Source organism: Aeromonas sp. FDAARGOS 1418, assembly GCF_019048585.1.
GTDB classification, from domain to species: domain Bacteria; phylum Pseudomonadota; class Gammaproteobacteria; order Enterobacterales; family Aeromonadaceae; genus Aeromonas; species Aeromonas caviae.
On record NZ_CP077387.1, the window covers coordinates 1,627,501 to 1,742,415 of the forward strand.

A 114,915-nucleotide genomic window follows, 5' to 3' on the forward strand; every position below is an offset into this window, starting at 1 on the left:
GGACACGTGACATCCTGTCTGAATATGGGGGGACCATCCTCCAAGGCTAAATACTCCTGACTGACCGATAGTGAACCAGTACCGTGAGGGAAAGGCGAAAAGAACCCCTGTGAGGGGAGTGAAATAGAACCTGAAACCGTGTACGTACAAGCAGTGGGAGCCCTTCGGGGTGACTGCGTACCTTTTGTATAATGGGTCAGCGACTTACATTTTGTAGCGAGGTTAACCGTATAGGGGAGCCGTAGGGAAACCGAGTCTTAACTGGGCGTCTAGTTGCAAGGTGTAGACCCGAAACCGGGTGATCTAGCCATGGGCAGGTTGAAGGTTGAGTAACATCAACTGGAGGACCGAACCCACTAACGTTGCAAAGTTAGGGGATGACCTGTGGCTGGGGGTGAAAGGCCAATCAAACTCGGAGATAGCTGGTTCTCCCCGAAAGCTATTTAGGTAGCGCCTCGGACGAATACTACTGGGGGTAGAGCACTGTTTGGGCTAGGGGGTCATCCCGACTTACCAACCCCATGCAAACTCCGAATACCAGTAAGTACTATCCGGGAGACACACGGCGGGTGCTAACGTCCGTCGTGAAGAGGGAAACAACCCAGACCGCCGGCTAAGGTCCCAAAGTTCTGGTTAAGTGGGAAACGATGTGGGAAGGCTCAGACAGCTAGGATGTTGGCTTAGAAGCAGCCATCATTTAAAGAAAGCGTAATAGCTCACTAGTCGAGTCGGCCTGCGCGGAAGATGTAACGGGGCTCAAACCAGGCACCGAAGCCGCGGATTCACACTAAGTGTGAGTGGTAGGGGAGCGTTCTGTAAGTCTGCGAAGGTGTGTCGAGAGGCATGCTGGAGATATCAGAAGTGCGAATGCTGACGTAAGTAACGATAAAGGGGGTGAAAAGCCTCCTCGCCGGAAGACCAAGGGTTCCTGTCCAACGTTAATCGGGGCAGGGTGAGTCGACCCCTAAGGCGAGGCCGAAAGGCGTAGTCGATGGGAAGCAGGTTAATATTCCTGCACGACTTGTAATTGCGATGGGGGGACGGAGAAGGCTAGGTGGGCCAGGCGACGGTTGTCCTGGTGAAAGTGCGTAGGTGGTGTTTCTAGGCAAATCCGGAGACACAACACTGAGACACGAGACGAACGCACTACGGTGCGGAAGCCATTGATGCCCTGCTTCCAGGAAAAGCCTCTAAGCTTCAGATTACAAGTCATCGTACCCCAAACCGACACAGGTGGTCGGGTAGAGAATACCAAGGCGCTTGAGAGAACTCGGGTGAAGGAACTAGGCAAAATAGAACCGTAACTTCGGGAGAAGGTTCGCTCTTGATGGTGAAGTCCCTTGCGGATGGAGCTGTCGGGAGTCGCAGTGACCAGATGGCTGGGACTGTTTATCAAAAACACAGCACTCTGCAAACACGAAAGTGGACGTATAGGGTGTGACACCTGCCCGGTGCCGGAAGGTTAATTGATGGGGTTAGCGCAAGCGAAGCTCTTGATCGAAGCCCCGGTAAACGGCGGCCGTAACTATAACGGTCCTAAGGTAGCGAAATTCCTTGTCGGGTAAGTTCCGACCTGCACGAATGGTGTAACCATGGCCATGCTGTCTCCACCCGAGACTCAGTGAAATCGAATTCGCCGTGAAGATGCGGTGTACCCGCGGCTAGACGGAAAGACCCCGTGAACCTTTACTACAGCTTGGCACTGAACATTGAACCTACATGTGTAGGATAGGTGGGAGGCTTTGAAGGCGTGACGCCAGTTGCGCTGGAGCCGTCCTTGAAATACCACCCTTGTATGTTTGATGTTCTAACGCAGGGCCCTGAATCGGGCTCGCGGACAGTGCCTGGTGGGTAGTTTGACTGGGGCGGTCTCCTCCCAAAGAGTAACGGAGGAGCACGAAGGTTGGCTAATCCTGGTCGGACATCAGGAGGTTAGTGCAATGGCATAAGCCAGCTTAACTGCGAGACGGACAGGTCGAGCAGGTACGAAAGTAGGTCATAGTGATCCGGTGGTTCTGAATGGAAGGGCCATCGCTCAACGGATAAAAGGTACTCCGGGGATAACAGGCTGATACCGCCCAAGAGTTCATATCGACGGCGGTGTTTGGCACCTCGATGTCGGCTCATCACATCCTGGGGCTGAAGTCGGTCCCAAGGGTATGGCTGTTCGCCATTTAAAGTGGTACGCGAGCTGGGTTCAGAACGTCGTGAGACAGTTCGGTCCCTATCTGCCGTGGGCGTTGGATGATTGAAGGGAGTTGCTCCTAGTACGAGAGGACCGGAGTGAACGAACCTCTGGTGTTCGGGTTGTCACGCCAGTGGCACTGCCCGGTAGCTAAGTTCGGAATCGATAACCGCTGAAAGCATCTAAGCGGGAAGCGAGCCCTGAGATGAGTCATCCCTGACCCCTTGAGGGTCCTAAAGGGCCGTTGGAGACCACAACGTTGATAGGTGGGGTGTGTAAGCGTAGCGATACGTTGAGCTAACCCATACTAATTACCCGTGAGGCTTAACCATACAACACCCAAGAAGTGTTCTGGGCCTTGTAGCAAGTGCATAAACTACTTACAAATTCAGTGATAATGACCAGCAACTAGCAAAGTCGTTATTCACGTCAGCTTTTTCAGATTGAAGATTTTGCCTGGCGGCAATAGCGCAGTGGAACCACCTGACCCCATGCCGAACTCAGAAGTGAAACGCTGTAGCGCCGATGGTAGTGTGGCATTCGCCATGCGAGAGTAGGACACTGCCAGGCACCCAACACGAGAAACCCCGCTCACTCGAGCGGGGTTTTTTATTGTCTGAAATTCAGCCCTCACTGGAGGGCTGGCGGGCACTATGGTGCTGTTTCCCGCCGTGTTTTCTGATACTCGCATTCATCATCCCAGCCAATATCGACTTGTTTGCGGCCTATTTCTGCTCAATATCTATTCGAAGACCCGCATTCTGGATATAAAAAGCACAGAATGTGATGCTTCTACCTTTCTTGTCATGCCTGCTCTGGTTTAATTCCCGGGTCCACATCGATGGACCAAGGAATCACAATAATTTGAGGAATGGACACATGTTCAAAAGAACAGTAACGATGATGCTGGCGGCGGGAACCCTGGTATTAGGCGGTTGCGCATCCAATGGTGGTGCAGAGCAGGCGGCGGCGGACAACAGCGACTTCGGCGGCAAGTCCATCTACCTGCGTGGTGAGATGAACGACTGGATGGCCACCGACGAAAGCAAGGTCGTCAAGGTTGCCGACAAGCTCTACATGGCCAAGGGGACGCTCAAGAAAGAGTGGGCTCCTTACAAGTTCAAGTTTGCCGACTCCGGCTGGAGTTGTGGCACCAACTTCGGTTACAAGAGCCCGAGCGATGGCGTTGCCGTGCTCGGCGGGGAACCTGTACCGGTCAATCCGTGCTCCAAGTATGAGGACATGAAGTTCTCGCCCGAGGCGGATGGCGTCTATGAGTTCTATCTGAATATGGCGGGTGAGACACCGAGCGTATACGTCAAGAAACCCTGAGATAGTCTCTCGCTTTAAATCTCTCGGAAATTGAACCGGTTAAATGCCCTGGCCCAGAAATCTGCTGGCCGGGGCATTTTTTTAGGATAGAATCGGCGCCCTTACGACGGATGAATCACAATATATTGTGTTTTAAGTTCTTAAATTTACTACTGGTAGTATTTTTGTCACGATATTGCCCCATTCACAGGAGGTTGATTGACCATGGCTAAATCCATTCCGGTACTGGAGGGCGTCACCGCCAGCCGCCAGATCCCTCTGCAGGAGACGTCTCTCGAGATCTGGGACAGCAAGTATCGTCTCAAGAGCAAGGATGGCGCCCCCATCGACGGCTCCATCGACGAGACCTACCAGCGTGTCGCTCGCGCGCTGGCAGCGCAGGAGCGCGAACCCGACACCTGGTATGAACCCTTCCTGTGGGCCCTGCGCAATGGTGCCATTCCGGCGGGCCGTATCACCTCCAACGCCGGGGCGTTTGAGCACAAGCCGGCGACCTCCACCATCAACTGCACCGTCTCCGGCACCATTGAGGATTCGATGGACGATATCCTCGGCAAGGTGCACGAGGCGGGGCTGACCCTGAAGGCGGGTTGCGGCATCGGTTACGACTTCTCGACCCTGCGACCGCGCGGAGCCTTCGTTTCGGGAGCGGGAGCCTATACCTCCGGGCCGCTCTCCTTCATGGATATCTACGACAAGATGTGCTTTACCGTCTCCTCTGCCGGTGGCCGTCGTGGCGCCCAGATGGGCACCATGGATATCCGTCACCCCGATGTCGTCGAGTTCATCCAGGCCAAGCGGGAGGATGGTCGCCTGCGTCAATTCAACCTCTCCCTGCTTATCACGGAAGAGTTCGTCAGTGCGGTGAAGGAGGATGCCCCCTGGCAACTGATCTTCCCCTACACCGCCAAGGAGGTGGAGCAGGATGGCATCGCGCTGGATGACCCTGCGAGGGTGGTCTGGGCGGACTGGCCCAACAAGGAGGGTGTGGTGATCAACGAGCTGGGTCAGGTGGCCTGCAAGGTCTACAAGACCCTGCCCGCGCGCAAGCTGTGGAACGTCATCATGACCTCTACCTACGACTATGCGGAGCCCGGTTTCATCCTGATCGACAAGGTGAACCAGATGAACAACAACTGGTTCTGCGAAGAGATCCGTGCCACCAACCCCTGCGGTGAACAGCCTCTGCCGCCCTATGGGGCCTGTCTGCTGGGCTCGGTCAACCTGACCACCTTCGTGCGCGATCCCTTCACCGAGCAGGCCGCCTTCGACTGGCCCGCGTTTCGCAAGGTGGTGGCCATCTTCACCCGCATGCTCGACAACGTGGTGGAGATAAACCAGCTGCCGCTGGCCAAGCAGCGCGAGGAGATCACCGCCAAGCGTCGCCACGGCATGGGCTTCCTGGGGCTGGGCTCGACCCTCACCATGCTGCGCATCAAGTACGGCTCTGCGGCCTCCGTCGCCTTCACCGAACAGGTCTCCCAGGAGCTGGCGATGACCGGCTGGCAGGAGTCTCTGCGTCTGGCGAAGGAGAAGGGGCCCGCCCCCATCATGGAGCAGGAGTTCGAAGTCACCGGCAAGATGCTGCGTCTGCGCCCGGAAATGGCGGCAGATGGCATCAAGCTCGGCGACAAGGTGAAGGGCAAGGTGTTGCATGCCCGCTACAGCCGCTACATGCAGCAGGTGGCCGAGGTGGATCCCGCTCTGGTGGCCGAGCTGGCCGAGGTGGGCGGACGCTTCACCCACCACAGCAGCATAGCGCCGACCGGTACCATCTCCCTGTCGCTCGCCAACAACGCCAGCAACGGCATCGAGCCGAGCTTTGCCCACCACTACAGCCGCAATGTCATCAAACCGGGCAAGAAGAGCAAGGAGAGCGTGGATGTCTACACCTTCGAGCTGCTGGCCTATCGCGAGCTGGTGAACCCGGCCGCCATGCCCTATGCCGAGGAGGAAGGTAGCCGCCTGCCGGATTACTTCATTACCGCGGACGACATCACGCCGACCGGGCACGTGGATATCCAGGCGGCGGCCCAGCGCTGGATCGACTCCTCCATCTCCAAGACCGCCAACGTGCCGACCGATTTTCCGTTCGAGCAGTTCAAGGATATCTACCTCTATGCCTCGGACTCCGGCCTCAAGGGCTGTACCACCTTCCGCTTCAACCCGGCCGCCTTCCAGGGCGTGCTGGTGAAGGAGAAGGATCTGGAGAACACAAGTTACGAGTTCACCCTGGAAGATGGCACCGTCATCACGGCGAAGGGGAACGAGGAGATCGAATACGATGGCGAGCTGCACACCGCCGCCAACCTCTATGATGCCTTGAAAGAAGGCTATTACGGCAAGTTCTGAGGACGAGACATGGTCAAGAAGATCGACAGAAAAATCGTCGCCTACAAGGTAAAAACCCGGGATGAGCCGCAAGATGCGCCGACGCCCCAGGATGACGTGGTGCACATGCATGAAACCGTATTGCGCCCGGAACGGTTGATGGGCACCACCTACAAGCTGAAGACGCCGGAGCACGTCTCCGAGCACTCGCTGTTCATCACCATCAACGACATCATTCTCAACGAGGGCACGGTGCACGAGACCCGGCGCCCGTTCGAGATCTTCATCAACTCCAAGAGCCTGGAGCACTATCAGTGGATAGTGGCGCTGACCCGCATCATCTCGGCGGTGTTTCGCAAGGGAGGGGACGTCACCTTTCTGGTGGAGGAGTTGCGCTCCGTGTTCGATCCCAAGGGGGGCTACTGGAACAAGGGCAAGTACGTGCCTTCGCTCATCGCCGAAATTGGCAACGTGATCGAAACCCATCTCACCGAGATCGGCATGCTCAAGGTACCTGGGCTGGACGAGCACCAGCAGGCGTTCCTGGCCGAGAAGCAGGCACAATTGCAGGCACAGCAACAGGCAGAAGAGCAGCCGGCGGGCAGCGGTTTCCCATCCAGTGCCGCGCTCTGCTACAAGTGCCACACCAAGGCGCTGGTGCAAAAGGATGGCTGCATGACCTGTCTCAACTGCGGGGATTCCAAGTGCGGTTGAGGGGCTGATTGCCACCAAAGGCCGGCGACATGCCGGCCTTTTCGTTGCTGATTTTATGTTCGAACGACGCCCATGATGGCAGCGATTTGTTGCGCACCGGTAAATTCGGGCGTAGCGTTGGGGGTAATAAAACTGTCACGGCCGTGTGGTTTCAATGACATCTGAGATTCACACACGTGGCACCTTCAGTGCCAAGGAGGATGCTTATGGACAACACGGACCGAAAGCTGTTTATCCTGGATACCAACGTTCTGCTTCACGAACCCCTCGCCATCTACTCCTTCAAAGAGCACGACGTGCTCATCCCCATGACGGTGCTCGAAGAGCTCGACAACATCAAGGATCGCCAGAAGGACGTCAGCCGTGATGCCCGTATCGCCATCCGTGCCCTGGAAGATGTGTTCCGCGATGCGACTCCGGAGCAGATAGTGCAAGGGGTGGCGCTGGCCGGCGAGGCGAGCGGCCATATCTCCATCTTCAGCGACCACCATCTGCCCCAGGATGCCGAGGTGTTCACCGACAAGGAGGCGGACAACCGCATCATCAACGCCGCCCTCTATCTGCAGAAGCACGAGATGAAGCGTCAGGTGGTGCTGGTCACCAAAGACATCAACATGCGCCTCAAGGCCAAGGGAGCAGGTCTTGCCCATGTGGAGGATTACCGCAGCGACCAGCTCATCGACGACATCCGCCTGCTCGCCAAGGGCTTCCAGGTGGTGCCCGGCAGCTTCTGGGAGCGGGTCGGTGAGTGCGACAGCGAAACCCATGGCCGCGATACGGTCCACGTCATCGATGCCAACCTGCTGGAGGGCGTCCACGTCAACCAGTACCTGCTGGACGAGGAGAACTTCTTTGCCGCGCGGGTGCTGAGCCACGACGGCAACAAGATCCGCCTGAAAGATCTCGGCCGCGAGCGGCTGATGTCCCGCAAGGCCTGGGGGGTGCATCCCAAGAACGTCTATCAGGGCATGGCGTTGGATGCCCTGCTGGATCCGCACATCGACCTGGTGATCCTGACCGGCCCGGCGGGCTGCGGCAAGACCCTGCTCGCCATGGCGGCGGCGCTGGAGCTGGTGATCGAGAAGGGGATCTACGAGAAGGTGATCGTCACTCGAAATACCCCGGAAATCGCCGAGAGCATCGGCTTCCTGCCCGGCACCGAAGAAGAGAAGATGATGCCCTGGCTGGCGGCGGTCACCGACACTCTGGAGGTGCTGCACAAGCAGGACGAGAACATGAGCGGGTCCCTCAGCTACATCATGGAGAAGGCCAACATCCAGTTCAAATCGGTCAACTTCATGCGCGGGCGCAGCATCCAGAACACCTTCGTGCTGCTGGACGAGTGCCAGAACCTGACCGCGTCCCAGATCAAGACCATCATCACCCGCTGCGGGGAGGGGACCAAGATCGTCTGCTCCGGCAACCTGGCTCAGATCGACTCCAACTACCTGAGCCCGGTGACCTCGGGTCTGACCTACATCGTCGAGCGGTTCAAGGACTTCGACGGCAGTGCCAATATCTTCCTGAACGGGGTGGTGCGCAGCCGGCTGGCTTCGTTTGCCGAGGAAAACCTCTGATCCCCGGCCAACTGGCCACTCATGAAAAGGGAAGCCAGGTGGCTTCCCTTTTTTGATCCCTTCTATCTCATGTCTCTCTCGGTCGGCCCAGGTAGCGCAGCAGCCCGGGGTGATCGCTGCTGTGCAGGATATCCGGCTTGCCCTGCAAGGCGATGGGTCCCTCGTCGATGAAGAGCACCTGATCGGCGATGAGCTGGGCATCGTCCTGGGAACGACAGGGAGAGACCATCAGCTTGTCAGCCCTTCACTGTGGCGACAGAGCGCGGCCCAGGTAGCGCAGCAGCCCCGGGTGATCGCTGCTTTGCAGGATATCCGGCTTGCCCTGCAAGGCGATGCGTCCCGCGTCGATGAAGAGCACCTGATCGGCGATGAGCTGGGCATCCTCGGGGTTGTGAGAGACCATCAGCACGGTGATGCCCTGCTCGCAGGCGAGGCGGGCGACCTCCGCCAGCATCTCCCGCCGCAGGGCCGGATCGAGGGCCGAGAAGGGCTCGTCCAGCAGCAGCAGCGGCCTGCCCCGCACCAGGGCGCGGGCCAGCCCCACCCGCTGCTGCTGGCCGCCGGAGAGCTGCTCCGGCAGGCGCGTCAGCATCTCCCCCAGGCCCACCTTGTCAGCGGCCTCCTGCACCTGCCTTTTCTGGGCCGGATTCAAGCGCAGGCCGGGATGCAGGCCGATGGCAATGTTGTCGAACACCGACAGGTGCAGGAAGAGGTTGTGATCCTGGAACAGGGTGGTGACCGGGCGCTCGGCGGGGCCCAGTGACAGCAGATCCTGGCCGTCGAAGGTGAGGGTGCCCGACTCCACCGGCACGAAGCCTGCGATCATGCCGAGCAGGGTGGACTTGCCGGCGCCGCTCGGACCGATGAGGGCGGTGATCTCCCCCTTGGGCAAGGTCGCGCTGAAGGTCACCTGCCAGTCGGGATAACTGGTGACCAGCTCCTCAATTACCAGCATGTTTGTCTCCTGAATGTCGTTTTATAGAACAACAGTAAGAAAAATTGATGAAAGGCAGCGTGAGTGACTGCCCCAAGGGGCGCCCCAGGGGCGTGCCCGGCCGGATCCTGGGGGCTGGGGGGCGGCAATGCCGCCGGGGATCAGTGATCCACATGTCTGCCTCCCAGTCCCCGCTCCACCAGCCAGAACAGGGAGAAGCAGAGGGTGAGCAGCAGCAGGGCGGTGGCGGCCGCCTCGGTCAGCCGGTAGCTGCCGAGCTGCTGATAGAGCAGCCAGGGCAGGGTGGTGAGGGTCTGGCTGCCGAACATGGCGATGGCCCCAAGATCCCCAAGGGACAATATCATCGAGAGCGCCATGGACAGGGCCAGCGGGCGGCGCAGCAGGGGCCACTCCACCAGGCGCAGGCGATGCAGGCCGCGCACTCCCAGGCTGTCCGCCAGCCGATCGTACTGGCGCACCACCAGTTGCATGGGGGCCGAGAGGGTGCGCAGCACATAGGGCAGCGCCATCAGGGCGTTGACCAGCACCACCAGCCAGGGGCCCAGGGCAAAGACGTCGGTGAAGGGCATGAACAGGATGAAGAGGCCGGTGGAGAGCACCACCGCCGGGATCATCAGGATCATGGAGCCGCTGGCCTCCCACAGGGCGGCGGCCCGCCGTTTGCGATCCCGCACCCTCAGATGCCGGCTGGTGAGCAGCAGCCCGGCGCCGAGTAAAGTGGCCAGGGAGCCCGCCGCCAGGGCTATGCCCAGGGACTGCCCCCCTGCCTGCCACAGCCGGGGTGAGCCGAGCGCCGCCAGCAGACCGGGGTTGAACCCGGCGACCACGATGGCCAGCAGGGGCGGCAGGAAGATGGCGAGCCCCATGGTCAGGGCAAGGCCATCTACCAGAGCGCTGCCCTTCTGGTGTCTGTCGGGACGCAGGCAGGGGCGACGGCTGGTGAGGCGACTGGCCGGGGTGGTCTGCAGCTTGTGTTGCAGCAGGAGCAGGGCCAGGGTCAGCAGCAGTTGCACCAGGGCGAGCCCGCCAGCGGTGGCGAGATCGAAGTCAAAGCGCAGCGCCTGGTAGACGGCTACCTCCAGTGTGGTGGACTTGGGGCCGCCCCCGAGCGCCAGCACTGTGGTGAAGCTGGTGAAGCAGAGCATGAAGATGAGGCTGGCGAGCCCCGGCAAGATGCCGCGGATGAGCGGCCACTCCAGCAGCCGGAAGATGTGGGAGGAGCGCATGCCGAGCTGGCTGGCGAGGCGCCAGGAGGACTCGGGGATGCTCTCTATGCTCTGCAGAATGAGGCGGGCGGCCAGCGGCATGTTGAAGAAGACATGGGCCAGCAGGATGCCGAACAGGCCATAGAGGTAGTTGCCGGGATCCATGCCCAGGCCGTGCAGCAGTTGCGGCAGCCAGCCCTGGCGACCGTGCACCGCCACCATGCCGAAGATGGCGATGATGACCGGCAACACCAGGGAGAGGCCGAAGAGCTTGAGCAGCAGGCGGCGTCCGGTGAAACGGCGTCGCGCCAGGGCCCTGGCCACCGGGATGGCAAGCCCCAGGCTCAGCAGGGTGGAGAGCAGTGCCTGCCAGAGGCTGAAACCCAGCACGTGGCGCAGGTAGGGATCGCCTAGCAGGGCGCGGGGGGAGAGGGTCCCCGCCTGCCACAACAGGGCGACCAGCGGCCCAATGGAGAGCAGCAGGATGACCAGGGTGGCTGCACTGCCGGGCAGCCACCAGAGGGAACGACGACCTGAACTCACTGGGTGACGGCTTGCAGCCATTCGCGGATCCACCCCTTGCGGTTGGCGGCCACCTCGTCAGAGCTGAAGGTGAGGGGCTTAGCTACAGTGATCATCTGTTCGAACCCCTTGGGCAGCGCCACGTCTGTCACCGGATACATCCAGTTGCCGCCGGGGATCTCGTTCTGGAAGGCGGGGCTCACCATGAATTGCAGGAACTGGTCAGCCAGTTTGCCCTGTGTGGCGCCCTTGAGCTTGGCTGCTACTTCCACCTGGCGGTAGTGACCCTCCTCGAACGCGGCCGCCCGGTACTGGGGCTTGCTCTCGGCAATCAGGTGATAGGCGGGGGAGGTGGTGTAGGAGAGCACCATGTCCGCCTCGCCGTCGAGGAACATGCCGTAGGCCTCTGACCACCCCTTGGTGACGGTGACCGTCTTTTTGGCCAGTTGCGCCCAGGCGGTCGGTGCCTCATCCCCGTAGACCGACTTCATCCAGAGCATCAGGCCCTGACCCGGGGTGGAGGTGCGGGGATCCTGATAGATCACCTTGATATCGGGACGTGCCGCCAGCTCCTTCAGGCTCTTGGGGGGCTGCTTGAGCTTGTTGCTGTCATAGACGAAGGCGAAGTAGCCGTAGTCATAGGGGACAAAGGTGTCATCCTGCCAGCCACCCGGCACCTTGAGGTCATCGAGCCTGGTGGAATGGGGGGCGAACAGGCCGCTCTGCTTGGCCTCGCTGATGAGGGCATCGTCCAGCCCCAGCACCATGTCGGCCTTGCTGTGCTGGCCTTCCAGCCGCAGCCGGTTGAGGATGGCGACGCCATCCTCGAGGGGCACCAGATTGAGGGTGCAGCCGCACTCCTTCTCGAAGGCCTGCTTGATCTTGGGGCCCGGCCCCCATTCGGCGGCGAAGGAGCCGTAGGTGTAGACGGTGAGGGTGTCGGCGGCAAACGCCTGGGCAGAGAGCAGGCTGGTGGCGATCAGCAGCAGGGTCTTCATCAATGGCACTCCTGTGGATATCGGGGTGCTCATCAATGGCACCTCGCGTGTGGTGAGCGCCGGCGGATGAGGGCACAAAAAACGCGCGCCATGCCTCAAATTCCTCCGCCAGCATTATCTGGATCAGGTTCACGGGTATAATCTCAGCGGTAAACCGCACCCCGTTTGAGCAACGCATCGCATTGTATTGGCGTTCCTGGGGGGAGGCCAGCACTATGTTTCACGGGCCGCATCGTGCGAGCCACCACCAAGGAGGAAGTCCCCAGTGATCACCAGCACCAAGGAAAGACGTGCCTTCCAGCGCATGGTCATCAATGCCCCCGTCACCCTGTTCCAGCATCAGCAGGTGCTGGAGGGGGTCTGCCGGGATCTCAGCGCCAACGGCATGGGCGTCGAGGTGAACAAGCACGAGTTCGATCTGGCCCAGCCCATCCGGGTGAGCCTGGCGACCAGCAGCAATCTTCTGCCTCCCTTCGAGGCCCAGGCCCGCATCGTGCGGGTGCTGGAGGAAGAAGACGGTCTCCTGCTGGCGCTGGAGTTTCTCTCCCTCACCTGAGACCCGGGCGCCCGTCCTCCTCGAGACAGGCCAGCCATGGGCTGGCCTGTCTCATTTCCCCTCATCCTGCACCGGCTGCACGCTCAACTGGCCGCTGTCGACCAGCGTCTTGCTGGTGGGCGCGAGCTGGCCCATGGGCAGCTGGGCCGGGCCGGTCGGCTCCATCAGGAGGTAGGTCTCCCCCGCCCGGCTCAAGGTGGCTTCCCCCGGTTTGGCTGGCAGGGCCACCCCCAGGAGGGCGTGTCCCGGCACGAACACCATGGCCTGCTTGAGATCGGGATACCCCTGGGCCAGCAGGGCGGCCATCAGGGTCACCTTGCTGTCGCAATCCCCCCGGTTCTGCTCCAGCACCTGGCGCGGGCTCAGAAACCCCTTGCCAGAGCGGCCCGACTGGCTGTCGAGCAGTTGATAGGGGATGGCCTGGATGAAGTCGAGCATGTGGGCCACCGTCTTCTGGCGCGCCTCGGTCTCGGTGGCCCCTTCCTGCTTGAGCTGCTCCATCAACGGGGCCAGTTCGTCCCGGCTCTCCAGGGCGATGCGCACATGATCCTGCTTGATGGCGGGAGCGCCGTCGGGGGCAGTGAAGGGCTGGAAGTAGTGCTGCGTGAGCCAGGCGGCCTCCAGTTTGGCCTGCTCGGGCTTGACCCATTGGGATGCTTCCCGCGCCTTGTCGGCGTTGCGGCTCTTGATGCTGAGGCTCATGGCGGGGCGAACGAGGGAGAATTGCACCTCGGGGAACGCTAGGGGGGCCTGTTGCAGCAGGCTTTGCAGTACGTCTTCCTGCATCCTGGCCGGACGGTAAGCGATGAGAGGGGGCAGCTTGCCCGCCTCCAGTCGGTAGCTGAGCTGCTGCGCCTTGCCCTCCCTGTCCTGCCAGCCGACGTTGAGCTGACCGCCACTGTTGGTGAAAGAGGTCTGCCCGCCCAGGGCCGGGAGGCTGAGCAGCAGGCAGAGCAATGAAAGGGCGCCCCTTGCGGACATGGGTGTCTCCTGTCGGACATGCAGAGGTGGCGGGCTTTGTACAGCGACCCGACAATAAAACAGGGAGCCTCGGCTCCCTGTTGATTCTACTCGCTTTCTTGTCGCAGGCTCGTCAAATCCAGCTTGGCTGCTTCGCCTCGAAGGCGCTGATGGCGGCCTCGTGCTGCAGGGTCAGACCGATGGCATCCAACCCGTTGAGCAGACAGTAGCGACGGAACTCGTCGATTTCGAAGCCGAACGTGAGGCTGCCTGCACGCACCTGGTTGGCCTCCAGATCCACTTCGATCTCGATGCCCGGCTGGGCAGCGACCAGCTGGAACAGGGCGTCGATCTCTTCCTCCTTCAGACGAACCGGCACCATGCCGTTGTTGATGGCGTTGCCGTAGAAGATGTCGGCAAAGCTCGGAGCGATCATGGTCTTGAAGCCGTAGTCCGCCAGCGCCCAGGGGGCGTGCTCGCGACTCGAGCCGCAGCCGAAGTTCTCGCGGGCCAACAGGATGCTGGCACCGGCGAATTGTGGTTTGTTCAGCACGAACTCCGGGTTGGGCTGCTCCCCTGCATCGTCCAGGAAGCGCCAGTCGTGGAACAGGTGCTTGCCAAAGCCGATGCGGTTCACTTTCTGCAGGAACTGCTTGGGAATGATGGCGTCGGTGTCGACGTTGGCGCTGTCGAGGGGAACGACGATCCCTTTATGCTGTTTGAAACCTGTCATGTACGTTCCCTCTTACAGTGCACGAATGTCGGCGAAGATGATGTCGGTGACGGCGAAGGGCCGTCCGTGTTGTTTGATTGCTTTCATCCTCAACCCCTCTTACAGCGCGCGAATGTCGGCGAAGCGGCCGGTGACGGCGGCGGCGGCGGCCATGGCCGGGCTCACCAGGTGGGTGCGACCGGCACGACCCTGACGCCCCTCGAAGTTGCGGTTGCTGGTGGAGGCGCAGCGCTCCCCCGGTTGCAGCCGGTCGTTGTTCATGGCCAGACACATGGAGCAGCCGGGCAAACGCCACTCAAAGCCTGCCTCGATGAAGATCTTGTCCAGCCCCTCGGCCTCGGCCTGGGCCTTCACCTGCTCGGAGCCCGGCACCACCAGGGCCTGTACCCCGGCGGCGACCTTGCGGCCACGGGCGATGGCGGCGGCAGCGCGCAGATCCTCGATGCGGCTGTTGGTGCACGAACCGATGAACACCTTGTCGATGGCCACGTCGGAGAGCTTCTGGCCCGGTTGCAGGTCCATGTAGGCGAGGGCCTTGCGGGCGGACTGCTGCTCCACCGGATCGGCGAAGGATTCCGGGGCAGGGATGGGCTCATTGACGGCAATCACCTGGCCCGGGTTGGTGCCCCAGGTCACTTGCGGGGCGATGTCGGCGGCGTCGAGCACCACTTCGGCATCGAAGTGGGCACCTTCGTCGCTCTTGAGGGTCAGCCAGTAGGCGATGGCCTGCTCCAGCGCCTCCCCCTTGGGAGCGAACACCTTGCCACGGATGTAGTCGATGGTGGTCTGGTCGGGGGCAATCATGCCCGCTTTGGCGCCGAGCTCGATGGCCATGTTGCACACCGTCATGCGCCCTTCCATGGTGAGCCCCTCGATGGCTTCACCAGCGAACTCCACCACGTAGCCGGTCCCGCCTGCGTGACCCACCTTGCCGATGATGGCGAGCACCACGTCTTTGGCGCTGATGCCTGCGGCCAGCTTGCCGTTGACAGAGATACGCATGGTCCTGGCGCGGCCCTGTTTCAGGGTCTGGGTGGCCATTACGTGTTCCACTTCGGAGGTGCCGATACCGAACGCGAGCGAGCCAAAGGCGCCGTGGGTGGCGGTGTGGGAGTCACCGCAGACGATGGTGGTGCCTGGCAATGTGATGCCGAGCTCAGGGCCCATCACGTGGACGATGCCCTGGTATTTGTGGTTCAAGTCATAGAGACGAACCCCGAACGCCTTGCAGTTGGCGGCGAGCGTCTCCATCTGGATGCGGGCCATCTCGCCGGAGGCGGCGATGTCCTTGGTGGTGGTGGAGACGTTGTGATCCATGGTGGCCCAGGTCAGATCCGGGCGACGCAGCTGGCGGTTCATGGCGCGCAGGCCGTCGAATGCCTGGGGGCTGGTCACTTCATGCACCAGATGACGGTCGATGTAGATGAGAGGGGTTTCCCCTTCCACTTCCCGCACCACGTGGGCGTCGAACACTTTCTGATAGAGGGTCTTGGACATTGCTCGGTTTCCTTGTTATCGATGCCGTGGGATCAGATGCGCGCGGCGATCTGGCTGCCCATGTCGGCCGTGCTCTGCACCGGGTGCGTGGCGCTGGCCTGATGCAGGTCGGCGGTGAAATAGCCTTCTGCCAGGGTCTGGGCCACGGCCTGCTCGATGGCCTGGGCAGCGGCTTCCTGGCCGAGACTGTAACGCAGCATCAGGGCGGCGGAGAGGATCTGGGCGATGGGATTCGCAATCCCCTTGCCGGCGATATCCGGGGCCGAGCCACCGGCCGGCTCGAACAGGCCGAAGCCGGATTCGTTGAGGCTGGCGGAGGGGAGCAGCCCCATGGAGCCGGTGATCATGGCGCACTCGTCGGAGAGGATGTCACCGAACAGGTTGGAGCAGAGCAGCACGTCGAACTGGGACGGATCCTTGATGAGCTGCATGGTGGCGTTGTCGATGTACATGTGGTTCAGGGCCACGTCCGGGTAGGACTTGGCGACCTCGGTCACCACCTCGCGCCACAGGATGGAGGAGGCGAGCACGTTGGCCTTGTCGATGGAGGTGACCCTGGCCTTGCGCACCCGGGCCGATTCAAACGCTATCTTGGCGATGCGCTCGATCTCGAAGCGGTGGTACACCTCGGTGTCGAAGGCCTTCTCGGTGGCGCCTTCCCCTTCACGCCCCTTGGGCTGGCCGAAATAGATGCCGCCGGTCAGCTCGCGCACGCAGGCGATGTCGAAGCCGCGATCGGAGATGTCGGCACGCAGCGGGGAGAACTGCTCCAGACCGGTGTAGATGCGGGCCGGGCGCAGGTTGCAGAACAGTTTGAAGTGGGCACGCAGGGGCAGCAGGGCACCGCGCTCCGGCTGATCGTTGGGCGGCAGGTGCTCCCACTTGGGGCCGCCCACCGATCCGAACAGCACCGCATCGGCCGCTTCGCAGCCTTTGATCGTGCTCTGGGGCAGCGGTGTGCCGTGGTTGTCGATGGCGATGCCGCCGACGTCGTGACGGCCATAGTCGAGGGAGAAGCCGAATTTGGTCTGCACCTTTTCCAGTACCTTGATGGCCTCTGCCATCACTTCCGGGCCAATGCCGTCACCCGGCAATACTGCGATCCGATAACTGCTCATACTCTCTCCGTCTTGATAGTGTGATTCCGTTTCATCCGGGAGGCCGGTCCGGGCCACTGCCCTGGCCCCGGTCCTCCCCATGTCATGCTGTCATCTTGTCCGGCGGCGGGCTCAGACGGTTTCCGATTTGATGGTGTGGTTGCGCTCCATCTGCTCGGCCACCTGGTCCGCGCGCCAGATGCTGTTGATCACGTGGACCAGGGCCTGGGCCGAGGATTCGATGATGTCGGTGGCCAGCCCCATGCCGTGGAACTTGCGCCCCTTGTACTCGGCGACGATGTCCACCTGGCCGAGGGCGTTCTTGCCCTCGCCCTTGCCCTTGAGTTCGTATTTATCGATGCGGATCTCGTAGCCGGTGATGCGGTTGATGCACTGGTAGACCGCATCCACCGGGCCGTTGCCGGTGGCGGCCTCGCACACCAGATCCTGGCCTACCTTGAGCTTGACCGAGGCGGTGGCGAGCACCGAGCTGCCGCTCTGCACGCCAAGGTACTCCAGCTTGAAGTGCTCGGGCTCCTCGTGGATCTGGCTGAAGAAGGCGAGGGCCTCCAGGTCGTAGTCGAACACCTGGCCCTTCTTGTCGGCCAGGGTGAGGAACTTGGCGTAGAGATCGTCGAGGTCGTAGCTGCTCTCGGCGTAGCCCATGGACTCCATCCGGTGCTTGATGACGTGGCGGCCGGAGCGGGAGGTCATGTTGAGGTTGTTCTGGGTGAGACCGATGCTCTCGGGGGTGATGATTTCATAGGTGTTCTTCGCCTTGAGCACGCCGTCCTGATGGATGCCTGAGCTGTGGGAGAAGGCGTTGGCGCCGACGATGGCCTTGTTGGGCTGCACCGGCATGTTGCAGATTTGACTGACGAGGGTGCTGGTGCGGTGGATCTCGCTGTGGCGGATGTTGGTGTGTACCCCGAGCAGGTCGGCGCGGGTTTTCAGGATCATCGCGACCTCTTCCAGAGAGCAGTTGCCAGCACGCTCGCCGATGCCGTTGATGGTGCACTCGATCTGGCGGGCCCCCATCTGCACGGCACTGATGGAGTTGGCCACCGAGAGGCCCAGATCGTCGTGGCAGTGCACCGAGATGATGGCCTTGTCGATGTTGGGTACCCGGTTGAACAGGGTGTGGATGATGCCGGAGAATTCGGTCGGCACCGTGTAGCCCACGGTGTCAGGAATGTTGATGGTGCGGGCGCCGGCCTTGATGGCGGCTTCCACCATGCGGCACAGGTTGTCTATCGGGGTGCGGCCCGCATCTTCGCAGGAGAACTCCACGTCATCGGTGTAGCGCAAGGCGTGCTTGATGGCACCGACCCCCATCTCCAGCACGTCTTCGAAGCTCTTTTTCAGCTTGCTCTCCACGTGGATGGAGGAGGTGGAGATGAAGGTATGGATGCGAAACGCCTCTGCCACTTTCAAGGCTTCGCCGGCGGCATCGATGTCTTTTTGCAGGGCGCGAGCCAGGGCGCAGACCCGGCTGTTCTTGATGTGGCGGGCGATGGTCTGAACCGATTGAAAATCGCCGGGGGAGGAGACGGGGAAACCCACTTCCATGATATCGACACCGAGCCGCTCCAGCGCCTGGGCGATCTGCAGCTTCTCCTTGACCGTCAAGCTGGCCGACAGCGCCTGCTCACCATCACGCAAGGTGGTGTCGAATATGATGACCCGATCTGACATGTGACTTCCCTCTTCCTAAGTTCGCTGCGTGCATCCTGCATGGCATAAAAAAACCCGTGCGGGGTGCACGGGTTTCTGTAAATTCCGGCTATGCCTTAGCCCGGCTACAAGGATCCCGCGCGAGGAGTCGCGATTAGGGAGAGCAGTAGTAGCGGAGCGGCAATACGCATGATGTCTCAATCCTTCCAGTCGATAACGCTACTACCAATAACGAGATTTTTATGCTGTGTCAACCGGAATGGACAGGTTCAATCCACTGGTTTATTTAATCGGATTGTAAAGGAGTGCAAATTCTCTTGTCCCATATTCGGTTCATGCCTGATTATCTGGTCATTCCTGCTGTACTCGATCACCCGCACAATCAGATCGACTTATCAGCCCTTGCTGAATTATCTGAGGTATTCCATGGAAAAACGCAGACCTGGCCGTCCAGTCGGACGTTCCGACATTCGTGACAAGCTGCTTGCCGCCGCACGCGAACGTTTTCTCAACACCCCCTACAGCAAGGTGACGACCCGCGAGATTGCCGAGCTGGCAGGCTCCAATCTGGCGATGATCCACTACTACTTCGGCAGCAAGGAAGGCCTCTACAAGGCGGTGCTGGGGGATGTGGCCGAGCCCCTCGAGCAAGCCTGGCACGACGAGAGCAGCAACCGCAGCCTGACCGATCTGCTCAATACCTACTATCAGGTGATGGCGCCCAACAGCGAGCTGACCTCCGCCATCTCCAGCGCATTGTCCACTGAAAAGAGCCCGGGGCGTGATTTTGTTCTGAGCCGCCTGCTGGATCGCCAACTTCCCCAGTTCGATGCCCTGCTCGAATCCATGCGTTCCAACGGCCAGCTGGCGGACAACCTGGACCCCGAGATGCTGAAGATCTCCTTCCTCAGCATGATGTGGCAGCCGTTCGTGATGAAGGATCTCTACGAACAGGTGTTTGGTCTGACGGTGGACGAGCACTTCATGAGCCGCCTCGCGGCCCACAACTGCCGCCTGATGGAAAACGGCCTGCGCGGTGCCCTGAACTGACTTTTTCGGGATGACGGATGAAAAAGGGCCCCTGGGCCCTTTTTTTCATCAATCTGTTATCTGGGCGTCAACGAAGTGTCATGCCGCCCTCCTAGTCTGCACTCAGGATGCAAGGGAGGGCCGTGATGAACAAGATCCAGCAATGGGACCTGCGGGTGTGCCGTGTCTGCCTGCTCCACCCCTACAATCAGCCGCAGGCCAGGATAAGCCGGCTTGTCTCCCGTACCGGTGACGGCCCCCTCTATGCCGTGGCGGCCTGCCTGCTCTGGTGGCAGGGGAGCGCCGGGCAGGAGGCGGTCAGGGTGGCGCTCTGGGCGTTTGCCCTCGAGTTGCCGCTCTACCTGCTGCTCAAGAATGCCCTCAAACGCCAGCGCCCGGCAGGGCTGCCTGTCTTCATCACCCCGTCGGATCGTTACAGCCTGCCCTCTGGCCATACTGCGGCCGCCTTTCTGATGGCGACCGTAGTGGCCGCCAGTTTCCCGCTCTGGGCACCGCTGCTGTTTGTCTGGGCCGCGCTGGTGGGGGCGTCCCGCCTGCTGCTCGGGGTACATTATCTGAGTGATCTGGTGGCCGGGGCGCTGCTTGGCGGTGGTTGCGCCCTCTGGGCGCTGGGTTGGAGCCAGGGATGAGGATACTGTTCGGCGTTCAGGGGACCGGCAACGGCCACATCAGTCGTAGCCGGACCCTGGCGCGCGCATTGAAGAGCAGGGGCGTGGCGGTGGACTATCTGTTCAGCGGGCGCGCCGCCGACGGCTACTTCGAGATGGGGGAGTTCGGGGATTATCGCACCTTCCCCGGTATCACTTTCGCCAGCCATCAGGGGCGCATCTCGGGCTGGCGCACCCTCAAGGGACTCTCTCCCCTGCGTTTCTGGCAAGATCTGCGTGCCCTCGATTGTCGCGAGTACGATCTGGTCATCAGCGACTTCGAGCCGCTCAGTGCCCATGCAGCTCGCCGCTGGGGCAAACCCAGCCTCACCATCAGCCATCAGGCGAGCTTCGACTGGCCGATCCCGCGCTGGGGGGAGAGCGGCTTCAACCGTCAGCTGATGCGCCATTTTGCGCCGGTACGCCAGTCCCTGGGGCTGCACTGGTTCCATTTCGGCCAGCCCCTGCTGCCTCCCATCGTCGATCCCCTTGAGCCGGTGCCGGACAACCAGCAGATCCTGGTCTATCTGCCATTCGAGCAGACAGAGACGATCGCGGCCCTGTTGTCGCGTTTCAGCACGCAGTCGTTCATCTGCTTCCATCCCGAGGTACGCAAGCGTAGCGAGTGGCGCAACATCCGCTTTGAACCTCAGGCCAGAGAGGGGTTCAAGCTGGCGCTGGCCGGTTGTCGCGGGGTCATCAGCAATGCGGGATTCGAGCTTGCCTCCGAGGCGCTCTCCCTTGGCAAGAAGCTGCTGGTCAAACCCCTGGGTGGCCAGTTCGAGCAGTTGACCAACGGCAGGACCCTGGAACTGATGGGGCTGGCCCAGTTGATGGACAGCCTGGATGCCAATGCGGTGCGAAGCTGGCTGGAGGCCCCTTCTCCTGGCAGGGTACGCTATCCCGATGTGGCAGGAGAGCTGGCCGACTGGTTGCTGGCCGGGGCCGGGGAGGAGGTGGGGGCGCTCTCCCGCCGCCTCTGGGGCAGGACTCTCTTTCCGGAGGAGGTGTGTGACAGCCTGGGGGAGCTTGCCAGCCGCACCGGCCAGGAGCGTCCCTGGTTATCCCAACTCAGCGCCTTTGACTAAACTGAGTCGATCCCACCACGGAGAGGACGGACACCATGCGCTTTACCAATGAAAACGGCGACACCATGACCCTGGCAGACAATCTCACCCTGCATGAGCTGCTCGACATGGGTGTCAGCATTTCGGTCTGCGAAGAGACGGATCCGGATCAGCAGATCTGGCTGGCAGAACCCGAAGACGAGCAGTGAAACCAGCCAGTTTTTGACGGCCCACCCCCTCGGGGTGGGCCGTTTATTTTGTTCCTGACCGACGCGGGCAGCATGATCCGCTGGTTGTTCCCCCCAGGGCCCCTCTTTGTTGCCCGTCTGGTGGCCAAGTCACTGAATGTTAATAGCTGTTTGAAATTTATGACTGTTATGGCCAGACAAAGCCGTGGACAAGCGTTCACGGGCGGGTTAAGTTGGTTTTTCACCCGCTTTTCGGGTGAATGATGGAAAACCCCTATTTTTCTACTATCGACGGCTCCGAACTCGCCTGATCTGCCTGCAGACAACAACAAGACTCGGATCGGCGCTGCCGGGAAGCAGCGGACTGTCGATAGCTTTCGCTTAACGGAGCAAAGCCTGGAGGGCTTTATCATGGAGATGTTATCAGGCGCCCAGATGGTGGTTAGAGCGCTGGAAGATCAGGGAGTGGAACACGTTTTCGGCTACCCTGGTGGCTCAGTGCTCGACATCTATGACGCTCTCTTCGAAAACGGCAAGATGGAGCATGTCCTGGTGCGGCATGAGCAGGCCGCAGTGCACATGGCGGACGGTTACGCCCGCTCCACCGGCAAGGTGGGCACTGTGCTGGTGACCTCGGGTCCCGGCGCCACCAACTGCATCACGGGGATCGCCACCGCCTACATGGATTCCATTCCCCTGGTGATCCTGTCCGGCCAGGTGCCGACCAGCATGATCGGGGAGGATGCGTTCCAGGAGACCGACATGATCGGCATCTCCCGCCCGGTGGTGAAGCACAGCTTCCTGTGCAAGAAAGCCAGCGACATTCCCGAGGCCATCAAGAAGGCCTATTACATTGCCGCCAGTGGCCGCCCGGGGCCCGTGGTGGTGGATCTGCCCAAAGACGTGCAGAATCCGAAAGAGAAGTTCCCCTATCAGTATCCCGAGTCCGTTTCCCTGCGCTCCTACAATCCGACCAAGGCCGGACACAAGGGGCAGATCAAGCGGGCTGCCAAGCTGCTGACCGAGGCGAGCCGCCCGGTCATGTACGTGGGTGGCGGCGCCATCAACGCCAATGCGGATCACCTGGTGACCAAGCTGGCGGAGCTGCTGAACCTGCCGGTTACTACCACGCTCATGGGGCTGGGCGCCTTCTCCGGCACCCATCCGCAATTCATCGGCATGCTCGGCATGCACGGCACCTTCGAAGCGAACAAGAGCATGCACAACGCGGATCTCATCTTCGCCGTGGGTGCCCGCTTCGATGATCGCGTGACCAACAACGTAGCCAAGTTCTGCCCCAACGCCACCATAGTCCACATCGACATCGATCCCACCTCCATCTCCAAGACGGTACAGGCCCATGTGCCCATCGTCGGCTCGGTGGAAACCGTGCTGGAACAGATGCTGGAAGTGATCCGCGAGTGCGGCTTTGACAACGACAAGCAGGCGCTGGCGGACTGGTGGGAGCAGATCAACCAGTGGCGCTCCCGCAACTGCCTGGCCTACGAAACCCACCCCACCCTGATCAAGCCGCAGCAGGTCATCGAGACTCTCTACAAGGTGACCAAGGGGGAGGCGTTCGTCGCTTCCGACGTGGGCCAGCACCAGATGTTTGCCGCCCTCTACTACCCGTTTGCCAAACCGCGCCAGTGGATCAACTCCGGCGGTCTCGGCACCATGGGGTTCGGCATTCCCGCCGCCATGGGGGCCCAGTTTGCCAACCCGGAAGCCGTGGTCTGCTGCGTCACCGGCGACGGCTCGGTGCAGATGAACATCCAGGAGCTCTCTACCTGCATGCAGTACGGGGTGCCCATCAAGATCATTTCCATCAACAACCGTGCGCTGGGTATGGTCAAGCAGTGGCAGAAGATGTTCTACGGCGGCCGTCACAGCCACTCCTACATGGAATCCCTGCCTGACTTCGTCAAGCTGGCGGAAGCCTATGGCCACGTCGGCATCGCGGTGAGCGATCCGGCGGAGCTGGAGAGCGCCATGGAGAAGGCCTTTGCCATGAAGGACAGACTGGTGTTCATGGACATCTCGGTCGATCCGGACGAGCACGTCTATCCGATGCAGATCAAATTTGGCGCCATGGACGAGATGTGGCTGAGCAAGACGGAGAGAACCTGATGAGACATATAATTTCCGTTCTGCTGGAGAACGAATCCGGCGCCCTGAGCCGTGTGGTAGGCCTCTTCTCCCAGCGCGGCTACAACATCGAGACCCTGACGGTGGCCCCCACCGAGGATCCCACTCTGTCCCGCATGACCATCGTCACCATGGGGGATGAGCGGGTGCTGGAGCAGATCCAGAAGCAGCTGCACAAGCTGGTGGACGTGCTCAAGGTGTGTGACCTGAGCGAGGGTGAGCACATCGAGCGGGAGATCGCGCTGGTCAAGGCGCGCGCCGCCGGTGGTGCACGTGACGAACTGAAGCGGCTGGCGGACATCTTCCGTGGCCAGATCGTCGACGTCACCCCCGAGCTCTACACGGTGCAGCTCGTCGGGACCAGCGAAAAGCTGGACGCCTTCATCAAGACGGCTGCCCAGACCAACGAGATCATCGAAGTGGTGCGCTCCGGTGTCTGCGGCATCTCCCGGGCGGACAAATCCCTGCGTCCCTGATGTGGCCGGATGTGAAAATAGCTGTTCAAGGGCTCTTCGGAGCCCTTTTTCGTGTCTGGCAGCGTTGCGGGCAAGTGGGGGGGGGGCCGGTAGGGATGCAGGCCACAGCATCAGGAGGTTATCGAGGGGGTGAAAGAGAAGGGGGAAGGGAGGGTCTTCACCTGTCATTTTCTTTCAAATGATCGGTAAACTATCCACAAAAGCTGTGGAAAACTCTGTAGATTAGCGGTGTGTCTGGCGTTAGTCGCATGATCTTAAAGGGATATTTCAATTTGATCCTGGCTGGATCGCATTTGTGCAATCCCCTGGCGAGGGTGTGAGCGTTTGCTTATCCCTCGTGCCTTGCCAAGGGCGGAACGCGGATCTGTCCGTGGATCCGGACGGGATCCCGACCTGATCTTGCGGATCAACATTTCTGGGCGCGAGCCATAAAAAAACCCGCCTCTCGGCGGGTTTTTCATTGCATCGGACTGCGGGTCGATTACTCGGCCTGGGCTGCCTGGATGCCGGTCAGGGCGATGGTGTAGACGATGTCGTCCACCAGGGCGCCACGGGAGAGGTCGTTGACCGGCTTGCGCATACCTTGCAGCATGGGGCCGATGGAGACCAGCTCGGCGGAGCGCTGTACCGCCTTGTAGGTGGTGTTGCCGGTGTTGAGATCCGGGAAGACGAACACGGTGGCCTTGCCGGCAACCGGGGAGTTCGGTGCCTTGGACTTGGCGACGTTCTCCATGATGGCCGCATCGTACTGCAGCGGGCCGTCGATGATGAGGTCGGGACGCTTGGCCTTGGCCAGCTCGGTCGCTTCACGCACTTTCTCCACATCCGCGCCGGCGCCGGAGGTGCCGGTGGAGTAGGAGATCATGGCCACGCGCGGCTCGATGCCGAAGGCGGCAGCGGAGTCGGCGGACTGGATGGCGATCTCGGCCAGTTGCTCGGCAGTGGGATCCGGGTTGATGGCGCAGTCACCGTAGACCAGTACCTGATCCGGCAGCAGCATGAAGAAGATGGAGGAGATCAGGGAAGAGCCCGGGGCGGTCTTGATGATCTGCATCGGCGGACGGATGGTGTTGGCAGTGGTGTGCACTGCGCCGGATACCAGACCGTCGACCTCGTTGCGCTCCAGCATCATGGTACCCAGTACCACGTTGTCTTCCAGCTGCTCGCGGGCAACCACTTCGGTCATGCCCTTGTTCTTGCGCAGCTCGACCAGACGGGCCACGTAACGCTCGCGTACGGCAACCGGATCGATGATCTCGACGCGGTCGGTCAGGATCACGCCCTGCTGTTCAGCGACGCGGCGGATCTCATCCGGGTTGCCCAGCAGCACCGGACGGGCGATACCGCGCTCGGCACAGATGGCGGCCGCCTTGATGGTGCGCGGCTCTTCCCCTTCCGGCAGCACGACGCGCTTGTTGGCCTGACGGGCCAGCTCGGTCAGCTGATAGCGGAAAGCCGGCGGGCTCAGGCGACGGGAGCGGGTGGACTTGGCGGAGAGAGACTCGATCCAGTGCTTGTCGATGTGACCAGCAACGTAGTCCTGCACCAGCTCGATCCGCTCGCGGTCATCTTCCGGGATGTCGACGTTGAAGTTCTGCAGGCTGACGGCGGTCTGCCAGGTGTTGGTGCCGGTGATCATGATCGGCAGACCGGTGGCCATGGCCTGTTGGCACAGGGCCATCACCTGGGGTTCCGGGTGGTAGTTGCCGGTCAGCAGCAGGGCACCCAGCTTGACACCGTTCATGGCGGAGAGGCAGGCGGAGACGATGACGTCGGAGCGGTCGCCGGAGGTCACCAGCAGGCTGCCCGGACGGAAGTGCTCGATCATGTTGTGGATGGAGCGGGCGCAGAAGGTCACGGTCTGCAGGCGGCGGCTTTCCAGCTCACCCTTGTTGATGATCTTGGCGGCCAGGTGCTTGGCGAGATCCTTGGCGCGCGGGGCGATCAGCTGGGTGTTCCAGGGGATGCAGCCGAGGATGCGCAGCGGACTCTTGCCGAAGACCTGCAGCACTTCCAGGTTGTGGCCGGTGTCGGCGCCGTGGTGGTGCGCTTCGAACATCTCGGTCAGGTCGGGACGGGTCACGCCGTGCTCGTCAACCGGGGCACCCACCTTGTTGATGACGCAGCCCACGATGCGCGGGTTGTTGACGCCACCGAAGTTGGAGCAGGCCAGCTCGATGCGCTCTTTGAGCTTCTGGCTGGAGTCGTTGCCCGGATGGGTCACGAACACCATGTCGGCGTCCAGCGCCTTGGCGACGTCGTAGTTCAGCTTGTTGGCAAAGGGTTGCTTGTCGGTCGGCACCAGGCCCTCGATCACCACCACTTCGGCGCCGCTGGTCTTCACGTGCTCTTCGAAGCGGGCCACGATCTCTTCCAGCAGGATGTCGGTGTTGCTGGAGGTGATCATGTTCTCGGCGTAGGAGAGGGCAAACGGCTCGGGCGGATTGATGTTGGCAGCGGCGCGGATCACGGCGGTGGAGCGCTCGGTACCGGTTTCACCCGGACGCGGCTGGGCGACCGGTTTGAAGAAGCTGACATTGACACCGTGACGTTCCATGGCGCGAACGACGCCAAGACTCACGGAGGTTACGCCGACACCAGTGCCGACCGGGATGAGCATAATAGTGCGTGCCACTTATTACCCCTTGTTCATTTTTTGGGATCAGGAAAAGGCCGCCCTGGGGCGGCCTTGCTCTACAGCTAATTTATGCGCCGACCAGTTCCAGCGCGTCGTGGGCGATGACCCACTCTTCGTTGGTCGGGATAACCAGGGCCTTGGTGGAACCAGCCTTGGTGATCTCGCCGCCCTTGCCGAAGCGAGCCTTCAGGTTGGCGTCGTGGTCGACGTCAAAGCCCAGCAGGCCCAGCTTGTTCAGGGTGATCTCACGGATCGGGGCGGAGTTCTCGCCGATGCCACCGGTGAAGACCACGGCATCCAGACGACCGTCCATGGCGGCGGCGTAGGCACCGATGTACTTGGCCAGACGGTAGCAGTACACGTCCATGGCGCGCTTGGCTTCTTCCTTGCTGTCGTAGTTGTCTTCAACGAAACGGCAGTCGGAGGTGACTTCGGTCAGACCCTGCAGGCCGGATTCCTTGGTCAGCATGGTGTTGATCTCGGCAACGCTCATGCCCAGCTTGTCGTGCAGGAAGAAGATGATGGCCGGATCGATGTCACCGGAACGGGTACCCATCACCAGGCCTTCCAGCGGGGTCAGGCCCATGGAGGTGTCAACGGACTGGCCGTTCTTGATGGCGCAGACGGAGCCGCCGTTGCCTAGGTGGCAGTTGATGATGTTGAGCTCTTCCACCGGCTTGTTCAGCTGCTTGGCCGCTTCCAGGCTGATGTAGTAGTGGCTGGTGCCGTGGGCGCCGTAGCGACGGATGCCGTTCTCTTTGTAGAGCTTGTACGGCAGGGCGTACAGGAAGGCTTCTTCCGGCATGGTCTGGTGGAAGGCGGTGTCGAACACGGCGACGTTCTTCTCGGCCAGTTCCGGGAAGACCTTCAGGGCGGCACGGATACCGATCAGGTGAGCCGGGTTGTGCAGCGGTGCGTAAGGAATGGCGGCTTCGATGCCGGCAATGACGTCATCACAGATGCGAACGGAGGAGGTGAAACGCTCGCCGCCGTGTACCACGCGGTGGCCGATGGCGATCAGGTTCTTGGACAGTTCCGGGTTGAGCGGCAGGATCTTGTGAACGATGAAGTCCAGCGCTTCCTGGTGAGCGGCACCGGCACCCAGATCAGCGTTGCCTTTCTCGCCGTTCAGCTTCCACTTGATGCGGGCGTCGTCGAGGTTGAAGCATTCGGCCAGGCCGGACAGCAGGTCATCACCGGTGGTTGCGTCAATGACAGCAAACTTCAGGGACGAGCTGCCACAGTTAAGAACAAGAACCAGCTTACTCATGAATAAATCCTATCGCAGATTGGGTTGGGTTGGAGGATGCGCCGGACGCGGTGCGTCCAAAAACTATCAACTTATCCTTATGAGGGTTGGCAATCTGTTGCTTGCCCCTTGTATAGTGATACAAGACCCGAAATTCAGACGTCCCTGACTGGTCAGTGGCCGTGCCCCAGCGTAAAAATGGGCGTACAAAGGATAACCTGATTGTTGAAAAATAACAAAGTCATCCTCAACCTTTGTTATTGCCTCTCAAATATTGTCGAGGTTTTGCCGTTAATGCGTTCGAAAAGAGCTCGGAGGTAGCATGAGCATGAACATTTTTGGAACTAAATTACAGCAAGGCCGTCATTATATGACTCTTTGGCCGCGCCGTCCCGAGCTTAATTCCATGTTCCCGGAGAATCGGGTGATCAAGGCCACCGAATTCGCCCTCAAGGTGATCCCGGCACTGGCGGTGCTCAGCGTCATGGTGCAGTTCCAGTTTGGCGAGCTTCAATACTGGCCCTCCGTGATGGCGTCCGTGCTCTTCCTGCTCAGCCTGCCGCTGCAAGGGTACTACTGGCTCGGCCAGCGCGCCGATACCCGGCTACCCCCCTCCCTCGCCACCTGGTATCGGGAGATAAACGGCAAGATGAACGAGCAGGGCGGTCAACGTCAGCTGGTGGCCCGTCCCCGCTACGAAGAGCTGGCCGATACCCTCAACGCCGCCTTCAAGCAGCTGGACAAATCCTTCCTCTACGAATGACTTTCCGAAGTCAGACTGACGACAAAGGCGCCCTCAGGCGCCTTTTTCACATTCAGGCGGCCAGCACCTTGCTGATCTCCTGGATGGAGAGCTTGTACTGACGGGGGCACTGACGCCAGACCGTCAGCATGCGCTGGTATTTGTCCCGCATGGCGATGTCGCTGGAGAGCTCGTCGCAGGGGCAGGGCAGTTCGGGGAAGCGCTTGTCCACTTCCAGCAGGAAGCAGACGTAATCCGCCAGTTCCCGCTCCTGGCTGCGGCTGTAGCCGTTGAAGGCAAGGCGGCTCTCGTTGACATCGGCCCGGGCGCTGGCATCCAGGTTGCCCCAGGAGATGGCCAGTGCATGGTGCAGCTCCAGAGTGTCCAGCACCTCCTGGCAGGTGGCGAGATCCAGATGGCCGAAGCTCTTCTCCAGCTCGAGGATTTGCAGGCAGTAGCCGCGCTCGACGATGGTGCTGGCACGCTGGTAAAACGCCGCCTTTTCCGGATTGAGTTTGGCCAGGATCTCGTACTGGTTGCTCAGGATCAGGCGTTCGGTGTGGCTCATGTTCATGGGCTGTCTCGCTGGAAAATGAATCTGGGGTCACGTTAACCCATATCCAGGATGAATTTTTTGATCTGAGAGGGGAGGTTGGCGAGAAAAAGGGGTAAGAGGCGCCCTGGTGAGCCGCCAGAGAGTGGGGGCTGATGCCGTGGTGAAACGAGCAGGGCCCGCCATGGCGAGCCCTGCAACAATGCCGCTGGTGGCTTAGCCCTTGACGAGGTCGAGCACCACCTGATGGTGATCGCTGGTCTTGAACTTGTCGAAGCGATGGGCAACCTTGCCCTCTTCGTCGATGAGAAAGCTCAGGCGATGAATGCCGTCATACTCCTTGCCCATGAACTTCTTCGGGCCCCAGACGCCAAAGGCATCGGCCACCGCGTGATCCTCATCGGCCAGCAGGCGGAAGTTGAGGTTGTCGCGCTCCTCGAACTTTTTCAGGCGCTTGGCGCTGTCAGGGCTGATGCCGAGCACCACCACATTGAGGGCTGCCAGCTCGCTATTGACGTCGCGCAGACCGCAGGCCTGGGTGGTGCAACCCGGGGTCATCGCCTTGGGGTAGAAATAGATCAGCACCTTCTTGCCGCGCAGGTCGGCGAGGCGAACCTGATTGCCGTCCTGATCGGAGAGGGAGAAATCGGGGGCCTGGGTACCAGCTTCTAGTGGTGACATGGGGTCTCCTCGGATAAACGCCGTCAGGCGTACTTGTGATTGACGATGAATTCGAACGACTCGGCGCCCAGTCCACGACAGAAATCGGCGAAGGCTGTCTTCGAGCCAGGCTCTTCTCCCTGCTTGGAGAGATTCAACTGAAAGTTCGCCTTGAGCAGGTTGAAGGGCTGCTGTTCCAGGGTGATGGTCTGCATGGCCTGGATGTCCCAGCCGTGATCGCTGAAGAACTGGGTGCACTGACTTACGATGCCCGGCTGATCCCGGATCAGCACCTCTGCGCTGGCGCTGATGTCATATTGCAGGGAGTGGTGGCGCTCGGTGCGTTTCATCATGGTGATGAGATCCCACTCCTGGCTGCGCAGTGGGAGGCTTATTTCCAGTTGCATCAGGCTGTTCCAGTCACCGGACAGCAGCATGATGAAGGTGAATTCGTTGCCGAAGATGCCAAGACGGCTGTCGACAATGTTGCAACCGCAGCCACTGACGTGACGGGTCACCTCATTGACGATGCCAGGCCTGTCCGTGCCGATGGCCGTTACGACCAGGTAGTGAGTCATAAATCGTCTCTCGTCCATTATTGAGAATGCGTTGACCGCGGGTGCCGGCACCCTGCCGTGAGGCCTCTTGTGCGCTCGTGCATTCATACGTTTTGTGCCGGATGGTAACACGGCTTGTCCCGTGCCTCCCTTGTTTTTCAAAAGGGGCAGCTTTACCATTACGCCCCTGAAAATCGGGAGAATTATCCATGTTACGCGGTAGTATTGTTGCGCTCGTTACCCCCATGCTGCCCTCGGGCGACATCGATTGGGTCAGTCTGGCTGCGCTGGTGGAATATCATGTGGATGCCGGGACCAGCGCCATCGTCGCCGTGGGAACCACGGGAGAGTCGGTCACCCTGAGCGAGCAGGAACATATCGCCGTGGTTGAGAAGACGGTGGAATACGCCGCCGGACGCATTCCCGTCATCGCGGGCTGCGGCTCCAACAATACTGCTCATGCCATCGCCCTCTCCCGGCGTTTCGCCACCATGGGCGTGGTGGCGGGTCTCTCGGTTACCCCCTATTACAACAAACCCACCCAGGAAGGCCTCTATCGTCACTATTGTGCGATCGCCGAGGCTAGTGGTCTGCCTCAAATTCTCTATAATGTGCCCGGTCGCACCTGCTGTGACCTCAAACCCGAGACGGTGGCCCGTCTGGCCAAGGTGCCCGGCATCATAGGTTTGAAAGAAGCGACTGGCGATCTTGGCCGTACCCCGCTGCTGCGCGAACTGTGCGGGCCGGATTTTGCGCTTTATAGTGGCGATGACGCCAGCGGATGTGATTTTATGCTGCAAGGGGGCGATGGTGTCATTTCGGTCACCACCAATATTGCGGCGCCCCAGATGGCCGACATGTGTCGTGCTGCCCTGGCCGGTGATGCCGGGCAGGCTCATGACATCAACAATCGATTGATGCCGTTGCATCAGACTCTGTTCTGTGAACCGAGTCCCATCCCGGTGAAATGGGCCTGTGCCCGGCTGGGATTGATGGCGACGGCGACCTTGCGTCTGCCCCTGACCGATCTCACCCCCGAGGGGGAAGCGGCGATGGCGCGAGCACTGACGACTGCGGAGTTGATGGCGAGTGTTTAAAGCAAATGGAAAGGGAAATGCAGTGCGCCTGGTACTGAGTGTCGCGACGGTGGCCGTGCTGGCTGCCTGCAGCTCACCCCAGGAACGCAAAATGGCCAACCGTGGCTTCGAGTATGAAGAGAGCCGCCTCGAAGGCCGCGCCTTCCTTGTGCCCGCCGGGTTGAGTACCCCCGCCTTTAACAGCAATTTCGACATTCCGGCCCTGCCCGAGAGCAGCCGTGAGGGCGCCCTCGGGGCCAAGGTGGACGTGCGTCCGCCCGCCCAGTTGCTCACCGTGGTGCCCGGCAGCCAGGTGGTGGTCAATGCCAGCGAGCCAACCGTCGCCTTCTATGCCCTCAGCACTTCCCAGAGCGTGGAGCGCGATACCTGGGCCTTCCTGATGAACTTCCTGGCCGAACACAAGGTCACCACCGAGAAGCTGGATCAACAGGACGGCGTCTTGCAGACCGGCTGGTTTGACAACTCCGCGGTGCTCGATGGCTGGGCGGAAGATGACGATGACTTCAAGATCCGTCAGCGTTACCAGTTCACCCTGCGCAACGATGTGCAGCGCCACGCCATCAAGATGTCGGTACGGGTGCTGGATCACGAAGAGACCATCGACGGCGAGACCAGCACTGTGCTGACGCCGGCGGACGCCCAGCGTTATGCCACCCGCGCCCTGAACCAGTTCTCCCTCTATTACGACAAGCAGCTCAAGGCCCGTGAACAGCACAAGTCCAGCGATGGCATGGGGCTGGAGCTGGGTCTGGACAACAACGAGCTGAGCGCCTGGATTGCCGAAGGGTCGTTTGACCAGGTGTGGCGCCGCCTCAATCAGGTGCTGCCTGCCTATGGTTTCACCATCAAGGACACCCAGCAGTCCCTGGGCTGGATCGACGTGGAGTACGACGAGCCGGACAGCGAGTTCTGGAAGGCCAAGGGAGCGGAACCGTTCAAGCTCGAGGAAGACAAGTATCGCTTCCAGCTCGGCGAGATGACGGGCGGCAAGACTTCCATCACCCTGTTCGACAAGGACAAGAAGCCTGTCGCATCCGGTGTCATCTCCCAGATGTACATCAGCCTGTCCGAGGCCTTTGCCAAGGGCTTGGCCGATCAGGGGGCGAAGTAAGCATGGAAACAGGGGCCTCGCGCCCCTGTTTTGTTATGTCCGGGTTGCCGCAGGGCCCGCGTGCCGAGCCGGTTGCCCCGGGCCTGAGTACCTGATGATGTGAATCCCCCACAGACAGGGGTCTGGTGCCCCTGCCTAACTAGTCCCACAACAGGAAGTGTTATTAGCCATGAGTCTTGCAGATCAAGTATTGGCGGTGAACGACGATTTGCCGATCCGTACCGATAAACCTGTCCATTCCGGCAAAGTGCGCAGCGTCTACTGGTTGACCCCGGCAGACAGTGCCCGGCTCATTCGGGAGAAAGGCTATGATGTGCCGGCCGATACGCCCCTGGCCCTCATGGTGATCAGTGATCGCATCTCGGCTTTCGACTGCATCTGGCAAGGGGTGGACGGTCTGAACGGCGTGCCGGGCAAGGGCGCGGCGCTCAATGCCATCTCCAGCCACTGGTTCAAGCTGTTCAAGGAGCAGGGGCTGGCGGACAGCCACATCCTGGACATCCCGCACCCCTTCGTCTGGATCGTGCAAAAAGCCCGTCCCGTGATGATCGAGGCCATTGCCCGCCAGTACATCACCGGCTCCATGTGGCGTGCCTACAAGGATGGTGAGCGGGAATTCTGCGGCATCACCCTGCCGGAAGGGCTCAAGAAGGATCAGAAGCTGCCCGAGATCCTCATTACCCCGTCCACCAAGGGGATCCTCAAGGGGCTGGATGGCGTGCCGGAAGCGGACGACGTCAACGTCTCCCGCGGCGACATCGAGCGCCACCATCAGGCCTTCGGCTTCCGCTCCCCGGCGGACATCGACCGCTACGAGGCGCTGCTCAAAGAGGGCTTCAACGTCATCAGCGAGGCGCTGGCTGCCCTGGATCAGGTCTTCGTCGACACCAAGTTCGAGTTCGGTTACGTGACCGATGCCGCCGGTCGCGAGAAGCTCATCTACATGGATGAAGTGGGCACCCCCGACAGCTCCCGCATCTGGGACGGCGCAGCCCTTCGCGGCGGCGAGATCATCGAGAAGTCCAAAGAGGGCTTCCGCCAGTGGCTGCTGAACCACTTCCCGGATCCGGACATCCTGCTCAACAAGAACCGCATGCCCGAGCGCTTCGCCCTGGCCCGTGACAACAAGCTGCCCACCGAGGTGATGATGGATATCTCCCGTACCTATGTGGGGATCGCCGAGAAGATCATCGGTCAGCCGCTGGTACGCAGTGCCAATCCGAAGCAGGAGATCATCGAGGTACTGCGGGAGCAGTACGGCCTGATCGACTGAGGCCGACCGCTTTTTTTGCCGCAGGCGAACAAACGTTTGCCGGTGGCAGGGGAGGCGCTAGCAACGCAGATGACAAAACGGGCCCCATGACGGGGCCCGTTTTCATTGGGTTGTCCGGAGCGCTCAGCCATTGACCCGGAAGATCTGACCGGTCTGTACCCCCAGTACCGATTTCTTGTAGGCCTGGGCCACCCGGGCGGCGGGTACCGGCACGAAGCCCGGGAAGAAGTCGGCATACTTACCCATGGACTCTTCCAGCACGGTGGGGCTGACCACGTTGATGCGAATGCCCCTTGGCAGCTCGCAGGCGGCCCCTTTCACGAAGTGCTCGATGGCACCGTTGATGGTGGTGGCGCTCACCCCCCAGTGGATGGGCTCCTCGCTCAGAATGCCGCTGATGAGGGTGATGGAGCCACGGTCGCTCAGGTGGGCAATGGCGGCCCGGGTCAGGTTGATCTGGCCCATCAGCTTGCTCTGAAGCCCCACCTGCCACTGCTCGTCCGTCATCTCGGTCAGGGCATTGAAGGCGACGCTGCCGCTGGCGACCACCAGGGCATCGAAGGACCCGACCTGCTCGAAGAGCGCCCGGATGGAGGCGGGGTCGCGCATGTCCACTCTGGCATCCCCCTGGCTGTGACCGACCCGGATCACCTGGTGATCCTGGGCAAGCAGTTCGCTGACGGCGGCGCCAATGGTGCCGGAGGCACCCACAATCACAATCTTCATATCTATCGCTCCTGGTTGAGATGAGTTGATGATATCGGGATAAAAAGGGAGAAAAAGCGCTTATGATGAACCCATTGTTTCCATATTGGTGCTAATGATGGATATCACCCACCTGGCCAGTTTCTATGAAGTGGTGCAGCGGGGCAGTTTCTCCGCCGCTGCCGATGCCCTGGGGGTGAGCAAGGGGATGCTGAGTCGCCATGTCAGCGCCCTGGAGTCCGCCCTCAATGCCCAGCTGCTCCAGCGCACGACCCGCAGACTCAGCCTGACCGAGGCGGGGAGGGTGCTTTACCAGCAGGCCGGCGAGATCTTCGCCCTGGCCCGGGAGGCGGAGGAGGGGATCCGCGCCCTGACCGAGGAGGACAGCGGCCGCCTGCGCTTCACCTGCCCGGTCAGCACGGGGGACCGCATGGTGAGCGAGCTGCTCGCCCGTTTTGCCGAGCTCTGCCCCGGCGTCCAGGTCGAGCTCAACTTCACCAATGCCATGATCGACATGAGCCAGGGGGAGAATGACATCGCCCTGCGGGCCATGGAGCTGATCCCCGACAACCTGGTGGCCCTGCCGCTCGGCAGGCTCAAGGATGTGGTGGTGGCAAGCCCCGCCCTGCTGGCGCGGGAGGGGATCCCCGCCACTCCCTATGAGCTGGGGGGGCGCTCCTGCCTGCTGCAGGGCCACAACCCGGACTGGGAGCAGTGGCACTTTCGCCAGGGGGAAGAGGAGGCGCACATCCTAGTGCAGGGGCGAGTGCGGGCCAACCACTACAGCACCCTGCTGCAACTGGCCCGGGCGGGCATGGGCTTTGCCAAGTGTCCACTGATGCTGGTGGAGGCCAGCCTGGCCCGAGGGGAGCTGGTGGCCGTGCTGACGGAGTGGCAGACCGGCCTGCACCCGATCCATGTGCTGCACGCCCAGCAGCGCCGGGTGCCGCGCAAGATCCGGCTGTTCAAGCAGGTGCTGGCCCAGTGGTTTGCCGAGCGACCCCATTATCTGCTGGGGTGAGCCTGCATCCCGTTATTTTTCTGTCATCTGGAGCTGCTACCCTGCGCCCTTCATCGCGAAAGGAGAGTCAGGGAATGAAGCGTCATCAGGGTTGGGCAGGGGTTGCGCTGCTGTGCTGCGGCGGTGTGCAGGCCGAGGTCAGGGTCGAGGTGCCCCGGGATTTCCAGATCCTGGCGGTGAGCGCCGGCAAGGTGCAGGACGAGCAGCACGCCGTGCTGGCCGACGGGGAGCAGCAACTGCTGGTGCGCTACGAGGGGGTGATCCCGAGTCGCAACAGCAGCGACAACGATCGCCAGGTTCGCTCCGAGCCCCAGGTGCTTCGCTATGAGGCCCGCGGGCAGTCGGTGCGCCTGCAGGCTCCCGTGCCTGCGGACGAGGCCGGGATGGAACGCTACGCCAGGGCCCCTGTCCTGGGCCTGGTGGCGGGGGGGCAGCCCCTCGAGGTGCGTCAGGATACGCTGGTGGTGCAGGGGATGCAGATCGGCATGGACTGGCATGCGAGGTTGATGGAGTACAACCGCAGCGAGGGACCTGCCGTGCTCGCCGGTGCGGCGGATGTGACTGCGGCCGCCGTGGCGACGCCCCGGGCCTCCTCCGTGCCGGCCAGCGCCCTGGAAGGGCAGTTGCAACAGCTTTTCCTGCAGGCGGACCCCGCGCTTCGCAAGCGCTTCATCGGTTGGGCCGTGCCGCGCCTTTAAGTTTGCTCCCCGTTGCAGTAACGTGGGCACATCTTTGATTCCCGATGTGCCCATGTTGATCAGCGAGGCTCCCATGTTTGAATTGCACCCCCGCCTTCAGGCGGATACCCGGATACTCGGGGATCTCCCCCTGTGCCGCGTCCTGCTGGCCAAAGACAGCCAGTATCCCTGGCTGATTCTGGTGCCCCGGGTCGCCAACCTTCGGGAGATCCATCATCTGGCCCCCGAGCAGCAACAGCAGTTGATGCAGGAGTCCTGCGCCGTCGCCACCCTGATGGAGCGGGCACTCGGCCCGGACAAGATCAACGTGGCGGCCCTCGGCAATCTGGTGCCTCAGCTGCACCTGCACCACGTGGCCCGCTTCAGCTCGGATGCGGCCTGGCCCGGCCCCATCTGGGGTGCCTGTCCCGCCATTCCCTATGAGGAGCAGGCCTTGCAAGGGGCGGCTGCCAGTTGGCAAACCCGTCTGGCTACCCTGGATGGATTTCAGCCATTTCTGACTGATAATCCAGTCAAGTGAGAGGTGGCTCGCGCTTTGGGCACCGGGATCACGCAATCTGTTAGCGTATCGCGCCGGTGCATGGTGACATGGGCGACACGAGTGACAGCCCCATTATTTCGATCAGCAGGAAGGTTCCATGATAGTGACAAGATCCGAGGATGATGCCGTATTGACCACAGAGGACGTACTGCTGAGCCTGTGCAATTCGGTGACGAGCGTATTGAGTGCGGCGACCCAGACCCAGGTGCGCTTCTCCGGCATGGTGCAGCGGATCAGCAAGACCTGCCTCAAGCCTGACATCGGCTGTTTCGTGCTGTTTGACGGCGGCTTCTCCGGCCTGGTGGTGATCAACTTCTCCGCCGCCGCGGCCATGGAGCTCTACCAGAGCTACATGCTGAGCATGGGGCTCTCCAAGGAGGATCTCGCCATCTCCCACACCTCGGACGAGGTGAGCAACGTCATGGGCGAGCTGATGAACCAGATCGTCGGCAGCTTCACCACCAAGGTGGGGCGCGAGCTGCAGACCCACATCACCCAGAACCAGCCCAAGATGCTGGCGCTCAACAAGCAGGTGATGCTGAGCGTCGACACCAACCTCGACAATCCCGAGACCCGCCGGGTGACCTTCTTCACCGCCAGCAACAACATCTTCTATCTGGAGCTGGCCATGGACAAGACGGAGTTTATCCGGATCCATGATGGCGGCGTGCAGGAGGAGGTGGATCCCGACGAGCTGATCGCTCAGGCCAAGCAGTCAGCCAAACCGGCACCGGCGGCCGCGCCGGCGAGCAACGAGCACGACGATCTGCTGGATTCCCTCGGCATCTGATGGTCGAGGGTTGTGCAAATGAAGAGGCCACCCCGGGGGTGGCCTTCTTGCTTGGGGCGGGTCAGAAGTTGTAAAGCAGCCCGGTACTGAAGCGAAGCGCCTCGGCATCGTAGAAGTCGATGTCGGAGTCGGCGCTGGAGTAGGCCGCGGTGAAGGTGGCGGCAAGGGGTTTGATGCCGAACAGGTTGTGCCAGAAGAAGGTGCCATTGAGGGCGAACTCGCTGGCATCGGCGCGCTGGCCGAACAGGGGATTCGCCTCGTCATACTTGCGCTTGCCGGCGTAGAGGTTGCTCACAATGGACCACTGGGAGGCACGCTTGGCATAGGTCAGCTGCAGACCGGTGTTCTTGAAACTCTCCGCGCTCCCGTCCAGGCGGGCCTCCTTGTAGAGGAAGGCGGGCTCCAGCAACTGGTCGCCGCCGAAATGGTACTGATAGGAGACAGCCAGGTCGTGGACCTTGCCGTTGCGGCTCAGCATGGAGGCGTAGTGGGTGCCGTGGGTCAGGTCATATTGCTGGCCGCTGCGCTCCTCGTCGAGCTCCACTTCCCGGCTGGTCAGGGTGGCGTAGACGTTGCTGCCCCAGATCCTGTCCCAGGCAAAGCGCACCCCTTTCGAGGTGAGATCGGTGGCGCTGCGATCCACGCCGGTGGCGAAGGGATCGCTCCACACTTCCACCGGCATGAGGTTGAACACCAGGGAGGTGGCGACGATACCCTTGTCACCCATCTCCTGGCGCAGACCGAGTTGCTGGGTAAAGTCGAAGCGCACCGCGTCCTGGATGAGGTTGCCGAGGAAGACCTGGGTGCGGGTATCGGCGAAGGTGTAGCGGATATCGGCATTGAGCAGCGGGCTCAGACCGCTTTCGCGGCCGGGGGAGCCCAGATCATCGATACGGCTGTTGCTGTCGTCACCGGCATAGAAGTTGGACTTGTGGCTGCCGGCATTGACCCCGCCCAGCAGAAAACCGGACCAGCCGGTCTGGCGGGGGATCTCCCCCAGATCGGCGTGGGCGGTGGTGGCGACCAGCAGGCCAAGGCTCAACAGAACATGATTTCGCATCGGGTATGCTCCTGACATAACGAATGAGAAGGGTGACAGTGCGCCCCGGTATTCCGGTGGAACCGGTGCTGACTGAGGCATGGCAGGCATGCTACCCCAGCCGGAGTGTGACGTTAATCAATAATTGAATACGCGACGGACAAGAGTTCATGGCGCCGTACTGGTATCCTGTTTGCGCAAGAAAAGGGGAGAAAACAACGAGATGAAGCAGATCAAATCCTGGGCGCAATATTACGTCGACCTGATGACCAAGCTGGGACTGGTGCGCTTCAGCATGTTCCTGGCCACCGCCATCATAGTGCTGGCCGTGTCGATCCAGATGGGGGTGACTCTGTTTTTGCGCGGCACCGTGGACATCGTCGACCTGGTGCGCTCTGTCTTCTTCGGCCTGCTGGTGACCCCCTGGGCCGTCTATTTTCTCTCCATCGTGGTGGATCAGCTGGAGGACTCCCGCCAACGGCTGACCCGGATGGTGCGCAAGTTGCAAGACATGCGCGAGCGGGATCTCGAGCTCAACAGCCAGTTGCAGGAGAACATCAGCCGGCTCAACGCCCAGATCGCCGAGACCAACCGGGCCGAGACCCTGCGCCAGCAAGCCATCGAGGATCTCGAGAACGAAGTGTTCCAGCGGGAGAAGGCCCAGCTGCATCTGGGGGAGCGTACCGCCCTCTTGCGCTCCTTCATCGACTGCTCCCCCGATCTGGTCTATTACCGCAACGAGGACGAGCAGTTCTCCGGTTGCAACCGCGCCATGGAGGAGCTCACCGGCAAGGTGGAAGCGGAACTCATCGGCCTGACCCCGTTCGATGTCTACAAGCACGACATCGCCAGCAAGGTGGTGGAGACCGACAAGCAGGTCTTCGCCCAGAACGAGCCGCTCACCTATGAGCAGTGGCTGGAGTATCCCGATGGCCGCAAGGCCTACTTCGAGCTGCGCAAGGTGCCCTTCTTCGACCGCTTCGGCAAGCGGCTCGGCCTGCTCGGCTTTGGTCGCGACATCACCGAGCGCAAGCAGTACCAGGACAAGCTGGAGAAGGCGAGTCGGGACAAGACCACCTTCATCTCCACCATCAGCCACGAGCTGCGCACCCCGCTCAATGGCATCGTCGGACTGAGCCGGATGCTGATGGATACGCCCCTCGATGCCAGACAGCAGCAGCAGCTCAAGACCATCCACCTGAGCGCGGTGACGCTCGGCAACATCTTCAACGACATCATCGATCTGGACAAGCTCGACCGTCGTCGGCTGGAGATTGCGCCGGCTCCGCTGGATTTGCCCGCCTTCCTCGACGAGCTGGAGACGCTGTCGCGCATCCAGGCGGAGCAGAAGGGGCTCTACCTGCACTTCGACCGGGACGGCGACATGCCCCAGTTCGTGATGGCGGACGGCACCCGGCTGCGCCAGGTGCTGTGGAACCTGGTGGGCAATGCGGTCAAGTTCACCGATGAAGGGGGCGTCACCATACGCTGTCTCGCCCACGCCGCTGATGAACCGGGCAAGCTGGCGCTGCACTTCGAGGTGGAAGACACCGGGGTGGGCATTCCCCGCGCCCAGCAGGAGAAGATCTTCGCCATGTACTATCAGGTGCAGGGCAAGAAGCACGCCACCGGCACCGGCATCGGGCTGGCGGTCTCCCGTCAGCTGGTGCAGGCGATGGGCGGCCAGCTCTACGTGGACAGCGACCCGGGCGAAGGCGCCTGCTTCACCGCCGAGCTGGAGGTGGACTGCGTCGAGCCCAAGGCCGCGGCCCCGGAGCCCGAGATGCCCTGCCTCGATATCCTGCTGGTGGAGGACGTCGAGCTCAACGTGACAGTGGCCTGCGCTCTGCTGAACAAGCTCGGCCATCAGGTCAAGGTGGCGCGAGATGGTGCAGAGGCGCTGGCCATGGCCAACCCGGATGATTTCGACTTGATCCTGCTCGACATCCAGTTGCCGGATATGACGGGGTTCGATGTGGCGGAGCAACTGCTAGCGCGCTACGGCGACAGCCTGCCCCCCATGGTGGCGCTCACCGCCAATGCCACCGGCGATCGCCAGTACTACCGGGATCACGGCATGCAGGATGTGATCAACAAGCCGCTGGGCTCCAAGGCGGTGCGGGAGGTGATAGGCCACCTGTTTGCGGATCTCGCCGGGGACGAGGCGGACGAGCAGGACGATGTCCACCATCAGGATGCCCTGCTGGATCTGCCCTTCCTCACCGATTACGCCAGCACGGTCGGCAAGCCGGTGCTGCTCTCCAGCGTCGAGCTGTTCGAGAAGATGATGCCGGACTACATGGCGGTGCTCGACTCCAACATGATTGCCAGGGATCAGGCCGGTGTGGTGGAGGAGGCCCACAAGATCAAGGGGGCGGCGGGCTCCATCGGCCTGCGCCGGTTGCAGCAGACGGCCCAGCTTATCCAGAGCCCGGATCACCCCGCCTGGTGGGAGAACGTGGAAGACTGGATTGAAACCCTGCGCCGGGAATACCCGGGTGACATCGCCCGCCTGCGGCGCTGGCTGCTCTCGTAGACACGACGCCTCAGGCAAGGAGCCACGACATGTATGACCGTTTGATCCCCCCCGAGCGCATTCACCCCTGGGGAGACAAAGACCTGCTGGAGGCGACGGAGCAGGACCGCACCCGCATCGTGCAGGCGGCGCCGGTGCGTCGGTTGCAGCAGAAGACCCAGGTCTTCCCGCTCGATGTGAAAGCCTCGGTGCGCAGCCGCCTCACCCATTCGCTGGAGGTGCAGGAGACCGGTCGCCAGATCAGTCGCCGCATCCTGGCGGCGCTGCCGGCCGGAGTGGTGTGCGAGGGGGCCTTCATCAATCTGGTGGAGATGTCCTGCCTGTTGCACGATGTCGGCAACCCGCCGTTTGGCCATTTCGGCGAGCAGGTGATGAGTCAGTGGCTTGCCCAGGAGCTGGACGGCCTCTTCGCCCGTGCCCACGACCAGTTGCCGAGCGCCCAGTGGGCAACCCTTCGCCAGGATCTGCTGGTGTTTGACGGCAATGCCCAGAGCCTGCGACTGGTGCACAGCCTGCACGAGCTGAACCTCACCCTGGGGCAACTGGCGGCGCTGTGCAAATACCCGCAGCAGCCCCTGCCGGGATTGCACCATCCCCAGGGCTATGGTCAGCACCACGGCTGGACCAGCAAGCGCGGCATCTTCTTCAGCGAACAACCCCTCTATCGTGCCCTCGGCCAGAGCCTGGGGCTGGCCGAGGGGTGCCGTCATCCGCTGGTCTACATCATGGAGGCGGCGGACGACATCTCTTACTGCATCGCCGATCTCGAGGATGCGGTGGACAGGCACATCCTCACCCAGAACGAACTGCTGGCAGCCCTGCGCGAGGCGGACGAGGGCGGTTACATGGCCGACCTGCTCGATGAGGCGCTTGCCTCCGGTCGGGGGTTCTTCCCCCATTTTCGCCAGCATCTGACCCGGGATCTGGTGGCGCTGGCCGCCCATACCTATGTGGCCGAGCACGATCAGATCCTGAGCGGGGCCTATCCCCAGGCGCTGCTGCACGGTCAGGCTCCGGCAGCCCGGGTACTCGATACCCTCAAGCGGGTGGCTCGCGAGCTGGTGTTCATGCGCCCGGAGGTGGAGGCGCTGGAGCTGGAAGGCTATGCCGCCCTGCGCGGGGTGCTCTCCACCTACGCCTGCCTGCTGGCCCTGCCCGTCAGCCAGTTCGAGCGGCTGCTCGCAGGCAACGGCGGGAGCGAGCTCTTCTTTGCCCGGCGGCTGTTCCACCGCCTCTCTGCCCGCCACCTCAAGGCGTACCGGCTGGCGGTGGCGAGCCGGGATCCCCGTTTCGAAAAGGAGAGCGAGCAGGAGTGGTACTACCGGGTGCGGCTGCTGCTCGATTATGTGAGCGGCATGACGGATACCTATGCACTGGAGGAGTTCCGGCTGTTGTCAGGGATTTGACTGAACCTCTTTTTGGCCGCATTCCACCCATATGGGTGGGAGAGATATTGCGTAAAATTCGGTGTTTTTTTACACTGCGGCAACTTGTTCAACTTTCACACGGTAAGGAGACGACCATGCAACATTCCATGTTCAACGTTGCGTTCGATCGCTGCTCTGGCAGCGCGAAGACTCGTGCTCTTTATTTGCCGCGTGGAGGGGACAGGTAACACCTGCTTTTTTCATCACCCGCGGTTGTCCCGCAGGGTGATCACCTCTCTCCGGGGGAACCGCACGTTCAACTGGAGAATATTATGTCTATCGAACTCGCCCTGCTGCGCCACGTAGAGACCCTGGTTCAAAAAAGGATCACCCGGCTGGAGCGTCGCGTCAGCTACCTGCACCTTTCACCTGCCCTGCTCAAAGACATCGGGCTGGAAGGCAAGGAAGTGCAGATCGCCCATATCCGTGAGCGGGAGTTTCAAACCGGTTTCCGGCTCGGGAACCGAATAACCTGAGGGGAGGGGGCCCGGCCCCCGACCTGGTGGATGGCAGGCCTGGGCCTGCCATTTTTCTTTCCTGATGAGCATTGTCTCAATTTAGTTGTCGCACATTGCGCCAAACACTCTATGATCCCCCTCCGTTTCGTATGGGAGTTGATAATGTTCCGCCGCTGCTGTCGTCTCATCCTGCTATGTGGTCTGGCTTTCTGGAGCCTGATGGTTGCGGCCGCGCCGGCGCAACTGGACCAGAGCAACTTCACCCTGGACGAACTGCACTGGCTTGCCACCCATGATGAACTGGTCGTCGGCATGCCTTCGGCGGCCTGGCCACCCTATGTCTATACCGATGGGCGCGGCAACTTCACCGGCCCCCTGGATGAATTCGCCTCCCAGATTGCAGCCAGGCTGGGGGTGAGCCTTCGCTACCGTGCCTATGCCAACAATGCGGCGGTCCAGCAGGCCTTGCTGGATGGCAAGGTCGACATGTTGATCGGGGTGGCTCCGAGCCCGACCCGCACCCTGCAGATGCAATTTACCTCCGAGCTGATGGCACTGCCCCGGGCCGTGCTGTTGACGGGAGGACGGGAGAGCCTCTCTCTGGAAGAGGCCTATGGGGTGCGCTGGGTCTGCGTCTTCGGTGTCAGCGCCTGCGATGAGCTGCTGCGCCTGGGGATCTCGAACCTGATCACGGCCGACAGCCGGGACGAGGCGATCTTCATGCTCAAGGAGGGCAAGGCGGATGCCTATCTGGCCGAGCTGCCCATGCTGAACAGGCTGCAAGCCATGGCGGGCATGGCGCTGGCCAGGATCGACTGGATGAGGGATACCTCCCTCGCCATGGCCGTGGCACCCAGGAATGATGTCTTGCAGGGATTGCTGGAGCGGGCCCTCGAGGACATCTCTCCCTTGGAGCGTCGCGCCATTCTGGAGGCGGGGGACATCCTCGACTATGCCCTGGTGAAAAGGAGCAGGGAGATCGTCTTCAATCCGCAGGAGCAGGCGTGGTTGCAAGCACATCCGGTCATCCGCTACGGGGTTGCCCCGGATTGGCCCGGGATGAGCGAGGTGGACGATAGGGGGCGGCTCAAGGGGCTCATTGCCGATCTGCTGACACTGATGAGCCAGCGTGCCGGGCTTCAGTTCACCCTGGTGCCGACCCGGAGCTGGGCCCAGAGCATGGCGCTCTTCCAGGATCGCAAGCTGGATCTCATCCCGGCCATGACCCCCACCGCGGAGCGTCAGCAGTTTGCCCGCTTTACCTCCAACTACGCGTCGATCAACCGGGTGGTCGTGGCGAGGCAGGGGATGGCCGAGCTCACCGAAGCCAGGGCACTGAAAGGGCGCAGGGTGGGCATGGTGGGGGGCTCGGTGGAGCAGGTCTTGCTGAACGAGGTGGGGGCCATCGCCGTGCCGGTGGCCAGCGATGCCGAATTGCTGCCCCTGCTGGACCAGCAGAAGGTCGACTATGTGCTGATGAGCACCACCACCCTGGAGCAGTCGCTGCAAAAGGGATTCAGCGACCGCTACCAGGTGGTCTTCTCCGGCAGCGACCTGCGGGTACCCATCGCCATGGCGACCCAGTTGCAGGACCCCATGCTGCAGCAGATCCTCACCAAGGTGCTGATCGCCATTCCCCCCGACGAGCTCTCCGCCCTGGAGAAAAAGTGGCTCTCCCTGACCATACAGACGGGACTGGATCCGAAGACGGTGCTGCTCTGGTCCTCCCTCGGCGGCGGCATCTTCCTGCTCTGCCTCTTGCTGTTCATGGGCTGGAACCGGACGTTGCGCCGCCAGATCAGCCAGCGGCGGGAGGCCGAGCGGCGGCTCGAAGAGCAGTTGATGTTTGTCCAGATGATGCTGGATGCCCTGCCCAACCAGGTGGTGCTGACCAACGAGCGCTATGAAGTGGCAATGACGAACCGGGCGTACCGGCAGATGTTTCTCGGCGGGGAGAACCTGACGGGCTCCTATGAGCGGTTGCTCCAGGATCGATTGCCCGAGTCGATCCGTGCCAGGGTGATGGAGGAGGATGCCAGCGTCTGGGAGAGCGGAGAGGAGCTTCATGGCCGGGGCGAGATCCGGTTTGATGACGATCGCCTGCACCAGATGATCTACACCAAGCGGCTCTTTGCGGGGCCCGATGACAAGCGGCTCGGGATCCTGACCGTGCTGACCGACGTGACCGAGCTGGAGCAGGCGCGGTTTGCGGCCCAGGAGGCGCAGACCCGGCTGACCCAGATCACCGACAGCATGCCGGGTCTGGTCTATCAGTATCACTGGCTTGGGCCGGGCAAGGGGCACTTCCTCTACACCTCGCAAGGGGTCAGGGAGATGGTGGGGGTGGAAGAGGACCTGGTCGGCATGGCGGTCACCGGTGCCTCCATCCTGGGGCTGACAGGCAAGGCGCACCAGGACTTCGTGGCCACGGTGGATCGTCATGCCCTGAGCATGCAGCCGCTGGATCTCGAGGTGGAGATCCGGCGCCAGGGGGAGGCGGGCTATTTGCAGATCCGTGGTCACTTCGTTCACCAGGAGGGGCTTGAAGGGGTCATATTGAACGGCGTGGTGCAGGACATCACCAAGCTCAAGCGCCAGGAGCTGGAGCTGCGCCAGGCCAGGCGGGTGGCGGAGGAGGCGACCCAGGCGCGCAGCCGCTTCCTCGCCACCATGAGTCATGAGCTTCGCACTCCCATCTCCGGCATGCACGGCATGCACGGCATGCTGGAGCTGCTGCAAATGAGCCCGCTGGATGACGATCAGCGCTACATGTTGCGCAATATCTCGACCTCCACCAACCACCTGCTCTATCTGGTGAACGACATCCTGGACTTCTCCAAGATGGAAGCCGGGCAGTTGCAACTGCATCCCCATCACTGCCGCCTGACCTCGGTGATTTGCGATGTCATCCGGGGACATGCGGCCCTGGCCTATGGCAAGGGACTCATTGTGACGCTGCGGTGGGGGAAGACGGTGCCGGATCTGGCCTGCATCGACGGGATCAGGGTGGGGCAGGTGATCTCCAATCTGTTGAACAACGCGGTGAAGTTCACCGAGGCGGGGGCGATCGCCATCCAGGTGGATTATGAAGACGACCGGCTGGCCTTCCGGATCCGGGATACCGGGATAGGCATCGCCCTGGAGCAGCAGCGCACCCTCTTCATCCCGTTCAAGCAGGTGGAGTCCGACACCAACCGCCGGTTTGGCGGCACCGGGCTCGGGCTTGCCATCTGTCATCAACTCACCCAGAAAATGGGGGGGAGCCTGACCCTGGAGAGTACCCCCGGAATGGGCACCTGCGTGACTTTCACGTTGCCTCTGGCCGAGTGCCAGTGGGAAGCGCCCCCCCTGACCGGCCAGGTATGGTGGTGGTTTGGCGAGGATGAGGGGCTGGAATCGGTGATGGCCAGGCTGGGCGCCAGACTGGTTCGCATGGAGGCACACCATTGGCAGCAGCCCCTCGAGGGGCATCTGCTGGCGCAGGAGAATCACCTGGAGCAGGCCCTTGGCAGTGACTGGCTGGCCTGTTTGCAGCGTTCGAACCTCAAGGGCATAGTACTCTCTCCCCATGAGGCCCTGCGGGGACGCATGGGTGGTGACGCCTGGTGGCGACTGGGACAATCGCCTCTCTACCCCGATCTGTTGCTGGAAACCTGCCAGTCACTGTTCAACCAGCAGGCGAGCCAGTCGATGGGGATGGAGGGGGAGAAGCTCAGGGGGCGGGTGCTGGTGGCCGATGATCACCCCGTCAACCGGGCATTGCTGACGAGGCAGCTCGCTATCCTGGGGCTCGAGTCCGAGGTGGTGGAAGATGGCGAGGAGGCGCTGCGCGCCTGGCAGGGGCAGGACTTCGCCCTGCTGCTGACCGACTGCCACATGCCGGTGATGGATGGCTATGCCCTCACGCGAGCCTTGCGGGATGCCGGGGACAGTGCTCCCATTATCGGGGTGACGGCCGATACCTCTGAGGAGGCGAGCCAGCAGATGCGTGATGCCGGCATGAACGACATGCTGTTCAAGCCCTACAGCCTGGATGCCCTGAGCCAGACCCTGGGACGCTGGTTGCCGACTCAGGAAGAACAGCTCGCCTCGGAGGCGCCCCGGCAAGCCAGGGTTCAGCTACCTGGCATAAGCTGGTTGACCCTGTTCGGGGATGAGGCGGTGGCTCGCAGCATGGCCAGCGAATACCTGGAAGCCAACGAGCAGGATGGCGAGGACATGAGGCTGGCGCTGGCCAGCCAGGATACCCAGGCGCTGGTGGAGACGGCACATCGCATCAAGGGGGCCGCGCGCATGGTAGGACAGCAGGCATTGGCAGAGGAGGCGGCCCGGCTGGAGGCGGCGGCCAGATTGAAACAACTGGACAAGCTCGATGACCTGGCCAGGGCGGTACAGGCATTGATGGACTCTATCAGAGGTGAAACGGGGTTATGGCTCGATGAATAGCGCACGGCATGAGTTGGCGATCATGGTGGTGGAGGATCACAACTTCCAGCGCAAGGCCCTGATGCACCAGATCCGCGGACTGGGCTACGGCAACCTGCTGGAGGCGCAGGACGGGGAGGAGGCGCTGGCACAGTGCCAGCACCACAGGGTCGACATCCTGTTCTGCGATCTGCGCATGCCCGGCATGGATGGCATGGCGCTGCTGCGCCGCCTCTCCCTTGGCGGGTTCCGCGGCGGCATTGTGCTGTGCAGCGCCCTGGAGGATGACGTGGTCGATGCCGTACTGCGCATGAGCCGGGCCTATGGCCTGCAGGTGCTGGGGCGCATCGAGAAACCCGCGTCTCCCCAGCAGATCGCGCAGCTCATCGGTGCCTGGCGGCCCCAGCAGGTGCGCAGCCAGGAAGAGGATGGTTATCACCTGACCCTGGATGAGCTGCGCCGGGCGCTGGATCAGGACCAGTTGCTGCCCTGGTATCAACCCAAGGTGGGTTTTCACAACGGAGAGTGGCTCGGCATGGAGGCGCTTGCCCGCTGGCAGCACCCCGAATATGGCCTCATCTCGCCGGCCCGTTTCATCCCGCTGGCGGAGCACAACGGGCTCATCGACCCGCTCACCGAGGTGATCATCGGCAAGGCGCTGCGGGACGGCCACCTGTGGGAGAAGACCGGGCTCTCCCTGAACCTGTCGATGAACCTCTCCACCACCTCCCTCATCGAGGGGGATCTGTGCAACACCCTGCTCAGCCACTGCCAGCGCTGGAGCATCAACCCCGAGCTCATCACCCTCGAAGTGACCGAGAGCGCCTTCGTCAAGGATCTCGGCAAGTCGCTGGAGGTGCTGACCCGCTTGCGGATGCACGGTTTTGGTCTCTCTATCGATGATTTCGGGACCGGCTACTCCTCCATGCAGCAGCTCGCCCTGCTCCCCTTTACCGAGTTGAAACTGGACAGATCCTTCGTGGATCGCTGCTATGAAGATCCCTCTCGCCTAGCCATCATCGAGTCCAGCATCGAGCTGGCTCGCAAGTTGGGCTTGAAATCGGTGGCCGAGGGGGTCGAAGATGAGGCGACCTGGCAATTGCTGGCGAAGCTGGGGTGCGATCAATGCCAGGGCTTCTTCTCCGCCCGTCCCATGCCCCGTGAGGAGCTGATGGGATGGCATCAGGGTTGGCAGGCTCGTTTGCCCGCGCTCATCAGACGCTAATCCCGGGCAGGATGCCCGACGAATTCCAAGGATGGCCATGAAAATATCAAGCAAGTTGTTGTTGAGCTTCTGTTTTATCAACCTGCTCATCATTCTCTCCTCCGCCCTTGTCTATCATCAGCTCGGCCGGATCGAAGGCTCGCAAGATGCCTTGCTGGCCCAGGCCCTGCCCGCCCTGCAGCGGGACGAGGCGAGCCAGAAAGCCCTGATTGCCACCGTTTCATCCCTGCGGGCCTATCTCATCCTCGGCAAGGATCCGGCACAGGGTGATCGCATCAAGCAGGAGTGGGAAGAGGCCTGGCACGCCATCGAGCGCCAGCGTTTCACCCCCGATCTGACCCGGGCACTCAAGGATTTCAAGGGGGCACAGTCACAGGTGTGGGCCTTGGCTCATACCGAAGAGAACCTGCCCGCCCACACCCTGATGCTGCTGGAGGCCGGCCCCCTGGCGGAGTCGGCCCTCGATCAGTTGCAATCTTTTGCCAATGAAGAGGTGGCGACGCCCCAGGTGACGTTGCCCGGTGACAGGCGCCTGCTGCTCAAGCAGGTGGGGGATGCCTACAACAGCCTGGGCAATGCGCTCTCCGCCCTGCGGGATTTCCTCATCTCGGGGGAGAAGGAGTACCTGGACAAGTACCGGGACTACTACCAGTTCCACCAGCAGCGGGTGGCCGAGCTGAAACAGCAAGAGGCCAACTTCACCGAGGCACAAAAGGGGCTCTGGACGCTCTTTGAAGAGATGTCAGCCCCCTTTGCCGAGCTGGTCGGCCAGGTGATCGAGAAGCGCCAGGCCCCGGACTGGGACAGGGCCAACCACCTGATGGCCACCGAGATAGAGCCCGCCCTGACCCGGCTGGCGGATCAGCTGGCGACCCAGGTGACCCATACCCGTGCCGAGGTGGACAAGATGGCGGGGGAGATGGCGGCCGCCAGTCAGGCCATTCACCGCACCCTGCTGCTGGCCACCACCAGCGTCATCCTGCTGGGCACCCTGGTGGCCCTGCTGTTCAGCCGGCGCCTGACCCGGGACATCGCCAGCCTGGTGAAACGGGCGGGCCTGGTGGCCGATGGCCGCCTCCCCGTCACCCCCTTGCCCGTGCTTCGTCAGGATGAGCTGGGAGGGCTCACGGGCTCCATCAACCGGATGTCGGCACAGTTGCGCGAGCTGGTGGGGGAGATCCAGGGGGCGGTCGGTCAGGTGGAAGGGGCTGGCCGCGAGGTGGGCCAGACCACCAATGCCATCGTGGATGATCTGGCGAGCCAGAATCAGCGGCTCGATGCGGTGGCAGCCGCCATCGAGCAGATGTCGGTCAGTACCCGGGATGTGGCGGGCAACATTGCGGACGCGGCGGGAGCGGCTCGCCAGACCGAGCAACAGGCAAGGGAGGGGGAGCAGGCCCTCGCCCGCATGGGGACCACCATGGCGCAGATTGGTGCCATGATTGCCCAGGCAAACCAGGCGATGACGCAGCTCAGCAGCCAGAGCGAGCAGGTGGGGAGGGTCACCGAAGTGATCGCCACCATCGCCGAGCAGACCAATCTGCTGGCACTCAATGCGGCCATCGAGGCGGCGCGAGCCGGTGAGCAGGGACGGGGATTTGCCGTGGTGGCCGATGAAGTGAGGCAGTTGGCCAGCCGCACCAGCGCATCGACCATGGAGATCAACCAGACCATTGCCAGCATCCAGCAGCAGACCCGGGAGACCGCGGATACCGTGGGCAGCGGTACCCTGCTGGTGGAGCAGGGGCGCGGCGCCGTGGCCTCGGTGACCGAGACTCTGGAGTCGATGGCGACGCTGGTGCAGGATCTCAGCGGCCAGCTTGCCGCCATCGCCACCGCCACCGAGCAGCAGTCAAGGGCGGCGCAGGAGGTGGCGGGCACGGTGGAGGAGATTGCCGGGCTCAGCCATCAGTCCAGCGAGCATGGCCAGCAGGGGGAGCAGATCGCCGCCCGCCTGACCCGGGAGACGGGGAGACTGACATCGGCCATCAGCCGCTTCGAACTGGATGCCTGACGCAAGGGAGAGAAAACGGGGCAGACCTCTGGGTCTGCCCCGTTTTTTTCGGCCCGAAAACCTGGTGGTGGAAGGATGCACGACGCAGGTGCGGTCCTGACCGTTCGGAAGCAGGGGGATGGCGCCTTGTGTACTGCCCTGTGGCTCTTTCTGCCGGCAGGACGGGTCACTCCAGGCGGCGGAAGGCCTGGTTTTCGAAGCTGCTGCAGGTCTCCTGGTTGAGCAGGTTGACCAGCAGGATGGCCCGCTTTTCGCCATCCGGCTCCAGATAGATGGCTTCAAACCCGGCGAGGGGGCCGGATTCGATAAGTACCTTGTCTCCCTGGGTCGGCAGACGGGCATAGCTGGCGCGCGCCTCGTCGCTGTCGTCCCGGCTCATGAGCCGGTAGATCAGCTGGCTGCTGACGGGGGTCCACTCCTTGCCGAAGTGGATGATGCGACTGATGCCCCGGGTCGATTTCAGGGTGACCGGGGTGACCTCTTCCAGATCCACGTAGATGAAGAGGTAGTTGGGGAACATGGGCTCGCGCTGGGGCACGCGCTTGCCTCGCCGCAGTTTTTCAATCTCGACCATGGGGTAATAGGATTCAACGCCCTGGGCTGCCAGATGGGCGCGGGCGCGGGCCTCTTCCTTGGGTTTGCAGTAGGCCAGATACCATTTCTTCATTGTTGTTCTGTTTTTCGTGTTGCCGTGCTTGCGGCTATCATAACGGGGGTAAAAAAAAAGGCCACGCTTGACGTGGCCTTTTTTCCAGAGTGAGTGATTACCAACCTTTCACCAGACCGCCCTTGAACAGCTCGGTCCCCTTCTTGAAGACCTCGTCGGTCTGGAAGGACTGGACGAACTCCTTGACCTTCTCGTCGTCCTTGTTGTTCTCGCGAGCAACGATCAGGTTGACGTAGGGGGACTCCTTGTCTTCGACAAACAGGCCGTTCTCGGTCGGGGTCAGACCAATCTGACCGGCGAAGGTGTTGTTGATGATGGCCAGATCCACGTCTTCCAGGGAGCGCGGCAGTTGTGCGGCTTCCAGCTCGACGATCTTGAAGTTGCGCGGGTTGCTGGCGATGTCCAGTACGGTCGCTTCCAGACCGGCACCCTCTTTCAGCTTCAGCAGGCCCTGCTTCTCCAGCAGGATCAGGGAGCGACCCAGGTTGGTCGGATCGTTCGGCACCGCGATCTGGGCACCGTCTTTCAGCTCGGACAGGGCCTTGACCTTCTTGGAGTAACCGGCGATCGGGTAGACGAAGGTGTTGCCGACCGGCACCAGCTTGAAGCCGCGATCACGGATCTGGGCATCCAGGTAGGGTTTGTGCTGGAAGGCGTTGACGTCGACGCTGCCGTCGTTCAGGGCCACGTTCGGGGTGACGTAGTCGGAGAAGGTGACCACTTCGACGGTCAGGCCGTATTTTTCCTTGGCCACCTTGGCCGCGGTCTCAACCAGCTCGGTCTCGGGACCGGCGATGGCGCCCACCTTCAGGGTCTTGTTCTCTTCCTTCTGGCCGCAACCGACCAGTACCAGGGTTGCCAGCAGCGCAGCTGCTGCGGATTTGATGCCCAATTTCATAAAAACCTCCTGTCAGAAATCGACGATTAACGATGATCACATTGTTTGACCAGGCGCTCACCCGCGCTCTGGATGAGTTGAACCAGCACCACCAGAATGACCACGGTGACCAGCATGACGGTGGGATCGAAACGCTGGTAGCCGTAGCGAATACCCACATCACCGAGACCACCGCCTCCGATGGCACCTGCCATGGCGGAGTAGTTCACCAGGGTGACGAGGGTGATGATGACGCTGTTGAGGATCCCCGGCAGGGCCTCGGGCAGCAGCACCTTGGCGATGATTTGCAGGGGCTTGGCCCCCATGGCCTTGGCCGCTTCCAGCAGGCCGTCAGGCACCTCCATCAGGGCCCCTTCCACCAGGCGGGCGATGAAGGGAATGCAGCCCACGGTCAGCGGCACGATGGCGGCGATGGTTCCGATGCTGGTGCCGACGATGAAGCGGGTCAACGGAATGATGGCGACCAGCAGAATGATGAAGGGCACCGAGCGACCGACGTTGACGATGACGCCCAGGACCTTGTTGAGCAGCGGATTGGCCAGGATCTGGCCTGCCTTGGTCACGTGCAGCGCCACGCCGAGCGGCAGGCCGAGCAGGCAGCCGAACAGGGCGGAGGCAAACACCATGATGAGGGTGTCGCCCAGAGCCGAAATCAGCAGATTAATCATTGCTTCGGACATAACCCATTACCTCCAGCTGAATGTGGTTGTCGATGAGGAACTGCTGGGTGGCCTCGCACTGGGCCTCGTCCCCGAACAGTTCCGCCAGCAGGAAGCCGAACTTGACGCCACCGGCGTATTCGATGTCTGCGCTCAGGATGCTGATGTCGATGTTGAAACGGCGGCTCGCCTCGGAAATCAGCGGCGAATCCACCGTGGTCCCGGTAAAGCCGAGCTTCACCAGGGGATAGCTGCCGGGCACCCGGTCGCTACTCATCCGATCCTGATACTCCTGGGGCACTTCCAGGTGGATGGTGGAGTGGATGAAATCCCGGGCCAGCTGGGTCTTGGCATTGCTGAAGAACCAGGCCACTTCCCCCTGTTCGATCAGACGGCCGTCGCTGATGATGGCCACTTCGTCGCAGATCCCCTTCACCACGTCCATCTCGTGGGTGATGAGCAGTATGGTGAGCCCCAGCTTGACGTTGATCTCCTTGAGCAGGGTCAGGATCGAGCGGGTTGTCTGCGGGTCGAGGGCCGAGGTGGCCTCGTCACACAGCAGGACCTTGGGAGCCGGTGCCAGGGCACGGGCGATGGCGACGCGCTGCTTCTGCCCGCCGGAGAGCTCGGACGGATAGGCGTGGGCACGGGCTTCCAGCCCGACCAGGGCCAGCAGTTCGCTGACCCGGCTCTGGATCTTGTCCTTGCTCCAGCCCGCCAGCTCCAGCGGGAAGGCGATGTTGGCGGAGACGGTGCGAGAGGCCAGCAGGTTGAAGTGCTGGAAGATCATGCCGATCTGGCGGCGAGCCTGAGTCAGATCCCGCTCGCTCAGGGCGACCAGGTCCTGGCCATCGACGATGACCTGCCCCTCGGTGGGGCGCTCCAGCAGGTTGACGCAGCGGATGAGGGTACTCTTGCCGGCACCGGAGGCACCGATCACCCCGAAGATCTTGCCTTGGGGCACATGCAGGCTCACGTCACGCAGGGCGTGCACGGCATCACTGCCTTTACCGTAGACTTTGTTGAGACCGATCAACTTAATCATGGATTCTTCCGTGCTAACAGCCTTAAAGCACAGGGCGCTACAGGCGGGTAAATTGGGCAGAGGTTTCACTGGGTAGCTCTGTCATCATGGAGGATGATGCTAAGATGTCCGGATGGCTGTGTCAACGCATGTTTTTACGTCTAGACGTCTAAAAAATGGATAAGGATTCCCGCCATTTGACTATGGTGTGGAGGTATCACCACCAGTATCAATATTAGATTCCGATTTAATGACTCTAGTCCGAATATAAGCTGGTAAATATCTTTTATGTCGTCGATTTGATGTCTCCCCTTCGGACAATGTGCCCGGTCGTCCGGGCAGCCTCGCTGCCGGTTTCCCCTTCCTCCTGCCGTCTCTTTTTCTGCTTTCTTTTCCATCTCCTTGATGCAGAACAATAAATGACCAGTTCGTGGCCGTGTCGACATGCCAGCTCCCTATACTGGCTGCAGGTGGATGCCAGGAGGGAGGCGAGATGCGATTCCAACAGATCAAGGACCTGACGCTCTATCTCGAGGAGCTTCATCATCGGCAAGGGCACATTTACGGGCGCCAGATCCCCCGGGTGGATGCTGAGCGCAGCAGAATGTTGCTGGCCTATCTGCAAGGGCGGGAGGATGCCGCAGCGGCTCATCTGCACGATTATCGCGAGCAGATGGGAAGTGCGGTGAAGGAGACCTGGCTGGATCAGGGGTTTGGGGAGGATCTGCTGGCCGAGGGGGATCGTCTGGCGCTGCCTGCCACAACCCAGCCCGCGGAGATAGTGGCCCTGGTTTCACGCCAGGAGGAGAGGCTCATCGGCGAGCTGGAACGTCTGGCCCGGGAGTGCCCCACGCCCGACACGGCGGCGCTGCTGAAAGCCCTGGCCTCCATGGCCCAATCCCGCCTGACCCGTCTGGTACACGGTGCTCATCGCCTCGACGATCTCTGAGCCCGGATGAGAGAGACCCGGCACGGGCCGGGTCTTCTGATGTTGCTGGCGGTCAGCTCCCTTGCCGGGCCGCGCCATAGAGGGCGGCGCCTATGATGCCGGCCTGGTTGAGGTTCGCGGCCGCCACCAGGGGAGCCCGGGTCTCAATCTTGTCGATGAACTTGTCGAGCTTGGCGGCGCTGCCGCCCCCCAGGATGAAGAGGTCGGGGGAGAACAGAAACTCCAGGCGAGCCAGGTATTTGTTGAAACGTTTGCCCCAGCGGCCCCAGGAAAGATCCTCGCGCTTGCGCACCGCATCGGAGCAATAGTGTTCGGCCACCATGCCTTCCAGCATCAGGTGACCCAGCTCGGTATTGGGCAGCAACTGGCCATTGACGAAGACGGCGGTACCGATGCCGGTGCCGACGGTGATGAGAATGATAACCCCCTGGCGATCCTGCCCGGTGCCAAAGCGCATCTCCGCCAGACCGGCCGCATCGGCGTCGTTCAGGACATGGCAGGGCAGGCCGGTCACATCGGCAAACAGGTGGGCGGCATCGGTCTCAATCCAGCTCTTGTCGATGTTGGAGGCATTCTTGGCGATGCCGTTGTGGATGGTGGCGGGAAACCCGCACCCCACGGGCCCCTTCCATTGGAAGTGCTCGACCAGCGCCTTGAGGGTGTGTGCCACGGCGGCCGGGGTTGCCGGTTGCGGTGTGGCGATGCGGTGGCGTTCGCCAATCAGCTCCCCGGTTTCGGTGTCGACCAGGCAGCCCTTGATCCCGGACCCCCCAATATCTACTCCCAGCATCTGCATCAGAATCTTCCTTTTATTGTGCCGATGTTCAATGGTCGGCAGAGCATGAAAAAATGGCTGCGATCCGGCAAGTGCCAGATCACTTATGCGTGATCCGGCAGACCTTTTTCGATGCAGCGGATCAGCAATCGCGTCTTTTTATTCTCTTCCTGCTGACGCCTGGCCAGGGTCGCCAGCGCCCACTCGATATGCTCGGCCACCATGGGCGCCGCCTCAGGCAGCGCCTGTTCCAGGGCGGCCAGGACCTCGCTGCTGGCCGGTCCGTTGCCAAGGGCCACCGCCAGGTTGCGGCGCCAGCGCTGATAGCCGATGCGGCGGATGGGGCTGCCTTCCGTGTGCTTGAGAAATTCGGCCTCGCTCCAGCCCCACAAGGTCAAGAGGGGCGGGCGGTGCAGATTGGGGCGCGGGCTGAAGTCGGGCTCCGGGCTGGCATCGGCATAGCGGTTCCAGGGGCAGATGAGCTGGCAGTCGTCACAGCCATAGATGCGATTGCCCATGAGCGGCCTGAACTCCTCGGGAATGGGGCCGTCATTCTCGATGGTGAGATAGGAGATGCAGCGCCGTCCGTCTACCACATAGGGGGCGATGATGGCACCGGTGGGGCAGATGTTGATGCAGGCCACGCACTTGCCACACAGCTCCTTCTCCACCGGGGCATCCACGGGCAGCGGCAGGGCGATGAGCAATTCCCCCAGAAAGAAGAAGGAACCGGCAGACTCGTTGAGCAGCAGCGAGTGCTTGCCCACCCAGCCAAGGCCGGCCTTGGCCGCCAGCGGCCTTTCCAGAATAGGGGCCGAGTCGACGAAGGGGCGCCACTCGCCCAGGGTTTGTCCCGCCGCCCGCAACAGGGTGTCGCACCGCAGCTCTATGCGCTCCCCCAACTGCTTGAGCCGGTTGCGCAGCACCTTGTGGTAGTCGCGGCCGAGGGCATAGCGGCTGATGTAGCCGAGGGTGGGATCGCGCAGGGTGGCGGCAAAGCCCGCCTCGAACGGGAGGTAGTTCATCCGTACCGAGATGACCCGCAAGGTGCCCGGCAACAGCTCGTGGGGGCGGGCCCTCATCATGCCGTGGCGCGCCATGTAGTCCATGGTCCCGTGATAACCGGCATCCAGCCAGGCCTGCAACCTTGGCTCTTCCAGGGTGAGGTCGGTGTCGGCGATGCCGACCTGGTCAAATCCTAGCTCCCTTGCCCAGAGCTTGATATCGTGGGCCAGTTGCGCAAGTTCGGCAGCCGTCATGCAGCATCCCCCCTCTGCCTGCAGGAGTGTGGCAGGCGCAGGGCGGCAATATGGCGTGCCAGTTGCCAGGTCATGGGATGATGAAACGTGGGGGCCGTCATGGTAGAGGTGTTCGGGGACGCTATCCGCAAAAATGAGTGGGAGAGTCTAGCACAACCCCTGTGGCGGGCCGAGCAGATCCGCAGCATGGAACTGCGCTGGGCCGAGCAGGAGGGGTTGCCCCTCTATGTGCTGATGGAGCGGGCCGGGAGTGCGCTGTGCAACTATGCCTGTCACCACTGGCCCGATAGCCGTCAGTGGTGGATCTTCGTCGGCCCTGGCAACAACGGTGGGGATGGCTACGTGCTGGCCCGCCTTGCCCGGCGCATCGGCCTCGAACCTTTGGTGATTGCCGCCCGGGCTCCCGGCCTGCTGAGGGGAGATGCCAGGCGGGCTGCCGAAGAGTGGCTCGCGTCGGGGGGAAGCGTGACCATGGCCGAGGATCTGCTGCCCGCCACGCTGCCGCCGCCGGATCTGGTCATAGACGCACTGCTCGGTACCGGCGTCCAGTTTCCCCTCTCCTCGTCAATGACAAAGATCGTCGCAACAATCAATGGCTTGAACGCGCCCGTGCTGGCGGTGGATCTCCCCTCCGGTCTCAATGCCGACACCGGCCGCGCCATGGGCGCACTGGTGCGTGCCACCCGCACCCTCACTTTCATCGGCATCAAGCAGGGCATGCTCACCGCTGACGGGGTGGACGGAGTCGGCCACCTCGACCGGGATCCCCTGGGAGTGACGCCGGGGGAGGAATGGGTTCCCGCTGCCGAGCGGATCGATTATCCCAGCCTCAAGGGGTTGCTGACCCCGCGCAGGCGCTCGGCTCACAAGGGACACAGCGGCAAGGTACTGCTGACGGGGGGGAACCTCGGCATGCAGGGAGCCATCCTGCTGGCGGGTCAGGCCTGTCTGCGGGCGGGGGCGGGATTGGTACGCCTGCGCCAGCACCCGGATTGCCCTGCGGCCAGCCTGGTTCAACCCGAGCTGATGGGATGCCCGGCGGACATGGATGAAGGGTGGGCATCGGTGCAGGTACTGGGCCCCGGGCTCGGTCAGGATGGGTGGGGCCGGGCTCGGTTCGAACAGGGCATCGGAGCCGCCGTGCCACTGGTATTGGACGCCGATGGATTGAATTGGCTGGCGCAGGCCCCCCGTCATCAGGATAATTGGGTGCTCACGCCCCACCCCGGGGAGGCGGCTCGCCTGCTGGGTTGCTCCATCGCCGAGGTCGAGGGGGACAGGTTTGCGGCCGTCTCGCGACTGCAACAGCGCTACGGTGGTGTGGTGTTGCTCAAGGGGGCGGGGTCGCTCATCTGCGACGGCAGGCGCATTTCCCTGTGCGACGAGGGCAACCCCGGCATGGCCAGTGGCGGCATGGGTGACCTCTTGTCTGGTATAATCGCCGCCCTTCTGGCTCAGGGCTGGTCTGCGGGCATGGCCACCCGACTCGGGGCCGTGATCCACGCAGAGGCCGCCGATCTGGCCGCTGCCGAGGGTGAGAGGGGCATGCTGGCATCGGATCTGCTGCCCTGGATCCGTCGTCTGGTCAATCCGACACAGTAACAAGTAACAAGAAGAACATGGCAAAAACCTTGATGATGACACTGCCGGACGAGGCAGCAACAGTGGCGCTGGGTGGCCGTCTGGCAAAGGCGTGCCAACAGGCCACCACGGTATTTCTGCACGGTGCCCTCGGGGCCGGCAAAACCACCCTGACCCGAGGCTGGGTGCAGGGACTGGGTCATGAGGGCAAGGTCAAGAGTCCGACCTATACCCTGGTGGAGCCCTATGAGCTTGCCCAGTGGCAGGTCTATCACTTCGATCTCTATCGACTGGCGGACCCGGAAGAGCTGGAGTTCATGGGCATTCGCGACTATTTCGCCGCCGATACCCTCTGCCTGGTGGAGTGGCCAGAGAAGGGCGACGGCTGGCTGCCAGCCCCGGATCTCGAGATCACCCTGAGTTATGCAAACGAGCAGCGCGAGGTGCAGATTGATGCCCGCACTGCTATCGGCGAAGCCATTCTGGAACGGTTGTCATCTCAGTGCGCGTGATCCTTGTTTTTGTTCTCTCCCTGATGGCATTGCCCACCTGGGCCAATCAGCTCAAGAGTGTGCGGGTGTGGCCATCACCGGACAACACCCGGGTGGTGCTCGACATGAGCAGCGCCCCCAATTTCAACTACTTCACCCTGACCGGTCCGAACCGTCTGGTCATCGACCTGAAAGGGGCGAGCAACGCCACCAACCTGGCCCGCATCGAGAACAAGAGCGAGCTGGTGCGCAAGATCCGCGAGAGCACGCCGCTGGAGAAGGGCGGCCTGCGACTGGTGCTGGATCTCGGCTCTGCCATCAAGCCGGTGGTCTTCCCGCTGGCGCCGGCAGGCCCCTATGGCCACCGTCTGGTGATCGATCTTCCCTATGAAGAGAAGGGGAGCGCTGCGGCGCAGCCCGCTCCCGTCGGGGGACACGGCAAGGCCATCGTCATCGCCATCGATCCTGGTCACGGTGGGGAAGACCCGGGCTCCATCGGCCCGCGCCGCACCTACGAGAAACGGGTGACCCTGGCGGTCTCCCAGAAGCTGGCGGCCCTCATCGACCGGGAGCCCGGCATGCGAGCCGTGCTGACCCGCCGTGGCGACTACTTCGTCGATCTCAACAAACGCTCCGAAATCGCCCGCAAGGCCAAGGCCGACCTGCTGGTGTCGGTGCATGCCGACAGCTTCCACAACTCGACTCCTCGCGGCGCCTCCGTCTGGGTGCTGTCGACCAATCGCGCCAACCGCGAGATGGGTAGCTGGCTCGAGAAGCAGGAGAAACAGGGGGAGCTGCTGGGGGGCGTTGGCAAGGTATTGGCCGAGTCTGATCCCAACCCCTATCTGGCGCAGACCTTCCTGGATCTCTCCATGGACAAGTCCAGGGCCGAAGGCTATGACGTCAGCCGCCAGATCCTGCGCTCGCTCGGGCGGGTGGCCAGATTGCACAAGAAGGCGCCGGAACATGCGAGTCTGGCGGTGCTGAAGGCGCCGGACATCCCCTCGGTACTGGTGGAGACGGGCTTTATCTCGAACCACGCCGAGGAGAAGCTGCTGGCCACTGCCAGCTATCAGGATCAGCTGGCCCGGGCCATCTTCGAGGGGATCCGCAACTATTACCGCAGCCATCCGACCAAGGGGCCCATGCTCACCGGCAAGGGCCAGGTAGCCGCCCCGCCGCGTCAGGCGCCTGCCAGCAAGCCGGTCGCCGTCAGCAAGCCGGCTGCCCAGCCAACGCAGCAGGTCGTGACCAACCGGATGCCGGCGAGCGAGCCCTATCGCGTCGGTGAGGGCGGCGCCCCGGTCAGCAGTGTCGGCAGCGCCTCCGGTGCCGGCGTGATCAAACCTTACAAGGTGGCTGCTCAGGAGCCGAGTGCGCCGGTAGCCAGCGTGCAGAGCAACGACAAGTCCAACATGATCCGCCACGTGGTCACCCGTGGCCAGAGTCTCTCCCGTCTCGCCGAGAAACATGGGGTGAGTCAGGCGCGACTGGTGGAGATCAACAAGCTCAAGTCGCGGGACATCCAGATAGGGCAGGTGCTCTATATTCCGCGAAAATAGCGTGGGCTGAAGAACGCCGCCCTTCTCTGCCGATGGCAGGGAGGGGCGGTGAGCGTTGATGGCGCCAGGTCCACCTCTTCCCCTTTTTCATCTGCAGGAGCAAGCGATGCCAATCCGTATATTGCCGCCGATTCTGGCCAACCAGATTGCTGCCGGTGAGGTCGTGGAGCGGCCCTCCTCCGTGGTGAAGGAACTGGTGGAAAACAGCCTGGATGCGGGGGCTGACCGGGTAGAGATCGACATCGACAAGGGAGGCGCCAAGCTTATCCGCATTCGTGACAACGGCTGCGGTGTCGCCAGGGATGAGCTGGTGCTGGCGCTGTCGCGCCACGCCACCTCCAAGGTGGCGACCCTGGACGATCTGGAAGGGATCAACAGCCTGGGCTTTCGCGGGGAGGCGCTCGCCTCCATCAGCTCCGTCTCCCGCCTCACCTTCACCTCCCGCACGGCAGAGCAGAGCGAGGCCTGGCAGGCCCAGGCGGAAGGGCGTGAGATGAGCGTCACCGTCAAGCCGGCAGCCCACCCGGTGGGCACCACGGTGGAGGTGGTGGATCTCTTCTTCAACACCCCGGCGCGGCGCAAGTTCATGCGCAGCGAAAAGACCGAATTTGCCCACATCGACGAACTGGTGCGCCGCATCGCGCTCTCCCGCTTCGACGCTACCCTGATCCTGCGCCACAACGGCAAGGTGGTGCGCCAGTACAAGGCGGCCAACACGGTGGCGGAGCAGGAGCGCCGCCTCGCCGCCGTCTGCGGTTCCCCCTTCATGCACCATGCCCTGGCGGTATCGAGCGAACACAGCGACGTGCGGTTGTGGGGCTGGCTGGCCACCCCGGCAGGAGCCAGGCCGCAGAACGACCTGCAATACACCTATGTCAATGGCCGCATGATGCGGGACAAGCTCATCAATCACGCCATTCGCCAGGCCTATGACGAGCTGCTGCCCGCCGATCGCTTCGCGGCCTATGTGCTCTATATCGAGCTGGATCCCCGCCAGGTGGATGTCAACGTCCATCCGGCCAAGCACGAAGTGCGTTTCCATCAGGCGCGTCTCATCCACGATTTCATCTTCCAGGCGCTGTTTACCGCACTGCGCCAGGACGGGGCAGGGAGCGTCACCGATGCCCCCCTAGCCGAGACCCAGGTCGAGCTGCCGGGCAGCCCGGAGATCACCTATCCGGGTCAGGCGCCGCGCACCGAGTGGTACGGTGCCGAACACGGCTATCGGGCTCCTGCCCCTGCGCGAGATGGTGACGGCGTGCGGGAAGGCGGTGGTGGCAGGGGAGGACACTACCAGCCTCCCGAACCCCCGAGCCGAGCCGCCATGCGAGGCATGGGCGCCTTGCTCACCACCCTGCCCGAGGTGGCGATGCCGGCATCCCGGCCCGTAGCCGAGAGCGGTGCCGTCGAGACGCCAGCCCGAACGGGGGAGTGGCGCGCCCTGAGCCTGGTCGAGCAGGCCTATCTGCTGATGGAGCGTCAGGGGCAACTGGCGCTGCTCTCCCTGGTGCGCGCCGAGCGTCTGTTGTTGCGCCACTGGCTGCTGGATGCCTGGGGCCAGGGGCTGGCGGCCCAGCCTCTGTTGCTGCCGGTCTCCTTCAAGCTGCCGAAAAACCTGATCGCCCTGGTGGAGGAGCGGGAACGCCTGCTCAAACGCATGGGGCTGGAGTTGAAAAGCGGGGGACGCGACACCATGATCCTGACTCGGGTGCCTGCCCTGCTGCGCCAGACCGATCTGGCCCGTCTCTTACCCGAATTGTTGCAGCTGGTCGAGAGTGGATCTGACAGTGATGCCGACGCACAGGCTGGGGTACTATGCCAGTGGTTGGTGGAACAAGGCATAAGTGCCGAAAAAATATACGATTTTGCCACTGCCACCCGGTTGTTGACGGAACTTGTTGCCGATTTCAGTGACCAACTGGCAGACGTTCGCATGGTGCGCCCGTTGCCGCTGGCGAACGTGCTGGCCGAGTTTGCCGATGGCAACTGACGGCGTCTCGTCGTCTGTTGCATCCATATAACCAGTTTTATGCTGGCTCGCCCGTGAAGGGGCGGCCGAAGGGAGTGTTTAACGTGGCTGACTTGCCGACTGCAATTTTTCTGATGGGGCCGACGGCCTCCGGCAAGACGGATCTCGCCATTGAACTGTGCCAGGCCCTGCCCTGCGACATCATCAGCGTGGACTCCGCGCTCATCTATCGCGGCATGGACATAGGCACCGCCAAGCCGACGCCAGCTGAGCTGGCGCAGGCCCCGCACCGGCTGATCGACATCCTGGATCCCGCCATGAGCTATTCGGCGGCGGATTTTTGCAAGGATGCCCTGCGGGAGATGAAAGAGATCGCCGACCGTGGTCGCATTCCGCTGCTGGTGGGCGGCACCATGCTCTATTTCAAGGCGCTGCTGGAGGGGCTTTCTCCACTGCCTTCCGCCGATCCCGCCATTCGGGCCGGCATCGAGGAAGAGGCTGCCCGCCTCGGCTGGCAGGCGCTGCACGACGAGCTGGTGCGCATCGACCCGGTGGCCGGTGCCCGCATCCACCCCAACGATCCCCAGCGCCTGTGCCGGGCGCTCGAGGTTTACCGCATCAGCGGCAAGACCCTCACCGAGCTGACCCAGGTGCAGGGAGAGGGGCTGCCCTACCGGGCGCTGCAGTTTGCCATCGCGCCAAGGGATCGGGGCGTGCTGCACCAGCGCATCGAACAGCGGTTTGACAAGATGCTGGGTAGCGGCTTCGAGCAGGAGGTCAGGGCGCTTTACGAGCGGGGGGATCTCACCCCGGATCTTCCCTCCATTCGCTGCGTGGGATACCGCCAAATGTGGAACTACCTGGCGGGGGAAGTGGAGTATGATGAGATGCGTTATCGCGGCATTGTTGCCACCCGCCAGTTGGCCAAGCGTCAGATGACCTGGTTGCGCGGTTGGCCTGATGTGACCTGGTTGGAATCTGGTGAGTCTGGCAATCTGGCCAGGGTCGTCGCCCAAGCTGGTCCGGCTTGACACTCCTGTATAATCAGGTTGTTATATTGAATATCCGGTGTTTAAAAACAACAAACTATAAGGAAAAGAAAGATGGCTAAGGGGCAATCTCTCCAAGACCCGTTTTTGAATGCGCTGCGCCGTGAGCGTATTCCTGTTTCTATCTATTTGGTGAACGGCATCAAACTGCAGGGTCAGATCGAATCGTTTGACCAGTTTGTCATTCTGCTGAAGAACACCGTGAGCCAGATGGTCTACAAGCACGCCATTTCCACCGTGGTGCCGGCCCGTGCCGTCAACCATCACCAGCACGCCCCGGGCGCCGCCGGTGAAGAGCAGGGTGAAGCCGAGGCGTGATATCCTGCGGCGAGTCCACTCGCCAACTCAGATCCATCATGATACCTGTCAAGGAGCAAGCGCTTGTTTGACCGTTACGAAGCTGGTGAACAGGCCGTTCTGGTACATGTCAACTTCAGCGATGAGGGCGAGCGGGAGGATCTGGACGAGCTCAAGATGCTGGTGAGCTCGGCCGGGGTCAATGCACTGGGGGTGATCACCACCAGTCGCAGCGCACCCAGCGCCAAATTTTTTGTCGGCAGCGGCAAGGCGGAAGAGATCGCGTCCCAGGTCCAGATGCTGGACGCCGACGTGGTCATCTTCAACCATGCCCTGACCCCTGCCCAGGAGCGCAACCTGGAGCGTCTGTTCCAGTGCCGGGTCGTGGACAGGACTGGTCTTATCCTCGATATCTTCGCCCAGCGCGCCCGCACTCACGAAGGCAAGTTGCAGGTCGAACTGGCCCAGTTGCGCCATCTTTCCACTCGTCTGGTGCGAGGCTGGACCCACCTTGAGCGACAAAAGGGGGGGATCGGTCTGCGCGGCCCGGGTGAAACCCAGCTTGAAACCGACCGACGCCTGCTGCGTGAGCGCATCAAGGCCATTTTGCGCCGCCTCGACAAGGTGGCCAAGCAGCGGGAGCAGGGGCGCCGTGCCCGCAACCGCAACGAAGTGCCGACCGTTTCTCTGGTGGGGTATACCAACGCCGGAAAATCCACTTTGTTCAACCAACTTACAGATGCCAGCGTGTATGCTGCCGACCAATTGTTCGCAACCCTGGACCCCACCCTGCGCAAATTGGTGATCCAGGATGTGGGTGATGTGATCCTGGCGGATACAGTTGGATTTATTCGGCACTTGCCCCATGATCTGGTCGCGGCCTTCAAGGCGACCCTGCAGGAGACTCGCGAAGCGGACCTGCTGCTGCATGTGGTGGACTGCGCCGATGAACAGATGCAGGAGAATATCGAGTCGGTCCAGCGTGTGCTGGCCGAGATCGAGGCGGATGACCGTCCCCAACTGATGATCTGCAACAAGATCGACAAGCTGGGGGATCGTCCGGCTGGTCTTGAACGGGATGAGGCTGGACGACCGGTGCGAGTCTGGTTGTCGGCCCAGACTGGCGAGGGCAGTGAATACCTGTTCCAGGCACTGACCGAACTGCTGGCCGGCTCCATGGTGCATCACACCCTGCAACTGCCCCCTTCCGCCGCCAGACTGCGCAGTGCGCTCTATCGGCTGAAAGGTATCGAGCAGGAAGGTTTCAGCGAGGAGGGGGACTTTGTGCTGGAAGTTCGCCTGCAACTGGCTGACTGGAACCGCCTCATGAAACAAGAAGGTGAGAGTTTACAACGCTTTATCAGGCATTGATGGGTCGATGAACATAACTGGTTTGCTGACTTCATCGCCCCTCTGTGGCCCGATAGAGATGATATCCATCCGCATGTATTAATGGAGACGCTGATGGCTTGGAATGAGCCTGGTAACAATGGCAAAGACCGTGACCCCTGGGGGAACAACGGCAAGAATCAGGGCCCCCCTGATCTGGACGAGATGCTTCGCAAGGTGAGCCGTCGTTTTGGCGGTCTGCTCGGTGGTGGCAAATCCGGTGGTGGTGACGTCGGCAAGTTCGGCCTCTCCATCGCCTTGGTGGTGGCCGTGGTGGTGTGGGTCGTCAGCGGCTTCTACACCATTCGCGAAGCCGAGCGAGGCGTGGTGCTGCGCTTTGGCGAATACTCCCACAACGTGGATCCCGGTCTGCGCTGGAAACCGACCTTCATCGACCGGGTGATCCCGGTGGACGTGGAGTCTGTCCGTTCCCTGCCGGCGTCCGGTTTCATGCTGACCCAGGATGAGAACGTGGTGCGGGTCGAGATGGACGTGCAGTATCGCGTGGTCGATCCCGAGCAGTACCTGTTCAGCGTGACCAACGCCGACGAGAGCCTGAGCCAGGCCACCGACAGCGCCCTGCGCTACGTGGTGGGTCACACCCGGATGGACGATGTGCTGACCACGGGTCGTGAGAAGGTGCGTCAGGAAACCTGGCAGGTGATCGACAGCATCATCGAGCCCTATCAGATGGGTCTGCAGATCGTGGACGTCAACTTCCTACCGGCGCGTCCGCCGGAAGAGGTGAAGGATGCGTTTGATGACGCCATCTCCGCCCAGGAAGATGAGCAGCGTTTCATCCGTGAAGCGGAAGCCTATGCCCGTGAAGTGGAGCCCAAGGCTCGTGGCCAGGTCAAACGTCTGGAGCAGGAGGCCGAAGCCTACAAGTCCCAGATCGTGTTGAAGGCCAAGGGTGAAGTCGCTCGCTTCAACGAGCTGCTGCCCCATTATCAGGCCGCGCCCGAGCTGACCCGTGATCGTATCTACCTGGAAACCATGGAAGAGCTCTATCAGCAGGCCAACAAGGTGGTGGTCGACATGCCGGCTGGCAACAACAGCATGATCTACCTGCCGCTCGACAAGCTCTCTGGCAAGGCGAATGCCGTGCAACCGGCACGTCCTGCGGGCACCCCGGCAGTCGAGGCGGCCCAGCCGTCCAACGAAGGGGCCAACTCCACTCCGACCCCGCTGCGTGGCGGTGATCGTTTCAGCACAGGGAGAAACTGATAGATGAAAAAGCTAGCTATTGGTGTCATCGCTGTGGCCGCCATGGTCTGCTTCTCTTCCATCTTCATCGTCGATGAAGGACAGAAGGGGATCGTGGTGCAGTTTGGCAAGGTGAAACGGGTCGACTCTGGTGAACCGCGCCTGTACGAGCCGGGTCTGCACTTCAAGGTGCCGCTCATCGACCAGGTACGCAAGATGGATGCCCGCATCCAGACTCTGGAAGGCCAGGCGGATCGCTTCGTTACGTCCGAGAAGAAGGACCTCATCATCGACTCCTACGTGAAGTGGAAGATCGAGGACTTCTCCAAGTACTACCTGGCGACCGGTGGTGGCAACAAGATCCAGGCTGAAGACCTGCTCAAGCGCAAGATCAACAACGGCCTGCGTTCCGAGATCGGTAACCGCACCATCAAGGACATCGTCTCCGGCGAGCGCAGTACCGTGATGGAAGATGCCCTGATGAAGATGGCGCGCTCCTCCGAGCTCGGCATCAAGGTGGTGGATGTGCGCATCAAGCAGATCAACCTGCCGGTGGAAGTTTCCAGCTCCATCTATCAGCGGATGCGTGCCGAGCGGACCGCGGTTGCCCGTGAACACCGTTCACAGGGCCGCGAGCAGGCCGAGATCCTGCGTGCCGACATCGACCGCAAGGTGACCGTGATGATCGCCGACGCCGAGAGTAATGCCCGTCAACTGCGTGGTGAAGGGGATGCCGAAGCCGCCAGGATCTATGCCGACAGCTACAAGAAGGACCCGGAGTTCTTCAGTTTCGTGCGCAGCATGGAGGCCTATCGCAAGAGCTTCGCCGGTGGCAACGACCTCATGGTCCTGAAACCGGACAGCGAGTTCTTCCGCTACCTCAAGTCGCCGCACGGCAACAAGCAGTAAACATGTGTTGATATGACCCAAGGGCCTGATGATTCAGGCCCTTTTGTTTGCCGGCCACAGACCGGCAGGGGAACAGGGATAGGGAGAGGTGATGCTGACATCCATGTTGATGGGGCTGGGGTTGCTGCTGCTCTTCGAAGGATTGGGGCCCTTGCTCGCTCCCAGGGCATGGCAGCAGATGCTGCGCCTGCTTGGGGAGTTGCCGCCGGAACAGCTGCGCCGCATCGGCGGCTGTCTGGTGGTGGCAGGTGGTGTCATCTTGTGGGCGTTGGCCCGTTAGAGCCTGTGTTGATACGACAGTGGCACGGGGAATTCGGACAATAAAAAAGAGGCCAGAGGGCCTCTTTTTTATTGTCCGCCGGCTGGCATCAGGCGCTGCGCTGCACCGCCATGTGGGCCAGGGTCTCCAGCGCTTGCTTGTGCCGGGAGTCAGGCAGGATGGCGAGGGCGGCGATGGCCTTGTCAGCCTCTTCCCGAGCTCGCTGGCGGGAGTATTCGAGAGCTCCGGTGCGATCCAGGATGCCCAGAATACGCTCCAGGTGATCCATCCCGTTGCGGTGCTCGATGGCATCGCGCACCAGTTGACGCTCTTCCGGGGTACCCACTTCCATGGCGCGCAACAGCGGCAGGGTCGGCTTGCCTTCGGCCAGATCGTCACCCACGTTCTTGCCCATCTCCTCGCTCTGGGAGCAGTAGTCCATCACGTCGTCGATGATCTGGAACGCGGTACCCAGGTACTTGCCGTAGTCGGTCATGGCCTGCTCGACGGGCTCGGGCTGATGGGTCAGCACGGCGGCGAGTCGGGTCGCGGCTTCAAACAGCTTGGCGGTCTTGCAGTAGATGACCGTCATGTAGCTCTCTTCCGTGGTATCCGGATCGTTGCAGTTCATCAGCTGCAACACTTCCCCCTCGGCGATGGTGTTGGTGGCATCGGAGAGGATCTCCATCACCTTCAGGTTGGAGAGTTCGCTCATCATCTGGAAGGAGCGGCTATAGAGGTAGTCACCCACCAGGACGCTGGCGGCGTTGCCAAACAGGGCGTTGGCGGTTTCCCGGCCGCGGCGCAGGTCGGATTCGTCGACCACGTCGTCGTGCAGCAGGGTGGAGGTGTGAATGAACTCGATGATGGCGGCCAGTTTCAGGTGATCTTCACCCTCATAGCCCAGTGCGCGTGCGGCCATCACGGTCAGCATGGGGCGCATCCGTTTTCCGCCTGCACTGACAATATAGAAACCCAGCTGGTTGATCAGGCTGACATCGGACTGGAGTCTCGCCAGGATCAGTTCATTGACCGCCGTCATGTCGGCGGCACAGAGCGCACGGATAGTCTGTTGGTCCATAAGTCTCGTAACGTGACGGCAGCATTTACTGCGTTTTTAGCAATGGCGGGGATTCTACACGATTTCACAATGGGTTACAGTTAGGCGTTTATTCACGGGGGCAGATATGCGCACAAAATAAACTTTTTGCTAAATTGGCCTTGCCTCGGCAAATCGTTCTGCGTAGAATGCCCGCCCATTGTTATAGGTTTTTGTGCGTGTCTGGCCTTGAGCAAAAGACACGCCTTTACGGAGTTAATCAAATGTACGCGGTATTCCAAAGCGGCGGAAAACAACACCGTGTGGCCGAAGGTCAAATCGTTCGTCTGGAAAAGCTGAACGTTGAGACTGGCGCTACCATCGACTTCAACGAAGTGCTGATGGTTGCTGCAGGCGACACTTTCAAAGTAGGTGCTCCTTTCGTTGAAGGTGGCAAGGTTGTGGCTGAAGTTGTGGCTCACGGCCGTGGCGAGAAAGTGACTATCGTCAAGTTCCGTCGTCGTAAGCACCACCGTAAGCAAGCGGGCCACCGTCAGTGGTTCACTGAAGTCAAAATCACTGGCATCAGCGCTTAATTAGAGGAGTCCGATAGATGGCACACAAAAAAGCTGGCGGTTCATCCCGCAACGGTCGCGATTCTGAAGCTAAACGCCTGGGCGTTAAGCGTTTCGGCGGCGAAACAGTTCTGGCTGGCAGCATCATCGTTCGTCAGCGCGGCACCAAGTTCCACGCTGGTGAGAACGTTGGTCTGGGCAAGGACCACACTCTGTTCGCTACCGCGAACGGTAAAGTGCAGTTCGAAGTTAAAGGTCCGCAGAATCGTAAGTACGTCAGCATCGTTGCTGAGTAATTACGGACCGCAAGGATCCGAAGCCCCGCCAACCTGGCGGGGCTTTTGTTTTTCTGATGAGTTTGACGAAAAAACGGCACGCGGATGAGCCGGCGCTGACAGCCCTCATCGGCCAGATGCGCCTCGCCCGAAGGGGCCCGTATCACTATAATTGCGTATCGGTTTTTCGAATTAAGGTGACGGTTACCTATGAAGTTTGTTGATGAAGTCCAGATTCGAGTCGATGCCGGTGACGGTGGTAACGGTTGTGTGAGCTTCCGCCGCGAGAAGTACATCCCGAACGGCGGCCCGGACGGCGGTGACGGCGGTGATGGTGGCGACGTGTATCTGGTGGCCGATGAAAACCTGAACACCCTGATCGACTACCGTTTCGAGCGCTTCCACGCCGCCGAGCGTGGCGAGAACGGCCAGAGTGCCAACTGTACCGGTCGTCGCGGCAAGGACAAGATTCTGCGCGTGCCGGTGGGAACCCGTGCCACCGATGAAGACACCGGCGAACTGCTGGGGGATTTGACCAGTCACGATCAGAAGCTGCTGGTTGCCAAGGGCGGCTTCCACGGCCTTGGCAACACCCGCTTCAAGAGCTCGGTCAACCGGGCGCCGCGCCAGAAGAGCAACGGCACCCCGGGTGAAGTGCGTACCCTGAGGCTGGAGCTGCTGCTGCTGGCGGATGTCGGCATGCTGGGTCTGCCCAACGCAGGCAAGTCCACCTTCATTCGCGCCGTTTCTGCGGCCCGTCCGAAAGTGGCAGACTACCCTTTCACCACCCTGGTACCGAACCTGGGTGTGGTACGCGGTGAAAACTCCCGTTCCTTCGTCATTGCCGACATTCCCGGCCTCATCGAAGGGGCTGCCGAGGGTGCAGGCCTGGGGATCCGCTTCCTCAAGCACCTGGAGCGTTGCCGCGTCCTGATCCACCTGGTGGATATCTGCCCGGTGGATGGCTCCGATCCTGCCGAGAACGCCGTGACCATCGTCCGGGAGCTGGAAAAATACAGTCCCGAGCTGGCGGGCAAGCCGCGCTGGCTGGTGTTCAACAAGATGGACCTGATCCTGGAGGAAGAGGCTCAGGAAGTGATGGACAGAGTCAAGGCAGCCCTCAACCACGAAGGTCCGGTCTACGCCATTACCGCCATCAGCAAGGAAGGCACCAAGAAGGTGTGCTACGACATCCTGGATCTGCTGGACACCATGCCCCGTCAGCTGGCGGAGGATGCCAGAGACGCCATCGAGAAGGTGGAGTTCAAGTGGGACGACTACCACAAGAACCAGCTTGCCAAGGCGGAAGCCGATGCCCTGGCGGCGTCCAAGGCCTTCGATGATGGCCTGGACGATGACGACTGGGACGATGAGGACGACGACGGCGTCGAAGTCATTTACGTTCGCGATTGAGCATCATGTTCGTGACAAGACCGGAGCCAGACAGGCTCCGGTTTTTTTATGGGAGGATCGACGGGATCACCCTATAGATATATTTTTCATGTCTCTTATTGCCTGACAGTGGCTGCGGATTATACTGCGCACCTGAATGTAACCTGTATGAAACATTATGCTAACCATTCAAATTGAATCGATATGCATGACTGTTTTGGTTTGTTCTTATGGATGGTTCGCCTGATAAAATATTTATGCTTGAAATGATCGATTAACGGCTTGTTTGTGCAGTTTTTTGGGTTATTCTTGCGCCCGTTTTCCGGGCGAGGGCATGAGTATGCAGGCGGCCCGGCTGAAGGAAAAGTCACATTTAAGGCTGTTTATATGTTGGAAAAGACCCTGGAAGCACCGGCAATCCGTACTCGCCGCAACGTGCTGATGTTTTTGATCCCGTCACTGATCGGGATCCTGCTGTTCATGACCCCGGTCATCTATGACGGCAATGTCACCATTCCCGTCGCCGTGTTGGCGAAGCTGGTTCAAACGGTGTTTGCCGATCATCTGGTGGCCATGGTCAGCGCCATCATCACCACCACCATGCTGATGACCCTGATCGCCTGGCTGTTCAAACCGGCGATCCTGGTAAAACGGCCCTTCCTCAACAGCCTGTTCAACGTCTCCCCCTTCTGGGCGTGCGTGCGGGTGCTGGGCGGGGTCTTCGTGCTGTTGACCTTCTTTGAAGCCGGTCCCGAGGTGCTGCGCTCAGGGGCGACCGGCGGCCTGGTGCTGCATGATCTGTTGCCGGTACTGTTCTCCGTCTTCATCTTTGCGGGCCTGCTGCTGCCCTTGCTGCTGGATTTCGGTCTGCTGGAGTTTGTCGGTACCATGATGACCCGCATCATGCGTCCGGTGTTCCGTCTGCCGGGTCGTTCTGCGGTGGACTGCTTCGCCTCCTGGCTCGGTGATGGCAGCGTCGGGATCCTGCTGACCAGCAAGCAGTATGAGGGCAAGTTCTATACCCAGCGGGAAGCGGCCGTCATCGGTACCACCTTCTCCGCCGTCTCCATCACCTTCTGTCTGGTGGTGATCTCCCAGGTGAAGCTGGAGCACATGTTCGTCCCCTTCTACCTGACCGTCTGCCTGGCCGGTGTGGTGGCCGCCATCGTGGTACCGCGCCTGCCGCCGCTCTCCTGGAAGAAGGATGTCTACAGCGACGGTACTCCCCTGTGCCGCAAGCAGGAGGCCATCCCCCATCAGCACAGCGTGCTGAGCTACGGCTACCATCGTGCCCTGACCAAGGCCGACAGCATGACGGATCTCGGCGCCGTGGCGCGTGAAGGGGTGAAAAATGCCCTGGACATGGTATTTGGCGTGTTGCCGGTGGTGATGGCCGTCGGGACCTGTGCCCTGATGCTGGCGGAGCACACCCCGGTATTCAACTGGCTGGGGGCGCCCTTCGTACCTTTGCTCGAGCTGCTGCAACTGCCGGAGGCGGAAGCCGCTTCCAAGACCATCATGGTGGGCTTCGCCGACATGTTCATCCCGGCGGTGCTGGCCTCCACTATCGAGAGCGACATCACCCGCTTCGTGATCGCCGCCATGTCGGTCACCCAGCTCATCTACATGTCGGAAGTGGGCGCTCTGTTGCTGGGCAGCAAGATCCCGGTCAAGTTGTGGGAGCTGTTCGTCATCTTCCTGCTGCGCACCCTGGTCACCCTGCCGGTGATTGCCGGTGTGGCGCACCTGCTGTTCTAAGGGGCGAAGTGGAACGAAAAACGGTCAACCTGGGTTGACCGTTTTTTTATGGGCGAGAGCCAGCGGAAGGTCAGTGTGATCCTGCCAGCAAGGCCTGGCATTCGACCTCGTCCAACTGCTCGGGGGCGAGGAAGCGTCTGGCGTAGTCCCGCCAGATGCCGCTCTCGATGAAGAGGGCAAACAGGGCCGGGTCTATGTGCTGTTCCTGCACCATCTTCACCATGATGGCTAGGGACTGGGAGACCGTCTTGCCTGACTTGTAGGGGCGATCGCTCGCCGTCAGCGCCTCGAAGATGTCTGCAATGGCCATGATGCGGGCTGGAATGCTCATCTGCCCCCCTTGCAACTGGCGCGGATAGCCCGTGCCGTCCATCCGCTCGTGATGGCCCCCCGCAATCTCCGGCACCTTGCGTAAATGGCGGGGGAAGGGGAGCCTCTCCAGCATGCGTATGGTCTGGATGATGTGATCGTTGATCTTGTAGCGCTCCTCTTCGGTGAGGGTGCCACGGCCGATGGCGAGGTTGTAGCGCTCCCCCCGGTTGTAGAGGTGGGTGGGCACCCGCACCTTGAAGCCCCATGGGTTGTGTCGGGCGAGATTGTCGTGCTCGGGGCGAGGGATGAGATGGACCGCCTTGTCGGCGAGCAGCGACTCTCGGCAGGGGAGGGGAGAGGGGGCCTCCTGGTGGCGCTTGTGCTCCTCCTGACTGATGCCGAGCCGATCGTCCAGAGTGCGCAACCAGGTGCGGCTGGCGATGGTATCCAGCTTGGCGAGCTTCTCCGGCGCCATCCACTCGCCCCCCAGATTGCACTCGGCCACGAAGGCGAACTCCTGATCCAGGGTTTGCCAGAGGGGGATCACGGCCTCGAGGGCGGCCTGCTGCCCGGATGGAGGCAGCAGGGCGCAGAGCGCCTCGATGTGGGCATCCCGCTTGAGCACCTCGAAGCGGGTGCGGATCTCGTGGATCCTGTCGTAGATGGTCTCGAGCTTGGTCGCCTTGTCCACCACGAACTCCGGGGTGGTGACCTTGCCGCAGTCGTGCAGCCAGCTTGCGATATGGATGGCCTCCCACTCCTCTTCGTTGAGCCGGAAATCGGCAAAGGGCCCCGTCTGCTGTGAGCAGGCAGCCTGGGTCAGCATCCTGGCCAGTTCCGGCACCCGCTGGCAGTGGCCGCCGGTGTAGGGGCTCTTGGCATCGATGGCACCGGCGATGAGCTCGATGAAGGCTTCCAGCAGCTGCTTCTGCTCCTCCAGCAGGCGCTGGTTTTCGATGGCGGAGGAGGAGGTGCCCGCCAGCGCTTCGATGAGGCTGATGCGCGAGGCCAGTTCGCGGGCCGAGCAGTCTGGCAGGATCAGCAGCAGGCAGCCGATCAGCTCCTGACGGTGGTTGTGAAGGGGTTCGACCAGCAGTTGGCAGGCACCGGGGAAGGGGCCCCAGTCGCTGAGGTAGCGGGCCCACTGTGCCTCGTCGAGGGGCAGGCAGAGGCGCTCCGTGTGGTAGAGACCGCCGAGCAGCGCCGCCTGCCACTGTACCTGTTCGCACGCCAGCGGCTGCCCCTGCCAGATGGCGTGAACGGCCTGCATCTCGCTATCCTGGGCCAGGAATAGGCAGCCGCCCTCGGCCTGGGCAGCCGCCACCGTCTCGTGCAGGATGCGGCTGAGCAATGAATCGAAGCGATGCTCTGCCGCCAGCGCCCGGCCCATGTTCATGAAATTGCCGAGGGTCAGGCGCATGCTGGACATGGCGCGGGCGAGGTCGTCAATTTCGCGGATCGCCGAATCCGGCCCCGGGCTTTCGCCAAAGTCGAAGTGCTGGATCCGCTCAGCCTCCCCGGTCAATACCAGCAAGGGGGCGGCAGTGCGCCGGGCGGCCAGCCAGATGACGGGCAGCAGGAGCAGCAGACCGGCAAGGGCCCAGGCGAGATTGTGCAGCGCATCCTGGCGCGCCGGGGCGGTGAGCACCTCGGTGGGCACCAGGAGGGCGAGATAAAACGGAGACTCTTCCCCGAGGGAGGAGAGGTTGACCAGCCACTCCTGACCCTGAACCGTTGCCAGGGTCAGCTCGGCGGGGTGATGCAGCAGGGCAGGCCGCGCAGCCATCTCCTGTTGCAGCCTGGTGAGAATGGGGTGATTGAGGGCCGACAGCATGGGCAGGCGGCTCAGTTGTTCGAAGCTTGGAAGGCGCTCGGGATCCGTGGCCAGCAGGGTCCCGACCTCGTCAAACAGCACCAGCTGGCTGTGACCGGGCAGGGGCAACTCGCCGATGAGGGAAGAGAGTCCCTCCACGCCCGCATCGAGCCCGATCACCGCCCGGCGATCGTCGCTCTCCACCGCCAGTGTCATGCCTGGCTCCCGGGTAGTGAAGAAGAGGTAGGGGTGGGTCACTATGATGCCCGTGCTCCAGCGCGCCTCCTTGTACCAGCCCCGATCTCGCGGATCGAAACGGTAGTCCGGCATGGGGCGCCGCTCCAGCAGCCGCAGCCGCTGGTCGAAATAGAGGAACTCTCCCTGTCCCTGATGCAGGCTCTGGACCAGCAGGCGGCTCTCGGGCGGAGGCGCCTCCAGCGCCCCTCTCGCCCGTTCGGTCAGCTTGCGTACCAGAAAGAAATCGCCGTCCTCATAACCGGCATAGATGGCACCGTAACTGGTGCTGTTGGCCAGCACTTCCGCCAGCTGTGGCAGGAAGGCGAGCCGCGTCTCGAGGTCTGTCATGGCGGACAGCTGGCCGCTGCGCAGCAGATTCAGGGACATGCGGGCCGGTCGCTGGTTCAGCTTGATGGCGAGGGCAAGCTGCTCCCGGTATTGCTGGAAGCTCTGACGTTCGTGCTCCAGCCCCTGCTGCATGCCCTGCTGGAACTGCAGCACGATGAGGGCGCCCCCCAGCAAGGAGAAGAGCAGGATGAAAAGAGTGGCAATGTGTACGTAAAAGGGTCTGCGACTGAGACTTGCGTTTGTCATGGACGGATCCTTGTCCCCTGGCGATCGCCGTATTGGTCACCTAACAGTGTGCTTGCTGGATGACAAAAAGCCTAGGACTCGATCTTGCGCTCTTCGGCCCCAAATCAACAGTCGGCCTCCGGGCTGCCCCCTTGCCCTGTGGTGAGATGATTCGTTCAGATATCTCGTGCTACATTGCTCCCCTGATAAACGCCCTGTGAACCAATGGAGTGTCCCATGTCTGTCGTCCCCTATTCCGTGCTGGATCTGGTGCCCGTTCCCGAAGGTGGTCTGCCGGCCGAGTCGTTTCGCCACTCGCTGGATCTGGCTCGCCATGCGGAGCGCTGGGGTTACCATCGCTACTGGCTGGCGGAGCACCACAACATGCCGGGTATTGCCAGCGCCGCCACAGCGGTGCTGATTGGCCACCTGGCCGGGGGCACCACGACGTTGCGGCTCGGGGCTGGCGGCATCATGTTGCCGAACCACTCCCCCCTGGTCATTGCGGAGCAGTTCGGTACGCTGAGTTCCCTCTATCCGGATCGCATCGATCTCGGCCTGGGCCGCGCCCCTGGCAGCGATCAGCGCACCATGCAGGCGCTGCGCCGCCAGCGCAGCGGCGAGGTGGATGACTTCCCGGCGGATGTGCGCGAACTGATGAGTTATTTTGGCGACGAGGTCGGTGCCGTGCAGGCGGTGCCGGGTCAGGGACTCCATGTGCCCATCTGGCTGCTGGGCTCCAGCCTCTACAGTGCCCAACTGGCCGCGGCCATGGGGTTGCCGTTCGGCTTTGCTTCCCACTTCGCTCCCGCCATGTTGCTGCAGGCGCTGGAGATCTACCGTACCCAATACCGTCCCTCTGCCCGCTGGCCCAAACCCCATGCGGTGGTGTGCGTCAATCTGATCGCCGCCGACACCGATCGTGAGGCCCGCTTCCTGTTCACCACCCTGCAGCAGCAGTTCCTGCGTCTCTACCGGGGGGATGCCGGCAAGCTGCCACTGCCGGTGCAGACGCTGGGGGATGAGTGGTCTCCCCGCGAATTGATGGCGATGGAGCAGACTCTGGCTCGCTCCCTGGTGGGGGAGCCGGATCGGGTACGCCACGGCCTCAAGGCTCTGCTGGCAGAGACCGGAGCGGACGAGCTGATGTTCAACGGTCCCATCGTCGATCATCAGGCGCGCCTGCGCTCCTTCGAGATTGGTGCCGAGCTGATGCAGGGGTTGTAACCCCCGCGACGCCTGGCCGCCAGCGGCACGCCAAGCCTGGCTGCTCGGGGAGCAAAAGCCACGATTACGTGGTAGTAACTTTATGATTTTTAAAGGAAGTCAGGGAAGTGTCGGCCATCTGTCGTGTCGCCTCTCATCCCCTTTCCCTATGCTGGCCCTGTCAATCACCACAAGGAGCGCAAGATGATCGTCAGGAAGTTGAGATTGCAACGGGGATGGTCCCAGGAACAGCTGGCGACCCTCACTGGCCTGAGCGTTCGCACCATTCAGCGAATAGAGCAGGGTCAGCAACCCGGACTGGAATCCCTCAAGGCCCTGGCCGCCGTCTTCGAGCTCGATGTGACCCAACTGCAGGAGAGCGAGATGAAAGGGAATGAGGGCGAAGATCGGGGACGCGTGCAGGTGGCGCGAGATGAGCGGGAGGCGATGAAGTTCGTGGAGGGGCTCAGGGGCTTCTATGGCCACCTCATGAGCTATGTGCTGGTGATAGGGGGGCTGTTTGTCATCAACTACCTGAGCAACCCGGATTATATCTGGGCCTGGTGGCCCATGCTGGGCTGGGGGTTGGGGCTGGCTGCCCACGCCATCAACCTGTTCCAGCCCTTCAAGCTGTTTGGCCCGGAATGGGAGCGACGCCAGGTCGAGAAACGGCTGGGGCGCAGGCTCTGATCCGCTCATCATGAAAAAACGGGCCCGGCATTGCCGGGCCCGTTCTGTTTTCAGCTCCATTTCGCAGGAGAGGGCATTGCTCTCCTCTCAACGGCGGATCATTCCCTTGTTCCGCAGAGAGCCGATCTACTTGGCATAGGCCGGGCAGGGGGTGGCGATCAGGGCGTCGTCCTCGTAGCGCCACAGGGTGAGGCTGTTGCCCCAGACGCACCCGGTGTCGAGTCCCTTGATATCGGATTTGCCGGTGTTGCCCATCAGGGCCGCCCAGTGGCCGAAGACCAGGATGGGGTCATCCACATGGTGCTCGCGCTGCTCGAACCAGGGGCGCAGGCCCGGGGTCGATTCGGTGGGGCCCTTCTTGCATTTGAAGTCGAGGCGCCCGTCGAAGTAGCAAAAGCGCATCCGGGTGAAGCTGTTGATGATGTAGCGGTAACGCTCTATGCCCAGCAGGTTGTCGTTCCAGCTGTCGGGCTGATCGCCATACATGTTGTGCAGCAGCCAGCTGTACTGATCCCCGCGCAGCAGGCTCTCCACCTCCCGGGCACAACTGCGGGCGGTGTGGGCGTCCCATGCGGGGGAGAGGCCCGCATGCACCATCATGATGGGCAGGTCGGGGTGTTCTGCCAGCAGGGGACGGTGACGTAGCCACTCCAGCAGCTCGTCCCGATCCGGCGCCTCCATCAGCGCTTGCAGCTTGTCTTTCTTCTTGAGCGGGGCGACCCCGTGGGCCACCGCCAGCAGGTGCAGGTCGTGGTTGCCGAGCACGGTGACGGCCTGCTGCCCCAGTGATTTGACGAAACGCAGGGTGTTGAGGGAGTCCGGCCCCCGGGCGACGAGATCGCCGCACAGCCAGAGCGTGTCGTTATCGAAGTCGAACTCGGCAAGATCCAGCAGACGGCGCAAATCGTCGTAGCAGCCCTGGATATCACCGACGAAACAGTTCGCCATGAAACCTCAGTTGATTATGTTGGGGACGGCCAGCGTGAAGGGGGCGATGGGGGCTTCGAATTGTTGCCCCGATTCATCCTGCAGGATGTAGCTGCCTTCCATCACGCCAAGCGGTGTGGCGAGGGGAACGCCACTCTGGTAGGAAAAGGTCTCGCCGGGGGCGATCAGGGGTTGTTCACCGACCACGCCGGGACCTTCCACTTCCAGCATCTTGCCATTGGCATCCGTAATGAGCCAGCGTCGATGCAGCAGTTGCACCGTGCCCGGACCCAGGTTCTCAATCTCGATGCGATAGAGAAAATGGTAGGGATCTGCGGTTCCCGCCACATAGCTGGGGTGGGTGCGGACCATTATCCGGGCTTGGGTCATGGGATCAGGCCTGTTGCTGGTCGGCCAGCCAGTTGGCGATCGTGACGAACTGCTCGAGGGAGAGATTCTCCGGGCGCAGGTTGCCATCGATGCCAAGCTCGGTCAGCTGGGCGTCGGTGATGAAGTTGGAGAAGCTGTTGCGAATGGTCTTGCGACGCTGGCCGAAGCCTTCGGTGCAGACCCGGTTCAGGCAACGAATGTCTTTCGCGACGATAGTCGGGTTCTTGTGCGGGATCAGACGCACCACGGCGGAATCCACCTTCGGCGCCGGCTTGAAGGCGCCCGGGCCCACTTCCAGCACCGGCACTACCTGACAGTAGTACTGGGTCATCACGCTCAGACGGCCATAGGCCTTGCTGCCCGGGCCGGCGGCCAGACGCAGCACCACTTCCTTTTGCAGCATGAAGTGCATGTCCTCCACCCGGTCGGCAAATTCGCACAGGTGGAAGATGAGCGGGGTGGAGATGTTGTAGGGCAGGTTGCCGAAGATGCGCAGCGGCCCCTTGCCTTCCCCCATCAGGGTGCTGAAGTCAAAGCGCATGGCATCGGCTTCGATGACGGTCAGCTTCTCTTTCAGGGTGGGGTGTTCGCGCAGACGTGCGGCAAGATCCCGGTCCAGCTCGACCACGGTCATCTTGTCCATCTGGGCGGCGACCGGCTCGGTGAGCGCGGCCAGACCCGGGCCTATCTCCACCAGATTCTGACCCGGTTGCGGGTTGATGGCGGCCACTATCTGGTCGATAACATACCGGTCGTGCAAGAAGTTCTGACCGAAACGCTTACGGGCCGTGTGGCCCATGTGCACCTTACTGCTCATATCTTTTTTTCTCTACCATCTGGATGGCGTGGTTGATCGCGGTGGTGAGGCTGCCGGGGTCTGCCAGGTTCTTGCCTGCCAGATCCAGCGCGGTGCCGTGGTCCACCGAGGTACGGATGAAGGGAAGTCCGAGGGTGATGTTGACCGAGTTGCCAAAGCCCTTGTACTTGAGCACGGGCAGCCCCTGATCGTGGTACATGGCGAGTACCGCATCCGCATCCTTGAGGTATTTGTCCTGGAACAGGGTATCGGCCGGCAGCGGGCCGACCAGATCGATCCCTTCCTGGCGCAGGGCGGCCAGGGCGGGTTCGATGACATCGATCTCTTCACGGCCCAGATGACCCCCTTCCCCGGCATGGGGATTGAGGCCGCAGACATAGATCCGGGGCTGTTCGATGCCGAACTTGCGCTTGAGATCCGCATCCAGGATGCGGATCACCTTGCCAAGGCGATCCTCGGTGATGGCCTTGGCAACATAGGCAAGGGGAATATGGGTGGTCGCGAGGGCCACTCTCAGCCCTTCGGTGGCCAGCAGCATCACCACATCGGCGGTGTCGGACTGCTGGGCGAAGAACTCGGTGTGACCGCTGAACGAGACGCCCGCCTGGTTGATGATCCCCTTGTGCACCGGCCCGGTCACCACGGCGGCGAATTCGCCGCTCAGGTTGCCGTCGCAGGCGCGCTGCAAGGTCGCCAGCACATAGGCGCCGTTGGCCTCATCCAGCTGGCCTGGCACCACGGGGGCGCCGAGCGGCACGGGGCAGACGGTCAGAGTCCCCGCCCGCTGCGGACGGGTGGGGGCGCTTTCGTCATAGGGTTCAAGCTCGACGGACAGCCCCAGCAGGGCGGCCCGTTCGCGCAACAGGGCGGGATCGGCGATCACCACCAGCTGATGGGGCCAGGCCCGCTGGGCAATCTGCAGTACCAGATCCGGGCCTATGCCAGCCGGTTCACCCGGGGTGATGGCAAGCCGGTGGCAGCTAAGCTGTGCCTCGGCGTGCCCTGGATGCGCCTTGTTCATCTGCTTGTCGCCCATCAATTGGGTTCGATCTGGATGTAGGCTTCGTCGCGCAGCTCATCCAGCCAGGCCTGGGACTCTTCGGCGAAGCGGCGGTTGAAGATGAGCTGGTAGGCGCGTTGCTCCTGGGCCTTGCCGGTGGCGTCCTGGCTGCGGCGATCCTCGAGCTGCACGATGTGCCAGCCGTGGCTGGTGCGGAAGGGTTCGCTGATCTGGCCCGGTTGCAGGCGCCCCAGCATGTCGCGGAATTCCGGCACATAGACGTTGGGATCAGACCAGCCCAGCTCGCCACCCTGCACCGCAGAGCCCGGATCCTCGGAGTATTTCTCTGCCATGCTGGCAAAGCTGGCCTTGCCGCTCTTGATGTCGTGTAGGATGCCGTCCAGGGTGCCCTTGGCCTTCTCCTCGCTCAGGATGATGGAGGGTTTGATCAGGATGTGGCGCGCCTTGACCTCGGTCTGCATGACCTGTTGCTGACCCTTGGTGTCGAAGATCTTGATGATGTGCAGACCGGCGCCGGAGCGCAGCGGGCCGACGATGTCACCCTTGCCTGCCCCTTGCACGGCTTCCGCCATCAGGGTGGGCATCTCCTGCGGGCTCAACCAGCCCCAGTCACCCCCTTCCAGCGCCTTGGGACCGTTACTCTCGGCAATGGCCAGCTTGCGGAAGTCTGCCCCCTCTTTCAGGGACGCCAGAATGCGCTCGATCTTGGCCTTGGCAGCGTTGAGCTGCTCGGCATTCGGGTTGTCCGGCAGCGCGACCTGGATATGGCCGATATGATATGACGTCTGCTGCTGGCCCTGTTTGCTCAGGGCCTCGACCACCTGCTTGACCTCCTGATCGGAGATGTTGATGCGACGGCGGACCTGGCTGCGGCGCACCTCGTTCATCAGGATCTCGCGGCGCACCTCCTCACGGTACTGGGCGTAGGTCAGGCCTTCCCGCTCCAGTTGGGCGCGCAGTTGCTCCAGGTTCATCTTGTTGTCGGCGGCGATGCTCTGAATGGCCTGTTCCAGCTGGGTGTCACTGATCTTGAGCCCCTGGCGCTCCGCCAGTTGCAGTTGCAGGCTCTCCTGGATCAGGCGATCCAGCGCCTGCTTGCGCAGGGTGACGTCATCGGGCAGGGACTGGCCGCTCTCCTGGGCGGAGGCCTTGACCTTTTGCACCAGGGCCTCCTGCTGACTGGCCAGCACCACATCCTTGTTGACCACGGCAAGCACCTTGTCCATCAGCTCGGGGGCGGCGAGGGCACCCTGGCTCATGACTCCGAACAGGCCTGCGGTCAGCAGGGAAATCAACGTCTTCTTCATATCCATCTCTCAAGGCGTTTGCCAGACCGGTTACTGGTCTCGCAGGTTAAACGGACGAATGTAAGGCAGTGCTTCGGTGTCCAGGGAAGTGCCCTTGGAGCCGGTACCCACGCTACCCAATCCTTTCATTTCAAATTGAATGCCGAGGCTGCGCTCGGACGTCGGGGTCAGGTTCACGTTGTCTGGCGTGTTGACCCATTCCAGGTTGAAGTTGATGCTCCAGCAGCAGGAGTCGTATTTCAGACCCACCTTGCGGTCCACTTTGACGTTCTGGTTGAGCTCCTGATAGTAGCCGCCATAAAGGTGCCAGCGATCGTCCAGCGGGGTGGTCAGCAGCAGGCCGATCTGGTTGAGATCCGTCACCTGCCCCTTGTGGTCGAGGTCGTAGTTGGCATCCCGCACGAAGCGGTGGTTCAACTGGCTGATCAACTTCTCGTGACGGTACTCCAGGGCGCTGTTGGCAGAGCTTATCTGGCGCTGTTCCAGATCATATTGTGCCCCCGCATGGGCATACCACTGCTCGTTGATCTTGGCGTCACCCTCGAACGACAGCGGGGAGCGGGTATTGGTGCTCAGCTCATCGCTGCTGTAAAGCTTGACCCTGGGCGCCACGAAGTCGAAGGCTTGGGCAACGGCCAACCGGATTCGTTCATCCCCGGCCGGATCATAAATGCGGGTGGTGACCCCCAAGGAGAGCCGGTTGGAGTCGCTGATGCGGTCCAGACCGGCGAAGCGGCGATCGCTGAACAGGCTGTAGTAGTCCTGGCGCATGGTGGTGGAGTCATAGACCCCGATGTTGTCCTGATCCTTGTAGGGCACATAGAGGTACTGGAATTCAGGCTCCAGGGTCTGGTTGGCTCCCTCGCCAAACCACTGCTGATCCCGCTCGAAGGTCATGCCGCCCTTGAGACGGAACGAGGGCAGTACCCGGGTGATGGAACCCTCTTCTAACGTGACGTTTTCTTGTTTGCCTGTTCCTGTGTTAAGACCTTTTGAATTAGGGTCAAATTTGTCACGGAATGCTTGGCTCATATTGTCAGGCACCGTCTGGTCGTAACGGGTGTACATCAGCTTGTACTGGCTGTCGAGGAAGTAGCCTGCCTCGTCAACGAGGGGGATGGTCAGGGTGGGGGCCGTGTAGACCCGGGTGCCGGTGTAGGCGTCCCCCTTGTTCTGCTCGATGGCCTGATCGTTGTTGTAGCCGAAGTTGGTCAGCTCGGTATTCCAGGCCAGATCGTACCAGCTGCCCTGCTGGTAGTAGTTGTGGTTGATGCGCGGCATCAGCTCGTGGGGCTGCTGGGCGCTGGCCAGCAGGATCTGGTAGGTCCGTACCTCGGCATCGAGGTTCCAGTTCTGCTGGTAGTAACCTGCCTTCAGGGATTGCTGCAACTGGTTGTCGACCTGGGTCCCCACCTTGGGGGTGAAGTCGTTGAAGTAGTTGTAGTCCTGGTCCCGTACCTTGGTGTAGTCCACCGACACCCGCATGGCGTTGTCCATGAACATGGAGGTGTGGCGGGCACTGAGCAGGTAACGGTGACCGTCAGAGAGATGCTGATTGAGGCTGGCCGTCTCGTCGTACTGCTTGTCGTCCGCCAGGTTCTCGAAGTAGAGGCTCCCCACGTGGGCCGGGTCCGGCATGTAGCGGAACTCGACCTGTTCCATCAGGCCCCGTCTGTCCATGAAGCGGGAGGTGATGGTGGCATCGTAGTTGGGGGCGATGTTCCAGTAGAACGGCTGGGTGATGTCCATGCCGTTCTTGGAACTTTGGGTATAGCCCGGGTAGAGCAGACCGGTCTTGCGCTCATCCTTGATGGGGAAGTTGATATAGGGGAAGTAGAAGACCGGATAGTCATAGAGCCAGAGGCTGGCGTTCCAGGCCTCCCCGAATACCTCGGACTGATCGATGTCGATGCTGCCGGCCTTCAGGGTCCAGGCCTCCTGGCCCGGTGGGCAGGTGGTGTACTGGGCCCCTTCCAGAGTGATGTTCTGGTTGTTGTTGGTCATGGTCACCTTTTCGGCGAAGCCGCGCACCGGTGAGCCATGGACCTGATACTTGCCCTCTTCCAGCTCGGAGTTCTTGGTGTCCAGGTTGGATTTCAGGGTCTTGTCGCTGGTGACCGTGATCTGGCCATCGTTGTAATAGATGTTGCCGATGGCGATGACATCCCGGCTCTTCTGGTCGAGCTGGGCATAGTCGGAGTCGAACTTGCGCACGCCCTGGCGCACCTTGACGTCACCCTCGTAGACGGCGGTACCGCCCTGCTTGGCCTCCAGGCGATCGGCATCCACCTCGACGGGCTGGGCATTGGCGTCCTGGTCCGCACTGGGCTTCTCTATCTTGGGAACATAGTCATAGCAGAGGCTGTCGAGGATCCCGGTAGCGGGTGGCGCATTGAGTGGCGCTGCCTGGGCCATGAGCGGACTCAGGGCAGGAACAAGGCTGATGGTCAGGGCGATGGGACAGGAGTATCCCAGTGTCCATTTTGTCATGTGAAAGGCTCGCGCAATCCGTAGTAAAAACGGTGGATTCAGGGCATGCATTTTATGTCAGGATCCATCGAGTTGACATTGCATGTCATTGCTTTATGTTAGCCGGCAATGATAAAGCATTATTGCGGCCAGGGCTAACAGCCAAGTGCTGCTTTCCAATTTGGTTCCCGACTCATGCACGATCGCGCTTCCCTGCTTTTGCAATGGGCTCGCCGGATTTCCGGTGACGCCAACCTCTCGTTGACGCTTATTTCCGGTGACGCCAGTTTCCGCCGCTACTTCCGGGGCGGCGGTCTGGTGTGGGTGGATGCTAATCCGAAAACCGAAAAAAATCATGAATTCGTTCGCAATGCGGCCGCCCTGCACGATGCGGGGCTGCTGGCCCCCGAGGTAAAGGGGGTCGACTACGAGCAGGGATTGCTGGCGGTGACGGATCTGGGGGATACCCAGCTTATCGGCTGCCTCAACGAAGAGAGCGTACTGGCCTGGTATGGCAAGGCCATCGCCCTGCTGCCAAGGCTCGGCGCCGTGGCGCTCGAGCTCGAGCCCTTCGATGAGGCCTTCATGGCCCGGGAAAATGCCATCTTCCCCGAGTGGTTGCTGGGACATCACCTGCAACTGGCCCTGAGCGATGAAGAGCAGCAGTTGCTGGCGGAGACCTTCGCCTGCCTCACGGCGAGCAACCTGGCCCAGCCACAAGGAGTGATGCACCGGGACTTCCACAGCCGCAACCTGATGGTGTGCGGCGGGATGAACCCGAAGGAGAGCGACCTCGCCCTTATCGACTTCCAGGACATGGTCATCGGGCCGCTGAGCTATGACCTGGTCTCCCTGCTCAAAGATTGCTACGTGCGCTGGCCGGACGCGGTGATCGAGCAGGGCATGCGACTTGGCTTCGATACCCTGCAAGGGGCCGGCCTGCTCGGCAATCTGGACTATGCCGCGTTTCGTCGCGCAGCCGATCTCACCGGCATGCAGCGCCACCTCAAGGCGGCGGGGATCTTCACCCGCCTCTATCACCGCGATGGCAAGGCCGGCTACCTCAAGGACATTCCCCGTACCCTGGGCTACGTGGTCGATGTCTGTCGCAGCCATGGCGCCGCCTATCCGGTGCTGGCCCGCTTCGGCCAGTGGCTGGAGCAGGTGGTGCTGCCCGGATTGGCGCGCACCGGGGTGACACCATGAAGGCGATGATCCTGGCCGCCGGGCGCGGCGAGCGGATGCGTCCGCTCACCGATCTGCTGCCCAAGCCGCTGCTGGCGGCGGGGGGCAAGCCGCTCATCGTGCACCATATCGAAAAACTCAAGGCAGCCGGCGTGACCACACTTGTCATCAACCACGCCTGGCTCGGACACAAGCTGGTGGCGGCCCTCGGCGATGGCAGTGCGCTCGGGGTATCCATCCACTGGTCGGCCGAAGAGAGCGCGCTCGAGACCGCCGGCGGCATCGTGCAGGCGCTGCCTCTGCTGGGCAGCGAACCCTTTCTGGTGATCAACGGCGATACCTGGCTCGACCTGGATTATCGCGCTCTGGTGAACCAGCCGCTTGGGGACGATCTCGCCCACCTCTGGCTGGTGCCCAACCCTCCCCAGCATCCGCAAGGGGACTTCTCCCTGCAAGCGGGTCGGGTGCTGGACACCCCGGCCCTCACCTTCAGCGGCGTCGGCCTCTATCAGCCCGCCGCCTTTGCCGGCTTGCCCTGCGGGGCGCGCAAGCTGGCCCCCCTGCTGCGCGACTGGATGGTGCAGGGACGGGTGGGTGGCAGCCTGCTGGCAGGCGAGTGGCGCGACATCGGCACAGTGGATCGGCTGCGCGAGCTGGACGAGCAACTGCTCGCCGGCACCCATTAACTTCACGAGGTCTTGAACCATGCGTATTTGGGGCAAGGTGCTTGGCACCTTCTTCGGTTTTTTGCTCGGCAACATCTTCGGTGCCCTGCTGGGCCTGTGGATCGGCCATCGCTTCGATCGGGGCATGGGGATCCGCGGGGCCTTCCAGCGGGCACCCAGCCAGCAGCAACAGGCCGTCTTTTTCCATGCCACCTTCGCCGTTATGGGCCACATCGCCAAGGCGAGCGGCCAGGTCACCGAGCACGAAATACGGGTCGCGTCCAACCTGATGGACAGGATGCGGCTGGCCGGAGAGCTGCGGGTACGGGCCCAGGAGTCGTTCCGCCAGGGCAAGGAGAGTGACTTCCCCCTGCGCGAGACCCTGGCGGAGTTTCGCCAGGCGAGCCTGGGGCAGCGCGACATCCTGCGCTTCTTCCTCGAGGTCCAGCTGCAGGCCGCCTTCGCCGACGGTCAGGTGGAGGCGAACGAGCGGGCCATCCTGCAAACCATCGCCGACGAGCTGGGGTTCAGTCGCATCGAGCTTGCCCGCATTCTGGCCATGGCCGAGGCCCAGATGAACTTCTTCCACCGCCAGCAACAGCAGGGCAGTGGCCAGGGGCAGCAATACCGCCAGGAGCCCCCCTCCCGGGATCGCCTCAAGGATGCCTATCAGTTGCTTGGGGTGAACGAGAGCGACAGCGATCAGGAGATCAAGCGTGCCTATCGCAAGGAGATGAGCAAGCATCACCCTGACAAGCTGGCCGCCAAGGGATTGCCCCCCGAGATGATGGAGATGGCCAAGGAGAAGACCCAGGAGATCCAGCAGGCCTGGGAGTGGATCCGTGAGGCCCGCGGCATTCGCTGAGCCCTGTACCCGCCATAAAAAAATGCCCGTCGATGACGGGCATTTTTGTTTTTAGAGTCTGGTTTTTCTTTTCATGGAAGAAAAATCAGTGGGCATCGACCCAGACAAACTTGAGGACGAAGAGCAGGGCCACCACCAGCACGCAGGGGTTGATCTCGCGCCAGCGGCCGGTGCCCGCCTTCATCACGCAGTAGGAGATGAAGCCGACGGCGATCCCCTCGGTGATGGAGAAGCTGAACGGCATCATCACCGCGGTCATGAAGGCCGGCACCGCTTCGGTCAGGTCTTCCCACTTTACCCGGGTCAGCTCGGAGCACATCAGCACGCCCACGTAGATGAGAGCCCCCGCTGCGGCATACGCCGGTACCATGGCGGCGACCGGAGAGAAGAAGATGGCCAGCAGGAACAGGATGCCCACCACGATGGCGGTCAGGCCGGTGCGACCGCCGACGGCGACGCCGGAGCTGCTCTCGATGTAGGCCGTCACGGACGAGGTCCCCATGAAGGCGCCGCCGACGGAGCTGACGCTGTCCACCACTAGGGCCTGCTTCATGCGCGGGAAGTGCCCCTTGTCATCGGCCAGCTTGGCGCGGTTGGTCACGCCGATCAGGGTGCCGGAAGAGTCGAACAGGTTGACCAGCATGAAGGAGAAGATGATCCCGGCGAGGCTGATGTCCAGCGATCCCATCAGGTCCAGCTGGCCGAAGACCGGTGCAATGCTCGGCGGCACGGAGACGAAGCCCTTGAAGGTGACGTCGCCGAACAGCCAGCCCAGGGTGGTGGTCACCACGATGGCGATGAGCACGGCGGAGTGGACGCCGCGGGCGGAGAAGATGCAGATGAGGAAGAAGCCGAGCAGCCCCAGCAGGCAGGGCAGGGAGGTGAGGTTGCCCACGGTCACCATGGTGGCGGGGCTCGCGACCACGATGCCGGCATTGTGCAGGCCGAGCAGGGCGATGAGCAGACCGATGCCGGCGGTGATGCCGACCCGAAGTGTCAGGGGAATGTTGGCGATGAGCCAGTAGCGTACCCGCAGCAGGGTCAGGATCAGCAGGCCCAGCGCACCCCAGAAGATGGTGCCCATGCCCACTTGCCAGGAGTAGCCCATGCCGGCCACCACCACGAAGGCGAAGAAGGCGTTGAGGCCCATGGCGGGAGCCAGGGCGATGGGCAGGTTGGCCAGCAGACCCATCAGGATGCTGCCGATGCCGGCGATGAGGCAGGTGGTAACGAACACGGCCTGGGTGTCCATGCCTGCCGCAGAGAGGATCTGCGGGTTGACGAAGACGATGTAGACCATGGTCAGGAAGGTGGTGATGCCGGCGATCACCTCGGTGCGGGCCGTGGTGCCATGACCGCGCAGGGCAAACAGGCGCTCGAGCAATCCATGCCCGGCAGCCGGGCTGGCGGTCTGCCCGGTAGCGTGATGTGGTTGATTCATGTTGGATTCCAATGGGTGACGTGAAATAGGCAGCAGGGGGCCCGGCCCATCCATGCGGGGCGACGGACCCTGATTCTGGCGGTGAAGTGACCAGACTCGTCCTGATACCGTGACAGCGCGCACATTTTCACACAGGCGGCCAGGTTTACAAACCCCGGATGTGCGAGGCGGATCAATGAATAGAGTAAAAATTCAAACGTTTTCTCCCGGAGGCAGGAGAAAGGGGACCAATAGAGCCCCGTTTCCACATCGGGATCAACGGTTTTTCTGGTAGCGTTCGATAAGCTGGCTCAGCACGGCATCGCTCTGCTCCAGCAAGGGATCGAGGGCCAACCCCATGCGTTGCAGCAGCAGGGTGGCCTGGGTTTCGCTCAAGGGACGGCCATCGAGGAAGTAGGCCTGCTCGGCCAGTTGCTTGTCATGGCGGGGCAGCAGCACCCAGTGCACTCGTCGGGGTTCTATGGCGGCGAGGATCCGGTTGGCGGCCGCGCAGAAGGTATCGATGTGCTGCTTGCCATCCGGCCCCAGACAGCCGGGTTCGAGCCGGATCTGGATGGTGAGTCTGGTGGTGGAGGCTTGGGTCATGGGTCGCTATCGCTGGGGTAGAGGTGGAGATTGTAAGTCAGAAGAGGCAAAAAAGGGGAGCCCCGGCTCCCCTTGTGACGTCATGCCTGGCGGCGCGGCTGTTGCCTCGCCTTACTTGGCAATGCGCTTGTACTTGGCGCGGCGCGGCTGGATAGCCTCGGCACCGTAGGTCTTCTTCTTCCACTCTTCGTATTCGGTGAAGTTGCCTTCAAAGAATTCGATCTTGCCCTCGTCCTGGTAGTCCAGGATGTGGGTGGCGATGCGGTCGAGGAACCAGCGGTCGTGGGAGATGACCATGGCGCAACCCGGGAACTCCAGCAGGGCGTTCTCGAGGGCGCGCAGGGTTTCGATGTCCAGATCGTTGGTCGGTTCATCCAGCAGCAGCACGTTGCCGCCGGTCTGCAGCAGCTTGGCCAGGTGCAGACGGCCACGCTCACCACCGGAGAGCTCGCCGACCCGCTTCTGCTGGTCGGAACCCTTGAAGTTGAAGCGGCCGATGTAGGCGCGGCTCGGGAACTCGTAGTTGCCGATGCGCAGGATGTCCTGGCCGTCGGCGACTTCCTCGAACACCGTCTTCTTGTCGTTCATGCTGTCGCGGAACTGATCCACGGAGGCCAGCACCACGGTGTCACCCAGGGTGATGGAGCCGGAATCCGGCTGCTCCTGACCCGACATCATGCGGAACAGGGTCGATTTACCGGCACCGTTCGGACCGATGATGCCGACGATGGCACCCTTCGGAATGGAGAATGAGAGATCGTCGATCAGCTGGCGGTCGCCATAGGACTTGCAGAGGTTGGCCACCTCCACCACCTTGTCGCCCAGGCGCGGTCCGGGCGGAATGAACAGCTCGTTGGTCTCGTTGCGCTTCTGGTAGTCGTTGGTGTTGAGCTCTTCGAAGCGAGCCATACGAGCCTTGGATTTGGCCTGACGGCCTTTCGGGTTCTGACGAACCCACTCCAGTTCCTTCTCGATGGACTTGCGACGGGCGGCCTCGGAACTCGCTTCCTGGGCCAGACGGGCATCTTTTTGCTCCAGCCAGGAGGAGTAGTTGCCCTCCCAGGGGATGCCTTCGCCGCGGTCCAGCTCCAGGATCCAGCCCGCCACGTTGTCGAGGAAGTAGCGGTCGTGGGTGATGGCCACGACGGTACCTTCGTAGTCGTGCAGGAAGCGCTCCAGCCAGGCCACGGATTCCGCATCCAGGTGGTTGGTCGGTTCGTCCAGCAGCAGCATGTCCGGCTTTTCCAGCAGCAGACGGCACAGGGCCACGCGGCGGCGCTCACCACCGGAGAGGTGCTTGATCTGGGCATCCCAGGCCGGCAGGCGCAGGGCATCGGCCGCGCGCTCCAGCTGGTTTTCCATGTTGTGGCCGCCCTGGGCGGCGATGATGGCTTCCAGCTCGCCCTGTTCGCGGGCCAGCTTGTCAAAATCCGCATCCGGGTCGGCATAGGCTGCATAGACCTCGTCGAGGCGCGCCATGGCGCGTTTGACGTCGCCGACCGCCTCTTCGACCGCTTCGCGTACGGTCTGCTCCGGATCCAGCTTCGGCTCCTGGGGCAGGTAGCCGATCTTGATGCCGGGCTGCGGACGGGCTTCCCCTTCGATCTCGGTGTCGATGCCCGCCATGATGCGCAGCAGGGTCGATTTCCCGGCGCCATTCAGACCCAGCACGCCTATTTTGGCCCCCGGGAAGAAGGAGAGGGAGATGTTCTTGAGAATATGACGCTTGGGTGGCACGACCTTGCCAACCCTGTTCATGGTGTAAATAAATTGAGCCATTGGCTAATTCTCTTCCTTTCAGCAGTTTAATGTCTTGGCATTAACAAACTGATGTCGTGGTGGGGCCGGGTCGACGGGCCGTCAACCCGGTTCCAAAAAACCCGTCGATTGTAAACCAATGGGAGAGGGGCGGCAAAGCCGGGCGCCGCAGGCCGGGACGGCCGACAGGCGCGAGGGAAGAGGGGCAACCGGGCAAGCTCAGCGCGGTGAGCTGCGGCGGGCCGGTTTGTCAGGATCCTGCCCCGAGTAGTAGAGCACCCGCTGCACATACTCCTGGGTTTCCTGATAGGGCGGCACACCGCCGTGGCGCAGCACGGCTTGCTCCCCGGCGTTGTAGGCGGCGCTGATCCTAACCCAGTCCGGACCGAACTGCTTCTCCAGCCACTTCAGGTAGATCATGGCGCCACGGATGTTCTGCTGGGCATCGAACGGCCGGGTCACGCCGAAGCGGGCCTGGGTTTCGGGAATGAGCTGCATGACGCCCTGTGCCTGCTTGGGGGAGACGGCGGTGCTGTTCAGATTGGATTCGGCGATGGCGATGGCCAGGGCGAGCTGGGGGTCCACTTTGTGACGCTGGGCGGCCTGGCGGATCATGACGGCCAGCTTTTGCTTGGCCTGTGACTGTCTGGCCAGGTAGCGCTCCTGATCGAAGGGGGTGCTGGGGCGTACCCAGGGAGCACCACCGCCACCGCCTCCGATGCCGCAAGTACCCAGGGGGGCATTGCCGACCCGCTCGTTGTAGTAACGGGCGGCTTGCTGGTTGCCAAGGCGCATGGCCATGGCCAGGTAGGCGTTGGCGCTGCGGGCATTGCGGATCCCCTGGGGGCCGCGGGCCAGCAGGCGGCCGATGCGGTAATAGGCTTCCGGGTTGCCAAGGTTGGCGGCGGTGCAGTAGTGGGCGATGGCCTGCCGCGGGTTTCCCTGTTCCATGGCGGCACCCTGGCGCAGTGCGCTCATGGCCTTGGGGGCCTGACGAAAGGGATCTGCGTGGGAAGTGGTGGCGAGCAGTATCAGGAGTCCCCAGCCCCAGAGTCGTTTTTTCATGGAAACCTCGTCGTTGGTATCCGCAACATATAGGCCCGATCCGGGGAGGGACGCCAGCCAGCAGATGGAACATCTGGTTATGTGGGTGAGCGGCAGAGATGAAAACGGTATGGAACTTTTGGTGCAGGGGAGGAGCGGCAGGCTCCCGGGTCAGTGACTGCTTTGATAGATTTGTTAATTGAAGTTCAATATGCTGACAGAGTTGTTTTCTAACGCCTTGTATTTGCATGATGTCAGCCAGGCCATCGATGCAATGTCGTCGGGTCTGCCGGGTGAATCGATAGCGCCTCTGATGAGGGCAGGATGTGCATATGGTCGAATCGGTCGATATCTCTGTCGTGGTGCCTGCCAAGGATGAGCGGGATAATCTGGCCCCGCTTGTCGGCGAAATAGATGCCGCCCTTGGGGGCAGGTTCGAGTACGAACTGATCTATGTGGACGATGGCAGTGTGGACGACAGCCATGTGGTACTGCGCGATTTGCAGACGCGTTTCACCAGGCTGAAGGTGCTACGTCATGTCCATGCCGTGGGCCAGAGCATGGCGGTGCTGAGCGGAGTGCGCCACGGGCGTGGCGACTGGCTGGTGGTACTCGACGGCGATGGTCAGAACGATCCCGCCGACATTCCCGCCATGCTGGAGGAGGCGATGCGCCGCTACCAGAGCGATCCATACCAGGTGGGCCTCATCGGCCACCGGGTCAACCGCCGTGACGACTGGGTCAAGCGCCTCTCTTCAAAGCTGGCCAACGGCTTTCGCGACCTGCTGCTGCGCGACGGCATTCCGGATACCGGCTGCGGGCTCAAGGTGGTGCGTCGCGACTGGTATCTGAAACTGCCCGCCTTCAATCACATGCACCGCTACATCCCCGCGCTGATCCAGGCACAAGGGGGGCGCATGGCGCCCTGGCCGGTCAACCACAGGCCACGCCAGGCGGGCATCTCCAAATACGGGGTCTGGAACCGGCTCTGGGTCGGGCTGGTGGACGTGGTCGGGGTCTGGTGGTTGCAGCGCCGATCCAAGGTGGTTGAAATCCGGGAGATGCTGGAGTGATCGACGCCTGGCTGTCTGCCCCCATCGACTGGCTGGACTGGACCGGGGTGCATGTCACTGGCTGGAAGCTGATCGGCTACACAGGGGCGCTGATGTTCGGCGGACGCTGGCTGGTGCAGTTTCTGGCGTCCAGGCGGGCGGGACGACCCGTCATCCCGCGCCTGTTCTGGTACATGAGCGTGATCGGCAGCCTGATGACGCTCAGCTACTTCACCTTCTCTCCCAAGCAGGACTCCGTCGGCGTGCTGCAAAACCTCTTCCCCACCTTCACCGCGCTCTACAGCCTCTATCTCGATATCCAGCATCGGGGCTGGCGGCGGGACAAGGCCGTGACCGGGGAGGCCCGTCATGGTGAGTGATCGCACCCTGCTCAATCAGACGTCCCTTGGCTGGTTGCTGCTGATCGCGCTGGTGGTGCTGGGGGCCGGGCTGGGTCTGCGGGATCCCTGGCCGGCGGACGAGCCGCGCTTCGCCCTGATCGCCCGGGAGATGGTGGAGAGCGGCCAGTGGCTCTTCCCCATGCGTGGCGGGGAGCTCTATCCGGACAAGCCGCCGCTGTTTATGTGGGGGATCGCGAGCGGTTATGTGTTGACTGGCTCCATCAAGGTGGCCTTTCTGCTGCCCTCCCTGCTGTCTGGCTTGCTGACCATCTTGCTGGTGTGGGATCTGGGGCGCCGCCTGTGGGATCCGGCGACGGGATTTCTGGCGGGCTTGCTGCTGCTCTTTACCGTCCAGTTTACCCTGCAGGCCAAGACGGCCCAGATCGACGGCCTGGTCACCTTCTTCATCACCCTCGGTCTCTATGGTTTTCTGCGCTTCCTCCTCTGTGGTGGCGGGTGGCGCTGGTACTGGCTCGGCTGGTTTGCCGCGGGGCTTGGCGTCATCACCAAGGGGGTGGGAGTACTGGCCCTGCTGGTGCTGCTTCCCGCGCTCTGGACCCACAGGTCGCAAATCCGCGCCGCGCCCTTGTCAGCCTGGCTGAAGGCCTTGCTCGGGCCGCTGGCCATGGCCCTGGCGATGGGCCTCTGGCTGGTCCCCATGCTGGAGGCCGTGACCCGAAGCGGAGATCCCCTCCTGCTGGCCTACAGAGATAACATACTGCTGCGCCAGACGGTGACTCGCTATACCAGCGCCTGGCATCACGTCAAACCCTTCTGGTACTACCTCACCTCGGTGATCCCGCCGTTCTGGCTGCCGCTCTCCCTGCTGTTGCCCTGGCTGGTGGTGGCCTGGCGGCGCGCCATCCGGGCGCAGGACAGGCGTATCCTGCTGCTGCTGGGTTATCTGGTGCTGGTGGTGCTGTTTTTCTCCTGCTCGCCGGGCAAGCGGGGCGTCTACATCACGCCCGGTACGCCCGCCCTGGCGCTCCTGACCGCACCCTTCATCGGCACCCTGCTGGTCCGGGTCTGGCCGGGGCGACTGCTGGCCGGGCTCGGCTGGCTGCTGGGGGGGGCAGGGCTGGTGGGGGCTCTGGTGCTGGCATTTAGCGACAGAGTGGCCAGCCGTCTGGGGGAATTGGGGCCGGATCCCTGGCTTCCCCTGCTGGTGCTGGGGGGATCCTTGCTGCTGATCAATGCCTGGCTTCGCCGGGCGCCACTGACCGCCATTCTCAGCTCCCTGGCAGTGGGGTGGCTGATCTACTCCTGCTGGATCAGCGTGCGCCTCAACGAGGTGCGCACCCCTCAGGGAGTCATGGCATTGGCGGCGCAGAAGGTGCCTGCGGGGGATGAGCTGCTGCTGGCGGGCTTCAAGGAGCAGCATCTGCTGTTTAGCCTGCAACCAGTGAAACATTACCCTTATCTGATGGGAGACGGGGAGCAGGCTCGGGAAGCTGCCGCCTGGATAGGGGCTGCCCCCGGGCGCTGGGTACTGGGGAGCGCCGACCTGATGGTGAGGTGTTTTGACCCCGCGAAGATGGAAAATCTCGGCAACCGTCACCGCACCGACTGGCTGCTGGCAGGCCCGCAGGCACTTAAATCCGCCTGCCGTGGGCTCTCCCCCACCATGGTGCCCTTCAGCTATACCCCTTCATCCTGAGCGCAGGGTCGCGAGCCAGGGGACCCTGCCACCTCGCCTGGCTCAGACCCGGTAGTAGTCCCGATACCAGCGGACAAAGCTGTCTACCCCTTCCTTGAGCCCGACACGGGGGCGATAGCCCGTGGCGTCGAACAACGAGCGGGTGTCGGCCCAGGTGGCGAGCACGTCGCCGGGCTGCATGGGCAGCATGTTGCGGATGGCCCGTTTGCCGAGGGCCGACTCGATGGCATTCACGAAGTCCAGCAGCCTGACCGGGCTGCCGTTGCCGATGTTGAAGAGGCGATAGGGGGCCGGGCTGGCGTCCGGGGCCCCCTGCCAGTGGGCATCGCCCGCAGGGGGGCTGTCAGAGATGCGCACTATCCCCTCGACGATGTCGTCGACATGGGTGAAATCCCGGCTGAGCTGGCCCTGGTTGTAGAGGTCGATGGGGTCGCCGTTCAGGATGGCGTGCACGAACTTGAACAGGGCCATGTCGGGCCGGCCCCAGGGGCCGTAGACGGTGAAAAAGCGCAGCCCGGTGGTGGGCAGGCCGTAGAGATGGGAGTAGGAGTGGGCCATCAGCTCCCCCGCCTTCTTGCTCGCCGCATAGAGGGAGACGGGATGATCCGCCCCATCGGACGGCTTGAACGGCATCTGTTCGTTCAGCCCGTAGACCGAGCTGGAGGAGGCATAGACCAGATGCTGCACCCGGGTCTGGCGACACCCCTCCAGCACGGTAAGGTGGCCGGTGAGGTTGCTGTCGGCGTAGGCGAAGGGGTTGTCCAGGGAGTAGCGCACTCCGGCCTGGGCCCCCAGATGGATCACCCGGTCAAACTGCTCGCGGGCAAAGAGCGAAGCCATGGCCGCGCGGTCCGCGAGATCGGTGCGCTCGAAGCGAAAGCCGGGCAGAGGCGTGAGCAGGGCGAGGCGCGCCTCCTTGAGACTCACCGCGTAGTAGTCGTTGAGGTTGTCTATCCCCACCACCTGATGGCCGTCGCCACAGAGCCTGCGCGCCACATGAAATCCGATAAACCCGGCGGCGCCGGTGACGAGGTACTTCATCGCTCCTCCTGATGAGCCAGGCTGTCGCCACGGCCGATGGCATAGTAGGTGAAACCGCGCTGGCGCAGACGGGCCGGATCATAGAGGTTGCGGCCGTCGAAGATGATGGCCTGCTTCAGGGTCTGGCGAAGCAGGTCGAAATCCGGTGCGCGGAACTGTTGCCACTCGGTGCAGACGAGCAGGGCATCGGCCCCCTGAAGGGCGGCTTCCTGGGTGTCGCACAGGGTCAAGTCCGCCCGCTGGCCATAGAGGCGGGCGGCCTCGGTCATGGCCTCGGGGTCGAACGCCTGCACCTGGCCTCCTGCCGCCCAGATCGCCTCCATCAGCACCCTGCTCGGGGCTTCGCGCATGTCGTCGGTATTGGGTTTGAAGGCGAGTCCCCATAACGCGAAGGTGCGCCCCGACAGACTGGCACCAAAATGGTGGTGCAGCCGGGTCATGAGCCTGTGCTTCTGCGCCTCGTTGACCCGCTCCACCGAGCGCAGCAGGGGGGTCTCGCACCCCGCCTCCTTCGCGGTGTGGATCAGCGCCCTGACATCCTTGGGGAAGCAGGAGCCGCCATAACCGCAGCCCGGGTAGATGAAGTGGTGGCCGATGCGCGGATCGGCACCGATACCCTTGCGTACCTCCTCGATATCGGCGCCCAGGGCTTCGGCCAGGGTGGCCATCTCGTTCATGAAGGAGATGCGGGTCGCCAGCATGGCGTTGGCGGCGTATTTGGTCAGTTCGGCACTGCGTGCATCCATCCGCAGGATGCGGTCTCGCTTGCGGTTGAAGGGGGCGTAGAGCTCCTCCAGCAGGGAGAAGGCGTGATCGGAGTCGGTGCCGATGATGATGCGATCCGGCCGCAGGCAGTCGGCGACGGCGGCGCCCTCCTTGAGAAATTCGGGGTTGGAGACCACGTCGAGCGGAAGGTCGAGACCACGGTCGGCGAGGCGCTCCGCAATGTGTCGTCGTACCCGGCTGGCGGTGCCGACAGGCACAGTGCTCTTGTTGACCACCACCTTGCCCCCTTGCATCAGGCGGCCTATGGTGTCCGCCACCGTCATCACCTGATGGAGGTCGGCGGACCCGTCCTCGTCCGGCGGCGTTCCGACCGCGATGAAGATAAGCTCGGCAAACTCCACCGCCCGGGCCGGGTCTGTGGTGAAGATCAGGCGACCGGCCTGATGGTTGCGCTGCACCAGGGGGGCGAGACCGGGCTCGAAGAGGGGAATGCGCCCCTCTTTCAGGCCCGCGACCTTGTCGGCATCCACATCCACGCAGGCCACCTTGTGACCCATCTCCGCCAGTACGGCGGCCTGAACCAACCCGACATAACCTATTCCGAATACGGTGACTCTCATCCGCTGTTGTTCCGCTGGCAGTGACAAGCGACTCATTCTAGAACGATTCGGGCGCGGGGGCAGCGGCCCGTTTCAGGTTTTTCAGCATCAGGCCGGCGGTGAGTGTGGGACATTTTGGTGCAAGGATTGTAACGCCTGGATGACGCGCACCATTTTGGCGCGTGAAGGGTGGGACTTGTGATCCATCTCACTCAAATTGGAGACTGTCGGCATAACGAAGCCCCGGTTAACGGGGCTCGCTCCGCCCGACGGGCGGCCAACACTCTCTTGCTTCGCGACTGGATACCTGGTTATGGACAACACTTCACGCTCTGCGCACCCGCTCTATGAGGATGTGCTCGCCTTGCTGACCGCAGCAGGCTTCGTTTCCCTCGGCATCTTCCTGTTCCATCAGGTCGGCCTGCTCACCGGTGGCACCGCCGGCCTGGCGCTGCTGCTGCAACAGGTGACCGGCATCAGCTTCGGCCTGCTGTTCTTCGCCATGAACCTGCCTTTCTATGCCCTGGCCTGGCTCAGAATGGGGCCGCGCTTCACCCTCAATACCTTTGCCGCCGTGGCCACCGTCTCCTTCATGACGGATCACCTCAACGCCGTGCTGCAAATCGGCAAGATCGAACCCGTCTATGCGGCGCTGATCGGCGGCACCCTGATCGGCATGGGACTGCTCATCATGTTCCGCCACAAGGCGAGCCTGGGGGGCTTCAACATTCTGGCGCTCTTCATTCAGGACAGATGGGGTGTGCGGGCAGGCAAGCTGCAAATGGGGCTGGATTGCGCCATCGTCGTCGCCTCTTTCTTCGTGGTCTCCCCCTGGCTGCTGGCGCTTTCCGTGGTGGCAGCCATCATCTGTAATCTGGTGTTGACACTCAATCACAAGCCGGGGCGCTACCAGATAGCCTGATGTGCCCGTGGGGATTTCCCTGCAGGTCAGCCCAAGGCTGGATACCGCAAAAAGACAGAGCGCCTGATGGCGCTCTGTTGCTATCTGCCCCTGGGTGTCACACCACCATGGGAACGCCACTCTCGGGCTGGTGGATCACCTGTGCGGGGTAGTCGTAGAGGCGCGCGATGAGCGCCGGAGTCAGCACCTCGCCTGCGCTGCCGTCAGCCATCAGCCTGCCCTGCTCCAGCATCACCAGCCTATCGGCGTAGCGGGCTGCCAGATTGAGGTCGTGCAACACCACCAGCACGGCGGTATTGCGACCGGCCAGCGCCCGGGCCATGGCGAGCAACTGGTGCTGGTATTTGAGATCCAGCGCCGAGGTGGGCTCGTCCAGCAGCAGAAGCCGCGCTTGCTGCGGTTCTTCCGGGGCCTGCCAGATCTGGGCCAGCACCCGGGCGAACTGCACCCGTTGACGCTCCCCGCCTGAAAGGCCGGGATAGAGGCGGTTCGCCAGATGGTCGACCCCGGCGTGGGTCATGGCGGCGCGGACTATCTCGTCGCGCCGGCTGGCAGGCTCGCTGTGGGGCAGCCGGCCCATGGCCACCACCTCTTCGCACAGGAAAGGGAAGCTCAAGGAGGAGCTTTGCGGCAGCACACCGACCCGGTGGGCCAGAGCGTTGTCGGCCCACCCCCTGCGGGTCTGGCCGAACAGGTGGATCTCCCCTTCATGTTCCAGCTCGCCGGTCAGGCACTTGAGCAGTGAGCTTTTGCCCGCCCCGTTGGGGCCGAGCAGGGCGGTCAGGCTGCCGGCATGCAGGTCGAGATCCAGGCTGTCCAGGATAAGTCGGTTGCCGCGACTGAGGCGAAGGCCCCGGCAACTGAGCAGGGGGGAGGGGGATCCGGGCAAGGTGGCGATCTCCTGTTACAGCGCTTGGCGGCTCTTGACCAAGAGCCAGATGAAGAAGGGGGCACCCAGCAGGGCGGTGATGATGCCGACCGGCAGCTCGGCCGGTGCGAGCAGGGTACGCGCCAGCATGTCGGCCCCCAGCAACAGGCCAGCCCCCAGCAGGGCAGACAGCGGGAGCAGGCGGACATGGTTGGGACCGGCCAGCAGCCGTACCAGATGGGGAACCACCAGACCGACAAAGCCGATCATGCCCGCCACGGCCACCGCCACGCCGACACCGGCAGCAGTGAGCAGGATGAGGCGACGCTTCAGCGTCTGCACGTTCACCCCCAGGTGCCGGGCCTCTCCCTCTCCCAGCAGCAGGGCGTTGAGGGGATTGGCATCGCGCATGAACAGCAGCAGCAAAGCGGCCAGGGTCAGCAGCGCCAGCGTCACATCGACCGGCTTGCCTGCCGCCAGGGAGCCCATCTGCCACAGGCTCAGGTTGCGCAGCATCTGATCGTCGGCGAGATAGGTGAGCAGTCCGATGACGGCGCCGGAGAGCGCCGTGATGGCCACCCCGGCCAGCAGCATCACGGTGACCGAGGTGCCCCCTTCCCGGGTACCCAGCAGATAGACGAGGGTGGTGGTGAGGGCTCCGCCGAGAAAGGCGAGCAGGGGCAGCAACCCCAGGCCGAGCAGGCTCTGCAGGTGCGAGCCCAACGGGGCGAGCAACACGATGGCCAGGGCCGCGCCGAGTGCCGCCCCGCCCGACACCCCTATGATGCCGGGGTCTGCCAGGGGGTTGCGAAACAGTCCCTGCATGACGGCGCCGCAGAGGCCGAGAATGCCCCCCACGGCGATGCAGAGCAGGGTTCGTGGCAGACGGATCTCCTGCACGATCAATAATTTGTGAGCCTCAATCCCGCTCTGTGGTCCGGCAAACAGGGCGCGCAGGCTCTCGCCAAGGGAGAGGGACATGGGGCCGGTCGCGAGGGACCCGACCAGCAGCAACGCCAGCGCGCAGCCGGTCAGGGCGAGCAGCCAGGGCAGAGGCAGGCGCATCAGGAACCCTGCTTGATCCACTGGGCGATCTGGTTCGCCTGTTGCAGGGAACGGAGGCTGAGGCCCCCTTGCAGGGCATGTCCGTCGATGGCGTGGATGGCCTTGTTCTTGCCTGCCGGGGTGGCTGACAGGGCGGGCACCTGGCTCAGGATGGCGTCGGGATCCTGATACTGCTGCCAGTCGCGGCCGCTCACCAGCACCAGATCAGGTTGCAGCTCGATGAGGGATTCGGTGGAGACGGGCTTGTAGTCGTGGAGCCCAGCCACCGGATTGACGCCGCCCGCCAGGGTGACGAGGGCGCTGGCGGTGGTGTTGCCACCGGCGATGCTGGTGGGCTGACCCTTGTGCAGCAGCAGGAAGGCGACCTTGAGGGGCTTGTTCTGCTTCGCCTGCGCCGCCAGGGTGTCGCTCTGGGCGGCAATTTCCTCCTTGAGCTTGCTCCCTGCCGCCTGGTCACCCAGGAGATGGGCCAGGGTGTCGATACGCTCGTTGAGGTTGGCCAGCGTAGGGGCTGTGGCCATGACCTCGACCTTGACGTTGGCACGGCGCAACTGGTCAAGCGTGCTGCTCGGGCCCATCTCGTCGCTGCCGACCACCAGGGTCGGAGAGAGACTCAGGATCCCTTCGGCGGCGAGGGCACGGTGATAGCCGACCTTGGGCACGCCTCTGGGCTCCGGACTGCTGACATCGGTAGCTACCAGGCTCTGCTCGCCTCCCAGCGCCAGGATGAGTTCCGTGGTGGCGGGGCCTATGCTGACGATACGCTCCACCGCCATGACGGATGGGGAAGAGAGGGAAAGGGCACAGCCGAGCAGGCTGAATGCGAGGGCAAAACGACGGCCCATGCGAACCTCCGAAGGGTGAATGAAATAGGGTTGCCGCCGAGAATATCAAGTCGCCCATCAAAATGCACTGAGAATGAAAGCGATTATCAATTGCGTTACTTGGGGCGCTTTATTACAGTATCCGCCGCGACACTGAGCACCATCGCCAGATCATCCAGGGAGAACCGATGAGCATTGCACAACGCATTCACGCGCTGCTGGAGCAAGACCCGAGCGCCCACCCGTCCACCCTCGCCACCGAGCTGGCCGTCAGCGAGTGGGAGGTGGTACGCCATCTGCCTGCCGCCCTGATGACGCAAGTGCCGACCGGGGAGGCCGAAGCCCTGCTGGCGGACCTAGCCAGCTGGGGTCAGGTGACCACCATCGTCGAATCCGATGGCTCCATCTTCGAGGTGAAGGCCCCCTTCCCCAAGGGCAAGAACGCGCGCGGCTACTACAACCTGATGGGGCGGGACGGCGAACTGCACGGCCACCTCAAGCTCGACAACGTGGCGGGCATCGCCCTGGTCAGCAAGCTCTTCATGGGCAAGGAAGGGCACTCCTTCCAGTTCTTCGGCCACAGTGGCCGCTGCATTTTCAAGATCTACCTGGGCCGGGACGAGCAGCGTCAACTGCTGCCTGAGCAGGTGGAGCGTTTCATGGCCCTGCGCCGTCAGTATCAAGAGGAAGTGAAAGCATGAGTGAACGTCAGGAGCGCCTGCAAAACCGCCTGCAACCGGAGATCCGCGAGTTCCGCGACGGTTGCCGTACCCTGCAGCTCGCCACTGTGGATGGCGAAGGCAACCCCAATGCCAGCTATGCTCCCTTCGTGCTGCAGGAAGATGGATACTATGTGCTCATCTCCGAGATAGCTCGCCACGCCCGCAACCTGCAACAGGTGCCCAAGGTATCGCTGATGCTGATCGAGGACGAAACCGGGGCCCGCGAGCTGTTTGCCCGCAAGCGTCTGACCTTCGATGCGGTCGCCGAGGTGGTGGGGCGCGACGACGCACGCTGGGAGAAGGCCGTTGCGGCGCTGGAAGGGCGCTTCGGCGAGATAGTCAAAGGGCTCTCCAACCTCAAGGACTTCGTGCTGTTTAGGCTCAAGCCCGAGCAGGGACTGTTCGTCAAGGGATTCGGTCAGGCGTTCCGTGTCTCCGGCGACGAGCTGGTGGACTTCGTTCACCTGGTGGAAGGGCACAAACGCATCGACAATGGCGCCGAGCTGACCAGCCCGGCGGATGAACCCGTTTGAGGGGACAGTTAGCGAGATGAGAAAACGGGCAGCCTGGGCTGCCCGTTTTGTTGTTATGTCCCGGGTTACTCCTGCCAGCCTGCCTGGTTGGGGAAGGCATCGCGATCGGCCTGGGTGGCGCTCTCGTTGCATTCCCCGCGGATCTTCCAGGAAGTCTGGCTGAGGACGATATAGCCGCTTCGGCAATACTTGCGCGTGGCCAGCATCTGGGTGAGCTGCTCGTCCTGCAGGGCTTCCCGGCGTTCCAGCAGGCTCTTGTCGCGGCGGCTCAGCCGGTTGTCATCTCCCTCCTGCAACCGGGTTGGCAGGACGTCGAGAGGGGCGGCCTCGAAGGTGAAGCGCTTGCTCCCGTCGTCGCTGATATGGGTGTGGAACAGGGGGGCCGGGCCATCGGGTGCCGCCCCCGGCAATCCGGAGCAGGCGGTGAGCGCCGGTAACAGCAGCGTGAGGGCAACGGCAGAGAGTAGACGCACACAAGACTCCAATCGGGTGTTCACATCAGGACGGGCAGCTTAACACGCCCGCTCGGGTTGAATGGTGGCCAGCAGCTCATCCGTCGTGAGCAGGGTCACGCTTCTGCCTTGAGGCAGGCTCAGATGCCGCCACATGAAGTGGTGGTGCTGGATGATCTGCTCCGCACTCAGGTGCGGCCTGTCCGCCGTGGTATGGGCGTCGGTCACCGCAAAGGCGTCAAAGCCCCTGGCGGCGGCGCTGCGCAACGTGGTATCGACGCAAAAGTCGGTGGCACAGCCGCAGATGAGCAGTCTGTCTACCGACTGCTCTGCCAGCAGGAAGCCGAGCTCGGTGTCGAGGAAGCTGTCACAGGCGGTCTTGCGCACCCGGCTGTCGTGGGGAGACGGGGCCAGATCGGCGTGCAGTTGCCAGCCCGCACTGCCAGGTTCCAGCTCGGAACCCGGTTCGTCGTGTTGCACATAGATGACCCGTCCGTGTTGGCCCCGCACGCGATCGGCCAGACGATTGATGTTGGCGATGACCTGGGCATCCTGATGGCGGGGGTTATCGAACAACCCCTGTTGCATGTCGATGACGAGTAACACATCCATATGAAATCCTTGGGCTATTTTGAGGGTTGCAACCATTGGCTGCAGTCACGGCTTCGGGATTGATGCAGTGCGCCCATATCTTGCTTCATTTCCTTTGCATTTAGCCAGCGTTCCGGCAGGGGAGCGATGTGGACCCTGACATCGGCGTCTCTCCCGGGTGCTGTCTCGTCACCGGTTTGCGGCACGATGAGTGCCACCTTGAGTGCCGGATTGCGGCTGGCGATGCGACTGGCGATCCCGAGCCCCCCTTCCACGTGGAAGTTGCCGGCGATATGCATGATGCGCCTGCCGGGATGCTTGCCCAGATAATCCACCATGCTTTCGGCCATGGTGTCGTCCCAGCTGGTCTGGGCGGCGAAGCGACGGGCGTTGCCGTCCGCATCCCCATGGTGCATGGAGGCCATGAACTTCTGGCGGTAGCCGTCATCCCCCAGAGTCAGCTCGCGGGCAAGCTGGCTGCGGCGATTGGCCGGCAGTTTGTCGAGCCAGGCCGGTCCCTCCTGACCGACGCAGCTCACCAGAGGTTTGGGGGCATTGGCGGCGATCACTGGCAGGTGCTGCGCCTTGGCGAACTCCACCAGAGGGCGGTAATCACTCTGGTAGTTGGGCCAGGCATGGCCATCTCGAATGAGGGCCGATTCGCCGATGCGTCCGGCCAGGTAGGCATCCAGCACCGGCTGATCGGCGCGGCTGAACTGCTCCATGGAAAGTACCAGGGCCCGGCCATCTGCCTGCGACGTCTCGTCAAGCCCCGCCAGCAGACGGGCCTGCAACAGATGGATGGCCGGGTGAGTGTGAAGTTCCCCCACCAGCACGATGTCGGCATCCGCCACCCGGGCCACCGCCTGCTCGAAGGTCAACGCCTGCCCCTGGGCCGTATCGAGCCGTGCGTCATAGAGGGTCTCGGGTGGGGTGTTCTGCGGCGTGGTGGCACAGGCGACCAGCAGCAGGGGCAGGGCGAGCAGGGGGAGTCGTCGGATCATGGTTACTCACTCAAGAAACAGGGGATGGGAAAAGGCTGCACCATGGGATGGCGGCATGGCGAGCGAAAAAGTGGCGCCAGTGTAAGGGGGAATGACGATAAAGTGAAATGAGAATGATTCACTTTATTATTGATCTTTGTCTCTGGCGGGGTAATATGCCTTCCGCTTGATAATAATTCTCAATAAGGACTTTGCAGTGGCGCACAACAACACCCCCTCCCTGATAGCCCTCGCCGTGGCGGCCGGGCTGATCTCCCCCGCTTTCGCCGCAGACAAGAAAGCCGATGAAGTCATGGTCGTCAGCGGCTCACGGATGGAACAGAAGCTGGAAGATGTTTCCGGTCCCATCGCTGTCATTACCTCGGAGCAGATTGAAGAGCAGGTCGTCAGCAACGTCGCCGATCTGTTCCGCTATGAGCCCGGGGTGAGCGTGCAGGGAGGCGCAGGAGATGCCCAGACCTTCACCATTCGCGGCATGAGCGAAAACCGGGTCAAGGTGGTGCAGGACGGTGTGCGCCAAAACGATGCCTACAAGAATGGCGGCGTGGGTCAGACCTACTTCGACACCGACATGATCAAGCAGGTGGAAGTGGCCAAAGGGCCGGCCTCTGCTGCTTACGGTTCCGATGCTCTGGGAGGCGTCATTGCCATCACCACCAAGGATGCTGGCGACTTCCTCAAGGGCCGCGACAGCTATCTGGATGCGACCACGGGTTATGCCTCCAGCAGCCACCAGAGAATGGCCGGCATCACGGGGGCGCTGCGCACCGGGGAAGTCGAGAACCTGCTGCGCTACACCTGGCGCGATGGCGGTGTCACCCAGAATTATGACGGCGACAAGAACGAGTTCGACATCGTCAGCCAGGCCGTGCTGTTCAAGAGCAAGTGGAATCTCTCCGATGATCAGTTCCTGAAACTGACGGTGGATTACTTCACCGAGGGGCAGGATCCGGATGCCATCGATCTGACCAAGGCGGGCTCCGTCTTCAACCAGCCCATTACCGACAAGGAGACCGACAACCTCTCCCTGGTACTGGATCATGGCCTCGCCCTGAACGCCCCCTGGGCGGATCGCGTGGACAGCAAGATCTACTACAGCCGCGCCAAGCAGACCCTGGATCAGTACGCTTCGTCCAAGTATCCGGTCATGCCGGGCAACCCCTATGTGACCAAGAACTCCCTGGATCACAACGGTTTCGAGCAGGAGAGCCTGGGCGCCCAGGTGAAGTTCAACAAGGCGCTCGCCAGCCAGCGTCTGGCCTGGGGCCTGGAATACGAGCATACCGACAACGAGCGCACCCGCTTCAAGGGGCCGACCGTTCCGGGTGACTTCGTTGGCTACAACGAGCTGAGCTTCCCCTCCACCACCAGCGAGCGCAGTGCGCTCTGGGCCTTTGACGAGATCAAGTTCGGCGAGCGCTGGGTGCTGACCCCGGGCGTGCGTTACGACTACTACAAGATGACCCCGGATGAGGATCCCGCCTACACGGGCGAGAACATGAAGAAGATCTCCGAAGGGGAGTTCTCTCCCAAGCTGGGGCTGGTGTTCAAGGCGCATGAGGCGGCGAACCTGTTCGCCCAGTACAGCCACGGCTTCAAGGTGCCCATGTATGACAACGCCTTCTCCACCCTGAACCACCAGGCGTATGGCTATCGCATCGAGCCCAACCCGAACCTCAAGCCAGAGAGCAGCGACGGCATCGATCTGGGGGTGCGCGGCAGCCGTGGCGGGTTCAGCTATGAAGTGGCCACCTTCTACAACAAGTTCGACGACTTCATCGAGCTGACGGCCGTGGGCACCGAAGGCCGTACCGCCCTCTATCAGTACCAGAACCTGGACAAGGCGACCACCAAGGGGGCCGAGGCCAAGGCGGACTACTGGTTGAACGAGCTGGTCAACGTCTGGGGCAACCTGGCCTACATCGAGGGCAAGGATGGCGAGGGCAACTACATCAACAGCCTGAGCCCCCTGAACGGCAGCGTCGGGGTGCGTCTGGAGCAGCCGAACTGGAACATCAACACCGCATTGCGCTTTGCCGACGACATGGACAAGGTGGGCAAGGATGCGCGAGGCAACGACAACATCAAGAGCGCAGGCTGGGGCGTGGTGGATCTCTATGCCCAGTTCAAGCCGGTGCAGGACCTGCAGCTCAACGTGGGGGTGTTCAACCTGTTTGACAAGGAGTACGTGAGCTACGAAAGCATCACCGGCCTTGCCGCCACCGCGGATACCAGCAAGCAGACCGAGCCTGGCCGCAACCTCAGTGCACGGGTCAAGTACGTGTTCTGATGGTCGTCGACCAGCATGAAGGAAAAGGGGCCCTCGGGCCCCTTTTGTCATGAAGGTCGGCGTCTGCAAAAAAGAAACCCGCCAGGGGCGGGTGGAAGGATTGCAACACTCATCAGGAAGCGGTGTTACCCAATAGACAGGGGGATGTGACAAAGGTTCAACTTTATTGATATTTATCGTTTTTATCTGTCATGCCGCCTGGGGATCCCCGTCCCGAAATCGGTTATCATTTGTGCCCCTTGTCATGCAGCCCGAGCCTCTATGCCCGCGTTCTCCTGGTTAGCCCTGTTTTTTGGTGCCTTCTACTTCGTTTATGGCGCCTATCTGCCGTTCTGGTCGCTTTGGCTGGAAGGCATCGGGGTGAGTACTGAACAGATAGGGCTGTTGCTGGGGGTGGGCATGGCCATCCGCTTTGCCGGCAACCTGATGGTGATGGGGCGAGTCAAGGGGGCCGGCCAGTTGCTGCCCGTCACCCGGCTGCTCTGTCTGCTGAGTCTGCTGGCCTTCCTCGGTTTCTATCTGGGCCACAGCCTCTGGTGGTTGGTGGTGCTGACCCTGGCGGCCAACTTCATCTACCCGACCCTGATGCCCATGGGAGAGGCGCTTGCCACCCGCATGGTGGTTCAGACCCACCTGGACTACGGCAAGGTGCGGCTGTGCGGCTCCTTTGCCTTTATCGTCGCCTCCACCCTGGTGGGGGCCCTAGTGGGCAACTTTGGCAGCGACTGGGTGCTGCACACCATGGTGGCCGGGCTGCTGATCATGCTGGGGCTCAGCCTGCTGCCGCTGCGACCCGCCCCCCGGGAGCTGCAAGGGGAGCGGGCCAAGGCCTCGCTGCTCGTCACGCTCAGGTCGGCCCCGGTGCGCCGCTTCCTGCTCATCACCGCCCTGCTGCAGGGGAGCCACGCGGCCTACTACGGTTTCAGCGCCATCTACTGGAAAAGCGCCGGCTACAGCGGCACCCTGATCGGGTATCTCTGGGCTCTGGGAGTGGTGGCGGAGATCGCCATGTTCGCCGCGGACAAGCGCTTCCTCCAGCGCTTTGGCGCCCAGACCCTGTTTCTGGTGGGGGCCCTTGGCTGCGTGGTGCGCTGGGTGCTGCTCGGCAGTTCTACCGATCTGGCGGTGCTGGTGCTCGGCCAGCTGCTGCACGGGGTCACCTTCTGCGTCAGTCACCTCGGCGCCATCCGCTTCATGACCCGCCAGTTGCCCACGGAGCAGCAGATCCCCACCCAGGCGCTCTATGCGGCCCTGGGCCTTGGCATGACGGTGGCGGCCCTGATGGCGATCTGCGGCGTGCTGTTCGAGCCGCTGGGGGGCGGCATCTTCTTTATCATGGTGCTGGTAGTGCTGCCGGTCTTCGTGTTGCGGCTGCGTGAAGAGAGCCCTGAACAGGGCCGATGACACAGGTCTGCCGGTCTCTGGCGCGGCAGACCTCCGACTTATCTGGAAAAGGGAAGTAGAGAGATGCACCAAGGATGGCTGCTGATCGGGTTGTCGCTCGCCTATCTGGGCTTGCTGTTCCTCATCGCCTATGTGGCGGACAAGAACAAGCGCCGTCGCCCCAAGGGGCAGCCTCTGCTCTACAGCCTGTCGCTGGCGGTCTATTGCACCTCCTGGACCTTCTTCGGCACCGTGGGCCAGGCCAGCGAATCCCCCTGGTCGCCGGTGCCCATCTACCTGGGCCCCATGCTGGTGTTCCTGTTTGGCTGGCGCCTGCTGGCCCGCCTCATCCTGGTGGCCAAGCGCGAGCACATCACCTCCATCGCCGATTTCATTGCCGCTCGTTATGGCAAGTCCCAGCGCCTGGCCATGGTGATCAGCCTCATCGCCGTCATGGGGATACTTCCCTACCTGGTGCTGCAGCTCAAGGCGATCGTCACCGGGCTCGATCTGCTGATGGCCAACAGCACGGGGGTCAGCCCCACCAGCAACATGGCGGAGCTGGCACTGGGGGTCACCCTGCTGCTGGCCCTGTTCAGCATTCTGTTCGGCACCCGCAACCTGGATGCCACCGAGCACCACAGGGGCATGGTGGTGGCCATCGCCTTCGAGTCCGTGGTCAAGCTGCTCGCCTTCATGGCGGTGGGGGGCTTTGCGCTCTGGCTCATCATCGCCAGACCGAGCGAGGCGCGTACCCTGGTGGCGGGCGACTTCCTGGATGCGGTGGTGGCGGTGACGCCGGGCAGTCTGCTGGAGCTCGCCATCTACACCCTGATCGCCATGTGTGCCGTCATCTGCCTGCCGCGCCAGTTTCACGTGACCGTGGTGGAGAACAACCAGGGGCAGGATCTGCACTGGGCCCGCTGGATCTTCCCCCTCTATCTCTTCCTGATGGGGCTCTTCATCTGGCCGCTGGCGCTGGCAGGCAAGCAGTGGGTCGGGGCAGACATGGCCTCGGACACCTATGTGATAAGCCTCCCTATGTCCCTCGGATTCGACGGCATGGCGATGCTCGCATTTCTCGGCGGCACCTCGGCGGCCACCGGCATGGTGATCGTCTGCACCATCGCCCTGGCCATCATGGTGAGCAACGATCTGGTGTTGCCGGTCCTGCTGCGCCGGGTCTGGCAACAGGGGCGGGACGAGCGCCTGATGCGGTTGCTGCTGCAGGTGCGTCGGGGTGCCATCTTGCTGATTTTGCTGGCGGCCTGGGCGCTCTATCTCTGGCTCGGGGATCTCACCAGTCTGTCGCGCATCGGCTATCTCTCGTTTGGGGCCGTGGCCCAGTTCGCGCCAGCCCTGCTGCTCGGCCTGTACTGGCGTCATGGCAATCGCAAGGGCGTCTATCTCGGGCTCGCCCTCGGGGTCAGCCTCTGGTTCGTGACCCTGCTGGCGGAGAGCGGACTGCTGGCAGGCTCCCCTCTCGAAGCCCTGCTGGCGCCCCCAGACTGGCCGGCGGTGCGGGATCTGAGCCTGGGGGCCTGGTGCCTCTTCCTGAGTCTTCTGCTCAACCTGGTCGGCTATGTGGCGGGCTCCCTGCTGTCTCGGGCGGCGGTGAGCGAGCGGCTGCAGGCCGCCAACTTCGTCGGCAAGACGAGCCGGGACACTTCGGCGCTCTATCATGCGCGGGTCTCGGTGAAGGAGCTGGAGATGCTGGCGGCCCGCTTCGTCGGTTCCAGCCGCGTCAAGCGGGCCTTCGGTCGCTTCGCCGGCGAGCGGGGAGGCACCCTGGCGCCCCAGATGCAGGCCTCGGCGGAGCTCATCGCCCACACGGAGCGACTGCTGGCCGGGGTATTCGGTACCTCGTCCGCCCGCCTGGTGCTGGCCTCTGCCCTGCAGGGACGCAACATGCAGCTCGAGGAGATCGCCACCATTGTGGACGAGGCCTCCGACATGTTCCGCTTCAACCGCGGCCTGTTGCAGGGGGCAATCGAACACATGGGGCAGGGGATCTCCGTGGTGGACAGGGAGCTCAGGCTGGTGGCCTGGAACCGACGCTACATCGAGTTGTTCTCCTATCCCCCCGGTCTCATTCAGGTGGGCCGTTCCATCGAGGAGATCATCCGCTACAACGCCGGACAGGGGTTGTGCGGCCAGGGAGACATCGAAGCCCAGGTGGCGCGGCGGGTTGCCTTCATGAAGCGTGGCAGCCCCCATGTCTCGGCGCGGGAGCGTCCCGATGGCCGGGTCATCGAGATGCAGGGCAACCCCATGCCTGCGGGGGGCTTTGTCATGACCTTCACCGACATCACCCCGTTCAGGGCGGCGGAGCGGGTGCTGCGGGAAGCGAACGAGCACCTGGAGGCGCGGGTGGCCGAGCGCACCCACGAGCTCTCCGAACTCAACCGCCAACTGCTGCTGGTAAACCAGCAGGTGGAGAGGGCAAATCAGTCCAAGAGCCGGTTCCTTGCGGCGGTGAGCCACGACCTGACCCAGCCGCTGAACGCGGCCAAGCTCTTTACCTCCTCCTTGCTGGAGATGCTGCCCCCGGAGGACGAACCGGCCCGCATCGCTCGCCACATCGACGACGCCCTGGGGGCGACCGAGGATCTCATCACGGATCTGCTGGACATCTCGCGCCTCGAGGCGGGCAAGTTCAAGGCGAAGAAGCTCGATTTCGCCCTGAGCGATGTGCTGGACAATCTCAAGGCGGAATTCGGTGTGCTGGCCCAGGCCGGTGGGATCCAGTTCTCCGTGGTGGAGAGCCGCCTTGCGGTCTACAGCGATGTGCGCTTGCTGCGGCGAGTGTTGCAGAACTTCCTCACCAACGCATTTCGCTACAACCCCGGCGGTCGGGTGCTGCTCGGCTGTCGCCGCATGGGGGAGAAGGTGCGCATCGAGGTATGGGACAACGGCCCCGGCATCCCGGAGGGCAAGCAGGAGGCGATCTTTGACGAGTTTTCCCGCCTCGATCACTCCCGCACCGCCAGGGAGCAGGGGCTTGGCCTCGGGCTCGCCATCGCCCGCGGCATCTCGCTGGTGCTGGGTCATCAGCTCTCCCTGCGCAGCTGGCCCGGAGCGGGGTCCGTCTTTGCCATCACCCTGAACCTCGCGACCCGGCCCGTCATCCCCAGCCAGGTGACGACCCCGGCCCTGCGAGACAGCCAGCTGGAAGGGGTCAGGATCCTCTGCATCGACAACGAGGAGGATATCCTCATCGCCATGGCCTCGCTGCTGGGACGCTGGGGCTGCGAGGTGCGCTGTGCCCAGAGCCTGGAGCAGGCGGAAGAGATCATCGGCGGCGGCTTCCTGCCTGCGCTGGTGCTGTCGGACTATCACCTGGATGACGGCAAGACCGGGTTGCAGGCGCTGCACATGATCAGGCTGGCCCACGGCAACGGTATCGGCGGCATCATCATCAGTGCGGATCGCAAGAGCGAGTTGCAGGCACAGATCCGTGAGCACGGCTTTGGCTACGTGAGCAAACCGGTCAAACCTCTCAAGCTGCGCGCCCTGATGAACAGCCTGCTGATGCCGGTTCAGTGACTGGTCTCACAGAATCGAGCATTGGCTGAGCATTTTCTGGATGCCATCCAGACGTCATGATCGACGATGATGATGCCTATTTCGTCGCCATTTTCCGGATTTGGTGATAATTGAGTCTTGTTGGGTGTCACTTTTGGCAGGTGGCACCCGGGCGACTCTCCTCTATAGTCATTCGGCGATTATTTTTGTCGCAAATCAAGTTGTGCAAAAAGGCAAACCGGATGAAAGTCCGGGACGCAAAGCTTCCGGTCTAAGGGTCTGCGTACCTAGGATAGCGGGGCCACCACAGGTTGTATCGTCCATGGGCCAAGCCATGGTTGCGATGTTGTCTGCGTTACCTGGCAGGTTGCGTTGCCTTTTTCGTTGTTAATTCCAATAACGAAATAAGGAAGTTCAAATATGTTAAGTCCAAAACTTTCCCTGCTGGCGCTTCTGGTCGGGGGGCTTTGCACTACCTCCGCCTTCGCCGCTGCCCCGGGCAAACCCACCATTGGCTCCGGCCCCACCAAGTTTGCCATCGTTGAAGTCAATCAGGCCGCTTCGGCCTACAACCAGTTGGTGACCGTCCACAAGGATGGCGCTCCCGTCAGCGTGACCTGGAACCTCTGGTCCGGTGACGTCGGACAGACCGCCAAGGTACTGCTCGACGGCAAGGAGGTGTGGTCAGGCCCGGCCTCCGCCGCGGGTACCGCCAACTTCAAGGTCACCAAGGGGGGGCGTTACCAGATGCAGGTGGCCCTGTGCAACGCCGATGGCTGCACCCTCTCCGACAAGAAGGAGCTGATGGTCGCCGATACCGACGGCAGCCACCTGGCGCCGCTCAATGCGCCCCTCAAGGAGAACAACAAGCCCTACGCCAACAAGTCCGGCAAGGTGGTGGGGGCCTACTATGTGGAGTGGGGTGTCTATGGTCGCAAGTTCACCGTGGACAAGATCCCGGCCCAGAACCTGACCCATATCCTCTACGGCTTCACCCCCATCTGCGGTGGCAACGGCATCAACGACAGCCTCAAAGAGATCTCCGGCAGCTTCGAGGCGTTGCAGCGCTCCTGTGCGGGCCGCGAAGACTTCAAGGTATCCATCCATGATCCCTGGGCGGCGATCCAGATGTCCCAGGGCAACCTCAGCGCCTGGGATGAGCCCTACAAGGGCAACTTCGGCAACCTGATGGCGCTCAAACAGGCCCACCCGGACCTCAAGATCCTGCCGTCTGTCGGCGGATGGACCCTCTCCGATCCCTTCTATTTCCTGGGTGACAAGACCAAGCGCGATACCTTCGTCGCCTCGGTCAAAGAGTTCCTGCAGACCTGGAAATTCTTCGACGGCGTGGACATCGACTGGGAGTTCCCGGGCGGACAGGGGGCCAACCCCAGCCTGGGCGGCCCGAATGACGGCGCCACCTATGTGGTGCTGATGAAGGAGTTGCGAGCCATGCTCGATGAACTGGAAGCCGAGACCGGCCGCCAGTATGAGCTGACCTCGGCCATCAGCGCCGGCGGTGACAAGATTGCCAAGGTGGATTATCAGGCGGCCCAGCAGTACATGGACCACATCTTCCTGATGAGCTACGACTTCAGCGGCGCCTTCGACCTGACGAATCTGGCCCACCAGACCAACCTCTTTGCCTCCAGCTGGGATCCGGCCACCAAGTACACCACCGACAAGGGCGTCAAGGCGCTGCTGGGTCAGGGGGTGACACCGGGCAAGATAGTGGTGGGGGCGGCCATGTATGGCCGTGGCTGGACCGGAGTGAAGAACTACCAGGCCGGCAACCCCTTCACCGGCACCGCTACCGGACCGGTGAGCGGTACCTGGGAAAATGGCGTAGTGGATTACCGCGACATCGTCAACAACCGCATGGGCGCAGGCTGGGAGCAGGGCTATGACGAGTCGGCCGAGGCCCCCTATGTCTTCAAGGCCAGCAGTGGCGACCTCATCACCTTTGACAACGACCGCTCGGTCAAGGCCAAGGGGCAGTACGTGCTGGCGAACCAGCTCGGCGGTCTGTTCGCCTGGGAAATCGATGCGGACAACGGCGACATCCTCAACGCCATGCACGAGGGGCTGGGCCACGGCGAGGGTACGCTACCGCCGGTCAACAAGCCGCCGGTTGCCAATGCCGGCAGCGATCTGAGTGCCACCGGTCCGGCCGAGGTGACCCTCAACGGCAGCGCCTCCCATGATCCGGAAAACGGGGCGCTGACCTACAGCTGGAAACAGATCTCCGGACCCCAGGCCAGCCTGCTGGATGCCACCCAGGCCAAGGCCCGTGTGGTACTGGATGCCGTCAGCAGCGACATCAATCTGGTGTTCGAGCTGACCGTGACCGACGATCAGGGGCTCTCGGCCAAGGATCAGGTGGTGGTCACCAACAAGGCGCCGCAGCCGAACCTGCCCCCCGTGGTCAGCGTACCGTCCAGTGCGACCGTCGAGGCCGGCAAGCAGGTGAGCATCAAGGCCACCGCTTCCGACCCCAATGGTGATGCCCTGAGCTATCAGTGGACAGTGCCGGCCGGTCTTAGCGCCACCGGTCTGGACAGCGCGACCCTGGTGGTCACGGGCTCGAACGTGACCAGTGACACGGCCTACGATCTGACCCTGGTGGTCACCGACGGGGCGCTGGATGCCACAGCCGTTTCCCGCCTGACCGTCAAGCCGGCCAGTACAGGTGGTGGCTGCGAGGCCAGCGATCCGGATGCGGCCAACCACCCGGCCTGGAGTGCAGGTACCGTCTACAACACCAATGACAAGGTGAGCCACAAGCAACTGGTGTGGCAGGCCAAGTATTGGACCCAGGGCAACGAGCCGAGCCGCACCGCCGATCAGTGGAAACTGGTGAGCCAGGTGCAACTGGGTTGGGATGCCGGAGTGGTCTACAACGGCGGTGATGTCACCAGCCACAACGGCCGCAAGTGGAAGGCCCAGTACTGGACCAAGGGCGATGAGCCCGGCAAGGCCGCCGTCTGGGTCGATCAGGGCGCGGCGAGCTGCAACTGATCTGCCGTGATGACAAATGGGGCCGAGGGCCCCATTTTTGTCTTGCTGCGTGGTCGGGTGTATCTTCCCTGTCAGAGGAAAGGCGCACTCGCTTTGTCAAAAAGGCCCGTCAGGGCCTTTTTTCATGGAATGTCACCGATTCACAGCGGTTTTTGCCACAGGCTGAGCAGCAGATCCTGCTCGAGGGCGTCGGGCCCCTGGTGGGTGAAGGCGTGGCGCTGCTCGCCGCTGGCACGCCAGCCGAGGCGACTGGTCTCCAGAATGTGCTCGCGCAGGCCCTGATC

Annotated in this window: 98 protein-coding genes, 2 rRNA genes and 2 riboswitches (2 of these 102 cut by a window edge); of the genes, 57 read left to right on the forward strand and 43 right to left on the reverse strand. The window is 62.3% G+C overall.

Annotated features, from left to right (window positions below; translation table 11 throughout):
* The 6 genes from I6L48_RS07875 to I6L48_RS07900 form a co-directional block, all read left to right on the forward strand.
* Positions 1-2,517, forward strand: a 23S ribosomal RNA gene (locus tag I6L48_RS07875); it begins 372 nt to the left of the window's first position.
* 123 nt (positions 2,518-2,640) lie between these two features.
* Positions 2,641-2,755: ribosomal RNA gene (gene rrf, locus I6L48_RS07880) — 5S ribosomal RNA — on the forward strand.
* 309 nt (positions 2,756-3,064) lie between these two features.
* Entirely contained in the window at positions 3,065-3,517 is a 453-nt protein-coding gene (locus I6L48_RS07885) for a pullulanase (protein WP_029313820.1), read from the forward strand.
* A 204-nt stretch (positions 3,518-3,721) separates the two neighbouring features.
* On the forward strand, positions 3,722-5,869 hold the full coding sequence (locus I6L48_RS07890; RefSeq protein ID WP_216987927.1) for an adenosylcobalamin-dependent ribonucleoside-diphosphate reductase: 2,148 nt from the start codon (positions 3,722-3,724) through the stop codon (positions 5,867-5,869).
* A gap of 9 nt (positions 5,870-5,878) precedes the next feature.
* On the forward strand, positions 5,879-6,562 hold the full coding sequence (locus I6L48_RS07895) for an NrdJb (RefSeq protein ID WP_216987928.1): 684 nt from the start codon (positions 5,879-5,881) through the stop codon (positions 6,560-6,562).
* A gap of 206 nt (positions 6,563-6,768) precedes the next feature.
* Positions 6,769-8,139, forward strand: a complete 1,371-nt coding sequence (locus I6L48_RS07900; RefSeq protein ID WP_041214576.1) for a PhoH family protein — start codon at positions 6,769-6,771, stop codon at positions 8,137-8,139.
* Positions 8,140-8,206: 67 nt separating this feature from the next.
* Here the strand turns inward: I6L48_RS07900 and I6L48_RS07905 are convergent, their stop codons facing one another.
* From I6L48_RS07905 to thiB, 4 genes are all read right to left on the reverse strand, one after another.
* Positions 8,207-8,368, reverse strand: a complete 162-nt coding sequence (locus tag I6L48_RS07905) for a hypothetical protein (RefSeq protein ID WP_216987929.1) — start codon at positions 8,366-8,368, stop codon at positions 8,207-8,209.
* Positions 8,369-8,383: 15 nt separating this feature from the next.
* Positions 8,384-9,094 carry a thiamine ABC transporter ATP-binding protein gene (gene thiQ, locus I6L48_RS07910; protein ID WP_216987930.1) on the reverse strand — a complete coding sequence of 237 codons (711 nt, stop codon included), beginning with the start codon at positions 9,092-9,094 and terminating at the stop codon, positions 8,384-8,386.
* 140 nt (positions 9,095-9,234) lie between these two features.
* Positions 9,235-10,863 (reverse strand): thiamine/thiamine pyrophosphate ABC transporter permease, encoded by a 1,629-nt coding sequence (gene thiP / locus I6L48_RS07915; RefSeq protein ID WP_216987931.1) that lies wholly within the window; start codon positions 10,861-10,863, stop codon positions 9,235-9,237.
* A complete protein-coding gene (thiB, locus tag I6L48_RS07920) occupies positions 10,839-11,819 on the reverse strand; it encodes a thiamine ABC transporter substrate binding subunit (RefSeq protein WP_216987932.1) in 981 nt (326 codons plus the stop codon). The genes thiP and thiB overlap by 25 nt, the downstream gene beginning before the upstream one ends.
* 83 nt (positions 11,820-11,902) lie before the next feature.
* A riboswitch (TPP riboswitch) is annotated at positions 11,903-11,993 on the reverse strand.
* Positions 11,994-12,084: 91 nt separating this feature from the next.
* Here thiB and I6L48_RS07925 point away from each other — a divergent pair.
* Positions 12,085-12,375, forward strand: coding sequence for a PilZ domain-containing protein (locus I6L48_RS07925; RefSeq protein ID WP_010673149.1), 291 nt, complete (start codon positions 12,085-12,087; stop codon positions 12,373-12,375).
* A 51-nt stretch (positions 12,376-12,426) separates the two neighbouring features.
* Here the strand turns inward: I6L48_RS07925 and I6L48_RS07930 are convergent, their stop codons facing one another.
* From I6L48_RS07930 to leuA, 5 genes are all read right to left on the reverse strand, one after another.
* Entirely contained in the window at positions 12,427-13,356 is a 930-nt protein-coding gene (locus tag I6L48_RS07930; protein ID WP_042016676.1) for a hypothetical protein, read from the reverse strand.
* 112 nt (positions 13,357-13,468) lie between these two features.
* Positions 13,469-14,068: a 3-isopropylmalate dehydratase small subunit gene (gene leuD / locus I6L48_RS07935; protein WP_216987933.1), complete on the reverse strand. Its 600-nt coding sequence runs from the start codon at positions 14,066-14,068 to the stop codon at positions 13,469-13,471.
* Positions 14,069-14,167: 99 nt separating this feature from the next.
* Positions 14,168-15,565, reverse strand: a complete 1,398-nt coding sequence (gene leuC, locus I6L48_RS07940; RefSeq protein ID WP_113069685.1) for a 3-isopropylmalate dehydratase large subunit — start codon at positions 15,563-15,565, stop codon at positions 14,168-14,170.
* 32 nt (positions 15,566-15,597) lie between these two features.
* Complete coding sequence (leuB, locus tag I6L48_RS07945; protein ID WP_216987934.1) at positions 15,598-16,683, reverse strand: 3-isopropylmalate dehydrogenase; 1,086 nt, start codon at positions 16,681-16,683, stop codon at positions 15,598-15,600.
* Positions 16,684-16,794: 111 nt separating this feature from the next.
* Complete coding sequence (leuA, locus tag I6L48_RS07950; protein ID WP_010673154.1) at positions 16,795-18,357, reverse strand: 2-isopropylmalate synthase; 1,563 nt, start codon at positions 18,355-18,357, stop codon at positions 16,795-16,797.
* A 405-nt stretch (positions 18,358-18,762) separates the two neighbouring features.
* Between leuA and I6L48_RS07955 the strand changes: the two genes are divergently transcribed.
* The 6 genes from I6L48_RS07955 (at position 18,763) to ilvN (ending at position 23,912) form a co-directional block, all read left to right on the forward strand.
* Entirely contained in the window at positions 18,763-19,386 is a 624-nt protein-coding gene (locus I6L48_RS07955) for a TetR/AcrR family transcriptional regulator (RefSeq protein ID WP_010673155.1), read from the forward strand.
* 125 nt (positions 19,387-19,511) lie between these two features.
* Positions 19,512-20,015, forward strand: a complete 504-nt coding sequence (locus I6L48_RS07960) for a phosphatase PAP2 family protein (RefSeq protein ID WP_010673156.1) — start codon at positions 19,512-19,514, stop codon at positions 20,013-20,015.
* Positions 20,012-21,121: an MJ1255/VC2487 family glycosyltransferase gene (locus I6L48_RS07965; protein WP_029313827.1), complete on the forward strand. Its 1,110-nt coding sequence runs from the start codon at positions 20,012-20,014 to the stop codon at positions 21,119-21,121. Before I6L48_RS07960 ends, I6L48_RS07965 begins: the two co-directional genes overlap by 4 nt.
* Positions 21,122-21,156: 35 nt before the next feature.
* On the forward strand, positions 21,157-21,309 hold the full coding sequence (locus I6L48_RS07970; protein ID WP_010673158.1) for a hypothetical protein: 153 nt from the start codon (positions 21,157-21,159) through the stop codon (positions 21,307-21,309).
* Between the two features lie 390 nt (positions 21,310-21,699).
* Positions 21,700-23,418, forward strand: a complete 1,719-nt coding sequence (locus I6L48_RS07975; RefSeq protein WP_010673159.1) for an acetolactate synthase 3 large subunit — start codon at positions 21,700-21,702, stop codon at positions 23,416-23,418.
* Complete coding sequence (ilvN, locus tag I6L48_RS07980; RefSeq protein WP_010673160.1) at positions 23,418-23,912, forward strand: acetolactate synthase small subunit; 495 nt, start codon at positions 23,418-23,420, stop codon at positions 23,910-23,912. Before I6L48_RS07975 ends, ilvN begins: the two co-directional genes overlap by 1 nt.
* Positions 23,913-24,393: 481 nt before the next feature.
* Here the strand turns inward: ilvN and pta are convergent, their stop codons facing one another.
* Together pta and I6L48_RS07990 are read right to left on the reverse strand one after the other, a co-directional pair.
* A complete protein-coding gene (pta, locus tag I6L48_RS07985) occupies positions 24,394-26,547 on the reverse strand; it encodes a phosphate acetyltransferase (RefSeq protein WP_041211116.1) in 2,154 nt (717 codons plus the stop codon).
* Between the two features lie 70 nt (positions 26,548-26,617).
* Positions 26,618-27,820: an acetate kinase gene (locus I6L48_RS07990; RefSeq protein WP_010673162.1), complete on the reverse strand. Its 1,203-nt coding sequence runs from the start codon at positions 27,818-27,820 to the stop codon at positions 26,618-26,620.
* A 301-nt stretch (positions 27,821-28,121) separates the two neighbouring features.
* Between I6L48_RS07990 and yfbV the strand changes: the two genes are divergently transcribed.
* Positions 28,122-28,562, forward strand: a complete 441-nt coding sequence (gene yfbV / locus I6L48_RS07995; protein ID WP_113069686.1) for a terminus macrodomain insulation protein YfbV — start codon at positions 28,122-28,124, stop codon at positions 28,560-28,562.
* 52 nt (positions 28,563-28,614) lie between these two features.
* On the opposite strand, the gene I6L48_RS08000 is transcribed toward yfbV, so the two are convergent.
* The 3 genes from I6L48_RS08000 to I6L48_RS08010 form a co-directional block, all read right to left on the reverse strand.
* A complete protein-coding gene (locus I6L48_RS08000; protein ID WP_042016678.1) occupies positions 28,615-29,115 on the reverse strand; it encodes a YfbU family protein in 501 nt (166 codons plus the stop codon).
* Between the two features lie 195 nt (positions 29,116-29,310).
* Positions 29,311-29,775, reverse strand: a complete 465-nt coding sequence (bcp, locus tag I6L48_RS08005; RefSeq protein ID WP_010673165.1) for a thioredoxin-dependent thiol peroxidase — start codon at positions 29,773-29,775, stop codon at positions 29,311-29,313.
* 23 nt (positions 29,776-29,798) lie between these two features.
* A complete protein-coding gene (locus I6L48_RS08010; protein WP_010673166.1) occupies positions 29,799-30,332 on the reverse strand; it encodes a glycine cleavage system protein R in 534 nt (177 codons plus the stop codon).
* Positions 30,333-30,520: 188 nt separating this feature from the next.
* On the opposite strand from I6L48_RS08010, the gene dapA reads away from it, so the two are divergent.
* The 3 genes from dapA (at position 30,521) to I6L48_RS08025 (ending at position 33,792) form a co-directional block, all read left to right on the forward strand.
* A complete protein-coding gene (gene dapA, locus I6L48_RS08015; protein WP_029313831.1) occupies positions 30,521-31,408 on the forward strand; it encodes a 4-hydroxy-tetrahydrodipicolinate synthase in 888 nt (295 codons plus the stop codon).
* Positions 31,401-32,519 carry an outer membrane protein assembly factor BamC gene (gene bamC, locus I6L48_RS08020; protein WP_113069687.1) on the forward strand — a complete coding sequence of 373 codons (1,119 nt, stop codon included), beginning with the start codon at positions 31,401-31,403 and terminating at the stop codon, positions 32,517-32,519. Before dapA ends, bamC begins: the two co-directional genes overlap by 8 nt.
* A 169-nt stretch (positions 32,520-32,688) precedes the next feature.
* Entirely contained in the window at positions 32,689-33,792 is a 1,104-nt protein-coding gene (locus I6L48_RS08025) for a phosphoribosylaminoimidazolesuccinocarboxamide synthase (protein WP_039040947.1), read from the forward strand.
* A gap of 123 nt (positions 33,793-33,915) precedes the next feature.
* Here the strand turns inward: I6L48_RS08025 and I6L48_RS08030 are convergent, their stop codons facing one another.
* A complete protein-coding gene (locus I6L48_RS08030; RefSeq protein ID WP_041211120.1) occupies positions 33,916-34,518 on the reverse strand; it encodes a short chain dehydrogenase in 603 nt (200 codons plus the stop codon).
* 97 nt (positions 34,519-34,615) lie between these two features.
* On the opposite strand from I6L48_RS08030, the gene I6L48_RS08035 reads away from it, so the two are divergent.
* The 4 genes from I6L48_RS08035 to I6L48_RS08050 all read left to right on the forward strand — a co-directional run bounded on the left by I6L48_RS08035 (position 34,616) and on the right by I6L48_RS08050 (position 37,547).
* Positions 34,616-35,518, forward strand: a complete 903-nt coding sequence (locus I6L48_RS08035; protein ID WP_113070613.1) for a LysR family transcriptional regulator — start codon at positions 34,616-34,618, stop codon at positions 35,516-35,518.
* Positions 35,519-35,592: 74 nt separating this feature from the next.
* Positions 35,593-36,216 (forward strand): DUF2057 domain-containing protein, encoded by a 624-nt coding sequence (locus I6L48_RS08040; RefSeq protein ID WP_042864364.1) that lies wholly within the window; start codon positions 35,593-35,595, stop codon positions 36,214-36,216.
* A 73-nt stretch (positions 36,217-36,289) separates the two neighbouring features.
* Positions 36,290-36,736 (forward strand): HIT domain-containing protein, encoded by a 447-nt coding sequence (locus tag I6L48_RS08045; protein WP_039040966.1) that lies wholly within the window; start codon positions 36,290-36,292, stop codon positions 36,734-36,736.
* Between the two features lie 118 nt (positions 36,737-36,854).
* Positions 36,855-37,547 (forward strand): DUF3334 family protein, encoded by a 693-nt coding sequence (locus I6L48_RS08050; protein ID WP_029313837.1) that lies wholly within the window; start codon positions 36,855-36,857, stop codon positions 37,545-37,547.
* A 61-nt stretch (positions 37,548-37,608) separates the two neighbouring features.
* On the opposite strand, the gene I6L48_RS08055 is transcribed toward I6L48_RS08050, so the two are convergent.
* Complete coding sequence (locus tag I6L48_RS08055; protein WP_042881204.1) at positions 37,609-38,607, reverse strand: DUF2860 family protein; 999 nt, start codon at positions 38,605-38,607, stop codon at positions 37,609-37,611.
* Positions 38,608-38,809: 202 nt separating this feature from the next.
* Here I6L48_RS08055 and arcB point away from each other — a divergent pair, with 202 nt between their 5' ends.
* The 6 genes from arcB to I6L48_RS08085 all read left to right on the forward strand — a co-directional run bounded on the left by arcB (position 38,810) and on the right by I6L48_RS08085 (position 50,671).
* Positions 38,810-41,122: an aerobic respiration two-component sensor histidine kinase ArcB gene (gene arcB / locus I6L48_RS08060; protein ID WP_216987935.1), complete on the forward strand. Its 2,313-nt coding sequence runs from the start codon at positions 38,810-38,812 to the stop codon at positions 41,120-41,122.
* A 29-nt stretch (positions 41,123-41,151) separates the two neighbouring features.
* Positions 41,152-42,528, forward strand: coding sequence for a dGTPase (dgt, locus tag I6L48_RS08065; RefSeq protein WP_216987936.1), 1,377 nt, complete (start codon positions 41,152-41,154; stop codon positions 42,526-42,528).
* Between the two features lie 293 nt (positions 42,529-42,821).
* Entirely contained in the window at positions 42,822-43,025 is a 204-nt protein-coding gene (locus tag I6L48_RS08070; RefSeq protein WP_041211124.1) for a hypothetical protein, read from the forward strand.
* A gap of 144 nt (positions 43,026-43,169) precedes the next feature.
* Positions 43,170-47,453: a transporter substrate-binding domain-containing protein gene (locus I6L48_RS08075; RefSeq protein ID WP_216987937.1), complete on the forward strand. Its 4,284-nt coding sequence runs from the start codon at positions 43,170-43,172 to the stop codon at positions 47,451-47,453.
* The gene (locus tag I6L48_RS08080; protein ID WP_041214588.1) at positions 47,446-48,657 is read left to right on the forward strand and encodes an EAL domain-containing protein; all 1,212 of its coding nucleotides are present in this window, start codon (positions 47,446-47,448) and stop codon (positions 48,655-48,657) included. Before I6L48_RS08075 ends, I6L48_RS08080 begins: the two co-directional genes overlap by 8 nt.
* A 37-nt stretch (positions 48,658-48,694) precedes the next feature.
* Positions 48,695-50,671: a methyl-accepting chemotaxis protein gene (locus I6L48_RS08085; protein WP_113069688.1), complete on the forward strand. Its 1,977-nt coding sequence runs from the start codon at positions 48,695-48,697 to the stop codon at positions 50,669-50,671.
* A gap of 166 nt (positions 50,672-50,837) precedes the next feature.
* Here the strand turns inward: I6L48_RS08085 and rfaH are convergent, their stop codons facing one another.
* The 4 genes from rfaH to metN form a co-directional block, all read right to left on the reverse strand.
* A complete protein-coding gene (rfaH, locus tag I6L48_RS08090) occupies positions 50,838-51,338 on the reverse strand; it encodes a transcription/translation regulatory transformer protein RfaH (protein ID WP_010673182.1) in 501 nt (166 codons plus the stop codon).
* A gap of 97 nt (positions 51,339-51,435) precedes the next feature.
* On the reverse strand, positions 51,436-52,236 hold the full coding sequence (gene metQ / locus I6L48_RS08095; RefSeq protein WP_010673183.1) for a methionine ABC transporter substrate-binding lipoprotein MetQ: 801 nt from the start codon (positions 52,234-52,236) through the stop codon (positions 51,436-51,438).
* Positions 52,237-52,262: 26 nt separating this feature from the next.
* Positions 52,263-52,916, reverse strand: a complete 654-nt coding sequence (locus I6L48_RS08100; RefSeq protein ID WP_029313844.1) for a methionine ABC transporter permease — start codon at positions 52,914-52,916, stop codon at positions 52,263-52,265.
* A complete protein-coding gene (metN, locus tag I6L48_RS08105; protein WP_039040957.1) occupies positions 52,897-53,940 on the reverse strand; it encodes a methionine ABC transporter ATP-binding protein MetN in 1,044 nt (347 codons plus the stop codon). The genes I6L48_RS08100 and metN overlap by 20 nt, the downstream gene beginning before the upstream one ends.
* A gap of 472 nt (positions 53,941-54,412) precedes the next feature.
* Between metN and I6L48_RS08110 the strand changes: the two genes are divergently transcribed.
* Positions 54,413-54,868, forward strand: coding sequence for a hypothetical protein (locus I6L48_RS08110; protein WP_113069689.1), 456 nt, complete (start codon positions 54,413-54,415; stop codon positions 54,866-54,868).
* Between the two features lie 52 nt (positions 54,869-54,920).
* Here the strand turns inward: I6L48_RS08110 and ppgK are convergent, their stop codons facing one another.
* Positions 54,921-55,664, reverse strand: a complete 744-nt coding sequence (ppgK, locus tag I6L48_RS08115) for a polyphosphate--glucose phosphotransferase (RefSeq protein WP_042016688.1) — start codon at positions 55,662-55,664, stop codon at positions 54,921-54,923.
* Between the two features lie 83 nt (positions 55,665-55,747).
* Positions 55,748-56,902, reverse strand: coding sequence for a tRNA epoxyqueuosine(34) reductase QueG (gene queG / locus I6L48_RS08120; RefSeq protein WP_113069690.1), 1,155 nt, complete (start codon positions 56,900-56,902; stop codon positions 55,748-55,750).
* Positions 56,903-57,001: 99 nt separating this feature from the next.
* Between queG and I6L48_RS08125 the strand changes: the two genes are divergently transcribed.
* The 10 genes from I6L48_RS08125 (at position 57,002) to I6L48_RS08170 (ending at position 67,635) form a co-directional block, all read left to right on the forward strand.
* Complete coding sequence (locus tag I6L48_RS08125) at positions 57,002-58,504, forward strand: NAD(P)H-hydrate dehydratase (protein ID WP_113070614.1); 1,503 nt, start codon at positions 57,002-57,004, stop codon at positions 58,502-58,504.
* A gap of 17 nt (positions 58,505-58,521) precedes the next feature.
* The gene (gene tsaE / locus I6L48_RS08130) at positions 58,522-58,995 is read left to right on the forward strand and encodes a tRNA (adenosine(37)-N6)-threonylcarbamoyltransferase complex ATPase subunit type 1 TsaE (protein WP_029313846.1); all 474 of its coding nucleotides are present in this window, start codon (positions 58,522-58,524) and stop codon (positions 58,993-58,995) included.
* Entirely contained in the window at positions 58,986-60,536 is a 1,551-nt protein-coding gene (locus tag I6L48_RS08135) for an N-acetylmuramoyl-L-alanine amidase (RefSeq protein WP_041214594.1), read from the forward strand. The genes tsaE and I6L48_RS08135 overlap by 10 nt, the downstream gene beginning before the upstream one ends.
* 106 nt (positions 60,537-60,642) lie before the next feature.
* The gene (gene mutL, locus I6L48_RS08140; protein WP_113069692.1) at positions 60,643-62,526 is read left to right on the forward strand and encodes a DNA mismatch repair endonuclease MutL; all 1,884 of its coding nucleotides are present in this window, start codon (positions 60,643-60,645) and stop codon (positions 62,524-62,526) included.
* 92 nt (positions 62,527-62,618) lie between these two features.
* The gene (gene miaA, locus I6L48_RS08145; protein WP_254203236.1) at positions 62,619-63,536 is read left to right on the forward strand and encodes a tRNA (adenosine(37)-N6)-dimethylallyltransferase MiaA; all 918 of its coding nucleotides are present in this window, start codon (positions 62,619-62,621) and stop codon (positions 63,534-63,536) included.
* A gap of 72 nt (positions 63,537-63,608) precedes the next feature.
* A complete protein-coding gene (hfq, locus tag I6L48_RS08150; protein WP_011704864.1) occupies positions 63,609-63,872 on the forward strand; it encodes an RNA chaperone Hfq in 264 nt (87 codons plus the stop codon).
* A gap of 63 nt (positions 63,873-63,935) precedes the next feature.
* Positions 63,936-65,222, forward strand: coding sequence for a ribosome rescue GTPase HflX (gene hflX, locus I6L48_RS08155; RefSeq protein ID WP_010673194.1), 1,287 nt, complete (start codon positions 63,936-63,938; stop codon positions 65,220-65,222).
* A 93-nt stretch (positions 65,223-65,315) separates the two neighbouring features.
* A complete protein-coding gene (gene hflK, locus I6L48_RS08160) occupies positions 65,316-66,467 on the forward strand; it encodes an FtsH protease activity modulator HflK (RefSeq protein ID WP_216987938.1) in 1,152 nt (383 codons plus the stop codon).
* Positions 66,468-66,470: 3 nt separating this feature from the next.
* Positions 66,471-67,355, forward strand: a complete 885-nt coding sequence (gene hflC, locus I6L48_RS08165; RefSeq protein ID WP_010673196.1) for a protease modulator HflC — start codon at positions 66,471-66,473, stop codon at positions 67,353-67,355.
* 91 nt (positions 67,356-67,446) lie between these two features.
* Positions 67,447-67,635, forward strand: a complete 189-nt coding sequence (locus I6L48_RS08170) for a DUF2065 family protein (protein ID WP_010673197.1) — start codon at positions 67,447-67,449, stop codon at positions 67,633-67,635.
* Positions 67,636-67,723: 88 nt separating this feature from the next.
* On the opposite strand, the gene ispB is transcribed toward I6L48_RS08170, so the two are convergent.
* The gene (gene ispB, locus I6L48_RS08175; RefSeq protein WP_010673198.1) at positions 67,724-68,695 is read right to left on the reverse strand and encodes an octaprenyl diphosphate synthase; all 972 of its coding nucleotides are present in this window, start codon (positions 68,693-68,695) and stop codon (positions 67,724-67,726) included.
* A gap of 242 nt (positions 68,696-68,937) precedes the next feature.
* Between ispB and rplU the strand changes: the two genes are divergently transcribed.
* From rplU to I6L48_RS08195, 4 genes are all read left to right on the forward strand, one after another.
* Positions 68,938-69,249 carry a 50S ribosomal protein L21 gene (gene rplU / locus I6L48_RS08180; RefSeq protein ID WP_005304210.1) on the forward strand — a complete coding sequence of 104 codons (312 nt, stop codon included), beginning with the start codon at positions 68,938-68,940 and terminating at the stop codon, positions 69,247-69,249.
* Positions 69,250-69,266: 17 nt separating this feature from the next.
* A complete protein-coding gene (gene rpmA, locus I6L48_RS08185) occupies positions 69,267-69,524 on the forward strand; it encodes a 50S ribosomal protein L27 (protein ID WP_010673199.1) in 258 nt (85 codons plus the stop codon).
* Between the two features lie 189 nt (positions 69,525-69,713).
* Complete coding sequence (cgtA, locus tag I6L48_RS08190; protein WP_010673200.1) at positions 69,714-70,916, forward strand: Obg family GTPase CgtA; 1,203 nt, start codon at positions 69,714-69,716, stop codon at positions 70,914-70,916.
* Between the two features lie 366 nt (positions 70,917-71,282).
* The gene (locus I6L48_RS08195) at positions 71,283-72,653 is read left to right on the forward strand and encodes a YjiH family protein (RefSeq protein WP_010673201.1); all 1,371 of its coding nucleotides are present in this window, start codon (positions 71,283-71,285) and stop codon (positions 72,651-72,653) included.
* A gap of 70 nt (positions 72,654-72,723) precedes the next feature.
* On the opposite strand, the gene I6L48_RS08200 is transcribed toward I6L48_RS08195, so the two are convergent.
* Positions 72,724-75,609 (reverse strand): HD domain-containing phosphohydrolase, encoded by a 2,886-nt coding sequence (locus I6L48_RS08200; protein ID WP_216987939.1) that lies wholly within the window; start codon positions 75,607-75,609, stop codon positions 72,724-72,726.
* A gap of 216 nt (positions 75,610-75,825) precedes the next feature.
* Here I6L48_RS08200 and I6L48_RS08205 point away from each other — a divergent pair, with 216 nt between their 5' ends.
* Both I6L48_RS08205 and I6L48_RS08210 read left to right on the forward strand, forming a co-directional pair.
* The gene (locus tag I6L48_RS08205) at positions 75,826-76,815 is read left to right on the forward strand and encodes a luciferase-like monooxygenase (protein ID WP_010673203.1); all 990 of its coding nucleotides are present in this window, start codon (positions 75,826-75,828) and stop codon (positions 76,813-76,815) included.
* Positions 76,816-76,998: 183 nt separating this feature from the next.
* The gene (locus tag I6L48_RS08210) at positions 76,999-77,484 is read left to right on the forward strand and encodes a 2TM domain-containing protein (protein WP_039040021.1); all 486 of its coding nucleotides are present in this window, start codon (positions 76,999-77,001) and stop codon (positions 77,482-77,484) included.
* A gap of 126 nt (positions 77,485-77,610) precedes the next feature.
* On the opposite strand, the gene I6L48_RS08215 is transcribed toward I6L48_RS08210, so the two are convergent.
* The 6 genes from I6L48_RS08215 to lptD are packed head-to-tail and all read right to left on the reverse strand — an operon-like array spanning position 77,611 to position 84,436.
* Positions 77,611-78,432, reverse strand: a complete 822-nt coding sequence (locus I6L48_RS08215; RefSeq protein WP_039040022.1) for a symmetrical bis(5'-nucleosyl)-tetraphosphatase — start codon at positions 78,430-78,432, stop codon at positions 77,611-77,613.
* A gap of 6 nt (positions 78,433-78,438) precedes the next feature.
* The gene (gene apaG, locus I6L48_RS08220; RefSeq protein ID WP_113069694.1) at positions 78,439-78,801 is read right to left on the reverse strand and encodes a Co2+/Mg2+ efflux protein ApaG; all 363 of its coding nucleotides are present in this window, start codon (positions 78,799-78,801) and stop codon (positions 78,439-78,441) included.
* A 4-nt stretch (positions 78,802-78,805) separates the two neighbouring features.
* Positions 78,806-79,618, reverse strand: coding sequence for a 16S rRNA (adenine(1518)-N(6)/adenine(1519)-N(6))-dimethyltransferase RsmA (rsmA, locus tag I6L48_RS08225; RefSeq protein ID WP_010673207.1), 813 nt, complete (start codon positions 79,616-79,618; stop codon positions 78,806-78,808).
* A complete protein-coding gene (gene pdxA, locus I6L48_RS08230) occupies positions 79,608-80,654 on the reverse strand; it encodes a 4-hydroxythreonine-4-phosphate dehydrogenase PdxA (protein WP_225159772.1) in 1,047 nt (348 codons plus the stop codon). Before pdxA ends, rsmA begins: the two co-directional genes overlap by 11 nt.
* Entirely contained in the window at positions 80,654-81,946 is a 1,293-nt protein-coding gene (surA, locus tag I6L48_RS08235; RefSeq protein WP_010673209.1) for a peptidylprolyl isomerase SurA, read from the reverse strand. Before surA ends, pdxA begins: the two co-directional genes overlap by 1 nt.
* A 30-nt stretch (positions 81,947-81,976) precedes the next feature.
* Positions 81,977-84,436 (reverse strand): LPS assembly protein LptD, encoded by a 2,460-nt coding sequence (lptD, locus tag I6L48_RS08240; protein ID WP_113069695.1) that lies wholly within the window; start codon positions 84,434-84,436, stop codon positions 81,977-81,979.
* 174 nt (positions 84,437-84,610) lie between these two features.
* On the opposite strand from lptD, the gene I6L48_RS08245 reads away from it, so the two are divergent.
* Genes I6L48_RS08245 through djlA form a run of 3 tightly spaced genes read left to right on the forward strand, consistent with a single transcriptional unit; the run spans position 84,611 to position 87,130 of the window.
* Positions 84,611-85,621 (forward strand): aminoglycoside phosphotransferase family protein, encoded by a 1,011-nt coding sequence (locus I6L48_RS08245; RefSeq protein WP_113069696.1) that lies wholly within the window; start codon positions 84,611-84,613, stop codon positions 85,619-85,621.
* The gene (murU, locus tag I6L48_RS08250) at positions 85,618-86,286 is read left to right on the forward strand and encodes an N-acetylmuramate alpha-1-phosphate uridylyltransferase MurU (RefSeq protein WP_216987940.1); all 669 of its coding nucleotides are present in this window, start codon (positions 85,618-85,620) and stop codon (positions 86,284-86,286) included. Before I6L48_RS08245 ends, murU begins: the two co-directional genes overlap by 4 nt.
* 19 nt (positions 86,287-86,305) lie before the next feature.
* Positions 86,306-87,130: a co-chaperone DjlA gene (gene djlA / locus I6L48_RS08255; RefSeq protein WP_113069698.1), complete on the forward strand. Its 825-nt coding sequence runs from the start codon at positions 86,306-86,308 to the stop codon at positions 87,128-87,130.
* Positions 87,131-87,215: 85 nt separating this feature from the next.
* On the opposite strand, the gene I6L48_RS08260 is transcribed toward djlA, so the two are convergent.
* The 4 genes from I6L48_RS08260 to I6L48_RS08275 all read right to left on the reverse strand — a co-directional run bounded on the left by I6L48_RS08260 (position 87,216) and on the right by I6L48_RS08275 (position 91,979).
* A complete protein-coding gene (locus tag I6L48_RS08260) occupies positions 87,216-88,571 on the reverse strand; it encodes an NCS2 family permease (protein WP_103244310.1) in 1,356 nt (451 codons plus the stop codon).
* A 255-nt stretch (positions 88,572-88,826) separates the two neighbouring features.
* Positions 88,827-89,156 carry a hypothetical protein gene (locus I6L48_RS08265; RefSeq protein WP_039040029.1) on the reverse strand — a complete coding sequence of 110 codons (330 nt, stop codon included), beginning with the start codon at positions 89,154-89,156 and terminating at the stop codon, positions 88,827-88,829.
* Between the two features lie 111 nt (positions 89,157-89,267).
* Positions 89,268-90,935 (reverse strand): energy-dependent translational throttle protein EttA, encoded by a 1,668-nt coding sequence (ettA, locus tag I6L48_RS08270; protein WP_010673216.1) that lies wholly within the window; start codon positions 90,933-90,935, stop codon positions 89,268-89,270.
* A gap of 198 nt (positions 90,936-91,133) precedes the next feature.
* The gene (locus I6L48_RS08275) at positions 91,134-91,979 is read right to left on the reverse strand and encodes a lytic transglycosylase domain-containing protein (RefSeq protein ID WP_042864350.1); all 846 of its coding nucleotides are present in this window, start codon (positions 91,977-91,979) and stop codon (positions 91,134-91,136) included.
* A 311-nt stretch (positions 91,980-92,290) separates the two neighbouring features.
* Between I6L48_RS08275 and I6L48_RS08280 the strand changes: the two genes are divergently transcribed.
* Genes I6L48_RS08280 through I6L48_RS08290 form a run of 3 tightly spaced genes read left to right on the forward strand, consistent with a single transcriptional unit; the run spans position 92,291 to position 95,068 of the window.
* Positions 92,291-93,031 carry a glycosyltransferase family 2 protein gene (locus I6L48_RS08280; RefSeq protein WP_042016786.1) on the forward strand — a complete coding sequence of 247 codons (741 nt, stop codon included), beginning with the start codon at positions 92,291-92,293 and terminating at the stop codon, positions 93,029-93,031.
* Entirely contained in the window at positions 93,028-93,390 is a 363-nt protein-coding gene (locus I6L48_RS08285; protein ID WP_225159773.1) for a lipid-A-disaccharide synthase N-terminal domain-containing protein, read from the forward strand. The genes I6L48_RS08280 and I6L48_RS08285 overlap by 4 nt, the downstream gene beginning before the upstream one ends.
* A complete protein-coding gene (locus I6L48_RS08290; protein WP_180321015.1) occupies positions 93,380-95,068 on the forward strand; it encodes a glycosyltransferase family 39 protein in 1,689 nt (562 codons plus the stop codon). The genes I6L48_RS08285 and I6L48_RS08290 overlap by 11 nt, the downstream gene beginning before the upstream one ends.
* Before the next feature lie 42 nt (positions 95,069-95,110).
* Here the strand turns inward: I6L48_RS08290 and I6L48_RS08295 are convergent, their stop codons facing one another.
* Positions 95,111-96,109, reverse strand: coding sequence for an NAD-dependent epimerase (locus I6L48_RS08295; RefSeq protein ID WP_052815196.1), 999 nt, complete (start codon positions 96,107-96,109; stop codon positions 95,111-95,113).
* Positions 96,106-97,455, reverse strand: a complete 1,350-nt coding sequence (locus I6L48_RS08300) for a UDP-glucose/GDP-mannose dehydrogenase family protein (protein ID WP_104454686.1) — start codon at positions 97,453-97,455, stop codon at positions 96,106-96,108. Before I6L48_RS08300 ends, I6L48_RS08295 begins: the two co-directional genes overlap by 4 nt.
* Positions 97,456-97,747: 292 nt before the next feature.
* On the opposite strand from I6L48_RS08300, the gene I6L48_RS08305 reads away from it, so the two are divergent.
* Positions 97,748-98,356 (forward strand): YitT family protein, encoded by a 609-nt coding sequence (locus I6L48_RS08305; RefSeq protein ID WP_039040037.1) that lies wholly within the window; start codon positions 97,748-97,750, stop codon positions 98,354-98,356.
* A gap of 97 nt (positions 98,357-98,453) precedes the next feature.
* On the opposite strand, the gene I6L48_RS08310 is transcribed toward I6L48_RS08305, so the two are convergent.
* The 3 genes from I6L48_RS08310 to I6L48_RS08320 are packed head-to-tail and all read right to left on the reverse strand — an operon-like array spanning position 98,454 to position 101,134.
* Positions 98,454-99,245, reverse strand: coding sequence for a heme ABC transporter ATP-binding protein (locus tag I6L48_RS08310; RefSeq protein WP_113069747.1), 792 nt, complete (start codon positions 99,243-99,245; stop codon positions 98,454-98,456).
* A gap of 15 nt (positions 99,246-99,260) precedes the next feature.
* The gene (locus tag I6L48_RS08315; RefSeq protein ID WP_041211331.1) at positions 99,261-100,292 is read right to left on the reverse strand and encodes an iron ABC transporter permease; all 1,032 of its coding nucleotides are present in this window, start codon (positions 100,290-100,292) and stop codon (positions 99,261-99,263) included.
* Positions 100,289-101,134, reverse strand: coding sequence for a hemin ABC transporter substrate-binding protein (locus I6L48_RS08320; protein ID WP_113069748.1), 846 nt, complete (start codon positions 101,132-101,134; stop codon positions 100,289-100,291). Before I6L48_RS08320 ends, I6L48_RS08315 begins: the two co-directional genes overlap by 4 nt.
* Before the next feature lie 167 nt (positions 101,135-101,301).
* Here I6L48_RS08320 and hutX point away from each other — a divergent pair, with 167 nt between their 5' ends.
* Both hutX and hutZ read left to right on the forward strand, forming a co-directional pair.
* Complete coding sequence (gene hutX / locus I6L48_RS08325; protein WP_113069749.1) at positions 101,302-101,814, forward strand: heme utilization cystosolic carrier protein HutX; 513 nt, start codon at positions 101,302-101,304, stop codon at positions 101,812-101,814.
* The gene (hutZ, locus tag I6L48_RS08330; protein WP_216987941.1) at positions 101,811-102,368 is read left to right on the forward strand and encodes a heme utilization protein HutZ; all 558 of its coding nucleotides are present in this window, start codon (positions 101,811-101,813) and stop codon (positions 102,366-102,368) included. The genes hutX and hutZ overlap by 4 nt, the downstream gene beginning before the upstream one ends.
* 65 nt (positions 102,369-102,433) lie before the next feature.
* Here hutZ and I6L48_RS08335 read toward each other — a convergent pair whose 3' ends face one another.
* Genes I6L48_RS08335 through I6L48_RS08345 form a run of 3 tightly spaced genes read right to left on the reverse strand, consistent with a single transcriptional unit; the run spans position 102,434 to position 104,415 of the window.
* Positions 102,434-102,841: a hypothetical protein gene (locus tag I6L48_RS08335; protein WP_041211184.1), complete on the reverse strand. Its 408-nt coding sequence runs from the start codon at positions 102,839-102,841 to the stop codon at positions 102,434-102,436.
* Between the two features lie 39 nt (positions 102,842-102,880).
* Positions 102,881-103,432 (reverse strand): cysteine hydrolase family protein, encoded by a 552-nt coding sequence (locus I6L48_RS08340; RefSeq protein ID WP_039040040.1) that lies wholly within the window; start codon positions 103,430-103,432, stop codon positions 102,881-102,883.
* Positions 103,433-103,446: 14 nt separating this feature from the next.
* Positions 103,447-104,415, reverse strand: a complete 969-nt coding sequence (locus tag I6L48_RS08345) for a ChaN family lipoprotein (RefSeq protein WP_216987942.1) — start codon at positions 104,413-104,415, stop codon at positions 103,447-103,449.
* Positions 104,416-104,611: 196 nt separating this feature from the next.
* On the opposite strand from I6L48_RS08345, the gene I6L48_RS08350 reads away from it, so the two are divergent.
* The 4 genes from I6L48_RS08350 (at position 104,612) to I6L48_RS08365 (ending at position 114,631) form a co-directional block, all read left to right on the forward strand.
* Positions 104,612-106,705: a TonB-dependent hemoglobin/transferrin/lactoferrin family receptor gene (locus I6L48_RS08350; protein ID WP_216987943.1), complete on the forward strand. Its 2,094-nt coding sequence runs from the start codon at positions 104,612-104,614 to the stop codon at positions 106,703-106,705.
* Between the two features lie 261 nt (positions 106,706-106,966).
* The gene (locus I6L48_RS08355; RefSeq protein WP_216987944.1) at positions 106,967-108,109 is read left to right on the forward strand and encodes a 3-phenylpropionate MFS transporter; all 1,143 of its coding nucleotides are present in this window, start codon (positions 106,967-106,969) and stop codon (positions 108,107-108,109) included.
* A 63-nt stretch (positions 108,110-108,172) separates the two neighbouring features.
* Complete coding sequence (locus I6L48_RS08360; protein WP_113069752.1) at positions 108,173-111,634, forward strand: PAS domain-containing hybrid sensor histidine kinase/response regulator; 3,462 nt, start codon at positions 108,173-108,175, stop codon at positions 111,632-111,634.
* Positions 111,635-111,835: 201 nt separating this feature from the next.
* Positions 111,836-111,922: riboswitch (cyclic di-GMP riboswitch) on the forward strand.
* Between the two features lie 111 nt (positions 111,923-112,033).
* Entirely contained in the window at positions 112,034-114,631 is a 2,598-nt protein-coding gene (locus tag I6L48_RS08365; protein WP_113069753.1) for a glycosyl hydrolase family 18 protein, read from the forward strand.
* 140 nt (positions 114,632-114,771) lie between these two features.
* Here I6L48_RS08365 and I6L48_RS08370 read toward each other — a convergent pair whose 3' ends face one another.
* On the reverse strand, positions 114,772-114,915 hold the 3' portion of the coding sequence (locus I6L48_RS08370) for a putative RNA methyltransferase (protein ID WP_113069754.1). The gene runs 657 nt beyond the window's last position; 144 of the gene's 801 nt are visible here — the last part of the coding sequence; its start codon lies beyond the right edge, outside the window; the stop codon is at positions 114,772-114,774.

Coding starts and splice junctions, on each gene's coding strand:
- I6L48_RS08110 (WP_113069689.1), top strand. CDS start 54,413: ATGCGATTCCAACAGATCAAGGACCTGACGCTCTATCTCGAGGAGCTT.
- bcp (WP_010673165.1), bottom strand. CDS start 29,775: ATGTCACCACTAGAAGCTGGTACCCAGGCCCCCGATTTCTCCCTCTCC.
- I6L48_RS08025 (WP_039040947.1), top strand. CDS start 32,689: ATGAGTCTTGCAGATCAAGTATTGGCGGTGAACGACGATTTGCCGATC.
- I6L48_RS08295 (WP_052815196.1), bottom strand. CDS start 96,109: ATGAAGTACCTCGTCACCGGCGCCGCCGGGTTTATCGGATTTCATGTG.
- I6L48_RS08260 (WP_103244310.1), bottom strand. CDS start 88,571: ATGAATCAACCACATCACGCTACCGGGCAGACCGCCAGCCCGGCTGCC.
- ppgK (WP_042016688.1), bottom strand. CDS start 55,664: ATGCAGATGCTGGGAGTAGATATTGGGGGGTCCGGGATCAAGGGCTGC.
- I6L48_RS08000 (WP_042016678.1), bottom strand. CDS start 29,115: ATGAACATGAGCCACACCGAACGCCTGATCCTGAGCAACCAGTACGAG.
- I6L48_RS08245 (WP_113069696.1), top strand. CDS start 84,611: ATGCACGATCGCGCTTCCCTGCTTTTGCAATGGGCTCGCCGGATTTCC.
- leuD (WP_216987933.1), bottom strand. CDS start 14,068: ATGACAGGTTTCAAACAGCATAAAGGGATCGTCGTTCCCCTCGACAGC.
- ettA (WP_010673216.1), bottom strand. CDS start 90,935: ATGGCTCAATTTATTTACACCATGAACAGGGTTGGCAAGGTCGTGCCA.
- I6L48_RS08125 (WP_113070614.1), top strand. CDS start 57,002: ATGGTAGAGGTGTTCGGGGACGCTATCCGCAAAAATGAGTGGGAGAGT.
- I6L48_RS07990 (WP_010673162.1), bottom strand. CDS start 27,820: ATGAGTAAGCTGGTTCTTGTTCTTAACTGTGGCAGCTCGTCCCTGAAG.
- I6L48_RS07965 (WP_029313827.1), top strand. CDS start 20,012: ATGAGGATACTGTTCGGCGTTCAGGGGACCGGCAACGGCCACATCAGT.
- I6L48_RS08340 (WP_039040040.1), bottom strand. CDS start 103,432: ATGGATGTGTTACTCGTCATCGACATGCAACAGGGGTTGTTCGATAAC.
- dgt (WP_216987936.1), top strand. CDS start 41,152: ATGTATGACCGTTTGATCCCCCCCGAGCGCATTCACCCCTGGGGAGAC.
- I6L48_RS08215 (WP_039040022.1), bottom strand. CDS start 78,432: ATGGCGAACTGTTTCGTCGGTGATATCCAGGGCTGCTACGACGATTTG.
- I6L48_RS07955 (WP_010673155.1), top strand. CDS start 18,763: ATGGAAAAACGCAGACCTGGCCGTCCAGTCGGACGTTCCGACATTCGT.
- dapA (WP_029313831.1), top strand. CDS start 30,521: ATGTTACGCGGTAGTATTGTTGCGCTCGTTACCCCCATGCTGCCCTCG.
- rfaH (WP_010673182.1), bottom strand. CDS start 51,338: ATGAAGAAATGGTATCTGGCCTACTGCAAACCCAAGGAAGAGGCCCGC.
- I6L48_RS08205 (WP_010673203.1), top strand. CDS start 75,826: ATGTCTGTCGTCCCCTATTCCGTGCTGGATCTGGTGCCCGTTCCCGAA.
- I6L48_RS07975 (WP_010673159.1), top strand. CDS start 21,700: ATGGAGATGTTATCAGGCGCCCAGATGGTGGTTAGAGCGCTGGAAGAT.
- I6L48_RS08200 (WP_216987939.1), bottom strand. CDS start 75,609: ATGACAAACGCAAGTCTCAGTCGCAGACCCTTTTACGTACACATTGCC.
- metN (WP_039040957.1), bottom strand. CDS start 53,940: ATGATTAAGTTGATCGGTCTCAACAAAGTCTACGGTAAAGGCAGTGAT.
- I6L48_RS08265 (WP_039040029.1), bottom strand. CDS start 89,156: ATGACCCAAGCCTCCACCACCAGACTCACCATCCAGATCCGGCTCGAA.
- I6L48_RS08300 (WP_104454686.1), bottom strand. CDS start 97,455: ATGAGAGTCACCGTATTCGGAATAGGTTATGTCGGGTTGGTTCAGGCC.
- I6L48_RS08055 (WP_042881204.1), bottom strand. CDS start 38,607: ATGCGAAATCATGTTCTGTTGAGCCTTGGCCTGCTGGTCGCCACCACC.
- tsaE (WP_029313846.1), top strand. CDS start 58,522: ATGGCAAAAACCTTGATGATGACACTGCCGGACGAGGCAGCAACAGTG.
- thiB (WP_216987932.1), bottom strand. CDS start 11,819: ATGAAGACCCTGCTGCTGATCGCCACCAGCCTGCTCTCTGCCCAGGCG.
- I6L48_RS08360 (WP_113069752.1), top strand. CDS start 108,173: ATGCACCAAGGATGGCTGCTGATCGGGTTGTCGCTCGCCTATCTGGGC.
- I6L48_RS08320 (WP_113069748.1), bottom strand. CDS start 101,134: ATGGGCCGTCGTTTTGCCCTCGCATTCAGCCTGCTCGGCTGTGCCCTT.
- djlA (WP_113069698.1), top strand. CDS start 86,306: ATGCGTATTTGGGGCAAGGTGCTTGGCACCTTCTTCGGTTTTTTGCTC.
- I6L48_RS08040 (WP_042864364.1), top strand. CDS start 35,593: ATGAAGCGTCATCAGGGTTGGGCAGGGGTTGCGCTGCTGTGCTGCGGC.
- arcB (WP_216987935.1), top strand. CDS start 38,810: ATGAAGCAGATCAAATCCTGGGCGCAATATTACGTCGACCTGATGACC.
- rpmA (WP_010673199.1), top strand. CDS start 69,267: ATGGCACACAAAAAAGCTGGCGGTTCATCCCGCAACGGTCGCGATTCT.
- I6L48_RS08050 (WP_029313837.1), top strand. CDS start 36,855: ATGATAGTGACAAGATCCGAGGATGATGCCGTATTGACCACAGAGGAC.
- I6L48_RS08035 (WP_113070613.1), top strand. CDS start 34,616: ATGGATATCACCCACCTGGCCAGTTTCTATGAAGTGGTGCAGCGGGGC.
- I6L48_RS08070 (WP_041211124.1), top strand. CDS start 42,822: ATGTCTATCGAACTCGCCCTGCTGCGCCACGTAGAGACCCTGGTTCAA.
- I6L48_RS08010 (WP_010673166.1), bottom strand. CDS start 30,332: ATGACTCACTACCTGGTCGTAACGGCCATCGGCACGGACAGGCCTGGC.
- murU (WP_216987940.1), top strand. CDS start 85,618: ATGAAGGCGATGATCCTGGCCGCCGGGCGCGGCGAGCGGATGCGTCCG.
- hflC (WP_010673196.1), top strand. CDS start 66,471: ATGAAAAAGCTAGCTATTGGTGTCATCGCTGTGGCCGCCATGGTCTGC.
- I6L48_RS08195 (WP_010673201.1), top strand. CDS start 71,283: ATGTTGGAAAAGACCCTGGAAGCACCGGCAATCCGTACTCGCCGCAAC.
- I6L48_RS07905 (WP_216987929.1), bottom strand. CDS start 8,368: ATGGTCTCTCCCTGTCGTTCCCAGGACGATGCCCAGCTCATCGCCGAT.
- mutL (WP_113069692.1), top strand. CDS start 60,643: ATGCCAATCCGTATATTGCCGCCGATTCTGGCCAACCAGATTGCTGCC.
- queG (WP_113069690.1), bottom strand. CDS start 56,902: ATGACGGCTGCCGAACTTGCGCAACTGGCCCACGATATCAAGCTCTGG.
- leuB (WP_216987934.1), bottom strand. CDS start 16,683: ATGAGCAGTTATCGGATCGCAGTATTGCCGGGTGACGGCATTGGCCCG.
- I6L48_RS07960 (WP_010673156.1), top strand. CDS start 19,512: ATGAACAAGATCCAGCAATGGGACCTGCGGGTGTGCCGTGTCTGCCTG.
- I6L48_RS08045 (WP_039040966.1), top strand. CDS start 36,290: ATGTTTGAATTGCACCCCCGCCTTCAGGCGGATACCCGGATACTCGGG.
- lptD (WP_113069695.1), bottom strand. CDS start 84,436: ATGACAAAATGGACACTGGGATACTCCTGTCCCATCGCCCTGACCATC.
- hfq (WP_011704864.1), top strand. CDS start 63,609: ATGGCTAAGGGGCAATCTCTCCAAGACCCGTTTTTGAATGCGCTGCGC.
- apaG (WP_113069694.1), bottom strand. CDS start 78,801: ATGACCCAAGCCCGGATAATGGTCCGCACCCACCCCAGCTATGTGGCG.
- I6L48_RS08100 (WP_029313844.1), bottom strand. CDS start 52,916: ATGTCCGAAGCAATGATTAATCTGCTGATTTCGGCTCTGGGCGACACC.
- I6L48_RS08275 (WP_042864350.1), bottom strand. CDS start 91,979: ATGAAAAAACGACTCTGGGGCTGGGGACTCCTGATACTGCTCGCCACC.
- ilvN (WP_010673160.1), top strand. CDS start 23,418: ATGAGACATATAATTTCCGTTCTGCTGGAGAACGAATCCGGCGCCCTG.
- I6L48_RS08280 (WP_042016786.1), top strand. CDS start 92,291: ATGGTCGAATCGGTCGATATCTCTGTCGTGGTGCCTGCCAAGGATGAG.
- metQ (WP_010673183.1), bottom strand. CDS start 52,236: ATGAAATTGGGCATCAAATCCGCAGCAGCTGCGCTGCTGGCAACCCTG.
- I6L48_RS07890 (WP_216987927.1), top strand. CDS start 3,722: ATGGCTAAATCCATTCCGGTACTGGAGGGCGTCACCGCCAGCCGCCAG.
- I6L48_RS08365 (WP_113069753.1), top strand. CDS start 112,034: ATGTTAAGTCCAAAACTTTCCCTGCTGGCGCTTCTGGTCGGGGGGCTT.
- I6L48_RS08210 (WP_039040021.1), top strand. CDS start 76,999: ATGATCGTCAGGAAGTTGAGATTGCAACGGGGATGGTCCCAGGAACAG.
- pdxA (WP_225159772.1), bottom strand. CDS start 80,654: ATGGGCGACAAGCAGATGAACAAGGCGCATCCAGGGCACGCCGAGGCA.
- hutX (WP_113069749.1), top strand. CDS start 101,302: ATGAGCATTGCACAACGCATTCACGCGCTGCTGGAGCAAGACCCGAGC.
- thiQ (WP_216987930.1), bottom strand. CDS start 9,094: ATGCTGGTAATTGAGGAGCTGGTCACCAGTTATCCCGACTGGCAGGTG.
- I6L48_RS07970 (WP_010673158.1), top strand. CDS start 21,157: ATGCGCTTTACCAATGAAAACGGCGACACCATGACCCTGGCAGACAAT.
- I6L48_RS08290 (WP_180321015.1), top strand. CDS start 93,380: ATGGTGAGTGATCGCACCCTGCTCAATCAGACGTCCCTTGGCTGGTTG.
- I6L48_RS08075 (WP_216987937.1), top strand. CDS start 43,170: ATGTTCCGCCGCTGCTGTCGTCTCATCCTGCTATGTGGTCTGGCTTTC.
- I6L48_RS08170 (WP_010673197.1), top strand. CDS start 67,447: ATGCTGACATCCATGTTGATGGGGCTGGGGTTGCTGCTGCTCTTCGAA.
- I6L48_RS08345 (WP_216987942.1), bottom strand. CDS start 104,415: ATGATCCGACGACTCCCCCTGCTCGCCCTGCCCCTGCTGCTGGTCGCC.
- surA (WP_010673209.1), bottom strand. CDS start 81,946: ATGAAGAAGACGTTGATTTCCCTGCTGACCGCAGGCCTGTTCGGAGTC.
- hutZ (WP_216987941.1), top strand. CDS start 101,811: ATGAGTGAACGTCAGGAGCGCCTGCAAAACCGCCTGCAACCGGAGATC.
- hflK (WP_216987938.1), top strand. CDS start 65,316: ATGGCTTGGAATGAGCCTGGTAACAATGGCAAAGACCGTGACCCCTGG.
- cgtA (WP_010673200.1), top strand. CDS start 69,714: ATGAAGTTTGTTGATGAAGTCCAGATTCGAGTCGATGCCGGTGACGGT.
- I6L48_RS07900 (WP_041214576.1), top strand. CDS start 6,769: ATGGACAACACGGACCGAAAGCTGTTTATCCTGGATACCAACGTTCTG.
- I6L48_RS08355 (WP_216987944.1), top strand. CDS start 106,967: ATGCCCGCGTTCTCCTGGTTAGCCCTGTTTTTTGGTGCCTTCTACTTC.
- I6L48_RS08085 (WP_113069688.1), top strand. CDS start 48,695: ATGAAAATATCAAGCAAGTTGTTGTTGAGCTTCTGTTTTATCAACCTG.
- I6L48_RS08305 (WP_039040037.1), top strand. CDS start 97,748: ATGGACAACACTTCACGCTCTGCGCACCCGCTCTATGAGGATGTGCTC.
- thiP (WP_216987931.1), bottom strand. CDS start 10,863: ATGGCTGCAAGCCGTCACCCAGTGAGTTCAGGTCGTCGTTCCCTCTGG.
- I6L48_RS08080 (WP_041214588.1), top strand. CDS start 47,446: ATGAATAGCGCACGGCATGAGTTGGCGATCATGGTGGTGGAGGATCAC.
- I6L48_RS07885 (WP_029313820.1), top strand. CDS start 3,065: ATGTTCAAAAGAACAGTAACGATGATGCTGGCGGCGGGAACCCTGGTA.
- ispB (WP_010673198.1), bottom strand. CDS start 68,695: ATGGACCAACAGACTATCCGTGCGCTCTGTGCCGCCGACATGACGGCG.
- I6L48_RS07930 (WP_042016676.1), bottom strand. CDS start 13,356: ATGTCCGCAAGGGGCGCCCTTTCATTGCTCTGCCTGCTGCTCAGCCTC.
- yfbV (WP_113069686.1), top strand. CDS start 28,122: ATGAGCATGAACATTTTTGGAACTAAATTACAGCAAGGCCGTCATTAT.
- rplU (WP_005304210.1), top strand. CDS start 68,938: ATGTACGCGGTATTCCAAAGCGGCGGAAAACAACACCGTGTGGCCGAA.
- I6L48_RS08030 (WP_041211120.1), bottom strand. CDS start 34,518: ATGAAGATTGTGATTGTGGGTGCCTCCGGCACCATTGGCGCCGCCGTC.
- I6L48_RS07895 (WP_216987928.1), top strand. CDS start 5,879: ATGGTCAAGAAGATCGACAGAAAAATCGTCGCCTACAAGGTAAAAACC.
- leuC (WP_113069685.1), bottom strand. CDS start 15,565: ATGTCCAAGACCCTCTATCAGAAAGTGTTCGACGCCCACGTGGTGCGG.
- leuA (WP_010673154.1), bottom strand. CDS start 18,357: ATGTCAGATCGGGTCATCATATTCGACACCACCTTGCGTGATGGTGAG.
- rsmA (WP_010673207.1), bottom strand. CDS start 79,618: ATGAGCAGTAAGGTGCACATGGGCCACACGGCCCGTAAGCGTTTCGGT.